Below are 113,781 nucleotides of genomic sequence, written 5' to 3'. Positions count from 1 at the left end.
GAGCGGGGCCAGCAGGGTGCGCACCTTGTCCCGGTGGGCTTCCACGCTGACGTGCCTTGACTCGGTGCGGTGCATGCGTTTTCCTGACCTTTGCTTGGCTCGCTAGGACTTCACGTCAACTCTAACGGTGTGGTAGCCGGTGGCCCCGCTGGGCGCGACGGGGGCGGACTCCTCCACCTGCGGCACGCCGTCGAGGGCTGTGGCCCGGACCTGGACCTCGTGCCGTCCCGGAGTCAGCGGAAGGGCCAGCTTCCACTGGTACCACGTGTCCTTCGAGATGCCCGGGGCCAGCTCGGCCTGCTTCCAGTCGCCGCGGTTGACCCGCAGCTCCACTTTGCCAATGCCCGTGTGCTGGGCCCACGCGACGCCCCCGAACACCACCGTCCCCGCCGACACGCTGCGCCCGTCCTGCGGCACGTCAATGCGGGACGAGGTCTTGATGGGCCCGCGTTCGCTCCAGCCGCGCGGCGTCCAGTAGGCGACATCGTCCGCGTATCGCGTCACCTTCAGTTCCGTGACCCACTTGGTGGCCGAGACGTAGCCGTACAGCCCCGGAACGATCAGCCGGACCGGGAAGCCGTGTTCCAGCGGCAGCGGCTCGCCGTTCATTCCCACGGCCAGGAGCGCGTCCCGGCCGTCGGTGAGGGCCTCGAGCGGTGTCCCCGCCGTCCAGCCGTCCGTGCTGCGGGACAGCACCATGTCCGCCCCGGATTTGGGGCCCGCCAGGGCGAGCAGCTCGCGGACCGGCCAGCCCAGCCAGCGGGCGTTGCCGATCAGGTCCCCGCCCACCTCGTTGGAGACGCAGGCGATGGTCACGTGGCGTTCCGTCAGGGGCTTGGCCAGGAGGGTGGCGAAGTCGATTTCGATCTCGCGCTCCACCATGCCCGTGACCTTCACCGTCCAGGTGACCGGGTCCACCAGCGGGACGCGGAGGGCCGTGTCGATCCTGTAGAAGTCCCTGTTCGGTGTCACAAGGGGCCCAAGGCCGTCCAGCCGGATCTCGGCCGCGGCGGGTATGCGGGGTGCCGGAGCGGCGGGGGCCGGGAGGGCCAGTTTGCTGCGCACGTCGGTGACGACGGCGGCCGCTCCCCTCAACGTGGAGGCGAGCACACCGGCGACGGCGGCAACGGCGGCGGTTCCGCCCAGTGCCAGCAGGAAGCGGCGCCGGGCCGGCCCGGCATCACCGGCCGCGTGGCCTGCGGGCGTGTGGTCTGCGGGCGGCGCCTCCGCCGGGGTTTCCGCCAGGGTTTCCGATAGGGCGGTCGTTGGCGGCTGGACCTCCGCTGCCGCCGGCTGCCATTTCAACAGCTTTCGGATGAGCCACCGCAACAGTGCGATCCCCACCAGTGCCACGAGGATCGGGACGGGGATGGCGTTGGCTGTCAGGTCCGCCCGGCTGACCACGGCCACGAGGCCCACCACGCCGAACACCGCGATGAGGGCCACCCCGGCAAAACGGCGCCGCACTTCAAGGACTCCGGACAGGGCCGCGAGCGCGGCGATGACCAGCGCCATGCCGCCCAGGAGGGCCACCTTGTCCGCCGTGCCGAACAGGGAGATGGCCCATTCCTTGACGCCCGGCGGCACGGCATCGATCACGGCGCCGCCGACGGCCGTCACGGGAGAAACGGTGGGGCTCACCAGGCTGGCCGTGAGTTCGCCGAGCACCACCGCGGTCCCGACGGCCACCAGGCCGGCCCCTGCGGCCCACAGATCCCGCCTTCGCCGCTGCGCGGCCCGCGCTTGCGTGACCTGCGCCTGCATGGCTGCCGGGCGGCGGGTTTCGTTGCCGAAGGTCATATCCAGTTGCTTGTCCACGCGTTTGTCCATTTGCCTGTCCACTTGCCTGTCCATGTTGTTGCCCTGCCCGTCCACGCCGCGGTTCACTGAAGGTGTCCTGTGTGGAACTGCCCGTTCGGCTCAGAAGAGAGCGGCGCCGAGGACTCCTCACCGGGCAGCAGCAGCGAGAAGCGGCATCCGCCGTCGACGTTTTCCACGGTGACTGTGCCCTGATGGGCTGCGACGATTCCGGCGACAATGCTCAGGCCAAGCCCGGCCCCGCTGTAGCGCATGGTGCCCGGCGGGCGGCGCGCGGTGTCCTTCTGCCAGCCGGTCTCGAACAGATGCGGGAGGTCTTCTTCGGGGATGCCGCCGCAGCCGTCGGTGACCGCGACGACGGCCCGGTCACCGTCCCGGCCGACCTCCACGGTCACATGGGAACCGGGCGTGCTGTGGACGATGGCGTTGAGTACGACATTGCGGATGGCGCGGCCCATGGAGGGACCGTCGGCGAGGGCCATGCACTCCCGCTGCCCGCCGCCGTCGAGCGTAATGCCGTGCTGCTTCGCCACCGCGGCGAGGTCGGCGATGGCGTCGCTGGCGAGGTCGTACAGATCCAGTGGTTCGGCCTTGAGCCGCATGGTTCCGGCGTGGATCTTCGAGAGTTCCAAAAGGTCGTTGACCATGCCCGCCATCAGGTCGGTCTGGGCGATGATCTTCCGGTAATAGCCGGGAACGTCCGCCGCCATGCCGTCTTCCAGGGCCTCGGCCATGGCCCGCATGCTCGCCAGCGGCGTCCGGAGGTCGTGGGAAATCCAGCTGACGAGTTCGCGTCGGGCGTTCTCGACGGCGGCCTCACGCTGCCGGGAGGCCTCCAGCTTCCGGCTGCTGGATTCGAGCTCGGCGGCGAGAGCGGCAAGTTCATGGCTCATCACCGGGGACTGGATGCCCGGGCTCTCGCCGCGGCCGATGCTCCGGGCGGCGTCGACCAGCGCCTTCGCGTTCCGCGAGACCCTCGACCCCAGCACCAGGGCGATGGCGACAGCCACCGCCGAGGCCACGGCCAGGACGTACCACATGACCTCGAGGTCCCGTGCCGAGATAAACATCGCATTGAAGGCGCTGACCATCCCGGCCGTCAGGACCGCCACGGCGGCGAGCACCACCACGCAGATCTGGACGGCAAAGGAGGCCCGGCGCAGCGGCTTCAGGATGAGTAGGGAGGCCGCGCCGATCACGGCACCCCAGGCAACGGCCCAGCCGATGATAGCCAGGAGCTCAGAGGTCTGCACCGGCGGGTTCCTCCTCGTCGCTGGGGTCCAGCCGGTACCCCACACCCCAGACCGTTTTCAGGATGGCGGGGCGGGTGGGGTCGTCCTCAATCTTTTCCCGCAGCCTCCGCACGTGCACCGTCACCGTGGAAAGGTCCCCGTAGTCCCAGCCCCAAACCGCCTTCATGAGCTCCTCGCGACTGAACACCTGCCGGGGACGGCGGAGCATGAACGCCAGCAGGTCGAACTCCCGGGCCGTCAGCGCCAGGGGCCGGCCGTTGCGGGAAACCGTGCGCGCGGCCGGGCTGAGGTCGAAGCCGCCCGCTTGCACCGAGGGTTCCGGGCTGAATTCGGGAATGCTCCGGCGCAGGACCGAACGGACCCGCAGGACCAGCTCACGGGGTGAGAAGGGTTTGGTCACATAGTCATCCGCACCGGCTTCCAGGCCCAGGATCCGGTCGTCTTCCGTCCCCAGGGCCGTGAGCATGATGACCGGAACACTGTGTGCTTCGCGGAGCCGCCGGCAGACTTCCACGCCGTCGAGACCCGGCAGCATCCGGTCCAGCAGGACCAGGTCGGGCCGGCGTTCTGCGGCAAGGCGCAGGGCAGTGAACCCGTCGGCCGCGAGGACCACCTGGAATCCTGCCTGGACGAGGTAGTCGCGGACCACTCCGGCGATGGTCGGCTCATCTTCGACAAGCAGGATGCGCCGGTGCTCCGTTGCGTCCGGGGCCGGCTGGGTCGTGTTCACGCTTCCAGCATAGGTTCGCAGCCCCGGCGCGGGCAGGCGTCCGGAGGCCCGCAGGACATCCTTCCCAAAGACGTAACATCCCGGCCGTCATGCGGCTGTGATGTCTGCCGCGAGGTGGCGTAGCCTGACTCTATGACAGTTCAACTGGGCATGCCCCAGCCCCGCGAGGCAGGCACCCCGGGAACGGGCACGCCACCTCCAGCCGCACTGTCCGGGCGCCCGGAAGGCCTGCCTGCCGGGCTCGTCGATCGTTACGGCCGCCGCGCCACCGACATGCGGCTCTCGCTCACGGACAAATGCAATCTGCGCTGCACTTATTGCATGCCTGCCGAGGGCCTCGAGTGGCTGTCCAAGCAGGCCGTGATGTCCGCAGAGGAAATCGTCCGGATCGTGCGGATCGGCGTCGACATGCTGGGCGTGCGCGAACTCCGGCTCACCGGCGGCGAACCGCTGGTGCGCGCGGACCTTCTGGATATCATCGCCGCGCTGCGCCAGGCCCACCCCGAACTGCCGATCTCGATGACCACCAACGGCGTCGGCCTGGACAAGAAGGCCGCCGGGCTCAAGGCCGCGGGACTCTCCAGGATCAACGTCTCGCTGGACTCCCTGCATGAGGAAACGTTTGCCAAGCTGACCCGCCGCCCCTTCCTGGACAAGGTCCTCGCCGGCGTCGACGCCGCCTGGGCCGCCGGTCTGGGGCCGGTCAAGCTGAACGCCGTGCTCATGCGCGGGATCAACGACGCCGAGTCCCCGGCCCTGCTGGCCTGGGCACTGGACCGCGGTTATGAGCTGCGGTTCATCGAGCAGATGCCGCTCGACGCGGACCATGGCTGGACCCGGCGCAACATGATCACCGCGGCGGAAATCCGCGGCCTGCTGTCCGCCGATTACGTCCTCAGTTCTGATCCGCGGGACCGCGACGGCGCCCCGGCGGAACGGTTCGAAGTCCGGGCCCGGGTGCCGGGCACCGGTGAGGCCACCGGCCCCGTACTAGGCACCGTGGGCATCATCGCCTCCGTCACGGAGCCGTTCTGCTCGGACTGCCGCCGCACCCGCATCACCGCCGAGGGCAAGATCATGAGTTGCCTGTTCTCGCGGGAGGAAGTGGACCTGCTGGGCTTGCTGCGCGAGGGCGCCAGCGACGAACAGCTCGCCGAGCGCTGGCAGGACGCCATGTGGATCAAACCCAAGGCCCACGGCATGGACCACGTGGGCCTCGACGCCCCCGACTTCGTCCAGCCCGACCGCAGCATGAGCGCCATCGGAGGCTGACTTTTTCGTGAACGTACGCTACTTCGCTGCCGCGCGCGCTGCCGCCGGCGTGGATGAAGAACGATTTGAACTCGTCGACGGCGACACCCTCGCCTCGCTGCTGGAGGCGATCCTCGCCGTCGAGCGCCCCGAACCGCCGGCCGGCACGCCGCCGCTGGCCCGCATCCTGTCCCGCTCCAGCTTCCTGCTCAACGAGGTGGCCGTGCGTGACCATGCCACGGCGCTCAAGCCTGCCGACGTCGTCGACGTGCTGCCGCCGTTCGCCGGCGGGTAAGGCGCAGCAGACCCCGACTTTCCGCGGCTCGTCAGCGTGGCGGCCCCGGTGCGGTGCCCAGGGCCAGGCCCAGGAGTGCGCTCCTGCTGCGGACCCCGCATGCGGCAAAGACCGCCTTGAACTGGTCCTGAACGGTGTAGGGGCTGATCAGCATGGCAGCGGCCAGCTCCGCCGTGCTGAGCCCGCCGGCAGCTAGTCCCAGCAGCCTGTGCTGCTGCCGGGTCAGCGCAAAGCATCGGGCAAATACCTCGAGGCGGTCCACGGCCGGGCAATCCTGGATGGTCACGGCCAGCGGAGGCGCCGCCCCGGGCCGGCCGCCCTCCGGCGCAGTTGTCCCCTCCATCCTGGTGGCGCGCAGCAGCGCCCAGTCGCCGGACCCAAGCGGCACCCGCGACAGCGCCGGGTGGCTGTCCACCCCGGCCTCCCCGGCCGCCAGCTGGGCCGCGACATTGAGCACCTCGGCCGGTACACCCTGGAACGGCCGCGGCCCGGGCTGCAGCAGGCCCAGCCATTCGCCGGCCGACGCCGTTTGTCCCACCACGGCCATTGACTCGTCCAATGTCAGCACCGCCTGCTGCGGGAGGCGCCTGCGGCCCGACGGCGGCGCCGTGCTGCCGGCCGTGGCGGCGGTGGCGCTCGTGGTGGTGGTGGTGGCGCTCGTGGTGGTGGTGGTGGCGCTCGTGGCGGCCTCGCGCCGGCACTGTGCCGCCCTGCTCCGGCGCAACCCCGTGGCCAGGACCGGCGCCACCGAGGCGAGGTAGGCCGTCTCTTGGTCGGTGAAGCCTCCCTCGCCTCCGCCGCGCCACAGGTCCAGCCAGCCCCAGCAGCCGTACTTGTCCGCAAAGACCGTGGACAAGATGTCCGTCACGCCGAAGCGCCGCAGCAACCGGTCCCACAGCAGGCTGCGCGCCGGCTCTCCGCCCGTAGCGGCCAGCAGGCTCACTACCGGGCGGGACTGGCCCATGAGGGCAGTCCAGCGGCCTTGCGGGGTCAGGTATTTCAGCCGGATCAGGGCCGGCAACTCCTCCGGGCACGGGATCCTGGCCATCGGTGAGATGCCGACGGCCGATTCAGGGTCCGCCAGCGGCCACGCAAAGGAACTGAACGGCACAGTCCTTCCCAGCTCCTCAAGGGCGAGGCGGCGCAGGTCATGATCCTCCAGCGCGCCATCGCAGAGTTTCCGGATCCGTTCCTGGCTCCGGTTAAGCGCCCAGCTCGTGGCCATGGAACCAGTATCCGCCGGAGGCTTGAACCGGGACGGCCGGCCACCCAGATTTCTGGGATATGGCGCGGGGCATGGCCGGTCCTACCGTGGAATATCCCGTCAGCCAGGCGGGAACAGCCCTAAGGAGAGCCCATGTTTACCTTGCAGATCGAGCATCGGATCAAGGATTTCGGGATGTGGAAGGCGGCATTCGACCGCGACCCGGTCAACCGAGCGGCGTCCGGAGTCACGGCGCACCGGATCAGCCGCCCGGTGGACGACGCGCATTATGTGCTGGTCGAGCTGGATTTCGAGCGGCGGGAACAGGCGGAAGAGTTGCTGGCCAACCTCAGGACACAGGTCTGGAACTCCGCCGCGGCCGCTCCGGCCCTTCAGGGGACGCCGAAAACCCGGATCCTGGAGGCCTCGTCCTGAGCCGGGGCCGGGACACCACGGCCGGCTTCACGACACAGGTTCTAGGGAGCAGGATCGAAGGAGCAGGATCGAAGGAGCAGGTGAGAACGACCAGCCGCCCGTCCCGAAACGTCACGCCGGGATGGAGGCGCCCTCAGCGACGCGCCGGCAGACCGTGGTCATAAAGGGGGTGAACTCGCTCGCCTTGCCCAGGCGGAGACTGGCGGCGTGCGTCAGCACGCCGTCGTCCACCCGGAAAGTGTGCCGCGCGGTGCCGCGGTCGCTGCGCCGTTCGACGGTCAGGGTCCCGCCCTCCCAGCTGGCGCGCGCAGGTGCCTCGGGCGGCAGCCCCATGCTGTTGACGTGGTACCAGAAGGTGTCGGGGTGGTCAGGGTCCATCGTGAAGGCGCCATGGCCTTCGGAGCGGGTCCCGTCCTCATCCGTGTGGCGGTAACTCTGGGTCACGGCCAGCCCGGCGGCCGCCGAGGAGAAGACGATCTCGGATTCCGCGCTGCGCGCCGGGCCCCACGCGGTGGCCTCCCAGTGCGTGGTCCCCGTCCACCGGCCCAGGAAAGGCTTCAGCGCCGCGCATGCACTGCCTGGCAGTGGCCGGTCCACAGTTCCTCCCAAGTGGAGTTCCTCCCGAGTGACCCCGCCACCATCATCACGCCGTGCCCGCGCCGCTGTAAAGCCCGGGGGTTTTCAGGCTAGAGCCCGAACGTCTCCGTTTCCTCGAACGGTCCAACCACCGTGACGGTCCGCGGGGCGGCCGCGAGCTGACGGGCGAGCTCCTGGACTTCCGAGGCGGTGACGGCCTTGATCTGGCGCAGGGTCTCGTCGATGTCCTGGTACTCGCCGGACACCAGCTCCGCACGGCCCAGCCGGGACATCCGGGAACCGGTGTCCTCCAGCGCCAGCACGATGCCGCCGCACAGCTGCCCCACGGCCTTGCGGAGCTCCTCGTCGGAGATGCCGTCCGCGGCCAGTTTGTCCAGTTCGGCGCCGAGCAGGCCGATGACCTGGCGGACCTTCGACGGCGTGCATCCGGCGTACATGCCGAAATAGCCGGCGTCGGCGTAGGAAGAGGCAAACGAGTAGGTCGAATAGACCAGTCCGCGCTTCTCCCGGACCTCCTGGAAGAGCCGTGAGGACATGCCCCCGCCGAGGACGGCGTTGAGGACGCTCATGACGAACCGGCGGTCGTCGGTGGCAACCAGCGAGGGGCAGCCCATGATGATGTTGGCTTGTTCCACCGGGCGCTTGACCACGTGGAGGCCGGCCGTGCCGGTAATGGCCGCACGTTCGGTGGAGCGGCGCTGCACGGGCGCGGCAGCGGGCTCAAGGTTCCAGCCGGCGGAGTGGAGGGCATCCACCACTAGCTCGCAGACGACGTCGTGGTCCAGCCCGCCGGCGGCGGTGACGACGAGCTCGTCGGGACGGTAGTAACGGCGGTAGTGGTCCCACACGGAGTCGCGGGCCACGGCGCGGATGGCTGCCGGAGTGCCGCCGATCGGGCGGCCAAGGGGGTGGGATCCGAGGACGGCGGCAACAAAGTGCTCGTGCGCGACGTCGGTGGGGTCGTCACTGTCCATCGCGATCTCTTCGAGAATGACGTCGCGTTCCTGCTCCATCTCCTGCGGGTCCAGGACGGCGCCGGTGATCATGTCAGCGATGACGTCGATTGCCATGGGCAGGTCGCTGTCCAGGACGCGGGCGAAGTAGCAGGTGCTTTCCTTCGCGGTGGCGGCGTTGGATTCCCCGCCGACCTCGTCGAAGGCCGAGGCGATTTCCAGGGCAGTGCGGCGCCTGGTGCCTTTGAACAGCAGGTGCTCCAGGAAGTGGGTGGAGCCGTGCTGCCCGGGGGCCTCGTCGCGCGAGCCGACCCCGACCCAGAAGCCGATCGTTGCCGAGCGCTGGCCGGGCATGGCCTCGGTCAGCACACGGACGCCGCCGGGAAGGACCGAGCGGCGAACCTCGGAGCCGCCGTCGGCTCCGTGGATCAGGGTGTCTGCGTGCTGATTCTGCTCAAGCGGCAGGGGGACGACTGTCATCAAGGCCTTTCATTGAACACTTGCCAAATCTGCCTGCAATCCTACCTTTAACAGCGGCGGGGCCGGTGGATGATCCACCGGCCCCGCCGTTTGCTTCAGGTGCGACTACTCTGCGGCGTCCGCGGAGACCTCAACGCTGTCAGTGTTCTCAGCGTTTTCGGAGCCTGCCTCGTCAGCCACAACGGGCGACAGGGAGAGCTTGCCGCGGTCATCGATCTTGGTGATCTCCACCTGGATCTTCTGGCCCACGGAGACGACGTCCTCGACGTTGTCCACCCGCTTGCCGCCGGCGATCTTACGCAGCTCGGAGATGTGCAGCAGACCGTCCTTGCCCGGAGTCAGGGACACGAAGGCGCCGAAGGTCGTGGTCTTGACGACCGTGCCCAGGTAACGCTCGCCGATTTCCGGAACCTGCGGGTTGGCGATGGCGTTGATCGCGGACCGTGCTGCGTCGGCAGACGGGCCGTTCGTGGCGCCGATGTAGACAGTTCCGTCGTCCTCGATCGAGATGTCGGCTCCGGTGTCTTCCTGGATCTGGTTGATCATCTTGCCCTTCGGGCCGATGACCTCGCCGATCTTGTCTACCGGGATCTTGACCGCGATGACGCGCGGCGCGAACTCGGAGAGCTCGTCCGGGGTGTCGATCGCGGAGTTCAGGACATCCAGGATGTGCAGGCGGGCTTCGCGGGCCTGCTTCAGGGCTGCGGCCAGGACCGAGGCCGGGATGCCGTCGAGCTTGGTGTCCAGCTGGATGGCCGTGACGAACTCGGAGGTACCCGCGACCTTGAAGTCCATGTCGCCGAAGGCATCTTCGGCGCCGAGGATATCGGTCAGGGCAGCGTAGCGGGTCTGGCCGTCAACCTGGTCGGAGACCAGGCCCATGGCGATACCGGCGACGGCGGCCTTCAGCGGCACACCTGCGTTGAGCAGGGACAGCGTGGAGGCGCAGACGGAACCCATCGACGTCGAACCGTTGGAGCTGAGGGCTTCAGACACCTGGCGGATGGCGTAGGGGAATTCCTCGCGGGAAGGCAGCACCGGCATGATGGCGCGCTCTGCGAGGGCACCGTGGCCGATTTCGCGGCGCTTCGGGGAGCCGACGCGGCCGGTCTCGCCGGTGGAGTACGGCGGGAAGTTGTAGTTGTGCATGTAGCGCTTGCGCGTCACGGGAGACAGCGAGTCGATCTGCTGTTCCATCTTGAGCATGTTCAGCGTGGTGACACCCATGATCTGGGTCTCGCCGCGTTCGAAGATGGCCGAGCCGTGGACGCGGGGCAGAACCTCAACCTCGGCGGTGAGCTGGCGGATGTCCGTCAGGCCGCGGCCGTCGATGCGGATCTGGTCCTTGAGGATGCGCTGGCGCACAACCTGCTTGGTGACGGAGCGGAAAGCTGCGGACAGCTCCTTCTCGCGGCCTTCGAACTGGCCGGCCAGGGAAGAGGTGACCTCGTCCTTGAGCTCGTCCGAAGCGGTGTCGCGCTCCTGCTTGTCGGCGATCTGGAAGACAGCGGCCAGCTTCTCGGCGGCAGCGGACTCCACAGCGGCGTAGACGTCATCCTGGTAGTCCAGGAAGACCGGGAACTCGACGGTCGGCTTGGCGGCGCGTGCAGCCAGGTCGGACTGTGCCTCGCAAAGGGCCTTGATGAACGGCTTGGCAGCCTCGAGGCCTTCGGAGACGACCTCTTCGGTCGGGGCGGTGGCGCCCTGTTCCTTGATGAGGTTCCAGGAGTTGTCGGTGGCTTCGGCTTCAACCATCATGATGGCAACGTCGTCGCCGGCGATGCGGCCGGCAACGACCATGTTGAAGACGGCGTTCTCGAGCTGGGAGTGCTTCGGGAACGCAACCCACTGCGAGCCGTTCTCGTCGGCGACGAGGGCAACGCGGACGCCGCCGATCGGGCCCGAGAAAGGCAGGCCGGAGAGCTGGGTGGACATCGAGGAGGCGTTGATGGCCACGACGTCGTAGAGCTCGTCCGGGTTGATGGACAGCACGGTGACGACGATCTGGACCTCGTTGCGCAGGCCCTTGACGAACGCGGGGCGCAGCGGGCGGTCCATGAGGCGGCACGCCAGGATGGCTTCCGTGGAGGGACGGCCTTCACGGCGGAAGAACGAGCCCGGGATGCGTCCGGCGGCGTACATGCGCTCTTCGACGTCGACGGTCAGCGGGAAGAAGTCGAAGCCTTCACGCGGGTGCTTGCCGGCGGTGGTGGCGGACAGCAGCGCGGTCTCTTCGTCGATGTAGACCATCGCTGCGCCGGCTGCCTGCTTGGCAAGGCGGCCGGTTTCAAAGCGGATTACACGCTTGCCGAAGCGGCCATTGTCAATGATTGCTTCTGAGAACTGGATTTCGGGACCCTCCATAGAGAGTCACCTCCGTTTCATGGTTCACGGAGCCCAGCCGCATCAACCCAGTCCAGCTTCTGTCTACTGGCCTGCACTGCACCCGGTCATCGATCGAGACCCACGGGCCGGGCCTCATTCCTTGAGGCCGTTCCCGGGGATCACTACCGAGGACCGCGAATGCGTGATGCGGTTGATCCTCCTGTTTAATTTTGTCCTGAAGAGGGCGGCCCTTTCCGGTCCGGAAGGGGCCGCCCCTTAAAGCTGACTAGCGACGCAGGCCGAGGCGCTCGATGAGCTGACGGTAGCGGGTGATGTCAGTGTTCTTGAGGTAGGTGAGCATGCGCTTGCGACGACCAACCATGGCCAGCAGACCGCGCTGGGTGTGGTAGTCGTGCTTGTGCTCCTTCATGTGCTCAGTGAGATCCTTGATCCGCTGAGTCAGGACTGCAACCTGGACCTCCGGCGAACCGGTGTCGCCCTCGGACGTTGCGAAATCCTTGATGATGGACTGCTTTACAGCGGCTTCAAGTGCCACAATAACTCCTAGAGATGTGCCGTGAGGCCCGAAACAGTAATTCACTGCCGGGGGTGCCGTCCCGGCGTTCCTCCTCCGACGAGAGGGTTGGCCGTACACAGCAGGAACCAGCCGCCACGGACTGCAGCCGGATCCAACGTCCAGTTTAGTGGCACGTCCGCGATCTTGTCGAAACCGCCCGCCCCGCCGGCCGATCCCGTTGCCGCGCCGCCTGCCTCAGGCGGGTGCCGCGCCGCCTGCCTGCGGCGGGTGCAGTATTCCGCTGTCCTGGCCCGAAAGCAGCCCGCGGATGGCGGCGACGCCCCGGTACAGCTCCGCGAAGGAGGTGCTCAGCGGAGACAGCCCGATCCTGATGCCCTGCGGGGCGCGGAAATCGGGAATCACGTCCTGGTCCCACAAAGTGGCCGTCATTTCACGGAAGGCCGGGTGGTCGATCGTGACATGGCTGCCGCGCAGTTCCGGGTCCCGCGGGGTGGACAGCTCAACGCCGGCCGGCGCCAGCCAGGCGTCGTAGAGCTCGAGGGCGAAGGCCGTCAGCAGCCGGGACTTCTCCCGCAGTGCGGCCATCCCGACTTCCTCGATCAGGTCCAGCGTGCCGCGCATGGCGAGCATCCCGAAGATGGCCGGAGTGCCGCTGAGGAAGCCCCGGATGCCGGGCGCGGCCTCGTAGCCGGGACCCATTTCGAACGCGTCCTTGCGTCCCATCCAGCCCCAGATCGGCTGCTGCAGTCCGGGCAGGTGCCGGGCGTTCACGTAGGCGAACGCGGGCGAGCCCGGTCCCCCGTTCAGGTACTTGTACGTGCATCCTGCCGCGAAGTCGACGCCGGCGTCGTCCAAGGCGATCTCCACGGATCCGGCGGAGTGGCACAGGTCCCACACCACCAGGGCGCCGGCGTCGTGGATGGCGGCGGTGACGGCGGGCAGGTCCGCGAGGAAGCCGGAGCGGTACGCGATCTGGCTCAGGACCACGACGGCGGTGGCAGGGCCCGTGGCGGCGCGCACTTGGTCGACGGTGACGCCGGAGGCGGGATCGGCGTCGATCCAGCGCAGCTTCAGGCCTTTTTCGCGGGCGATGCCCTCCACCAGATAGCGGTCGGTGGGAAAATTGTCCGTGTCCAGGACGATTTCCGTCCTCGCCGGATCGGTCACGGCGGCCAGGGCGGCGCGGATCAGCTTGTACAGCACCACGGTGGTGGAGTCGGCAATGATGGTCTGCCCGGGCGCGGCACCCAGCACCGCGCGGCCGAGCTGATCGCCGATGGCCTGGGGCAGCTGGAGCCAGTCCTCGTCCCAGCCCCTGATCAGGCGGCCGCCCCAGCTGTGCTGGATGAAGTCGCTGATGTCGGTGACGGTCCGCTTGAGCGGGCGGCCCAGCGAGTTGCCGTCGAGGTAGGACAGGTCCGTGTCCGCGCCGACGAAGTGCTCCCGGTACCCGGCCAGCGGATCGGCGGCGTCGAGGTCCCGGGCGCGCTGCAGCAAACCCTCGGTGTTGTTGCCTGCGGCCCCGGCAGTAGTCATGTTCACTGGCCGATCTCCGTCCGCACGGCGAAGAGCTCGGGGAAGAAGGTCAGCTCGAGGGCCTTCTGCAGGAACGCGGCTCCGCTGGATCCGCCGGTGCCTGCCTTCATGCCGATGGTGCGCTGGACGGTGCGCAGGTGGCGGAAGCGCCAGAGCTGGAAGTTGTCCTCGAGGTCTACGAGCTCTTCGCAGGCCTCGTAGGCGCCCCAGTTGTCGGCCGCGTGCTCGTAGATGTACTTGAAAACCGGGACAAGTTCCGGGCAGAACTCGTGCGCTTTGGTGACGTCGCGCCCCAGCACGGAGGCCGGGACGTCGAAGCCCTGGCGCTTGAGATACGCGAGGAAATCGTCATAGATGCTGGGGGCCTCCAGCAGTTCACGCAGCATTTCGTGGGCCTCGGGGTCCGATTCGAACACCGGAAGCATCTTGGCGTTCTTGTTGCCGAGCAGGAACTCGACCGCGCGGTACTGGCTGGACTGGAACCCTGAGGAGTTGCCGAGGAAACCGCGGAACTGGGAGTACTCGGTCGGCGTCAGGGTGGCCAGCACGGACCATTGCTCGGTGAGTGTCTTCTGGATGTGCTTGACGCGGGCTATCGCTTTCAGGGCGGACCCGAGGTCATCCGAACGCAGCCAGGCGGCGGCGCTGCGGAGCTCGTGCAGGACCAGCTTCAGCCACAGCTCCGTGGTCTGGTGTTGGATGATGAACAGCATCTCGTCGTGGTGTTCGGGGGTGCTCACCGGCTGCTGGGCGCTGAGCAGGGTGGGCAACTGGAGGTAGGACGCATAGCTCATCCGCTGGCTGAAGTCGCGGACGATGTCCCGGTCCAGCTCCCTCGTGTTCTTCTCGATGGTCACGTCTCGTGCCTTCCTATGCGACATGGCGGGAAATCAGCGCGCGGCTCCGGTGAGTTGGAACGCCGTCGGCGTGGGGTTGCACGCCGACGGCGCGGGGCGGAACGCCAATTCGGCCCCGTTGTCAGCGGGCGAAAAGGATGTCGTGGGCCTGGACGACATCCAGGCGCATCTGCTCCACCAGTGCCTCAGGCCCACGGTACGCCACCATGCCGCGCAGTCTGGAGACAAATTCCACCACAACTGTCTGGTCGTACAGATTGAAGTCGTCCACGTCCTCTTCCGGGCGGTCGATCACGTGGGCCTCGACCTGACGGCTCACGCCGTCGAAGGTCGGGTTGGAGCCTACGGAGATTGCGGCAGGCCAGCGGGTGCCGGCCTGGTCTACGAGCCAGCCGGCATAGATTCCGTCCGCGGGAATGTACCCGCTCGCCGTCGATGCCAGGTTGGCCGTGGGGAAGCCGAGGTCGCGGCCGCGTGCGGCACCGTGCACCACCTCGCCGCGCATCCTGTGCGGCCTCCCGAGTACGGCGGCGGCGGTGGCGACATCGCCCGCACGCAGGGCCTCCCGCACCCAGGTGGACGAGCAGCGGCGGTCCGTGCCGGCGTCGTCGTGGATGGGGAAACCTTCAGAGCCGAATTCGCTGATGACGAGCACCTCGAAACCGAGCTTCTTGCCCAGTTCCTGCATGGTGGCGAGGTCGCCGGAATTGCCCCGGCCGAACCGGGCATCATGACCGATCACCACGTGGCTCGCCTTCAGGGCGTCCACGAGGACAGTGACCACAAATTCTTCGGGGGTGAGGCTGGCGAGCTCCAGCGAGTACTTCATCACCAAAACCGCGTCGAGGCCGAGCTCACCGAGGGCCACGAGCTTGTCTTCCAGCCCCATGATCAGTTCGGGAGCGGACTCCGGGCGGTGCACCTGCGCCGGGTGCGGATCAAAGGTGATCGCGACGGCGCGGGCGTGGTTCATTCGGGCCGTGCGGATGAGCTGCGAGAGCACCTGCTGGTGGCCGCGGTGCACGCCGTCGAAATTGCCGAACGTGACAACCGAAGGACCAAAGTCCGCCGGGACTTCGGACAGATCGTTCCAGATGTGGACCATCACCCTCGCCTTTTGCTGCCTGCCATGAACTCGCCCGGAGGGACCGTGCCGGCTCCGGAACTCTCTAAGATTACCCGCAATCGATGCAGGTCCCGGACGGGCGCCCGGGGTCCCGGGACGGCTCCCAGGCTCCAGGGGCGGGCGGCCCGGGCTTGCGGGGCGGCAACCAGCACGGCTGGCGGGACGACAGCTGAGGAGCTGCCGGCCGGCGGCCTCAGGGCAGGCGCTCACTATCGTCCGAGCAGTAGCCTTCGCTCGCTGTCCCGGACAGCCTGGTTCCGCCAATTCCGCCAGTGCAGGAGCGCGGCGGCGAGGATGAGCGGGACGTGGATGCCGGGCAGGTTTCTCGCGAACCAATGCGGCAGGTAGATGTCCGTGACGGAACCTTTGCCGTCGCCGAGTTCCCGCGCGACGGCGGTCAGCGGGCAGTGGAACCCGTTGGCGGCAAAGATCAGCGTTTCCCCGGCGACCACGACGGCGGCCACACCCGTCTTCCGGTCGGTGCGGCCCCTGATGCCGGTGTACAGGACATAGGCCATGCAGGCCTCGATTGTGAACCAGGCAATGGTGTGGAACGACTTTACTGCCCGCAGCAGCAGACGGCGATGGTCCATGCCTCCAGCCTAGGCGCGCAAGCGCGTGCGTGGTTCAGAGGCTTTGGGCCCGGCAGGCTACCGCGGCCACTTCCGCCAGCTCGCGGTTTCCGTTGCAGACCACGGGCCCGGTCACGATTCTCCGCACGGTCCGCCGAACCAGGCGGGACAGTGACAGCCAGCGGGGATAGTCAAGCGCAACCACCAACTCCGCCCGGGCCAAGACCAGGTCTCGCCACCCGCCGTACGCACTGTCGGGCACCCAGCGGTCATGGGCTTCATCGGCCCGGCGGGCCCGGCAATTGCGCGACTGATCGCGGAGGAAGATCGGCCCGCTACTCGAGGCGGAGGTGTCTGTTCCGTCGGGGTGCCCGGGCGGGGTCGACGTGCGGGGGCGGGACGAACCAGGGGATGCCGGCGCGCATCCGGATGGACCATTGTTCCTTGTGGATCAGGTGGTGGTGGTGCGAGCAGAGCAGGGTTCCGTTGTCCGTGCTGGTCTTCCCGCCCCAAGACCAGTAATCGATGTGGTGGGCCTCGCACCAGGGCGCGGGGATGGTGCATTGCGGGAACGCGCAGCCCTGGCCCCGGGCTACGAGGGCCTTGCGGATATGGGGCGGGAAGACCCGGGAGGCGCGGCCGATGTCCAGCACCTGTCCTTCCCCGCCGAACACGACCGGGATGATGTCGGCGTCGCAAGCGAGTTTGCGGACGGTGGAGGCGGTGATCGGGCCGCTGAACATCAGCGAGCCGGTTCCCTGGTTCAGGAATTCCGCGCCGCCGGGCACGCCGGCAACCTCGCCCGGGCCGGTTCCGCCGAGGCGCTGGAGCAGGTCCCGGTAGTCGATGGTGGCCATGATCTGGGGCCGAAGCCCGCCGGTGGCGGGCAGGCCGCCCGTGGCGAGGGCGGCTTTGCAGCCACCGACCAGGCCGTCGAGCAGCCGTTGCGGGCGGGAGCGCAGGTCGAGGGCGTCAGCCGCGCCGGCGCCGGCCGGACCGGTTCCGGTGCTGTCGGCGGCGGTTTCCACGGCATTCCCGACCGGCGCCGAGTGCCGGGCGGCGCCAGCTCCGGTGTCCTGGTCTGTTCCGGTGGCCGTTCCGGTGCGGGGTTGGTGGCGGTGTTCATGACCGTCACGAGGTGTTCGAACTGGTCTGCGGTGGCGAAGATTTCCAGGTGGTGCAGGCCGTGCCGGGGTTTCCGGATGAACGCGCCCTGAAGCCGGCGGAGTGCCTCTTCGGAGGGTTCGGCGCCGTCCTGGTCCAGGGCCTCGACCCAGCGCCGGGCGATCCGGGCTAGGAAATCGGGGTCGTTCTCGATTGCCGTCCGGTTCAGGGCGTGTTCCATCGCGGCGGCGGTCTCCGGCAGGCACAGGTGCCGGACCCGCTCCATCGCGGTGGTGATAATAGTCGCGGCGTGGGAGGCAACCTCCCCGGACGCCACGGACGCGGCGAGTTCTTCCCGGGCCGGCGGCCCCGCATGACCGCCGCAAATAGTGCGGGGCACTAGCTCACCGGCCAAGGCCAAACGCCGCCGGGCTTCGGGTGCGCTGATCCGCAGCAGCGCCAGCGCCGCGTCCACCGCGCCAGCCGCGTCGTCTATCGCTGTGCCTCCCGCAACACCGTTTCCCGTGCTGTGCAGGGGCCCGCCACCGGCCGCCGCGCCGGCCACGGCAACACGGCGGGGAAGCTGTGAGGCCATCGCCTGGCCGGCCCACGACGGGGCCCGATCCGGGATGAACTCACCGATGGCTTCCATGACTCAACACTTGCGACGGGGTCCGACAGGATTCATGGACCTGCTTCTACGCTGCTTCTACGGGCGGCCTGACGCCCGGGGACTCGTCGGGCGGCCTGATGCCCGGGGCCAGCAGCCGCTCCTGACACCGACTCCGCTCCAGACGTCGTATGAACCGTACGCGTGGCAAGCTGTAGGCATGGACAGGACAGCCGCACCACAAGCCGGAGAAGCATCATTCGCAGGACCTGTGTCAGGCGAGCCGCGCCGCCCGTTGGGTCCACGCGATCCGGGCGACGCATGGGTCGAGGGCGACCGCGGCCGGTTCTGGGGAAGGTTCGGTTCCGCCGGGCTCCTGGTCCACGACCCTGCAAAGGGGGTACTGCTCCAGCACCGCGCCCTTTGGAGCGATCAGGGCGGCACGTGGGGGCTCCCCGGCGGCGCCCTGCACCAAGGGGAAGAAGCCATCCACGGCGCGCTGCGGGAAGCACAGGAAGAAGCGGCGGTGCCGCCGGAGAACGTGCGTGTCCTGTTTACGTCGGTGTTCGACGTCGGCTACTGGACTTACACGACGGTGGTCGCCGAAGCATTGCAGCCCTTCGAGGCCGCAATCAGTGATCCGGAAAGCCTCGAACTGCAATGGGTGGGGGTTGACGACGTCGGCAGCAAGGAACTTCACCCAGGCTTCGCCGCGGCGTGGCCCGGGCTGCGAAGCAGGCTCGCGGAGGCCCTGCACCAAACCAACCGGGCGTAAGGGGCAGCTGACGCTGATCGCCGGGCAAGGTCCCCGCCCGGGATGGAACCGTCAGTCCGGGAACGTCAGCCCTGGACCGTCAGCCATCGCCGCGCGCGGCAGCCCGCCCTAGCCCTTGAGCGACGCAGGCCGGCGGCGGTACAGCCAGATGAGTCCCAGGATGGGCAGCAGGAGCGGGATGAATCCGTAGCCGCGGCCGAACAGGGACCACACGGTCTCGTGCGGGAAGTTCACCGAGTCGAACACGCTCAGCGCCCCCACCACGAGGACGCCGACAAGCTCCACGAGGACTGCCACCACGGAGACCTTGAACGCGGTGCGGCCCGGCTTCGCGAGTGACACAGTGGCCACCACGTAGACGACCGCGGCAAAGGCGGACAGCAGGTACGCCAGCGGCGCTTCGGAAAACTTCGTCAGGATCTGGTAGCCGGCCCGGGCCGTTGCGGAAATCGCGAACACGGCGTAGACGGCAATCAGCAACCGGCCGGGTCCGGTGTTGCGGGTATTGGTCGCCGCCGTCCCGGTTTCCGCCGGCTGAGCGTCCGCCGTCGCTGCGTCGGGTCGCCCAGGGTCCGGCAGCCCGGCATCCCCCTGCCCGGCGATCCGGGGGTCCGACACCGCCGGGGTGCCCGTGCCATCCTGCGGGGATTTTGCGCTCACGTTTTCTGCCTCTTCCATGTCAGTACCAGATCTGGTTCATGCGGGCCGCCATCACCAGGGCGGTGACGCCGACGGCGGCCAGGACGAAGTTGCTCCAGCGGGTCCGCTCCAAAATGGCCCAGTACACGGCGGCGATCGGGAGTAGCAGCGCCGTCGCCAAATAGCCCCAGAACTCCCACGGCTCTCCCGCGATCTGCTCCCCGCTCGCCACCCGCACAACCGACCCGGCCAGATAGACCAGGAGGGAAAGTTCGACGGCGGCGACCGACAGTATCGTCGTGTCGTTGGGCGCCTTTTTCATGATGCCTGCGACGACGCAGATGATCGTGGACAGCAGGCCAACCACCAGAATGATGTAGAAATACGCGTCCACTACTGGCCGGCCTGCATTTCGTTGCCGGGCTTTTTGTTAGCGGACGTCTCGTTGCCGTGCTTCTCGTTGTCCGGCGCGAAGACCAGCACCGGCTTGGCGTAGCTTCCCGCGTCGGCCAGGAGGGCCACCAGCGTACCGTCCGGGGCGAATGCCGCGGCAGGCTTGTCCGCGGTCGACGCTTCCGGTGTGCCGGCGGCGGCTCCTGCGGCAATCCTGCGGCCGAAGGAAATCTCGGTGGTCTCCGCGTCGCTGAGTTCACGGTTGGGCATCAGGGCCCGTGCCGCGTCGGAGATCTCCAGGACGTCCAGCTTCTCCGCCAACTGTTCGAGGGTGTGCGCCTGGTCAAGCGTGTAAGGACCCACTTGGGTCCGCCGAAGCGCCGTCAGGTGGCCGCCGACGCCGAGAGCCTCACCGAGATCGCGGGCCAAGGCACGGATGTAAGTGCCGGAGGAGCACTCCACGGTGACGTCGACATCCATGGCCTCACCCTCTGACTCCCCTGCGCGCACGCGGCGGATCTCGTGGACCTCAAAGCGGTGGATCGTCACGGGCCGGGCCGCGAGCTTGACCTCTTCGCCGGACCGGACCCGCGCGTAGGCGCGTTCGCCGTTGACCTTTATGGCACTCACGCTGCTCGGAACCTGTTCGATTTCCCCGGTCAGTGCCGCAACACCGGCGCGGACGGCTTCTTCGGTGACCCCGGCGGCGCTACGGGTCGCAGTGACCTCGCCTTCGGCGTCGTCCGTCACGGTAGATTCACCGAGCCTGATGGTGGCGGTGTAAGTCTTTGACGTGCCCACGATGTAGGTCAGCAGCCGGGTGGCTTTGTTGATGCCGACCACGAGAACGCCGGTGGCCATAGGATCCAGCGTCCCGGCATGGCCGACCTTTCGGGTACCGGCGATCCGCCGCATCCGTCCAACCACATCGTGGCTGGTCCAGCCTTGCGGCTTGTCCACTATCACCAGTCCAGAAAGCACGCCTCCCAGTATATGCGGGCCAGGCATGCCCCACGGCGCACGGGCTGGTCCACGGGTGGGTGGACCTGCGCCCCGGCACCCGTGCCGCGGCCCCCGCGGACGCCGGCCGTTAGGATGGCAGACATGCCCGAGCTTGCCGCACACGTCCGCGATGTCCCGATCAACCAGATCCGCGAGATCACCGAAGCCGCCTGGGGAACGCCCGGCGCGATTGTGCTCAGCATCGGGGAGCCCGGCTTCGCGGTGCCCCGCCACGTCCTCGAGGCCGGAATGGCCTGCCTGGACCGGGACGAGACCAACTACACGCCAAACGCCGGGATCCCAGCACTCCGTGAGGCCTTCGCAGCCCGGTTCCGTGAGCACAACGCGACGCCGGTCGGCGCGGACCGGGTCTACGTGGTCGACGGCGCCCAGCAAGGCCTGCACTTCGCCATGAGCCTGCTGCTCTCCCCCGGGGACGAGATCCTCATTCCCAACCCTGGCTACCCCACCTTTGCGATGACGAGCAGCCTGCTGCACGCCGTCCCGGTCCGCTACCCGCTCTACCCCGAGCATGAGTTCCAGCCGCGGATCGAGGACGTCGAGGCGCTCATCACCCCCCGGACCAAGGTGCTGATCCTGAATTCCCCGTCCAACCCGCTCGGCGCGGTACTGGGCGAGGACCTGACGCGCCGCCTCGTGCAGCTCGCGAAGCGGCACGATCTGTGGATCATCTCGGACGAATGCTACGAGGCATTCACCTACGACGTCCCGCACGTCAGCCCGGCCCGCTTCGACAGCGACGTCCCGGGAGAAGCCAGAGTGTTCACCTCGCTTACCCTATCCAAGACCTACGGGCTGACCGGTCTGCGCATCGGCGCCCTGATCTGCCCGCCGGGCCTGGAGCAGAAGATGAACAACGTCATGGAGGCGATTGTGTCCTGCGTGGCGTCGCCGTCGCAATACGCCGCGCTGGCGGCCCTGACCGGTCCGCAGGACTATGTCAGCCACGCCCACGCCCACTACCGGGCCAACCGCGACGCAGCCTCCGCTGTGCTGCGATCCCACGGCATCCCCTACCTCACGGCCCAAGGGGCTTTTTATCTGTGGGCGGATGTCTCGCATGCCAGCGGAGGGGATGTCCGGGCGTGGACGCGGCGCTTCCTGGCCGACTCAGGCGTGGCGTTCGCCCCCGGCACGGCGTTCGGTTCGATCGGCGAGGGCTGGATCCGCATTGCGCTCTGCGGCAGTCAGGCCGATCTTGTGGAAGGCCTCGGGCGACTCCCTGCACGTGCCCCGGCCGCCGGCCCTGCCGGGTCCACGGACCCTACCGCCGGTACTGCGGACGCCATAGCCTAAGCACACGGCGTTCCCAGCTGGCCCGGCTATTCTGGCTTCGGGTCTGGCAACGGGCCGTCCAGGCTCGTTCGGGTGCCGCGGAGTTCCAGCCAAGGGAGGACATCGTGTGGTGGCAAGACCTGCTGTGGGGTTTCTGGAACGGGCTGACGGCGTGGATCGTCCTGATCGCCCACGTCTTCGGGGCGTGGACTGAGTTTCCCTTCTACAACTCCGCCCGCGCGGGGAACTGGTACGACTTCGGGTTCCTCCTGGGCATGGGCTCCCCCGTGCTCGGTGGATTGGGAACCCGCGGGCGCTCCAAGCGCCGCTAAGGAGCCCCTCGAGGCGGCATTTAACGGCAATGGCGGCGCCACACACTGCCGCGATCTGCAACCTCGGCGCCTTAGAGCATGATCTCTTCCTCTGGAACCACAGCCGCCACGGGAGCCTTGGTGAAGGATATCCGGACAATGAAGTGTCCTTCGGCGGAGGTCTTGGCGATGATGGCGCCGGCCTCGCCGGCAAGTTTCACCCCGAACTGGAGTTCCAGATGTTCCGCGCCGAGTTCCTTCATCACCTCCGCGGCGGCGCTGGCCGCCGGCCGGACCGCCGAGAGCGCGTCCTCGAGTCGCCGGCCGGCGTCGAGAATTCCCTGCTCGTTGCGGGAGGGCCGTTCCACGCCGAAGCTGTTGTCCTCGACCTCCACCAGCACTGTCCCCGACCCGACTTCATAGCGCAGGATCTCGGTCATTGCTTCCTCCATTTCAGCTAACTGTGCAGTCGGAAAATGCAGTCGGGAAAATGCAGGCCCGGGGATGCCGGCACCACGTGGTTATTTCGGGCCGGCGGACAGCGCGGCATCGAGCCAGCTCCGGAGGGCAGCGGCCGGCGGCGCCCCGGCCTGGCGGGCAGCCACGGCCCCGTTCTTGATGAGAAGCAATGTTGGAATGGCCTGGATATCGAACCGCCGGGACAGCCCCGGGGAGGTGTCGACGTCGACCTTCACGAGCTTGAATTTCCCGGCCCGTTCCTGTGCCAGCTTGTCGAGCACCGGGCTGACCATCCGGCACGGGCCGCACCACGCCGCCCAGAAGTCCACGAGGACCGGAACGGACGACTGCTCCGCAACAACCGGGAAATCGGCATCCCCTGCCGCCACGATCCAGGGAAGGTCCCGCCGGCAGTTGCCGCAGCGCGGATGCCCGGCCGCGGCCGCAGGAATCCGGTTGGTCTTCCCGCAGTGCGGGCACTTAATCAGGCTGGAATCCACGGCGCTCCGGCGCCTCCCCGCATACCTGCAGTCATGGTTCCATGGGACTCCCCAGCCCTCGAACGGGCATAGGGTCGAAGGTCCCCCGGCCCCGCCGCCTGCCGGCCGCCGTCACAGGAACCCGCCATGGGAAACCGAAACCCGCAACCCTGAAACAGAGAAAACAGCAGGGACCGGACCCGTTTCCGGATCCGGTCCCTGCTGTTGACGGCAGACCTACTTGTTGCGGTCCTCGTCGATTGCGTCGTTGTCGATGAGGTCCAGGTCCTCTTCGTCAAAGTCGTCTTCGTCCAGCTCCACGTCCTGCGGGGTATCGGACTTGTAAGGATCGGCGTCCCCGGCATGCTGGGCGCTGGCAGCGAGGGCCGCCACCTCGGCGTCGCGCTTCTTCGCCGCGCGGAGCAGTTCTTCAAGGTTCGAGGCGTTGACCGGGATCTGGTCGGCCACGAATTCGAGGGTGGGAGTCAGCCGCACCGTGATGTTCCGGCCGACCTCCTGCCGCAGCACACCCTTGGCCTTCTCGAGGCCCTTGGCAGCGTCGGCCTGGGCCACCTCGTCACCGAACACCGTGTAGTAGACGGTTGCATGCTGCAGGTCGTTGGTCACCCGCGAGTCGGTCACCGTGACACCCTCAAGCCGCGGATCCTTGACCCGCCGGCCCAGGGCCTCCGCAACGACAACCTTAATCCGCTGCGCCAACTTGGCAGCCCGTGCGGGATCAGCCATTTCCACTCCTAAAAATTTGGATGTACGACGGCGCCTGTTAGGCGGGGTCGCTCGTTTCAGTTTTCTGCCACGCACTAGGGTGAGTCAACGACGGACTCCCGTCGGAATTTTTCCGGCGGCCTGGGAGTGGCATCGGGCCTGCCGAAGCTGGGCGGTAATGGATCGCAGATCCATTACCGCCCAGCGTAGGGGCGGGGCCGCCGGAAAATTTCCGACGGCCCCACCGCGAAGCAACACCTTAGACGCGCGGCTTCTCGCGCATCTCGAAGGTCTCGATGATGTCGCCTTCGTTGATGTCGTTGTACGAGCCAAGACCGATACCACACTCGAAGTCCGTGCGGACCTCGGTGGCGTCGTCCTTGAAGCGCTTGAGCGTCTCAACGGTGAGGTTGTCGCCGATGATCTTGCCGTCGCGGGTGATGCGGGCCTTGGCGTTGCGCCGGATAACACCGGAGCGGACGATCGAGCCTGCAATGTTGCCGAACTTGGAAGAACGGAACACTTCGCGGACCTCGGCGGTGCCAAGCTGGACCTCTTCGTACTCCGGCTTGAGCATGCCCTTGAGGGCTGCCTCAATGTCATCAATTGCTGCGTAGATGACGGAGTAGAAGCGCATGTCCACGCCTTCGCGGTCTGCCAGTTCGGCAACACGCTCGGCGGGCTTGACGTTGAAGCCGATGATGACGGCGGAGTCGACCGTTGCCAGGTTGACGTCGTTCTGCGTGATCGCACCGACACCGCGGTGGATGACGCGGAGCTGGACACCCTCGCCGACGTCGATCTTGAGCAGCGCGTCTTCGAGGGCTTCCACGGCACCGGACACGTCACCCTTGAGGATGAGGTTGAGGGTGTCGATCTTGCCTTCGGCGACGGCCTGGTCGAAGTCTTCCAGGCTGATGCGCTTGCGGCGCTTCGCCAGGGCGGCGTTGCGGTCAGCGGCTTCACGCTTCTCGGCGATCTGGCGGGCGGTGCGCTCGTCAGCGGTCACGAAGAAGGTGTCACCGGCGCGCGGGACGTTGGACAGACCCAGCACCTGCACGGGGCGGGACGGGCCGGCCTCGGTCAGGGCGCTGCCGTCGTCGTCGAACATCGCGCGGACGCGGCCGTGGGCCGTGCCTGCCACGATGGTGTCGCCGACGTGCAGCGTACCGGACTGGACCAGGACGGTGGCCACGGAACCGCGGCCCTTGTCCAGGTTGGCTTCGATCGCGATACCGCGGGCGTCCTTGTTCGGGTTGGCGCGCATGTCCAGGGCAGCGTCTGCGGTGAGCAGGACGGCGCCGAGGAGCTCGTCGATGTTGAGGTTCTGGCGGGCCGAGACCTCAACGAACATGGTGTCGCCACCGTATTCTTCCGGAACCAGGCCGTACTCGGTCAGCTGGCCGCGGACCTTGTCCGGGTTGGCGCCTTCCTTGTCGATCTTGTTCACGGCCACGACGATCGGCACGTTGGCCGCCTGGGCGTGGTTGAGGGCTTCAACGGTCTGGGGCATGACGCCGTCGTCCGCTGCGACCACCAGGATGGCGATGTCGGTGACCTTCGCACCACGGGCACGCATGGCGGTGAACGCCTCGTGGCCCGGAGTATCGATGAAGGTGATCTTGCGATCGAGGCCTTCGTGGTTGTGGGTGACCTGGTAGGCACCGATGTGCTGCGTGATGCCGCCGTGCTCGCCCGCCATGACGTCGGACTTGCGGATGGCATCGAGCAGGCGCGTCTTACCGTGGTCAACGTGACCCATGACGGTGACGACCGGAGGACGTGCCTCGAGGTCTTCGTCGCCTTCAGCTTCGAGCTCGGCTTCGAAGTCGATGTCGAAGGTGGAGAGCAGCTCGCGCTCCTCGTCCTCCGGCGAAACAACCTGCAGCTTGTAGCCAAGTTCCTCACCCAGCAGGGCAAACGTCTCTTCATCCAGCGACTGGGTGGCCGTGGCCATTTCGCCGAGGTGGAACAGGACGGTTACCAGTGCGGCGGGGTTTGCCTCGATCTTGTCGGCAAAGTCCGTGATGGACGAGCCACGGCGCAGCCGGACTACGGTGTTGCCGTCGCCGCGGGGCACGCTCACGCCGCCCAGCGACGGAGCACTCATCTGCTCCAGTTCCTGACGCTTGGCACGCTTCGACTTGCGCTGCTTGCCACGGCCTGCCCCGCCCTTACCGAAGGCGCCCTGGGTGCCGCCGCGACCGCGGCCGCCCTTGCCAAAGCCGCCACCGGCCGGAGCACCGCCACCGGCACCGGGAGCACCGGTACCCGGAGCGCCACCCGGACGGCCCGGACCGCGGCCGCCGCCACCGGGACGGCCGGCACCTGCGGGTGCGGGACGTTCGGTGCGGTTAGGCATCATGCCCGGAGTCGGGCGGTTTCCGCCGGCTCCTGCCGGACGACCAGCGCCGGGAGCGCCGGCCGGACGCGGGGCGCCGGGGCGGGGGCCGCCTGCGCCTGCTGCCGGACGGGGACCACCCGGACGGGGACCGCCAGCGCCTGCTGCGGGACGCGGGCCACCGGGGCGTTCGCCCTCGGTACGGCTTCCGCCCGGACGCGGCATGCCCTGGGAAGGAGCGAACGGGTTGTTACCCGGACGCGAGGGACGCTCGTTGTCGCCGCCGCGGCCGCGGGGCATGCCCTGGGACGTGGCGAACGGGTTGTTGCCGGGACGGGGACCGCCCGGACGAGGTGCAGATCCGCCCTGGCGTGCCGGAGCAGCCGGGGTTTCAGCCTTGGGGGCCGGACGCGCGCCGGGCTTGACGCCCGTCGAGGGAGCAGCCGGCGCCTGAGCAGCGGGCGCTGCGGGAGCCTGGGCTGCCGGAGCCTGGGCGGCGGGGGCAGCCGGAGCGGCGGGCGCGGCGGCAGGTGCCGGAGCGGCCGGGGCCGGAGCTTCAGCCTTGGGTTCTGCAGCCTTGGGCGCAGCGGGGCCGGGCGCGGGCGCCGGGCGGGTCGCTGCCGGGCTGGCAGATGCCTGGGGGGCGGACGCCGGAGCTTCGGACTTCGAAGCTGCGGGGGCGTCGGGGAAAGCGTTGCGCAGTTTCCGCACAACGGGTGCCTCGATAGTTGACGAGGCGGAGCGAACGAATTCGCCCAGTTCCTGCAGTTTGGTTACTGCATCTTTGGAAGTAATACCGAGCTCTTTAGCAAGCTCATGTACGCGGACCTTGGCCACATTTCTCCTGTCTCGGTCCGCACCGAGCCAGGCACGAACCGTCTACTTCTTACTGCGGGCCTCCGCCGCGAATGCAGCTGAAAGGCCCATTGCAGAGCGCAACAAAGTTGTCATCGTTGCGCACTCATCGCTGGGAACTCATCGGGTTTCCATCAGTTTTCTGACCCGCTTTCAGGTTGGACGGTTGTTGCTGCGGCCACCGGAGTGCCCACGGCTTGCGTGCCGGCAGTGATCCGGCGTTCAACGTCAGCGGTACCGGCTGCGCCTTTGAGGGCGCGGCCGAACGCTCGACGTTTGACCGCCAGTGCCAGGCACTTCTCGCTGGGGTGCAGCCATGCTCCCCGGCCAGCCATCCGGCGTCGTTCGTCCACCACGACGGCGGATGAACCGCCGGCGCCGGCGACGAGCCGGAGTAACTCCGACCGCGACCCTTTTTGTCGGCATCCGATACACGTGCGCTGCGGCTGATTCCCGAGATGTTGCACTTGTGCCACGTTCGAGTATCTTCCTGCCAGTACATCTGTTTGCTGTATATCTGTGCCCCAGGAAATCCGGGACAAACCCAGACGCGCCAAAGACACACGGATACCGGCCGTTAGGCGCGGTCATGTCTATTCTAGCCCCTCCGGCGCCCGGGTCCCGAACCCGGGCATGCCGGTCAGCGTTGAAACCACGGGCCAAGTACCCGGACAGCCCCCGGACATGGCACGGACAGCGGGCCGCGACGGCGGCCCGCTGTCCGTTGTTTGCGCGCATACGTGCGCGGACGCTCCGGGCTATTTGCTGCTGTTGACGGCCGCGTCGGAGACGATATCGATTCGCCAGCCCGTGAGCTTGGCGGCGAGACGGGCGTTCTGGCCCTCTTTGCCGATGGCCAGGGACAGCTGGTAGTCGGGAACGACTACCCGCGCGGAACGGGTGGCCTCGTCGGTGATGGTGACGGAATTCACGCGCGACGGCGAGAGGGCACTGGCGATAAAGGTCGCCGGGTCATCGCTGTAATCGACGATGTCGATCTTTTCGTCGTTGAGTTCTGTCATGACGGCGCGGACGCGCGAACCCATTTCGCCGATGCAGGCACCCTTGGCATTCACGCCGGGGGTATTTGCCTTGACAGCGATCTTGGTGCGATGGCCCGCTTCGCGGGCAAGCGCCACGATCTCGACCGAACGGTCCGCGATCTCGGGAACTTCGAGCTCGAAGAGCTTCCGGACAAGCCCGGGGTGTGAGCGGGACAGCGTGATGGACGGGCCCTTGGTGCCGCGGTGGACGTCGATCACAAAGGCGCGCAGCCGGTTGCCGTGGATGTACTTCTCGCCGGGAACCTGCTCGGGCGGCGGCAACAGTGCCTCCACCGTGCCCAGATTCACCTGGATCATGTGCGGGTTGTTGCCCTGCTGGATGGTGCCGGCCACGAGCTCACCTTCGCGCCCCTTGAACTGGCCCAGCACGTTATCGTCTTCTGCGTCCCGGAGGCGCTGCAGGATGATCTGCCGTGCGGTGCTCGCCGCGATGCGGCCGAAGCCCGCGGGGGTGTCCTCAAACTCGCCGATCGGGGCGCCGTCGTCGTCGATCTCCGTGGCCCAGATGGTCACGTGGCCGCTCTTGCGGTCCAGTTCGGCCCGGGCCTTCTCGAAGGCTCCCGGCGTCTTGTGGTAGGCCACCAGGAGGGCCTGCTCAATCGTCGGAATCAGGAGATCCAGCGGGATTTCACGCTCACGCTCCAGGAGTCTCAGCGCGCTCATGTCAATATCCATTAGGCCTCCTCAGAAGGTCCATTGTTTACTTTTTCCAGACCGGCCTCTTCGAGGTGGCTGAACTCTATCTCGACTTTTCCGCTGCGGATCCTGTCGAAAGGAAGCTTGACGGGCTCGCCCTGCTTGGGCTTCATGCCCTTCTTGACGGCAATTTCCGGGACGAGGGTGACGCCCTCATCATCCACGGACTGGATCCTGCCGGTGACGTTGTCACCCTGGATCACATTGACGTTGACCATCCGGCCGCGGGCACGGTGCCAGTGCCGCTCTTCGGTCAGTGGACGTCCGACGCCGGGCGAGGAGACCTCGAGCTCGTAGGGGCGGGCGTCCATGCTGGGGTCGTTGTCCAGGGTATCCGAGAGCGTCTTGGAGATTTCGGCGATGACGTCGAGCCCGACGCCCCCGATTTCCTCCTGCGGCAGGTCCACCACCACGTGGACCACCCGGTTGGCGCCGGCGACATGGATGGATACGTCCTCCAAGTACAACCGGTTCGCCAGCACTGCGGGTTCCAGGAGTGCATGCAGGCGCTCGGCCTCCACATTATGAACGGTTGCGGCCTCAGCCTTCCCCGTTCCGGTCCGGTCTGTTGAAGTCGTGGCTTCTGCGTTGGTCATGATGCCGGCCGCCTCCCGCTAGATGATGTTGTGTGTACTAGCCTAGCGATTTTCCGGGCGGCGTGGTGCACGGAGTTCCGGGCCGGCATGACAACATGGTCTGTTGTGAACGACGACACCCGGGAAAAACGATGGCAGGACCGCTTTCCCCGGTTGCTCCCCCGATACGCACTTCTGGCGTGCCTCGCCCTGGTGGTGGTCAGCCTGGGTGTGGTGCTGACACCGGCCCGGCCGCGGGAATCCGCGGAGCCGTCCTTTTCCGACCAGGCACGGGGCGCCGCGCTGGCCGAAACCGTGCGGCTGTTGGATGCGGGCAGCCACCTTGGAACGCCGGCGAGGGAGGGGTCCGCGGCCCCTTCGGCTGTCCGCTCAACAGACCTTCCCGAGGGCAAGCCGGCGGATACCGGGAACCGCGCCGTCGAGCGGGCTGTGACCTTGCTGACAACCCAGGCCCAAGCGCTCCTGGCTCCGGGACAGAGCCTCCCGGACGCCCCCGGCGCATCGCGCGCGGACTCCGGCGAGCCATCGGCCTCCGCTTCGGCATCCGCTGGCGCGGCGTCTGCTGCTGCGGCGTCCGCTGCCGGTTCATCTGCCGCCGCCTCGTCGGCTGCACCGCTGCCGGCGACCGCCGGCCAGCTGGTGACGGCTCTCGCGGACAGTGGCCGCCAGCGCCTCGCGGACGCAGCAGTGGCCGACGGCGGCATGGCGCGGCTGCTGGCCGCCGTCGGTACTGCGCAGCTGCTGGAGGCGTCCGCCCTCGCGGCGGGCACCGGAACGGCGGCGCCGCCGGCCGACGTCGCCTTCCCGCAGCTCTCCGGCGCCTGTCCGACCGCATCCACCGGATCCGGAGCTGCCACGACCGGCACCGCTCCCCGCGCCGCCGCTGACAGCCCCCAACCCCCTGACAGCCCTGGCATCCCCGGCGCCTCCCCTGCGCCCGGTGCCACCGTGGAAACCGCGCTCGCGGCGGTCGCCCGGACCGAAGCCCAGACCATCTACGGCTACCAGGTGGCGCTGCCCCGGCTTGACGGTGACGCAGCGAAATCCGCAGCAGAGCAGCTGGCTCGCCACGGCGAGCTCCTCAGCAGCGCGGAATCCCTGAGCCGTCAGCACTGCTCCGCCGTTCCGCCGCGCGAGGCCGGCTATGCGCTGGGCCCGTCCTTCCTGGCCTCCCCCGCCGCCGGGCTCGGCAGCCTGGAGACCGCAGCGTTGCCGGTGTACGGAGACCTCGTGGCGCTAAGCGACGGCGAGACCCGGCAGTGGGCCATCGCGGCCCTGCTCGATTCCGGGAAGCGGGCAGTGGTCTGGGGCACAGATCCGGGTGCGCTGCCCGGCCTGGACCGTGCAGCGTTGCCGTCGTTGCCGGCAAACTGAGCACCGGACCAAAGCATCAAACGAAGCCTCGGCTTATTTTGGTAAGCCTTGGAATACTGGCCAGCCTGCGGCCCGGGTGATTTGCTGTAGTCATGGACACGACCGGCGCCGCAACCCTGCACGAGAACGAACCGCACCACAATGACATCGCGCACCGCCTCAACTGGCTCCGCGCGGGCGTCCTGGGGGCCAATGACGGCATCGTCTCAGTCGCCGCGATCGTCGTCGGTGTCGCCAGCGCCACGACGGACACCGGGCCGATCCTGATCGCGGGCGCCGCAGGCGTCGTGGGCGGCGCCATCTCCATGGCCCTCGGCGAATACGTCTCTGTCAGCAGCCAGAAGGACAGCCAGCATGCCCTGATCGAGAAAGAGCGCCGGGAGCTGGCGGAACAGCCCGAGGAAGAGCTCGAGGAACTCACCGCGATCTACCAGGGCAAAGGACTGAGCCCCGAGACCGCACGCACCGTTGCCAAGGAGCTGACCGCACACGATGCCCTCGGCGCCCACCTCTCAGCCGAACTCCACATCGACGAGACCGACATCGTAAGTCCGTGGCACGCGGCCTTCGCTTCTGCCGTCGCGTTCCTCATCGGCGCGGTCCTGCCCATGCTGGCCATCCTGCTCCCGCCGGAAAATATCAGGATCCCGCTGACCTTTGTGGCCGTGCTCGTCGCGCTGGCGGCCACCGGCGCCGTGGGCGCGTGGATCGGCGGCGGCTCAAAGCTCAAGGCAGCCGTCCGCGTGGTGATTGGCGGCGCCGCGGCGCTCGTGGCCACGTTCGCGATCGGCAACTTCCTCGGCGCCAGCGGCATCGTCTAAGTCAGCACCGCTGTTGGGCCTGCACCGCTGTTGGGCCTGACCGCGCGGTCGGCCCGTCAGCGCCTACGATAGGTCCGGTGAGCCCGATCCTCAACGTTCCCATTCCCTCCGATCTTTCCCGTCGCTACAACCGCACGCCGGCCGGACGTGACTGGCTGGTGTCGCTTCCCGGCCTGATCAGACACTGCCTCGAGCAATGGGAGCTGGTGCCCGACCTGGAACCGGATGCCCTTCCCTGGAGCGGTCACGGCGGCGTCGCGATCCCCGTGCGGCGCCGGCACGGCGACGAGTCCCCCCTCCACGGCAGCCACGGCAACGCCGCTGTCCTCAAGGTTGCGTTCCCGCATGACGAGGCCACCCGGGAACGCCATGCCCTCACCCTGTGGGGCGGCCGCGGCGCCGTCCGGCTCCTGGCCGCCGACGCCGGCTCAAACGCCCTGCTCCTTGAGCGGCTGGAGGCCGGCCGTTCCCTGCAGGATGTCCGGCTGGAAACGGCGGTGCCGGTGTGGGGCGGTTTGGTCCGCCAGCTTAGCGTGGTCCCCGATGACCGGCCGGAGTGGCGGGAAATCGACCACGTGGCGGCCCGGGCCGAACAGTGGAGCGACGAATTCCCCGAGACATGGGAGCGCCTGGCACGGCCGTTTCCCCGGTGGCTGCTTGAGGCAGCGCTTGAGGTCTGCCAGACCCGCGGCGCCGTGGGCAGGCGGTCGGGCACGGACGTTCTGGTCCACGCGGACCTGCACTACCTGAACATCCTGGCCCGGCCCGGTGCGCTACAGCCCGGTGCGCCACAACCCGGTACCCGGAAGGAGGGCCCCTTCGGACCGGCTTCCTACGCTGCCATTGATCCCCAGCCCATGATCGGCGAGGCGGAGTTTGCCGTGGCCCCGGTGTTATGGAACCGGCTCCGGGAGCTGCCGCGAGTGGATCCCGGACCAGCGCTGCTCGCGCGCTGCCGGGATTTCGCTGCGGCAGCCGGTCTCGATGCCGAGGCCGCCCGGCAGTGGAGCCTGGCGCGCGAGGTGGAGAACGCGCTCTGGTATGCCTCGCAGCGTGATCACGAAGGTGACCTGGCCCGTTCGTTGTGGGTGGCCAGCACCCTTGCCGGCGCTACTCTTCCGGACCTGCCGAGGCCGCAGGAACTGCCCGAGCCGGGCGAAGCAGTCGGGGGCGGCTAGTCCCGGCCCTACCGCCAGCGGACCAGCGCCAGCCCCGGCCCTACCACCGGCGGACCAGCGCCAGCCCCGGCCCTGCACCACGGGGGCGGTGGGCGACGGGGGCTCTGGGCCACGGGGGCTGTGGGCAACGCGGGGCCATGCGGGGACTTTCGGCCCTTACCCGCCTCAGCAGCCGAGGCGAGAGTGTGACGCATGCAGGAACCCCGTGCCGGGCGCCCGGGCGCCGAACCCGATGGCCCGCCGGACCGTAACAACGACGATCCGTTCCTCCGGTACGCCGGCCGCTTCGACCGGCCCCTCGGGGAGGTCGCGAATATCCTCCGTACCTCCCGCGATGCCCCCGCCGAGATTGCCCGCACCCTCGGCCTGCCGGCGGCAGCGGTCGAAGGACCGGCATCCTTCTTCGCCGATTTCTCCGCACCCCGCGGAGCCCGGCACGTCCGGGTCTGCGCCGCCGCCGCCTGCTTCGCGGCGAGCGGTGGCGCGCATCTCGCCGAGGTGGAGGCGGCGCTCGGGGTGGAGACGGGAAGCCGAAGCGCTGACGGCTCCGTCTCGATCCAGGCAGTGCGCTGCCTCGGGTATTGCTTCTCCGGGCCAGCAGCCCTCGACGGCGCGGACGCGTGTGCCGGGCCCGGACTGGCGGCTCAATTGCAGGGATCGTCCCCGCGGGCGGCCCCGCCCATCCCGGTGTACAACGACGCCCCGGTCCCTGTGGTGACCGCCGGACTGCTCGGAGGGTCGCCGCCATGGTCGGTGTGGCCCGGCGTCGCCGCCTCAGGAACACCCGAGGATGTCCTGGCCCGGGTCGAGACCGCACAGCTGAGGGGACGGGGCGGAGCCGGGTTCCGCGCCGCCGCCAAATGGCGGGCGGCGCTTGAGCACCCTGCGCCCCGGGTGGTGGTGGCCAACGGCGACGAGGGCGACCCCGGTTCCTACGCGGACCGCCTGCTCATGGAACAGGACCCGCACCGGGTGCTTGAGGGTCTCGCCCTGGCCTGCTTCGCCGTCCGTGCAGCCACCGGCATCGTGTTCGTCCGCTCGGAGTATCCGCGCGCCGCCACCCGGCTGCGGGAGGCGCTGGCCGAGGCACGCGCCGCGGGGCTTCTCGGCCCGGACGCGGCAGGCGGCGGCTTCGGCCTGGACATCCAGGTGGTTGAGGGCGCCGGGTCTTATGTCTCCGGTGAGGAAACCGCCCTGCTCAACGGGATCGAGGGGCTGCGCGGCGTCGTGCGGCCCCGGCCGCCGTTCCCCACCGGGCGCGGACTCCACGGCCGGCCCACGGTGGTCAACAATGTGGAAACGCTCAGCGCGGTCCCGTGGATCGTGCAGCACGGCGGACCCGCGTACGCGGCGCTGGGGACCGCGGACGAGGCCGGCACCGTGCTCGCGTGCCTGTCCGAACGGTTCCTCCGGCCCGGAGCCTACGAGGTGGAGATCGGCACGCCGGTCCGGCGGATCGTCGAGGACCTCGGGGGCGGCCTCCGCGACGGTGCCACACTGCGCGCCCTTCAAATCGGCGGGCCCCTGGGCGGCTTCCTTGGCCCCGAGGACCTCGATGTGCCGCTAAGCGATGCCGCCCTGTCCAAGCACGGGGCAGCCCTCGGCCACGCAGGAATCGTCGCCTTCGATGACAGGCTTTCGGGCGGCCAAGTGCTGCGAAACCTGTGGGACTTCGCCGCGGCGGAGAGCTGCGGGCAATGCTCGCCCTGCCGGGTAGGGGCATGGCGCGGCCGTGCCTTGTCGGACCGGCCGGATGACCCGGTCATCAGCCGCGAACGCGGCGAGGTGCTGCGCACGATGGCGGCGGGCAGCCTGTGCGCCTTCGGCCGCCGGGTGCCGGCCGCGGTGCGAAGCCTTGTCCGCGTCTACGGCCTCGCCGGATGGCCGTCGTGAGACTCCTGGTCGACGGCCGCCGGGTCGAGGTCCCGGCCGGAGCTACACTGCTCGACGCGGTGCGGGCGGCCGGCCTGGCCCTCCCGACGTTGTGCCACGATGACCGGCTCACGACGGTGGCCTCGTGCCGGACGTGCCTGGTGGATGTCTCTGGCCGCGGGCTGGCCGCCGCCTGCAGCACCCCCGCCGAGGACGGATTGCGCGTCGCAGTCGAGGCCTCGCGGGGGATCCGGCGTGATGCCTTGCAGGCCATCGTCGCCGGGCTGCCGGCCCGTGCACTGGATGTCCCTGCCGACCGCAGCGAACTGGCCCGGCAATGCGCCGACTACGGGGTGACCGCCCCGGCTGGATCCGTGGTGATCCCGGAGCGCGGAGTTGACCACTCCCACCCGTACGTCAAGCTTGACCGCGACCTCTGCATTGCCTGCGGGCGGTGCGTCCGCGCCTGCGCCGAGATCCAAGGCACATTCGCCCTGACGCTCGTGGGCCGCGGAGCCGGCACGGTGGTGGCGCCGGGAACCGGCGGTCCCTGGGCGGAGTCCGATTGCGTCTCGTGCGGGGCATGCGTGGACACGTGCCCCACCGGCGCACTCTCCGAGCCCGGGCTGCTCAATCTGCTGCCGATCGAACGGCAGACGCGGACCACGTGCGGCTATTGCGGCGTCGGCTGCAGCCTGGAGGTCTCCACCCGGGACAACGCGATCATGACCGTCCGGCCCGCCGGTGACGGCTCGGTCAATCGCGGCCACGCGTGTGTCAAAGGACGGTTCGCCCACGGGTTCCTCGGCTCCGCGGAGCGCCTAACCACCCCGCTGATCCGCAGGAACGGGACGCTGGCCCCGGCGACCTGGGACGAGGCCACCGGTTACGTGGCCGCCAGGCTGGCCGGGATCCGGGACGCCGGCCCCGACGGATTCGCCCTCATCTCCTCGGCCCGGGCCACGAATGAGGAGAACTATCTGGCCCAGAAGTTCGCCCGGGCCCTTATGGGGACCAACAATGTGGACAACTGCGCCCGGCTCTGCCATGCCCCGTCCGCGGCCGGCCTGGCCGCCACGTTCGGCCTGGGCGGCGGGACGAACCCGTTCGATGACCTCGACCGGTGCGACGCGATCCTGCTGGTCGGCGCCAATCCCACTGCCGCGCACCCCGTCGTCGGTTCCCGGATCTTCCAGCGGGTCATGGACGGCGCCCGCCTGGTGGTGGTGGACCCGCGGCGCACCTCACTGGCCCGGCACGCGGACATCCACCTGCGGCCCCGGCCGGGAACCAACGTGGCCGTGTTCAATGGCCTCGCGCACGTCCTGGTCCGCGAGGGACTCGTGGACGCCGCCTTCCTCGACGCCCACACCAGCGGTTATGACGAGCTGCTGGAGTTGCTCGACGACTACCCGCCGGATCGTGTCGCAGGTATCTCCGGGGTCCCGGCGGACGATCTGGTGCGCGCGGCCGTGATGTACGGGCAGGCGCTGGCCCCGGCAATCTTCTACGGCCTCGGGGTGACCGAACACCTGCACGGCACGGACGGTGTCCGGACACTGTCCAATCTGGCACTCCTGCGCGGCGCCGTGGGGCCTGGTCCCGGCGGAGGGGTGAACCCGCTGCGCGGTCAGAACAACGTCCAGGGCGCCTCGGACATGGGGGCCCTGCCCGATCTGCTGCCCGGTTACCAGAAGGTCCTGGACCCCGCGGCGCGGGCCCGGTGCGCCGAGGCCTGGCGGGCCGAGGTGTCTCCGCGGCCCGGGCTTCGGATCCCGCAGATGTTCGCCGCCGCCCGGGGCGGGGCGTTGAAGGCCCTGTGGGTCATCGGGGAGGACGTGCTCGCCACCGATCCTGACAGTGCATCGGTGCGGGCGGCCCTGGCCGCCTGCCCGCTGGTGATCTGCAACGATCTGTTCCTCTCCCCCACGGCCGCCGCCGCGGACGTCGTCTTCCCGGTGGCCGCCTGGCTGGAGAAGGACGGCACGTTCGTCAATTTCGACCGGCGCTTCCAGCGGGTGCGGGCGGCCGTCGCACCCCCTTCCGGTGTCCGCACGGACTTCGCGGTACTGCATGCCGTCGCGGCCCGCATGGGGGCGGACCTCGGTTGCGCCACGCCCGCGGAGGCCATGGCGGAATGCGCCGCGGTGGCGCCGCTGTTCGGCGGCATCTCGCACTCCCGCCTGGACCGCGACGGTCCGCTGCATTGGCCGTGTGGGTCGGCAGGCTCCCCCGGAACGCCGAGGCTTTACCAGGACCGCTTCGCCACTCCGGACGGCCTGGCGCACCTGGCCGCCCGGCCTTACCTGCCGCCGGGCGAGCAATGCGATGCGGAGTTCCCGTTCCTTCTCATCACCGGGCGCAGGGCAGAGCACTACAACTCCGGCAGCATGACCCGCCGCACCGACAACCTGCGTCTGCTGGCCCGGGAGACGCTCGACGTCGGCCCCGGGGACGCCGCGGGGCTGGGACTGGACGACGGCGATCCGGTCCAGCTGGGCAGCCGGCATGGAACGGCGGTCCTGCGGGCCAGGATCACGGACGACGTCGAACCCGGCCAGGTTTTCGCCGGATTCCACTTCCCCGGCGCGGCGGTCAACAGCCTCACTTCTCCCGTGGAGGATGAGGTCACGGGGTGCCCCGAATACAAGCTCACCGCCGTCCGCCTGTCCCGACCCGGCTGACGGCAACTCGCGCGGCGGTCAGCCGCGCACGGCCGCCAGTGCGTCGCGGACGGCGTCGACGGCGACTCGGACATCGGCGTCGTCCGTGCTCCAGTTACTCACCGAAATCCGCAGGATATCCCGGTCCTGCCAGCGCGAACCGGACATCCAGACCCGGCCGTCCCCAATGATCCGCTCCGTCACGGCGCGCGTCACGGCGTCGTCCCCGAACGCCAGGGACACCTGGGTGTAATCGACGTCGTTGAGCACCTCCACGCCGTCCAGCGCCGCGAGCTGTTCCGCCAGCTGCGCGGCCCGGAGTACGAGCGTGCGGACCTGGCTGGCGACGCCGTCGCTGCCCAGCGATTTCAGCGCCGCCCATACCGGCACGCCACGGGCCCGGCGGGACAGCTCGGGCACACTCTCGAAGGGATCTCCGGCACCGTCCGCGGCCGGGATCAGGTAGCTGGTGTGCAGCCCCATCGCCGAACGCAGGGCCCGCGCGTCGCGCACGATCGCGACTCCGCAGTCGTAGGGGACGTTGAGGGTCTTGTGCGCATCCGTGCCCCACGAATCGGCCAGCCGGAGTCCTGCGGTCAGGGCGGACAGTTCCGGCACGGCGGCTGCCCAGAGTCCGAACGCCCCGTCCACATGCACCCACGCGCCGTGCGCTTTCGCGACGGTGATCGCCTCGGTAAAGGGGTCGAAGGCGCCCGAATGCAGGTTGCCGGCCTGCAGGCACACGAGAGCCGGGACCGGGCGCCCGTCCTCCCCCGTGCTGAGTGCGAGGTCCAGGGCGCAATCGAGTTCGGCCGGGATGATGCGTCCCTGGCGGTCGGACGGCACCACGGTGGGGCGCCCCAGGCCCAGATAGCGCAGGCCGAGGTCGATGGTGTCGTGCCGCTCCTGCCCCACGAAGCAACGGATCCGGGGCGCACCGGCGAGCCCGTCGCCGTCGAGGTCCCAGCCGGCGTCGGCCATGAGCCGCCAGCGGGCGGCGGCCAGTCCGGTGAAGTTGGCCATGGTGGCGCCGGTGGCGAAGCCGACGTCGGACTCGGCGGGAAGGCCGAGCAGCTCCAGGATCCACTTGCCGGCGGCCTCCTCGATGGCGGCGGCCGCGGGCGTGGCGAAACGCAGCCCCGCGTTCTGGTCCCAGGCGCTGACCAGCCAGTCCGCCGCCAGGGCGGCCGGCAGCGTGCCGCCGATGACCCAGCCGAAGAACCGCCCGGACGGCATGGCCATCAGCCCTGGTTCGGCCTTGGCGGCGAGATAGTCCACCACTGCCGCGGCAGGCATGCCCTCCCGGGGCAGCGGGCCGCCGAAATCGGCCGCCAGTTCGGCGGCCGTGACCTGCGGCCCGATCCGGCGTGTTCCCTGGCTCTCGAGCCATTCGCGTGCGTGCCCGGCCGCGGCCTCGAGGGCATCCCTGTAGCGTTCCTCACCTGCAGACATAGCTGCATGCTACGCCCGGCGCCACCGGACCGGGAGCCCCTTGCTGGAGCTGCGGGCCTGGCGGGCTTGGGGGGGTTTAAGACAGGTTGTCCTGCCAGACGTCGGAGCCGAGCTTGATGATCAGCGCGCCCACCACCACCAGGAACACGATCCGGATGAACTTGCTTCCCTGCCGGACCGCAGTCCGGGCGCCGAGGTAGCCGCCGGCCATATTCGCCAGGCCCAGCAGCAGCCCGAGCCCCCACAGCACGGCGCCGTGCGGGATGAAGAACAGCAGGGCTCCGGCGTTGGTGGCCATGTTGACGATCTTGGCCTTGGCGCTGGCTTCCAGGAAGGCGTAGCCCATGGCCGAGACGAGGGCGATGATCAGGAACGAGCCCGTGCCCGGACCGATCATGCCGTCATAGAACCCGATCACGCCGCCGATCACGCAGGCCACCACGTAGTGCCGGTGCCCCGCGTGGCGGAGCTTGGTCAGTTCACCGACGCCGGGCTGGAAGGCCGTGAACAGCGCGACGGCGATCAGTGCCACCACGATGATCGGCTTGAACACGCTCGCCGGCAGGTTGGCGGCCAGCGCCGCCCCGCCGAAACTGCCCGCCATCGCGATCGCCGCCATGGGCACCGCGGTGCGCAGATCGGGCCGGACACGGCCGTAATACGTGACCGCGCTGGTGGTGGTGCCGAAGATGGAGCCCATCTTGTTGGTCGCCAGCGCCTGGACCGGGCTGATGCCCGGCACCAGGAGCATCGCCGGGAGCTGGATGAGGCCGCCGCCACCGACGACGGCGTCGACCCAGCCCGCGGCCAGGCCCGCCACGACGATCAGGATGACAGTTCCGAGCTGGATCGACTCGAGTCCGGAGACCACTGCTTAGTACGGCTTAGGACGGTGCAGCATCAGCCGTTGCGCACGGCGTTGACCACGTAGTCAACAGCCTTCTCAACGGCCACGTTCTCCGCGTTGCCGCTGCGGCGGTCCTTGATCTCCACGACGCCGTCCACGAGTCCGCGGCCGACGGCGAGGATGGTCGGTACGCCGACGAGTTCGGCGTCGCCGAACTTCACGCCCGGGGATACCTTGGGACGGTCGTCATAGATGACGTCGAGGCCGGCCGCTTCGAGTTCCAGGGACAGTTTTTCGGCGGCGGCGAAGATTTCCTCGCCGCGGCCCACGGCCACGACGTGCACGTCGGCCGGAGCGACGGCGCGCGGCCAGACCAGGCCCTTGTCATCGTGGTTGGACTCGGCCAGTGCTGCGACGGCGCGGGTGACACCGACGCCGTAGGAGCCCATGGTCACCACGACCTGCTTGCCGTTCTGGTCCAGGACCTTCAGCTCCAGGGCTTCGGCGTACTTGCGGCCCAGCTGGAAGATGTGGCCCATTTCGATGCCGCGGGCGGTTTCCAGCGGCCCGGACCCGTCGGGCGCCTCGTCGCCGGCGCGCACGTCGGTGCATTCGATGACGCCGTCCCAGCCGAAGTCGCGGCCGGCGACGAGGCCGAAGACGTGCTTGCCGGCCTCGTTGGCGCCGGTGACCCAGGCCGAGCCGCGGACGACGCGGGGATCCACGAGGTAGAGCATCTTTGCGGCGCCCTCGGCGCCCAGCAGCGGCGCGTCCAGGGACATGCCGGGGCCGAGGTAGCCCTTGACGATCAGGGGCTGCTTTTTGAGGTCGTCGTCGTTGGCGGCTTCGAGCGTGATCTCGCCGGCGATCGGCAGGAAGGACCCGATGTTCGCTTCGACGCGCTTGAGGTCGACGCCCCGGTCGCCGGGGAGCCCGATGACGACGAGCTGGCGTTCGCCGGTCGGCAGCGTGACGGCGAGCACGACGTTCTTGAGCGTGTCGGCGGCGGTCCAGTCCCCGCCGTCGGCTTCGCTGCGCGGAGCGAGGACGTTGGCGGCGTCCACGAGCGTTTCGATGGTGGGCGTGTCCGGGGTGTCGCGGACTTCGGCGGCCGGGGCGTCGCTGAAGTCGATCTCCGCGGGGACCACGGTGGTGACGGCCTCGACGTTAGCCGCGTAACCGCCGGCGGAGCGCACAAAGGTGTCTTCGCCGATCTCGGTCGGGTGCAGGAATTCCTCGCTCTTGGACCCGCCCATGGCGCCGGCGGTGGCGGCCACCGGAATGACCTCGAGGCCGAGGCGCGCGAAGATCTTCAGGTACGCGCCGCGGTGCGCAGCGTAGCTGGCGTCCAGGCCGGCGTCGTCGACGTCGAAGGAGTAGGAATCCTTCATGATGAACTCGCGGCCGCGCAGCAGGCCCGCCCGGGGACGCGCTTCATCGCGGTACTTGTTCTGGATCTGGTAGATGCTCAGGGGCAGGTCCTTGTACGAGGAGTACAGGTCCTTGACCAGCAGGGTGAACATTTCCTCGTGCGTGGGGGCCAGCAGGTAGTCGTTGCCCTTGCGGTCCTTGAGCCGGAAGATGCCCTCACCGTACTCGGTCCAGCGGTTGGTGGCCTCGTAGGGTTCCTTGGGCAGCAGGGCCGGGAAGTGGACTTCCTGCGCACCGATGGCGGACATTTCCTCGCGGATGACCTGCTCCACCTTGCGCAGGACACTCAGTCCCAGCGGCAGCCAAGTGTAGATGCCCGGCGCGGCCCGCCGGATGTATCCGGCCCGGACCAGGAGCCGGTGGCTGGCCACCTCGGCGTCGGCGGGATCTTCGCGCAGGGTGCGCAGGAACAGCTTGGAGAGTCGAAGGACCACAGGTGGGGTATCCGTTTCTGGGGAAGTGCGGGCAAAGCCTGGAAAAGCATCTAGATACTAATCTACCGTCCAGACGGCCCCCGCTTGCCGCCGCACCCTGCCGCGTCGCCGTCTTGCGGCAGCGCCCGTGCCATGGAAGAGGCGGGAAGAGCCACGCCATAACTGAGGGAAGCCCCTGGCCGTTTCCAGCTGGTCATCCCGTCATGGCGTGGCTCCGCGGCCCCAGCACCCCCAGATCTCAGGCTGTGAGCTACTTGGTGTCGCCTCCAGGCGCGGCCTTCCCCGGAATGCAGACCGGGGTATGCATTCCAGGGTGTGCGCGCCTGTGCGACACGGCTAGGTAGAACCTATGTGACGCCGGGCCCGGAATCAAGAGTCGGCACCCGGATAGTTCCGCCCTGTGGCCGTACGAGCCTTCCGCGGACGCGAACCGCCTACTTTCCGACCAGCCCCGCGGCCTGGTCCAGCAATTCGCCGGCCCGGGCGACGGCATCCTGTTCGCTGGCCCCGCCGGAGCTGATGACGCTGATGAGAACACCGTTCTGGACCACCTGCCCGGTGATCGTAGACTGCTTGCGGCCGTCGGCCAGGGCGGTGTCGGTCCGGTACGCGATCTTGGTCGGGGTCGAGCCGAGTCCGTCCAGCTTGGTCAGTTTGAGGTCCGCCTTGGTGCCGGCGATCGTGAACGAAAGCGTGGAGCATTTGTTGAGTTGATCACTCTGGGCGAGTCCCCGCTCGATGACCTTGGGATCAACGCCGGACGCCAGGGAGATCGCTGTGGCGGCGCCTGTCGCCGCATCCTGGGCCACCCCGGCCGCGACCGCAACGCCTTCGGTTGATGCCGCTTGTCCGCCAAGTGCCAACGGCGCGCACTCTGCCGGTTCCACCGAAATCGCGGCCAGCATGGATTTTGCCTGGTCGACCGATTTCTTGAGATCGGCGGCCGACATCACGCTGAGCGGCTTGCCTTGGGCGTCCTTCAACTTCGCCACGATGGCCGACAGCCCCTCGCTCGAGTACGCCTTGACCGGCGCCGGCGTGGGAGTCGGCGTTGTGGTCGCGCTGGGAGCCGGCAGCTGCCCGCTAGAAGAGCACTGTAGCGAACGTGCCCACCTGGCGGAAGCCCACCCGGTCATAGGTGGCGCGGGCCTTGGTGTTGAAGTCGTTGACATACAGGCTGGTGACCGGCGCCAGGGTCTGTGCAAGGACGACGACGGCGGCCATATAGCCCGCGCTCAGGCCCCGTCCGCGGAACTCTGGATTCATCCAGACGCCCTGGACCTGGGTGACTTCCGGCGTGACGGCGCCCAGTTCGGCTTTGAAGACCACATCGCCGGCAGCGTTCAGGTGCACCAGGGAATGGCCCTGGCGGATCAGGCTCTTCACCCGCCGGCTGTAGTACTCCCTGCCGCCAAGGTAGGGCGAGTAGCCGACCTCCTCTTCGAACATGGCGGCGCACGCGGGCAGGATCTTGTCGAAGTCGGCCAGCTGGCCAAAGCCCAGCGCCGGCTCGGGCGGAACGGCTGGCGGGCCCGCGATGGTCAGCAGCGGCTGGTCGTCCCGGACTTCGTGGGCGGCCTGGCCGAGCTGCTCCAGGGCCGAGTAGATGGCCAGCACGGTTTCTGCGGGGCCAAAGATCGACGCATAGCGGCGACCGGAGCGGTGCGCGGCCATGGCCACGAGGCCCGCGAGCTCGGGGTCCAGCTCGACCGGCACCAGGTTGGCGCCGGCCCAGCAGGCGCCGAGGAGGGTGCCGCCGTCGAACACGCCAAAGATGCTGGCGCCTCCGGCCGTGGGGGACGCCGTGCCGGCGGACTCCAGGTGCGAGAGGATGAAGACATTGGCGACGGCGTCCCGGTGCGCCAGCGCCAGCAAGGCTCCGGTGTCCGCGCCACCAAGGACACGGACACCGACGCCGGGAGCGGAGCCGTCCCTACGAGACGCTAACCACGGGGCTACCCTTGAGAGCATCTTCGCCATCGGCGTCCCCCATCTCTTCAGCGATACGCATGGCCTCTTCGATCAGTGTCTCAACAATTTGATCCTCGGGGACAGTCTTAATGACCTCGCCCCTGACGAAGATCTGGCCTTTTCCGTTGCCCGAGGCAACACCGAGATCGGCCTCGCGAGCTTCGCCCGGACCGTTGACGACGCAGCCCATGACGGCCACGCGCAGCGGGATCTCCATGCCTTCCAGGCCCGCGGTGACCTGCTCGGCGAGCGTGTAGACGTCCACCTGGGCGCGGCCGCAGGACGGGCAGGAGACGATTTCCAGCTTGCGGGGGCGCAGGTTGAGCGACTGCAGGATCTGGTTGCCCACCTTGATTTCCTCCACCGGCGGGGCCGAGAGGGAGACACGGATGGTGTCGCCGATTCCGCGCGAGAGCAGGGCGCCGAACGCCGTCGCGGACTTGATGGTGCCTTGGAATGCCGGTCCGGCCTCCGTGACGCCGAGGTGCAGCGGCCAGTCACCCTTTTCGGCCAGCATCTCGTAGGCGGCGACCATGATGACGGGGTCGTTGTGCTTGACGGAAATCTTGAAGTCGTGGAAACCGTGCTCCTCGAAGAGCGAGGCTTCCCAGACGGCGGATTCCACGAGGGCTTCCGGGGTGGCCTTGCCGTATTTCTTGAGGATGCCCGGTTCCAGGGATCCGGCGTTGACGCCGATCCGGATGGAGGTGCCGTGGTCCTTCGCGGCCCGCGCGATTTCCTTGACCTGGTCATCGAACTTGCGGATGTTGCCGGGGTTCACGCGTACGGCGGCACAGCCGGCCTCGATCGCGGCGAAGACGTACTTCGGCTGGAAGTGGATGTCCGCGATCACCGGGATCTGGGACTTCTTGGCGATGATCGGCAGCGCTTCGGCGTCATCGGCCGACGGGCAGGCGACGCGCACGATGTCGCAGCCGGAGGCCGTGAGCTCTGCGATCTGCTGCAGTGTGGCGTTGATGTCGGTGGTCGGCGTCGTGGTCATGGACTGGACACTGATGGGCGAATCGGAGCCGACGCCCACGGATCCCACCTTGATCTGGCGCGTCTTGCGGCGGGGGGCAAGGACGGGGGGCGGTGCTGACGGCATTCCCAGGCTGACCGAGGTCACGTGGACTCCCTTTTGGTATCGAAGTATCGAAGGTGCGGGCGGAACGGGCTAGGCTGCGTGCCCGGCCAGAAGGCCGGTCAGCGGGGCCCACACAGTGGTGCGCGTGCCCGAGATGGCGCCGGCGGCTGCGAAGGGGTCCTGCCGCAGGAGCTCGTTCAGGGCCGATTCGTCGGCGGCCTTGAAGATGAGCAGCGCGCCCGCGCCGTCGCCGTAAGGGCCGCTGGCGAGCAGCGCGCCCTCGCGGGCAAGTTCCGCGGTCCATGCGCGGTGCGCCGGGCGGCTGGCATCGCGGACCTCGGAAGATTCGGCGTCGTACACGTACTCCACAGCAAAAACAGTCATATGGATACACTATCGCCCTGGTTGCCCGGTTCCCATCCGGGCCGGCCCGGCACGCGGTCAGCCGAGGACCAGAACCTTGACCACCGCGGCCACGCCGGCCGCCCAGAGCATGGACGTCAGGGTTCCGATGATGAACCGCTCGGCGGCGACGGGGGTGGCCTTCAACTCCGCAAAGCGGCCCAGGCCCTTGATGGCCACGACGTAGGCGATGGCGACGGGCTGGCCGGCGAGGACGGCCAGGCACACCGCGAACCGTTCGAGGACTCCGATGATGGCGCCGCCCCGGAGGATGCGCGCGCTGCTGACCGCGGCATCGTCCGCGGCCGCCGCATCCGCGGCGGAGTCGCGCGAGGCGGCGTCCGCTGCCGGCGCGGGGCTCTCGACGTCGGCGGTGGAGTCTGCTGCGGGATCCTCTGCCGCGGGCCCTGTCGCCGGGCCGGCGGCACTGGCGCCGGCATCAACCCGGTCGTCTATGGTCCGGGCGAGCCGGAAGACCAGGGCGGTGACCGGCCAGCCGACGAAGCCGGCCGTGAGCAGGGCCAGGGTGATCCAGAGGGCGTTCACCGGTCTCCTTCTGTGCTGTCGTTGGCGAAGGACAGCAGCATTGCGGCGGCCGGCCTCGCCGCCCATTCTTCCTGCCAGCCGGAGCGCAGGACTGCGCGGCTCACCGATTGCTCCGTGATTCCGAGTTTCTGCGCTGCAATTTTCTGGCTGCCGTGGCCGCTGTGGACCCCGCCCTGCCCCTGCCGCACCCCCGGGCCCTGCCGCACCGAGCGCAGCACGTCCACCACCTTCCACTGCGCCGCGGTCCGGTCCTGGACCAGGCGGCCGATCAGTCGCAGCACCGCCTCCGCGTTGGCGCTGGCCCTCGCCGCTTCGGACGCGGCGTCACCGTTCTTTGCCGCCGCGTCCCCGCCCGCCGCCGCCGCAGGCGCAGGACGACCGCGCCGGCCGCCGCCGGCAACCACCGCAAGCGGCACATGGGCCGCCGCGGCTTTGGCGCGGTCAACGGCTGCCCGGGCTGCCACGAAAGCAGGGCCGGAGCCTTCCCGCGGGCTGGCGGGCAGCGGCTGGTGCACCTCCCCCACCCCGATGCCGACGTACCAGTGGCCGCTGCGCAGGGCATGCAGGGCGATCTCCACGACCTCGTCGGGGTGTTCCACCACGCCCTGGACCTCATCGCCCACTGAGCGCTCAAAGCGCCCCGAAGTGGAGAGCGCGCCGAGGTCCTTCAGGAGGCCGGGGACCCGGTCGACGTCGCCGGTACTGCCGCGCTGGTCGATCGTCATGACGTACATGACCCCAGCCTAGAGAGGTGATCTTCAATAATCAATCACTTTCAACTGATTAGTAAAAATCAGCTGAAATAAGCTTAGAAGTAAAAAACAGCGGAATCGGGCTGGGCTGCGCCCTGGGTGAAAGGGGGGCGGGCCGCAGGGCCGGACTGGGCGGGCCGGGCCGCAGGGCCGGGCGCGGGACCGGGCGGGCCGGGCCGCAGGGCCGGGCAACGGGACTGGGCGGGCCGGGCCGCAGGGCCGGGCACGGGACCGACCGCAGCGCTGTTGACCTCGCGGGACATCTCCGCGGCCCCGATGCGCTGGACGCAGGATGCCGTTAGCCGAAAAGGTTGACCGGGATGAACTTATCGTTCCTGCATAAGTAAAGCCCCGCAACTGCTGCAAACAGTCCGGGGCGTGGCAACCGCTAAATAGGAGCGATTACGTGCACCAGCATACCCAGTCCCCTGCCGTGAGTTCTACCGGCAAACACTCCACACTTCGCCGCCGTGCTGAGAACCTCGCCGCGGTCCTGATTTGGGCGGCAATGTCCGCAATGTCGGCTGTCTACCCCGCCGCCGTTATCTACTGGGCAGGGCGGGCAGCATGAGCGCCACGCTGGTCTCTTATTACGACATGACGCTAGAGCTGATCCGGGAACGCATTGAAGCAGTCGGAATGACCTCTGAGACAGTCGCGTCCTGGCTTGGCATTTCGACTGAGGCCCTGAGTCAGAAGCTCTCTGGGGAAACGGTGCTAACCGTCCGTGAGATCGGCGATCTGGCGGAAGTGCTCGGCTGCCTCATGTCCGACATAGTGGCCTAACCCTCCCGGTCCCCCACGGCTCCTAGTGAGTTGTGGCGGCGGCCGGGATCCAGTCAAGGCGCGTTCCCAGTCCCTTGCCCGGTTCCAGGCTTCCGCCTGCGTGTTTCAGCCCTTCGACGTACTCAACAGGGCGCGGTAACAAACCTTCCTGAATGTCCCCGAACCGCCGGGGCGAGGTTCCCCTGATCACGGCGCCCAAGGCTATGACCAGACACGTCCCAACACCGGGCCGGGTCTACTCGTCGTAGGTAAATGGCGCTGCACTAGGTCGGGGGCGTCGGGCTTTTTTGGGGAAGGGGATACTCACCTAGAAATAGCTCTCCCCTTGGGAGTCCGTTGTCATTGCCCGGTAGCATCCTCAACACCAACCACTAAAGAACGGTCCCACCATGAACAGCGCCACAGTTACCCCAGCCGCTCCCGAGGGCTTCGTCCAGGCAATGGATCCAGCACACCCGGATTTGCCGGCGGACTACTTCGACGGCCCTTCCGAGACTGGCGACGGCTGGCGGATCGAAACTACGTTCACCTTTGAGCGCGGCGTCCAGTTCGAGTTGAATGCCGACTACTCGCAGGGCGGCCTGACGGTTTCCCAGGCACTCGCCGCGGGCACTGCACTTGCTGCCCTCGCTGCCAAGTACAGCGTGACGGACTGAGGGCCTGCCTCAGCGCGTAGGAACCGCCCCGGCACCCTTCATTGGTCCGGGGCTTTTCCGTGCCGTTGGCGGCCTGCGTTTAGGTGCAGGCGCCGCCAGTGGTTCGGGTTGCGGTTCGGGGCGGGTGTACGTCTTGCCGTCCATGCCCTGCACTGGAGTAGCTGTGTCATTTGACACGGAATCTTCGACGTCACGGGCGACAGTCTTGAAGCTCGCCCCCACTATTGGAGCGATAGCCCGCGTGCTCATCCCTTCGGCGGAGATTTAGCACGACTGTACTGTTTCCCGGCAGTGCAGCCTTAACAGCGAAAAACCCCCGCCGTCGTGATGACTGGCGGGGGTTTCGTGGTTCGGTCTAGGACAGCACGACGACGCGCCCGGTCATGCTGTTGCTTGCCCGCTTTGCCTTCGACTGCAAACCAAACAATGCATTGGTGCACCCGACCAGCGGCGAAATATCCGAGACAACATTTTTGCGGGTCCAGTAGAACGCCGTTTCGCCGATGTGCTTTTGCCGTGCCGCGTCCACGGCAGCATCTAGGACGGGTTCCCCGACGTGACTGGCCTTGCCCTGCATCACCGTGTCATAGAACGCCCCGCACGCCTGCGCGTAGTCCCTCAAACTGATTTGCTGGGTGCGGATCCGTGCACGCTGCAAGTCGGGCAGTAGAGCGCCAGCAGCGGAACCGGCGTCCACCACTACGGCTACAGGCTTCCACCGTTCCTTGAGTTCAGTAAGGCGGGTAGCAACCCATGACGTGCCCTCGCGGCGGTCCACAACTTCAAAATGGATCCGCCCGTCAGCCAGGAGTGATGCAGAGCAGATAGTGGTGGACTCGCGGCCCGGTGGCACGTCCACAGCGAATGCCACGACGTCGCCGGGGCGTGCGTCCTCATCCCGAGCGTCGGACCATACAGCCGCCGGCACCACCGACTCACCTCCGAGCTTCGCCCAAATGCCAAGCCGCTCCCGCCGGTACTCTTCATCCCCAAGGGTGTCCCGCTCGTTCTCCACATGCTCAAGACTCATGCGGATCCCAAGCCCCGGATTAGCCTGGTAGGCGGCGTCCAAATCACCGGACGCGGCGTTATCTGGTGCTGACCATTCAAAGTACGCCAGGCGCTCCGACGCCGGGTTCTTCCCGCGTTCCCGCAGGTCCGACAGGACTTCACTGTTAGGCATACCGGCACTGCTGGCAAACCATAGCTGAGTGTTGCCATGCAGGGTGTTCGCGGCCATCGTCGGGAGCATTGCCGCCATTTCCTTATTCTGAAGACTGTAAGCCTCATCAAGGTAGACGGTCGTAGCGGACCAGCCACGCCCGGAACCGCCGGAACGGGCGATGAACCGCAGCCGGTTCCCGTTCTTCAACTCGATGCCCTCGTTACCGTGCGAGGTCGAAACCTTCGATACCTTCTGATCAAGCTCCGGGGTTTCCTGAATAAGGGTGAGGATCCGCCGGAATGATTCACTGGTGGTCTTAAATTCGTGACTCGATGAGATAGCCAGGGGTTCATTCAGCAGGAACAGCCCAGCGAGCTGCCGGGCGTCCAGGACAACAGATTTCCCCTGTTGTCTGGGGAGTACGAGACCAACTGTTGACGCGGCCCACCGCCCATCAGGGCGCAATCCCATAGAGCCCAGCAGAACGTGCTGCTGCCAGTCGTCCATGTGCAGCCCTGCCAGCGCTGCCAGCTCGATAGCTTCATCCCCCGCCGAATATGTGGCGTCGGGGATCAGCTCAATCCGCGGCCTCTGATTACCTACCCGCACGGCTCACCACTCCCTAGACGTTTTGAGTTTCCCGAACGTCTGCTTCATCTGATCCAGCGGCTTAGCCTGCCGCCTGCCATTACAGGCTGCGTGGGACGGTGCCAGTTCCCCGTAGACGTCCCCGCCAGCGGCGATAGCGTCAACATGGTCCGCTTGGAAAGCCATAGGAGACGGGTAAGACAGGAGGTAATCAATCGGGTGTTTGCAGATATGGCAGGGTGCACCTTCGCGGGCGCTCTTACGCTTCAGCCGGTCCCTCAAGTCCCGGTAATGCCTATCATTCCTGGGATCCTTTTTGCCGGCCATCAGGACAGCTCCCCACGTAACAGGACGGCACTGATAACACGGTGGGATTCGGCGGTGAGTTCCATCCATCGAGCCGATGCCGTGCGCCTCAGTGGCTCAAAGTGCGTGCGGCGGGCCCGTGCCCACTCAAACACTGTTCCCCAGTCGGCAGGCTCAAAGACTGCCAACCGCGCCGGAACATCCGTCACGGCCTTACGCTTCGGAATCATTCAGCCACCTCAGCGGGGATAGCCAACGATGACAGCAGCTTGGACAACACAAGGCGCTGTTGCCGGGCTTCGACAACCGCGGGGTGTGCTTTCTTCCCATGCGGGGAATCTATGACGCTGCCCTCTGCCTTGCGTGCCGCGTCCAGCTCGTTGAGCGTGTCAACTGTTCGGCACGCTTCGAGCAGCACCAGCAGCTCATGTTCTCCGAGGTCAAAAGCGTCCGTGACCGTGGACCATAGTTTCTTGCCGGCCTGCCCAAGGCCATTCGGTGCCCTTACAGCACTCATAAATTCTTCCTTTCAAACGGCCTCAGATGGGCCTCAAATCGCTTCAAATATTCAGGTGGGTAGATGCCCCAAAGTCCCCTGTAGAGCGTCGTAGAGACGAGTATCGCGCCGCGGGTCATCAACCAAGTCGATTGATGACCCTTGCGGACAGGCATGGTAACTATGCCGACGGCTATGCAGGGTGCCGGGGCGGGGATGCCACCCGCCGGTCATCAGATGGCTGAGAATCGGCGGGTGGTCCTGCTTGGGGCGTTTAGCCGTTGTCGTCGGCGGTCGCCGTGATGAGGCGGCCCATGTCGTCATAAAGGAACGTGCTCTTTGTGAGCGGCTTGCCCTGGTTGTCTACCTTGGGGCGTGCTGCTGCTGCGGCGGCGAGGTTGGCGCGGATGCGGCGGTTACGGTCTGCGATGTCTTCGGTCATGGTGTTGGTTCCTTAGTTGGTGAGGGTGTCGGCGAGAGTGGAGAACAGGGCTGAGGTTGGGGCTGACTCGTAGCGCTGTGCGCCTGACCATGCAGCGAGGGCGGGGAGTAGGTCCTGGGGGTTGTAGTTGGGGCGCGTCAGGAGGATCCCGCGGGTGTTCCACTGGTGGACGGATTCGGCTTGCAGGAACGCCGCGTGTTCTTCCCGGAGGGCTTCGACCATGTCGTGGATCTTTTCGCGGTGGGCTTCGAGTGCTGCCGTGTCGGGGGCGATGCTGTCGCGGAGGTCTTCGGCTTCGTTTTCGACTGCCCGGATTGCTTCGGCGTATCCGGCGAGGTTTAGGCCTGCTTGTTTCCGGTCGGCTGCGAGCTTGATTTCGTTGACCCGGTCGGGGGCGTTCTTTTCCTTGGCGATGGCTGCGGCTGCTGCGGCGTCGTCTGCTGCGGTGGCTTCGAGGTCGCGTGCCGGGTCGGCTAGGTGATTGACCAGCGTTTCCGCGTCGGAGCGGTTGGCTTTGAGCTTGTCGAGCCGCGAAAAGATCGGAGCGAACCTCTTGTCGATGAGGTCGGCCGGCGGGCGTCCGTGGGGTGCGTAGCCGGTGGCGGCGATGAAGTTGACGGTGTTGGGTGTGGGGCGTGTCATGTTAGTTCTCCTGTTCGAGGTGTTCTACGAGGTCGACAAGATGGTTACTGAGGTCGAGTGCTTCGTCGAGGGTGAGGTGTGCGTTCAATCCGCCTAGGCCGATGAACGCGATTCCTGGCGTGCTTGGTCGGCCCGGATTGGTCCAGGTGTGAGGGACGACTCTGTTGAAGTAGGGGCGTCGGGTTCCCATGCCGCTAGACGATCCGCTTGATGTTGCCTGAGGCGTCCATGTAGACGTTGGCGGTTTCTCCGGTGATGGTTGAGCCGCCGCTGTTTCTCAGTGGGCCGTTGAGGTTTACCCCGCTGCTGTCAACGTTCACGTAGCCGCCAGTGGCTTGCAGCTTGGCTGAACTGTTGTCCATCTGCACGACGCTGCCGCCCTTGTAGACCTGGATGGTTGTGGCGTCGGTGAAGACTTGGGCGCCGTTGGAGAACACCAGCGCGCCGGATGAGACGCCGGGGTCAAGGGTCATTGCTGATCCAACCTTGACCTTCCCGCCCGTGGTTACGTTGAGGTCATTCTTCAGGGTGGTCACGCCCTCGACGGAGAGCGTGCCAGTCGTCTTTGTTGCGCCGTTGAGGTTGGTCGGGCCGTTATTCGTGAGCGTGCCCGTCACGGTGGTATCTCCGGTAATTTCAGTTGTTCCGGAGATGGTGAGCGGCCCGGAGATCGTGACGGGGCCTGTGAATGAGATGGTCCCGTCAGCGTTGAGGACGCCGTGAACCGTGGCGGTCCCGTTGACGATGAGCCCGCCGTTCTCAATGTCGATCACGCCGCCGTCGTACACGGTGAGCCCGCCGCGGCCGATGGCTGCGCTGTTTAGCGGTGATGCGGTTTCGAGGTTCCGGATCCGGCGGAGGATGTCCGGGAGCTGGCTGTCGTTGAGGTTGTCGAATTTGCCCATGGTGTTACTCGCTTTCGGTGGTGGTGGTGGCGGGTTCATCGCCCGGTTCGTATATGGCCAGGCGGTTCTCGGCTTCTAGCGCCCTGTCCCGCCATTGCCGGAAAAGGGCGTGTTCCTCAAGGGCTTTGGCCTTGTAGATTTCGCAGAGGTCCACGAGGTCCTGTCGGGTGAGCTTCACGCGGCACACTCCTGGTGGTGGCCGTGTTCGCCGTCGTCTAGCGGATCGCCGCACGCATGGCATGGGGAGATGGTTCCTAGTTCGTCTCCATTACTTAGGAAGCTAGGAAGAGTAGGGAGACTAGGAACTCTGACGGCTCGACTAGGCTCAGTGTTCCTAGTGTTCCTAGAGTTCTTAGGTTCCTGACTAATAGGGTCAGAGTAGGAAGACTGAGAGTTGAGCCTGTAGACATACGGTTGGCCGTAGCCTGCGGGGCTCGATACTCCCAGCGCCTTCCGGGCGTTTTCGGATGCGGTCTTTCCGAACTCGAGTTCCTCTAGGTGCTGCTTGAGGTCTTCGGTCGGGCACCCGTTCGGATGGTTGGCCATGAATTCGCGTATGGCGTCCTGGGCCTGTTCCTGCTTCGACTTCGGGCGCGTAGCTTGGTCTTCCTGCTCTTTCCATTCAGCAAGCAGGTTCCGAATAACCGTGTGAGCCCTGGTGTAGGTATCCAGGCAGGCCGTGGTGCCGGGGTCGTCGTCAGTTGCGGGCCGCACATTCGCTATTTTCAGCCGATACTTCACCGCGTCAGAGATGCCCGTTACGTTGGATTTGTCCGGGCCTATCCACACGTAATCGCCGCCGGATTCCTTGTCCTCCGGTGAGCGTGCAGCAAACAAGACCATGCGGGCCTTTTGCCTGAGTACTGCCGTGGATCCCATGAGGTCGCGGGTATTGGCTGTTGACATGCGGTTAGTGTGCGTCATGAGGATCACGGCGAGCCGGTGACGCTGTGCGAGCATCTTCCATGGGTGCATAGCCTGGCGGGCCTGCTGGGAGTCCTTGAGCGTCAGAGAGCCCGCTACGGTGTCCACCCATGCGTCCACGACAATGAGTGCGGCGTCTATTTCCTGTTGGCTTAGGTAGGCGTCCAGGGTTGCCATATCGCCGTTCATGGCGTTACCGAATACCGGGTTCCCTGTGCCGTCAGCTTCGCTTGAAAACAGGTAGACGTGATCCAGGTCAGCGCCCGCGAGGGCTAGCCGGGCCTTCACTTCGCCGGGGTTGTCTTCCGTGACGATTACAACGACGTCCCGCGGCTTCCGGGCCGGGAGGCTGATCGACTGATCGGCGCGGCCTGCGGTGACTGCGGCGGCCCACCGTACCCATGCCAGGGACTTGCCTAGCCCCTCTTCCCCTACTAGGACGGTAATTTCTGAGTACGGGATCCATCCTTTTGCCAGCCATTGGGTAGGCGGAGGGGCCTTGATCTCGGACAGTTTGCGCGGCTTGAGGTTTCCCGCGGGCGGCGCGTCTGCGTCCGCCCTGCCTGCCCAGTAGTCTTCTGGCGGCTGCGCGTAGTCGTCTGTCATGCGGCAGTCTCCATGGTGTAGGTCCCGAATTTGCCGGGGGTTTCGGTTTCAAGCAGGTGGCGGCGGATTTCCCAATGGATCCAAGTGGCAGTTGAGATGATCTGCGGCGCGTAAGAATGGACGATGGGACGCCGCCGGCGTGTAAACTGGTTGCAATCTCCCCACGAGATTTCAACCGTTCGGCTAGTCGCCGGGCGGTTGTTTTTTGCGGTCATTTAAGTGCCCTGTCCTTGGATGATGGTTGTTACGCGGTCGATCTGTTCGCGGGTGAGCTGTGGCCATGAGCTGGCGACTTGCTGAATGTGGGCGCGGGTTTCAGCGTTCATCGTCAGCCGTTGCGGTGAATACGCGGTCAGCTTCCCGAATGTCGATGCGTAGGAGCTTCGGGCCGACGCGGTAGGCGGTCAGCTCTCCCCGTTCGATCATTCGCCGGATGGTGCGGGGGTTGCACTTGTACCGGGCTGCGGCTTCGGTGAGTGAGGCGAGCTCTGGGGCGTCCGTGTTCATGGTTTCTCCTTAAATGGGAAAGGCCCCGGAGTGATCCAGGGCCTTCGATGTGACGGTTAAACAGAAAAACCGACCACGGGTGTGATCGGTTCAGGTACTACGCTGGAGGGGCGACTTAGAGCCTTGCGGCGTGCCGTGAGCGACGGGCTAACTTCACCCGCGGAAGTACGGCGGGGTATCTGCGCTAGTGGGCGAACCTCTAGTCGGGGGCCGGCTGTCTCAAAAGACGGTCCGGTTTACTTCTGCTCCTAGGGACGGACCCAAGGGTGCTACTGCTTCTCCGGGCCACTTACACCGGGGGGGCCTGCCTTGTTCGAGACTTCCGGCTAGGTGCCCATAGCGTAACCCATGTGTCGGGCAAATGACAAATATGTAATTCAACGTCCCGCTAAACGGGCGCCGGTGGCGTTAAACACGAAAGGCCGATCCGAAGATCGACCTAAAAGTTCAGCCACGTATCCGCAGCCATGACTAGGGTAACCCACGCGGTAGGCAAATGACAAGCCTGTCATTCAGTGACCAAACCCAGTGCGCTTGGGGCAGAAAGAAGGCCGGTCACTCGAACCGGCCCGACCGCGGTCACACTTCCCCGCAGACATGACACACTTTACACGAAATAACGCCAGTGTCCAATCATGTCCCCGCATGGCGCGGCGACATGAAAAAGGCCAGTCCTTAGACTGGCCTGACAATTTCGAGACTTGTGACCTCGACTTGAAACACTTTACACGAAAATGCACCACTGTCCAACTGCGTCCCCTTCGGGCGTGGCGTGGCTAGTCCTGGCGCGGTGCTATCTCAACGGATCCGGGTTCAGGATTCCGGCGATTCTTCACCGGGTGAACTGTCACAACGGCGAGAGCGTCAATGATGGAGCGGCGGCGTGCAATGCTCAGCCCCTCCCACGTTTTCCGCATGTCGTGTGAACCTGCCAGGGGCGCAAGGGCGGCGCTGGCAGATCGCCTAGTCATGGCCTGCTCAATGTCGGCTATGCGGGCTTGCATCCGGTCCGTGGCGGCGCGCAGCTGGGATGCTGTGAGGTCGCCGTCCGCAAATTCAACCGCGAGGGAATCCAGCCGGCGGCGCAACGTGTCGGCCTGCTCTGAGAGTTCGCTGTACTTTGGCGCTTTCTTGTCAGCCGACAGGCTAGGGAGCGGCGAGGATTCCAACACGGCGAGGATGGTTTCAGTTACCAGCTCCTCTACGGCTTCGGCTTTCCTGGCGACATGCTTACCCGTAGTGCATGCGTAGGTCCGAACCTTGCCGGGCAGATACGCCGTGACCATGTTTGCACCGCAGACACCGCACTTAGCGACGCCGGCTAGCAGGTGCTTGCGCGGTCCCCCGCCATTCCCGCCGCCTGTCATACGCTGGGCCGCTACGCGCCACGTCTCTTCACTGACGATGGGTTCCCAGTCGCCCTTACCGATGATTTCGCCGTTGTAGCGGCGTAGCCCGGCGTTTCGCGGGTTCCGCAGCAGCTCCCGCACGGTGGACTGTACCCACTCCCCGCCGCGGGTGGTTTGGATCCCGCGGGTGTTCAGATTCCGGGCTATCTCGTGCTGTGAGATGCCTGCCAGCAGATCCGCATACATGCCCCGGATGACGTCAGCCTCTTCGGTGCGGTGAGTGGTCTTGTCACCCTCGAAACCGAACGGGCGATGCGGGCCCCACGGCTTACCGGCTTCGGCACGTTGGAGCCCGGCGCGGCGCTGGCGGGCGCTCTTGCGCTCCACTTCGGCGCGGGCAACGCTGCCTTTGATGCGGGCGTAGAGTCGCCCGTTATCCGTGGATAGGTCTACGTCTCCGGTAACCGTGGCAAGCGCCAGCCGGTGCTTATCGGCTAGGTCTATGAAGTGCTCAAGCTCGATGGGGCGGCGGTGTAACCGGTCCAGGTCCCATGCGACTACGCCTTGTATGCGGCCTGCTCCGATATCCTCCAGCATTCGCGTGTAGGCGGGGCGAGCCTTGCCCGTGCTGGCGCTGAAACTGTTGTCCACATATTCCACGGCTTCCCATCCGCGAGCGTCACAGAGCGCGGTGCAGTCCTGTCGCTGGCGCTCAACGGCTAGGCCCTGCCCGTCACGGTCTAGGGACTGGCGCAGGTATACGGCGGCTTTCATGGGCCGATTCTAGCCTAGTTTGACAAAGATACCGGTTTGACGATGTCGGCGTAGATCAGCAACGCCCCCATGCCCATCAGCAGCACCGCCACCACGTAGGTCACCGGGAGCATCTTGGCGATGTCGAAGGCTCCGGGATCCGGGCGGCCGGACAGCTTGGCGATCTGGCGGCGGGCCCCCTCGTACAGCGCGCCCGCAACGTGGCCGCCGTCGAGCGGCAGCAGCGGGATGAGGTTGAAGACGGCCAGGGCGAAGTTGAGCCCGGCCAGCAAACCTACCAGGGCGGCGAAGCGGGACTGCAGCGGCACCTGCTCCATGGCGGCCACCTCGCCGGCCACCCGGCCCACGCCCACCACGCTGATGGGGCCGTTGGGGTCACGGGGCTCCTCGCTGAAGGCTGCCTGGGCCACGCCGGCCACGCGGGCCGGCAGGTTCACCACAACCCCCGCGACCTGCTTGATGTTCTCCCCCGCCATCGGCAGGACGGAGGACGCGGGCTGCGGGACCAGTGCCGTCTGGGCGCCGATGCCCAGGAATCCGACGTCCTGGTACTGGAGCTTCCCCTCGGCATCCTTGGCCTGGCGGCCGTCGGCGCCGACCACCGGCCGGGACGAGAGCACGGGCGTGACGGTGGTGGTGACGGTCGCGCCGTCGCGCTGGACGGTGACGCTGACCTGCTTGCCCGCGGAGGCGCGGATCCAGCCGGTGAGTTCGTCCCAGCTGGTGACGGCCTTGCCGTCGAAGGACGTGACCGTGTCGTTCGGCTTGAGGCCGGCTGATGCCGCCGGGGTGAGCTTGCAGTCGGCGGAATTCGGGTCCACGGTCTCGCCCGCCTTGACCTGGCATTTGGAGACGTCGGCGATCGTGGTGGTCTGGCTGGCGATGCCGAATCCCATCAGCAGCACTCCGGTCAGCACGACGCCGATCAGCAGGTTCATCGCGGGGCCGCCGAGCATGATGATGATCTTCTTCCAGACCGGCAGCCGGTAGAAGACCCGGTTTTCATCGCCCGGGCCGATTTCCTCGTGGGCCAGGGAGCGGGCATCAGAGGCCAGGGACTGGAACATGCCGGTGCTGGACGGACGGACGGTGCCGTCGTCCTTGTTCGGCGGGTACATCCCGATCATGGACACGAAGCCGCCCAGCGGGATGGCTTTGAGGCCGTACTCGGTTTCGCCCCGCTTCTTCGACCAGACGGTGGGTCCGAACCCGATCATGTACTTGGTCACGCGGACCTTGAACAGCTTGGCCGGCAGCAGGTGCCCGACTTCATGCAGGGCAATGGACACGGCGATGCCGATCGCCACGAAGACGACACCGAGAATAAAGAGAAGGACGGGGCTCATGGGCGTGATCTGCTGCTTCCTTGACGCTGGCTTTCTAGACGCTTCTGACGGCTAAACGTTCGTGAGTGCGGGCACGTGCCCATCGTTCAGCATCCAGCACGGACTCCACCGTCAGCCCGGAGGACCCTGTGTGTTCGCTGAGGACGGCGTCAATGGTGTCGACGATGTCGGTGAACCGGATCCGCCCGGCATGGAAGGCCATGACGGCTTCCTCGTTCGCCGCGTTGAACACGGCCGGGAAGGTGCTGCCCTGCCTGGCCGCATCCTTGGCCAGGCCCACGGCGGGGAACGCCGTGGTGTCCAGCGGCTCGAAGGTCCAACTGGTGGCCTGGGTCCAGTCGCAGGCGCGGGCGGAGCCGGGGACACGGTCCGGCCAGCCGAGGCCGAGGGCAATGGGCAGCCGCATGTCCGGCGGCGAGGCCTGGGCGATCGTGGAACCGTCCACGAACTGGACCATAGAGTGCACCACGGACTGCGGATGGACCACGACGTCGATCTTCTCCAATGGGATGTCGAAGAGCAGGTGCGCCTCGATCACTTCCAGGCCCTTGTTGACGAGGCTTGCGGAGTTGGTGGTGACCATGAGGCCCATGTCCCACGTGGGGTGGGCCAGGGCGTCCTGCGGCGAGACGTCGTGCAGTTCGTCCCGGGTCTTGCCGCGGAACGGGCCGCCCGACGCCGTCAGGATCAGCCGGTCCACTTCCGCGGCCGAGCCGGAGCGCAGACATTGGGCAATGGCCGAATGCTCCGAATCCACGGGGACGATCTGGCCTTCGCGGGCCGCGGCTTTGACCAGTGAGCCGCCGACGATCAGGGACTCCTTGTTGGCCAGGGCCAGCGTGGCGCCGGACTTGAGGGCGGCGAGGGTGGGGGCCAGCCCGATCGAGCCGGTGATGCCGTTCAGGACGACGTCGGCGCTGATTTCCGCGATCCGTGTGGAGGCATCAGGGCCGGTGATGAGTTCGGGACTGTAGCCGAGGAGTCCTGCCACGCGGGCGGCGTCGTCGATCAGGGCCCTGAGTGCTGAGGCGTCCCCTGCGGCGACGCCGACGGCCTGGGCCCGGGTATGGACGGCCTGCCGGGCCAGGAGTTCGAGGTTGCTGCCGCCGGCGCTGAGCGCCACGACCTCAAAAAGGTGCGGGGCGCCGTCGACGACGTCAATCGCCTGTGTGCCGATGGAACCGGTGGACCCGAGGAGGACGATTTTACGCGGCTGCATGATTCAAGTATCCCGCACCGCGGCGGGGCTCCGTCCTCCCGCTCGAGTCCGCACTTCGCGGCAGTGTCGCCGCGCAACATTGCCGCGAAGTGCGAACTGGGCGCAGGCCTGGTTCTGCATGACGCCGCACGTTGACGCCGCACGTTGACGCCGCGGATCGCAGGCGTAACGTGGAAAACGTGGAGTGGACCGCGTGGTTCGACGCGCCGGAATACGAGTTCGCCCGGCAGGTGCTGCAGCGCAGCATCGCCACCTTGTTCTTTGTGGCCTTCCTCTCCTCGTATAACCAGTTCCCGGCCCTCCTCGGCGAGCGCGGCCTGTTGCCGGTGCCGGAGTACCTCGAGTGGTTCAACCGCCGGGGGCGGCCCAGCCTGTTCCGCTGGCGCTACTCGGACCGGCTGCTGCGGACGGTCTGCCTGGGCGGCATGGCGGTTGCCGCCACGCTCATCGCCGGGCTTCCCCAGCTTGGCCCGCCGTGGGTTCCGCTGCTCGCGTTCCTGGCCCTGTGGCTGCTGTACATGTCGATCGTGAACGTGGGGCAGACGTTTTACGGCTTCGGCTGGGAGATGCTGCTGCTGGAGGCCGGGTTCACGGTGGCGTTCCTCGGCTCCGACCAGACTCCCCCGCCCAGGCCCATCCTGATCCTGCTGGCCTGGCTGGTGTTCCGGCTGGAGTTCGGCGCCGGCCTGATCAAGATCCGGGGCGGCGCGGAGTGGCGGGACCTGACGGCCCTGTACTACCACCACGAGACCCAGCCGATGCCGGGGCCGCTGAGCCGGCAGGCCCATCTGCTGCCCAAGGCATGGCACCGGCTGGAGGTCCTGGGCAACCACTTCGCCCAGCTGGTGGTGCCGTTCTTCCTCTTCGCTCCGCAGCCCCTGGCCAGCGCCGCCGCCGGGATCATCATCTTCACGCAGCTTTGGCTGGTGGCGACCGGAAATTTCGCGTGGCTGAACTGGATGGCGATCGTCCTGGCCTTCGCGGCGGTCAGCGATCCCGTGGCCCACGCCCTGGTTCCGGCGATCCCGCTCGACTGGAACACGGCGTCCGCAGGAGCTGCCGCGTCCGCAGCAGCAGGAACAGACGCCGGAACCGGCACCCAGGCGCCGGTCGCGTGGCTTGTGGTGGTCCTGTTTGCCACCGTCCTGCTCGTGGTGCTCAGCTACCGGCCCATCGAGAATCTCCTGTCCCACTACCAGCTAATGAACGCATCTTTCAACCGCTGGCAGCTTGTGAATACCTACGGCGCGTTCGGCAGCGTCACGAAGCGGCGGATCGAGATCGTGGTGGAGGGGACCCTCGACGAGGACCCAGGGGACGGCGCCGACTGGCGGGAGTACGGATTCAAAGGAAAGCCGGGAGACGTCCGGCGCCTCCCGCGCCAGTACGCCCCGTACCACCTGCGGCTTGACTGGCTGATGTGGTTCCTGCCGCTGCGGACCGTGCATGAGGAATGGTTCTATGCATTCCTGGCCAAGCTGCTGGCGGCGGACCGGCCGATGCTGCGGTTGCTGCGCCACGACCCGTTCGACGGCGAACGGCCCCGCTGGGTGCGTGCCCGCAGCTACCTCTACCGTTTCTCCACCAGGGCCGAGTTCCACGCGACAGGCGAGCGTTGGATCCGGACGCCGCTGTCCGTCGTCATCCCGCCCTCGCGCCTGCCGCCGGAGGGCTGAGGCCCGTTTGCCGCGAATGGCCGGAATGGCGAGCGCCTTTCCGGCCATTTGCGGCAAACCAGTGAACCACCCGGCCTAGACGGACACTTCTTCCTTCGCCGGCGCGGCCTCCAATTTCGCCTGGCGGCGGCGCAGCCACCACGAGGCGGCGAAGATCAGCGCCATGGACGCGTAGACCACCACCGCGAACGGGGAGGAAAACAGGGCCGTGGGGTCGTTTTGTGAGAGCTGCAGCGAGCGCCGCAGCTGCACCTCGAACATCGGCCCCAGGATCATCGCCACCACCATGGGCGCCACGGGGTAGCCGTAGCGGCGCATGAAGTAGCCCAGGATGCCCACCACGAGCAGGATGCCGACGTCGGTCGCTGCAAAGTTCACCGAGAAGGCGCCCAGGGCGGCGAAGACCAGGATGCCCGCGTAAAGGTAGGGCCGCGGGATCTGCAGGATCTTCACCCACAGGCCTACCAGGGGAAGGTTCAGCACCAGGAGCATGAGGTTGCCGACGTACAGCGAGGCGATGAGCGTCCAGACCAGGGCGCCCTGGTTTTCGAACAGGAGCGGACCGGGCTGGATCTGGTATCGCTGGAACGCCGTGAGCATCATGGCCGCCGTGGCTGTCGTGGGGATCCCGAGCGTCAGCAGCGGGACCAGGACTCCGGCGGCTGCGGCGTTGTTGGCCGCTTCCGGTCCTGCAACGCCTTCGATGGCGCCCTTGCCGAACTGGGCTTTGTTGGCGCCCTTGGCGAGCTTGCGCTCGGCCGCGTAGGACAGGAACGTTGACACGTCGGCACCGCCTGCCGGGACCGTGCCGATCGGGAAGCCGATGAATGTCCCGCGCAGCCACGGTTTCCAGGACCGCTTCCAGTCTTCTTTGGACAGCCAGGCGTTCTTGCCCTTGCTGACCGGGATGAGCTCCACCGGACCGTGCCGCAGCTTGGAGGCAACATAGAGCGCCTCGCCGAGGGCAAAGAGGCCCACGGCCACGAGGACCATATCGACGCCGTCCACCAGCGTGGGGTTGTCGAACGTGAAGCGCTGCTGGGCGGTGCTGTCGTCGATGCCGATCAGGCCGATGAACAGCCCGAGCGCCAGGGAGGCCAGGCCCCGCAGGACGGAGGCACCCAACAGCGCGCCGACGGTCAGGAATGCCACCACCATGAGCGCCACGTAGTCCACGGGTCCGAGTCCGACGGCGAAATCGGCGACGACGGGGGCCAGGAAGGACAGCAGGACCGTCGCGATGGTCCCGGCAATGAAGGAGCCGATGGCCGCCGTCGCCAGGGCCGCCGCTCCCCTGCCGGCCTTAGCCATTTTGTTGCCTTCCAGCGCCGTGACGATCGAGGAAGATTCGCCCGGTGTGTTCAGCAGGATGGAGGTGGTTGACCCGCCGTACATGCCGCCGTAGTAGATTCCGGCGAAAACTATCAGCGCCGCGGCGGGGTCCAGGGCGTACGTGATCGGCATGAGCAGCGCCACCGTCATGGCCGGCCCGATGCCCGGCAGCACACCGACGGCGGTGCCCACGAAAACGCCGCCCAGGGCATAGAGCAGGTAGACCGGCTGAAGCGCGGTGCTGAAGCCTTCAAGCAGCATCATGAAGCTATCCATGGAAGAACGGCACCCCCTCGAGCAGCGGTCCCGGGGGCAGGGACACGCCCAGCAGCCCGCCGAAGACGTACTGGAGCACCAGCGCCAGGACGACGGACACGGCGATCGCCTTCCAGAGGGGCCTGGCGTCCAGGGACCACGCCGCACCGCTGAAGAGCACGGCGGCGGCCACCGGCCAGCCCGCTGGCTCGATCAGGAAGATGTGAAGCACCACAAAGCCCACCAGTTTGGCGAGGGCCATCCAGTCGGTCCTGGCCGTCGCGTCCAGGTCTTCGCTGTCCTCGGCCTGCCCGACCTTGCCGCGGAGGACCTGCAGGACCACGCCGGCGCCGCACAGCACCAGCATGCCGCACACGATATACGGGAAGGCCCGCGGGCCGATGCCGGTCTCCGACGGCGGGATCGGAATGGATCCCGCCGTCGCCAGGCCTGCCGCACCCACGCTGACGAACACGAGGGCGAAGAGGATCTCCCCTGTGGGCCGCTTGGCCGGCGTTGTGTCGGGAGGCGACTTTGATACGAGGGAAGACACTGTTACTTGACCAGGCCGATCTCGGTCAGCGTGGTTTTGACCTTGGTGATGTCCTCGGTCAGGAAGGTCTTGAAACCGTCACCGGCGAGGAAGGCGTCGTCCCAGTTGTTCTTGGCAAGGGTGGACTTCCAGGCTTCGGTCCCGTGCAGCTTGGTCACGACCTCGGTCAGTTTCGCCTTCTGGGCGTCATCGATGGAGCCGGGGGCGACCACGCCGCGCCAGTTTGTGAGTACGACGTCGATCCCCTGGTCCTTGAGCGGTTTGATGCCGGGAAGCGCCGGAGCCTCGGTCTTGCCGGAGACGGCGAGCGCCCGGACCTTGCCGGCCTTGACCTGTTCGGCATACTCGCCGACGCCGGAGATGCCGGCCTGGACCTTGTTGCCGAGCAGGGCGGCGATGGATTCGCCGCCGCCGGAATAGCCGATGTAGTTCAGTTTGTCCGCCTCCACCCCCTGGGACTTCAGGATTTGGCCGGCCAGGATGTGGTCCGCGCCGCCGGCCGAGCCGCCGGTGATGGCCACCCCCTTGCCGTTGGCCTTGATGTCCTCCACCAGGTCTTTCACGGACTGGTACTTCGACGACGCCGGCACCACCAGGACCAGCGGCTCCTCGGTCAGGCGCGCAATCGGCGTCGTGTCCTCAAGACGGGTCTTGGCCCCATTAGTTTCCACGGCGCCGACCATGACGTAGCCCATCACCATGAGCGTGTTGGCGTCCTTCTCGGTGGCGAGTTTGGCCAGGCCGTTGGTTCCGCCGCCGCCGCCGATGTTGGTGACCTGGGCGGAGGAGACGAGCTTGTTGGCCTGCAGGTCCTGCTGCATGGCGCGCCCTGTCTGGTCCCAGCCGCCACCCGGGTTGGCCGGAACAATGATGCTCAGCTTCTTGATCGGGTCAGCGCCAGCGGACGAGCCTGCAGCCGCGCCCGTTCCGCTTCCCGCGCAGGCGGACAGGGCCAGGACGGCTCCGGCGGCTCCGGCAATCAGGGCGGCGCGGCGGGTGTAAGTGGACCGGTTGTAAGTGGACCGGTTGTAAGTGGACCGGGTGAAGGTGGGCCGCGTGAAAAAGTTCTGCGAAGACATGGTTTCTCCTTGAGCGAATGTGATGCACATCATTGGAATCACGTCACCGACCCTAGGAGCGCGCCGCGAAAGGCAACAGCATTTGGACGTAGAGGTAATAGTGGTCATATTGGTCACGGTCCGGACCGGGTCTTTGGTCCGCGGCGGCGCTGCCCGGATGGGAAGCTTGTGACATGGTTCACAGAATTCCCCTCCGGTTCCAGCTGGTCGCACTGCAGCTGGGCATCGTGCTGGCCGTCCTCACGGTGGTGGGGGCCGTGACGATCCGGATGCAGGAACAACAGCTACGGGACGCCTACAAGGGACGGCTGATCGGTGTGGCCGAAAGTGTTGCCCGGCTCCCCTCGGTCATCAACGCGTTCCGTAGCCCGTCCCCGTCCCAGACCATCCAGCCGATCGCCGAAGTCATCCGGCAGGCATCCAATGTCACCTATGTGGTGGTGACGGACCGGGCCGGGGTCCGGCAGTCACACCCCAATCCCGCGGAAATCGGACGGCCCGTCTCCACCGATCCCTCCGTGCCGCTGTCCGGCGAGATCTACGTGGGCACCCAGACGGGCACGCTCGGCGAGTCCTGGCGGGTCAAGGTACCCATTTTCGACGCGGCCGGCACGGTGATCGGTTCCGCATCCGTGGGCGTGCTGGAGAGCACACTGGCCGCCGACCTCGATGAGGATATGCCCCAACTGTTCGGCTGGCTCCTGGGCGCCGCACTGCTGAGTTCCCTCGGCGCGATGTACGTCTCAAAACTGGTCTGGCGGCGGATCTACAAGCTTGAGCCCGAGGACATCGCGGCACTGCTGGAAACGCGCGACGCCATGCTGCATGGCCTCGGCGAAGGCCTCGTTGCCGTTGACGGCGACGGCAAGGTCGCGCTGGTCAACGACGAGGCCCGCCGGCTGCTCGGACTGGCAGGGGACATTACCGGCACCGCCGCCGCGGCAAGCCTGGAACCGGCGGTCCAGCGCTTACTCTCGGCCGGTTCGGCCACGGAGGAACTCGTGCTCTCTGGCGAACGGATCCTGCTGGGCAAAGTCAATGCGGCCACCGTCGACGGGCGGGAAGTCGGCAAGGTGCTGATCCTGCGCGACCGCACCGAGCTCCACACCGTCCTGCGCGACCGCGACGGCGCCGTGGACGTGATGCAGGCGCTCCGCGCCCAGGCGCACGAATTCGCCAACAAACTACACGTCATTTCCGGCCTGCTGGAGCTCGGAAAACAGGACAAGGCCATCGAATACCTGGGCCGCAGCCACAACGACGCCATCTTCGCGAACCGTCCGCTGGCGCCCGGAATCACCGATCACGGGGTCCAGGCCCTGCTGATCGCCAAGTCCACAGTCTGCGCAGAGCGCGGCATCGAGATCATCGTCAGCCCCGATTCGGTGTGCTCCGCCGATGACTCCGGTGATGTCATCACTGTCCTCGGCAACCTGATCGACAACGCCGTGGACGCCGCGGGCTACGACAGCACGGTTGCCATCCGGCTCGGCGAGAGCGCCGACGGTGAGCGGAGCATCATGGTGGAGGACGACGGGCCCGGCATTCCCGTGGCCGAACGCGCTAAGGTGTTCGAGCCCGGTGTGACCAGCAAGGAAGCCGAGGGCATCAACAGCCGCGGATTTGGGCTCGCCCTGATCCAGCGGGTTGCCCTGCGGCGCGGCGGCCGGGCAACCGTGTCCTCGTCGGCATTGGGCGGAGCCTGCTTCACGGTAGCGCTCGGGACAAAAGAGACGGAACTACAAAAGCAATGAGCGCCATACGCACCCTCATCATCGACGATGACGTAGCAGTGGCCGGGATCCATCACGGGTTCCTGCTGGCACGCGGCGGATTCGACGTCGTGGCCATGGCCCACACCGGGCAACAGGGCATCGATCTGGCCGCAGAGCTGGAGCCGGAGCTGGTGCTGCTGGACATTCATCTGCCGGACATGTCCGGCCTGGACGTCCTGCAGCGGTTGCGCGGGCGCCGGCGGCCAGTGGATGTCCTCGTGATTACCGCCTCCAGGGAGCTGGACACGGTGCGCGGCGCGATGGCCGGCGGCGTGCTGCATTACCTGGTCAAGCCATTCTCTTCGCAGGCATTGAACGAACGGCTGGACGAGTACGTCCTGCTGCGCAACGAACTGGCCTCGGGCGGGGCCGGGCCGCTGGACCAGGCAAGCATCGACCGTCTGGTGGCTCCCTCCCGCCGGCCCGCACGGGCGGACCCCCAGCAGGGACAGCCGGGACAATCGGGACAGCTGGAGCCGCAGGGTCAGCCTGCCGTGCGGCTGCCCAAGGGACTCTCCCGGCCAACTCTGGACGCGGTCATCGATGCGCTCAAGGCCAGTTCCGAGGACGTCTCCGCGGCCGGCCTCGCCCTGCAACTGGGCTTGTCCCGGGTTAGTGCCCGACGCTACCTCGAGTACCTCGTAATCCACGGCCACGCCCGTCTCACGCCCCGTTACGGCGCCGCGGGCCGGCCGGAGAACCGCTACCTCTGGCGGCGCTGAGCACGTCCGGTTTTCATGGGCTAGCAGCGCTCACTCCGGCTCGTCGGGCCGTGGCACCCGGACGGGATTGCGCAGCAAGAGCACCCATCTGACGCAAATGGCCGCTATGGAACGCACCAAAGCGGCCATTCGTGACGAATCGACGAGGTTCAGACTGAGTACCGCACCGAACCCGCCCGGAGGCGGCGACCCGGACAGGACAAGGTCAGGACCCGACGCGGCCAGCGCGGCGCAGGGTGGCCTCGGCGTGCTTGAGGATGGGTCCGTCGATCATCCTGCCGTTGAACTGGAACACTCCCGTGCCGGCGGAGGCGGCAGCGCCCAGCAGTTCGGCGGCCGCCGCGACGTCCGCCTCTGTCGGTGCGTAGGCCTCGCGGACCACGGCCACCTGGCCCGGGTGGATGCAGGCCTTGGAGGAGAATCCGGAGGCCACGGCGTCACGGGCCTCGAGCGCCAGGCCGTCCAGGTCCGGGATGTTGACGTAGACGGCGTCGATCGCGTCCTTGCCGAACGCGCCGGCGGCCAGGAGCACGCTGGAGCGGGCGTGCAGCGCGACCGCGCGGTAGTCGCCGTTTTCGGTGCGGCTGGAGGTTCCGCCGAGCGATGCCAGCAGGTCCTCCGCACCCCACATGAGGGCCACCACGTTGGGTTCGGCGGCGATGGCGGCGGCGTTGAGGACGCCGGCGGCCGTCTCGCAAAGGGCGATCACGCTATAGCCCTCCAGCCCCTTGAGCTGCGCGGCGCTCTCGGCCTTGGCCAGCATGATGTGCCGGTAGGGTGTGTGCTTGAGGCAGTGCAGGTCCTTCTCGAACTCGTCCGTGCCGGCCGGATTAACCCGGATGATGGTGCGGCTCGGATCCAGCTCCGGGACGTCGCCGGTGGCGCCGAGCTGGGCGAGGATGGCGCCCCGGGCCCGCTGTTTGTCTCCGGGGGCGACGGCGTCCTCGAGGTCCACGATCACGGTGTCGGCGCGTTCGGCGGCTTTCTGGTACCGCTCGGGGCGGTCGGCAGGGCAAAACAGCAGGGCGGGACCCATCAGGTAACTCATGTCTCTATTGTCCCCTTTTGCGCCGCTTCCAGCTCGGCAGCGGCGTGGGCCTCGCGTGTCCACATCAGGCAGCTGCGGGCGGCGAGGGCCACGACGTCGCCGTGCTGGTTGCGCCCGGTGTGCTGCATGGTCACAATGCCCTGGCCGGGGCGGGACGCTGACGGCCTTTTTCCGGTGACCACAGTCTCCGTGTACAGCGTGTCCCCGTGATAGAGCGGGCGCGGAAAGGACACATCCGTCAGGCCCAGCTGGGCGATGATGGTGCCCTGGGTCAGTTGGGGCACGGACTGGCCCACCACGGTGGCAAGCGTGAACATCGAATTCACCAGCCGCTGGCCGAACGGCTGCCCGGCACTCCAGGCCGCGTCAAGGTGCAGGGCCTGGGTGTTCATGGTCATGGTCGTGAACAGGACGTTGTCCGTCTCCGTCACAGTCCGGCCGGGCCGGTGGGCATAGACCACGCCCTCCTCCAGCTCATCGAAGTAGAGGCCGCGCTGTTCAATCACCCGCGGACTGCCGGCAGCGGTGCCCGGCGACGTTTCTGCGTCACTCATACGGTCAGTTCCTGGTCTTCCTCGAAGAGTTCGGCTCCGGTGGCCGCGACGACGTCTTCCACGGACACGTTCGGCGCGAGTTCGCGCAGCACCAGCCGTGATTGCCCGCCGTCGGTGACGACGTCGATCACGGCGAGGTCGGTGATGATCCGGTCCACGCAGCCCTTGCCGGTCAGCGGCAGGGTGCAAGTGTCCACGATCTTGGGCCTGCCGTTGCGGTCCACGTGGTCCATCATCACGATCACCTTTTTGGCGCCGAAGACGAGGTCCATGGCGCCGCCCATGCCCTTGACCATTTTGCCGGGAATCATCCAGTTGGCGAGGTCGCCGTTGGCGGCAACCTCCATGGCGCCGAGCACGGCCACATCGACGTGGCCGCCCCGGATCATGCCGAAGGAGGCGGCGGAATCGAAGAACGCCGCGCCCTTGTTGACCGTAACGGTTTCCTTGCCGGCGTTGATCAGGTCAGGATCCACCTCACCCTCGTCCGGGTAGGGCCCGACGCCGAGGATGCCGTTCTCCGAATGCAGCACCACTTCGACGCCGGCCGGAATGTAGTTGGGGATCAGCGTCGGCATGCCGATGCCCAGGTTGACGTACTGGCCGTTGTGCAGCTCCTGCGCCACCCTGGCGGCCAGTTCGTTGCGGGTCCACCCCTTGGTCTCAACCCCGGCGGGATGTTCGACGGCGGAGCGCCGGTATTCGTGCCTGACGGCTTCGGGACGGGGCGGGGCCTCTTGAGCTTTGTTCGTTTCCACGGCTATGCTCCTGCCTGCTCTGCTGCCCGTTTTGCTGCACCGGCCGCGGCGGATACTGAAACCGTCCGCTTCTCAATCCGTTTCTCGCCCTGCGGCGCCAGCACCACGCGCTGGACGAAGATCCCCGGAACGTGGACGTGCTCCGGGTCAAGCTCGCCGGGCTCCACAAGTTCCTCGACCTCGGCAATGGTGATCTTCCCGGCCATGGCGCACAGCGGGTTGAAATTCATGGCCGTGGCGTGGAAGACGAGGTTGCCGTGGCGGTCGCCTTTCCAGGCATGGACGAGGCCGAAGTCGGGGGTCAGCGATTCCTCCAGCACATAGTCCGCGCCGCGAAAGCTGCGGACTTCCTTCGGGGCGGAGGCGATCGCGACGTTGCCCGCGGCGTCGTACTTCTGCGGCAGCCCGCCGTCGGACACCTGGGTTCCGACGCCGGCCGGCGTGTAGAAGGCGGGAATGCCCGCACCGCCGGCGCGCAGTTTCTCGGCCAGCGTGCCCTGCGGGGTAAGGACCACCTCCAGCTCGCCCGCAAGGTACTGCCGGGCGAACTCCTTGTTCTCCCCCACGTAGGAGCTGATGGTGCGCCGGATCCGGCCGTCCTTGAGCAGGATCCCGAGACCCCAGTCGTCGACACCGCAGTTGTTGCTGACGGTTTCCAGATCCGTGGCACCGCCCTCATGCAAGGCCTCGATCAGGGCTACGGGGATGCCGCACAGCCCGAACCCGCCGACGGCGAGTGAGGCGCCGTCGTGGATGTCCGCGACAGCCTCGGCTGCGCTGGCAACAACTTTGTTGATCATCAGTGATCCTTCCGGCCGGCTACAGTCCGAGTTCGCGGGCGATCAGCATCAGCTGGACCTCCGTGGTGCCTTCGCCGACTTCAAGGATCTTGGAGTCGCGGTAGTGGCGTGCCACGGTGAATTCGTTGATGAAGCCATAGCCGCCGAACACCTGGGTGGCGTCCCGCGCGTTATCCATGGCTGCCTCGCCTGCGACCATCTTAGCGATGGCCGCCTGCGTCTTGAACGGCTTGCCGGCAAGCATTCTGGCGGCCGCGTCGTAGTAGGCCAGGCGGGCGGTGTGGGCGCGTGCTTCCATCCGGGCGATCTTGAACGCGATGGCCTGGTACTTGCCGATGTTCTGCCCGAACGCGCTGCGTTCCTTGGCGTATTTCACCGACTGGTCCACGCAGCCCTGGGCCGCGCCGACGGCCAGGGCCGCGATCGCGATCCGGCCCTCGTCCAGGATGGAGAGGAAGTTCGCGTAGCCGCGGCCCCGGGTGCCCAGCAGGTTTTCCTCCGGGACGTGGACGTTGTTCAGGGTCAGCGGGTGGGTGTCCGAGGCGTTCCAGCCGACCTTGTTGTAGGCCTTCTCGGCCGTGAAGCCCGGGGTGTCGGTGGGGACCAGGATGGTGGAGATTTCCTTCTTGATGCTGCCGTCCGGACGCTCCTCCTGGCCGGTGACCGCGGTGACGGTGACGAGCCGGGTGATGTCGGTGCCGGAGTTGGTGATGAACTCCTTGTTGCCGTTGATCACCCACTCTCCCCCACCCAGTTTGGCCGTGGTCTTGGTGCCGCCGGCGTCCGAGCCGGCTTCCGGCTCGGTCAGGCCGAAGCCGGCGAGGGCCTTGCCGGAGGCCAGCAGCGGCAGCCACTCCTGCTTCTGGGCGGCGTTGCCGAAGCGGTGGATCGGCATGGCGCCCAGGGACACCCCGGCCTCCAGGGTGATCGCGACCGACTGGTCCACCCGGCCGAGCTGTTCCAGGGCCAGGGCCAGGGCGAAGTAGTCCCCGCCCATGCCGCCGAACTCCTCCGGGAACGGCAGGCCGAACAGGCCCATGTCCGCCATCTGGGAAACGACGTCGTAGGGGAAGCTGTGCTCTTCGTCGTGCTTGGCGGACACCGGGGCCACCACTTCGTCGGCGAAGGCGCGGACGGTGTCGCTGAGGTCCTGGTAGTCCTCGCTGAGATCAAAACTAGCCATTGGTGACTCCTGTGTCTGGTCTATGGGTCTGTGGGTCTGGTGGTCTGTGGGGCTGGTGAAAAGGGGTGCCCGCCGGGCTGTGGCCGTCCGGCCTGGGTCAGTTCGCGGTGGTCAGTTAGCGGGGGTCAGTGTCGGGGGTCATTCGGCGGCGCCCATCGCGATGACGGCTTCCTCAATCGCGTCCTCGGCGTTGGAGAGCTCGGCCGGGTGAACGGGGTGGATCGTGGCGAGCACCTGGTCGGCCTTGACGAGGTCCCCGGTCCCGACGCTGATGTGCACGGTGCCGTCGAGGGGCGCCACGAGCTGGTGTTCCATCTTCATCGCCTCCACCGCGAGCAGTACCTGGCCGGCCTCCACGGTGTCGCCGTTGCTGACGGACACGGACACCACGGTCCCGGGCATCGGCGAACGCACCGCCGGGTCCGCGGCGCCTTCCTCGCGTTCGATCGCGGCCAGCACCCGTGCCAGCCGTGCCTCGCGGCTGAGCACCTCAAGGCGGCAGGACCAGCCCTCGTTGCCGAGGAAGAGCTGCAGCGGGGCGTCCGAAGCCGGCGCACCCGGCGTCGGGTTGTCCCGGCCCGGGGCGGCGGTTCCTGTGTATACCGGCGCGATTGAGTAGGCCGTAGCGTCGCCGTCGAGGGTCAGCTCCACATGATCGCGTCGGGGGAACTGCAGTGATGCCGTCCGTTGCGGCCCGCCGTCGACGCTCACCGTCGCCCTGCCCTGCCCTGCCGTGCCGGACACCTCGACCGTCGCGACGCCGCCGTCCGGGCCACCCAGGCTGATCCGCCGCGGGGCCGGCGCACCAAGGCGCCAGCCGTCGCGGCGCTGCCAGGGACCCGCTGCGGGCACGGTCTGGTACTGCTGCTCCGTCTGCGCCATCGCGTAGAGGGCGGCGGCAACGAGTTCGGCCTCGCCCACGCCCCGGAAGGAGAAGTCGGGCATTTTGCGTTCGATCAGGCCGGTGTCGAGCCGGCCGGCGCGGACGTCGGCGTCGTTGATCAGCAGGCGCAGGTATTCGACGTTCGTGGCGATGCCCAGCGCGGTATACCCGGCCAGCGCCTCGTCGAGGGTGTCCAGGGCCGCGGTGCGGTCCTTCCCCCAGGCGATGACCTTGGAGACCATCGGGTCATAGCTCGAGGAGATCTCCAGGCCCTCGACCAGGGCCGAGTCCACCCGGACACGGCCTGCTGAACCGGCAGGCAGTTCATCCAGGACCAGCACCCGTCCGGTGGAGGGCAGGAAGTTCCGTTCCGGGATCTCGGCGTAGACGCGGGCCTCCACCGAGTGCCCGGTCAGCACGACCTGGTCCTGGGTCACGGTGAGTTCCTCGCCGGCGGCGATCCGGACCTGCCATTCGACCAGGTCGATGCCGGTGACCATCTCGGTCACGGGGTGCTCGACCTGCAGGCGGGTGTTCATCTCCATGAAGAAGAACTCATCCGGGGCAGCATCCGAGACCAGGAACTCCACCGTCCCGGCGCCGGAGTAGTTGACGCTGCGCGCGGCCTGGCAGGCGGCCTCGCCGATCCGGGCCCGGATTCCCGCGCCGTCGGGCAGGGATTCCAGCAGCGGGGACGGGGCTTCCTCGATGACCTTCTGGTGCCGGCGCTGCAAAGAGCACTCGCGCTCCCCCAAATGGATGACGTTGCCGTGGTTGTCCGCGAGGACCTGGACCTCGATGTGCCGCGGCGTGGTGACGAGGCGTTCCAGGAACAGGGTGTCATCGCCGAACGCACTCGCCGCGACCCGGCGGGCGGTCGCCAGGGTCGCCTCGAGGTCCTCGGGGCGTTCGACGATGTGCATGCCCTTCCCGCCGCCGCCGGCAGAGGGCTTGATCAGCAGCGGGAACCCGACGCCCGCCGCGGCTTCGATGAGCTGTGCGTCACTCATGCCCGGCTCGGCGATGCCCGGGACCACCGGGACGCCGTAGCCGGTGACATGGTTCTTCGAGCGGATCTTGTCTCCCATGACATTCAGGGACTCGACGCCCGGGCCGATGAACGTAATCCCGGCCGCTTCCAGGGCACGGGCGAAGTCGACGTTCTCGCTCAGGAACCCGTAGCCCGGGTGCACGGCCCCGGCCCCGGTGTCCCGGCAGGCCTGGATAATGGCCTCGATCTTCAGGTAGCTCTCGGCCGCGGCGGCCGGGCCGATCCGCACCGCGACGTCCGCCTCGGCCACGTGCCGCGCACCGGCGTCGGCATCGGAATACACCGCGACCGAGCGGATCCCCAGCGCCCGCAGTGTCCGGATCACGCGGCAGGCGATCTCGCCCCGGTTCGCGACCAGGACCGTGCCGAACAGGGCCGCCCCGGCGGCCGGGGCGGCGGCGGGTGAAGAAGCAGTCGGTGAAGTGGTGGGTGAAGAGGTGGTGGTCATTGCTGGCTCACATCCGGAACAGGCCGAAGGAGGTCTCCGGCAGCGGGGTGCGGGAAACGACGTCGAGCGCCAGTCCCAGGACGGTGCGGGTGTCCGCGGGGTCGATCACGCCGTCATCCCACAGGCGGGCGGTGGAGTAGTACGGGCTGCCCTGGTCCTCATACTGGGCCTTGATCGGGGCCTTGAACGCTTCCTCGTCCGCGGCGGACCATTCCTCGCCGCGGGCCTCGTACTGGTCCCGCTTCACCGTGGCCAGGACACTGGAGGCCTGGTTGCCGCCCATCACCGAGATCCGCGACGCCGGCCACATCCACAGGAACCGCGGCGAATACGCCCGGCCGCACATCGAGTAGTTCCCGGCCCCGAAGGACCCGCCGATCACGACCGTGAGCTTCGGGACCCGGGCGGTCGCGACCGCGGTGACCATCTTGGCGCCGTTCTTCGCGATGCCGCCCTGCTCGTAGTCCTTGCCGACCATGAACCCGGAGAGGTTCTGCAGGAACAGCAAAGGGATGCCGCGCTGGTCGCAGAGTTCGATGAAGTGCGCGCCCTTGAGCGAGGACTCGCTGAACAGCACCCCGTTGTTCGCCACGATCCCCACCGGGTGGCCGTGCAGCCTCGCGAACCCGGTGACCAGAGTGGTGCCGTAGTTCTTCTTGAACTCATGAAACCGGCTGCCGTCCACCAGCCGTGCAATGACCTCCCGGACGTCGTACTGGGCGTTGACGTCCGTGGGGACCGCGCCGTAGAGCTCCTCCGGATCCGCCACGGGTTCGACCACGGCGTCGACCTCCCAGACCGGCGCGGCCGGGCGCGGCAGCGTGGCCACGATGTCCCGCACGATCTGCAGGGCATGCTCATCGTTCTCGGCCAGGTGGTCCGTGACCCCGGAAATCTTCGAATGCACGTCACCGCCGCCGAGCTCCTCGGCCGTGACGATCTCGCCGATCGCGGCCTTCACGAGCGGCGGCCCGCCCAGGAAAATCGTGCCCTGGTTCCGCACGATCACGGTCTCATCACTCATCGCCGGGACATACGCGCCGCCGGCCGTGCAGGAACCCATCACGGAGGCGATCTGCGGGATCTTCGCCGCGGACATCCTGGCCTGGTTGAAGAAGATCCGGCCGAAGTGCTCCTTGTCCGGGAACACCTCGTCCTGCTTGGGCAGGAACGCACCCCCCGAATCCACCAGGTAAATACATGGCAGCCGGTTCTCCAGCGCGATCTCCTGCGCCCGGAGATGCTTCTTCACCGTCATCGGATAATACGTCCCGCCCTTGACCGTGGCGTCGTTGGAAATCACCAGGACCTGCCGGCCGTGCACCAGGCCGATCCCGGCGATGACGCCGGCACCGGGCGAGTCGCCGTCATACATGCCGTTGGCCGCGAGCGGGGCGATCTCCAGGAACGGGCTGCCGTCATCGAGCAGCCGGTCGATCCGCTCCCGAGGCAGCAGCTTGCCCCGGGCCACATGGCGTTCCCGCGACTTCACCGGCCCGCCCAGCGCGGCCTCGGCAAGCCGATCCCTCAACTCACCGGCCAGCCCCAACTGGGCCTCCCGGTTCGCGGCAAAGCCTGCGCTCGTGGCGTCCACCCGGCTGGCGATTGTCTCCATTGACTGTTTCCGTTCCCTGACCTGCGTGCCGGACCGGCGGTTCACGCTGCCCCGGCTATTTCGGTTAGTACCGCATAACTGAGATTTAGGTTAGTCTCTATTAACTGTGATGTCCAACACAGGGACCATCTGCAACGAGGGGATGCGCCGGTGACCGAGCCCAGCCAGACCACCCAGACACCGCCACCCCCCGCCCCTTCCACGCAGCGGAGCCAAGCCAAGGCAAACCGGCGGCAGGCCCTCTTGTCCGCCGCCGCGACGCTCTTCGCCCTGGAGGGATTCAACCGCGTCTCGCTGGAGGATCTGGGGGCGGCGGCCGGGGTCAGCGGACCCGCGGTCTACCGCCACTTCGCCGGCAAGCAGGCGGTCCTGGGCGCGCTCCTGCTCAGCGTCAGTAAGAACCTGCTCGACGGCGGCCGCCGGGTGGTTGCCGATTCCGACGGGGCCCTGGCGGCGCTGGGCGGCCTCGTGGCATTCCATGTGGACTTTGCCCTGAGCAATCCCGATGTCATCCGGGTCCAGGACCAGGACTTCAGCAACCTCGCCGGCGAGGACCAGGCCGAGGTCCGCACGCTGCAGCGCAATTACGTTGAACTCTGGGTGGACGTGCTGGCCGGGCTGCACGAGGGCACGGAGGCTTCCGAGCTGCGGATGCGTGCGCATGCCACCTTCGGGCTGATCAATTCCACCCCGCACTCGGTGCGCAGCCCGGGTCGACTTATGGGGGTCAGGCGGGCCAGGCCGCTGCTGCAAAGCATGGCACTCGCGGCGCTCCTGGCCCCGGCCGTTCCGCCGGAGTACTGACGGGCCGCCGCCGTCGACGGCTGTCCCCAGAGTGCCCCCGGACGGAAGCAACCCGGCACCAAGCGACCCGGCACACAGCAACCCGGCACACAAGGAAGCTGCCGGCCGCCCCAAGAAGGAGCAGCCGGCAGCGCGGGCGGAGCAGTGAACCATGGAGCTTAGACCATGGCGAGGACCATGCCCGGGTCGGCGAGCATGGTGCCGAGGTCCTGGAGGAACCGTGAGCCCTGTTCGCCGTCGACCAGGCGGTGGTCGAAGGAGAGGCTGAGCGTCATGACCTGGCGCAGCGCGACCTCGTCCTGGTATTCCCAGGGCATCTTCCGGACCGCGCCCAGGGCCAGGATGGCCGCCTCGCCCGGGTTCAGGATGGGCGTGCCGGCGTCGATGCCGAACACGCCGATGTTCGTGATGGAGATCGTGCCGCCGGAGAGGGCCTCGGGGCTGGTCTTCCCGGCCCGGGCCGTGTCGGTCAGGTCGGTCAGCGCGGTGGAGAGGTCCAGGAGGGACATCCGGTCCGCGTCTTTGATGTTCGGGACCGTCAGGCCCCGCGGGGTCGCGGCCGCGATGCCCAGGTTCACGTAGTTGAACTGGATGATCTCCTGGTTGGCCTCGTCCCACCGGGCGTTGAGCGTCGGGTGGTTGCGCAGCGCGATCAGCACGGCCTTGGACACCAGGGTCAGCGGCGTGAGCTTGTACCCGGCGAACGCGCGGCTCGCCTTCAGGCGCGCCAGCAGCTCCATGGTGGGGGTGACGTCGACGGTGAGGAACTCCGTGACGTGCGGCGCGGTGAAGGCGCTGGCCACCATGGCGGCGGCCGTGAACTTGCGCACGCCCCTGATCGGGGTGCGGGTCTCCCGCTCGCCGCTGGGTGCCCCGGCGGGCTGCGCCCCAACTGCCGGCGCCCCAACTGGCTGATCCTGGGTGCCGGCCAGTTCCTGGGCGGCAGCGGGCAGGTCCCCGCCGCCGACGAAGTTCCGGACATCGTCACGGGTGATGAGGCCGTGCTCCCCCGTGCCGGTGACGGCCTCGAGGTCGACGCCGAGATCCTTGGCCAGCTTGCGCACCGGCGGCGTGGACCGCGGACGCTCGGCCGCCGGAGCCCCGGCCGCCGCTGTTGCGGCCGGCCTGGTTTCAACGGGGCCGGGCACCTGCGTCTGGACCGGTGCAACCACCGGCGCAGCCGCAACCATCGGTGCTGCTGCCGGGGCCGCCGTCGGGGCGGCGAAGGTGCGGGCGCGGCGGGCGGGCCGGCCGGAGCCTTCCAGGACGGCGCCGTAGCCGACCAGGTTCGGCTCGCGCTTGGCGGGCGTATCCGCGCCGCCGCCTGCGGCGGTGCCGGGGGCGCCGCCGTCGTCCTGAATCTCGAAGGAGACGATCGGTTTGCCAACCTCGACCACGGTGCCGGGCTGTTCGTGCAGGGCCGCGACCACGCCGGCGAACGGCGAGGGCAGCTCGACGACGGCCTTGGCCGTCTCGACCTCGGCGATGATCTGGTTGAGCGTGACGGTGTCCCCCACCGCGACCTTCCAGGCCACGATTTCCGATTCGGTGAGTCCTTCACCGAGGTCCGGGAGCCTGAATTCCTTGATCATGGTGGCGCTCATCCTTCCAGCCCGCTGAGGGAGTTGGGGCGGCCCAGGGCACGGTCGACGCCGTCCAGGATCCGGTCCAGGCCCGGCAGGTGGTGCATTTCCAGCTTCGAATACGGGTACGGGACGTCGAAGCCGGTCACCCGGACCGGGGCGGCCTCGAGGTGGTAGAAGCAGCGTTCGGTGATGCTCGCGGCGACTTCGGCGCCGAGCCCGCCGGACTGGGCGGCCTCGTGGGTGATGACCAGCCGGCCGGTCTTGCGGACCGAGGCCTCCAAGGTGGCGAAGTCCAGCGGCGCCAGCGAGCGGAGGTCGATGACCTCGACCGAGACGCCTTCATCCGCCGCGGCCAGGGCGGCGTCGCGGGCGGTTTTGACCAGCGGGCCGTACGCCACGAGGGTCACGTCCTTGCCCTCGGTGACCACGCGGGCCTTCTCCATCGACAGCGCAGTGCCCAGGTCGACGGACTCGTCCACCTCGCCCTTGTCGTGGTACCGGCGCTTGGGTTCGAAATACAGCACAGGATCGTCGGAGGCGATGGCCTGCTGGATCATGGTGTAAGCGTCCTGCGGGTTGGAGACGCTGATGACGCGCAGGCCTGAGGTGTGGGTGAAGTAGGCCTCGGGCGATTCGGAGTGGTGCTCCGGGGAGCCGATGCCGCCGCCGAACGGGACGCGGATGGTGATGGGCATCTTGACCGCGCCCTGGGTGCGGTAGTGCATCTTGGCGACCTGGCTGACGATCTGGTCGAACGCCGGGTAGATGAACCCGTCGAACTGGATCTCCACCACCGGCCGGTAACCGCGGTAAGCCAGGCCCACGGCGGTGCCGATGATGCCCGACTCGGCCAGCGGCGTGTCCACCACGCGGTGCTTTCCGAAGTCCTTCTGCAGCCCGTCGGTGACGCGGAAGACGCCGCCGAGCGCCCCGATGTCCTCCCCCATCAGGATGACTTTGGGATCGTTTTCCAGGGACTTGCGCAGGCCGGAATTAATGGCCCGGGCAAAGGTCATCTGCGTCATCAGCGAGCACCTTCTTCAGAAGCGGCTTCCGCGGGATCGCCGAAGGAAGCCAGGTAACGGGAATACTGCTCCTGCTGGCGGTCCAGCCAGGAGTTGGGCGTGCTGTAGACGTGCTTGAAGATATCCAGCGGTGCCGGTTCGGGCATGTTGATGGTCCCGGCGCGCAGTTCCGCGGCCACGGCGTCGGCCTTCGCGGCGACGGCGGCCTCAAGGTCCGCGGTCAGCAGGCCCTTGCGGTCCAGCAGCGACTTCAGCCGGCTGATCGGATCCTTGGCCTTCCAGTCCTCGAGCTCGTTGGCATCCCGGTAGCGGGTGGGATCATCCGCCGTCGTGTGCGGGCCCATCCGGTAGGTCACGGCCTCGATGAAGGTCGGTCCGCCGCCGTGCCGCGCACGGTCCAGGGCGATGCGGGTGGCGGCCATCACGGCGAGGACATCGTTGCCGTCCACCCTCATGCTGGGGATGCCGAAGCCGGAAGCGCGGTCGGCGAGCTGGATGTGGGACTGCAGCCGGACGGGCTCCGAGATGGCCCAGTGGTTGTTCTGGCAGAAGAACACCACCGGCGCCTGGAAGCTCGCGGCGAACACCATCGCCTCGTTCACGTCGCCTTCGCTCGTGGCGCCGTCACCGAAATACGCGACCGCGACACAGTCGGCGCCGTCGTTCTGGATGCCCATGGCATAGCCGGTGGCGTGCAGGCTCTGCGAACCGATGATGATCTGCTGCGTGGCAACGTTGACCGTGAACGGGTCCCAGCCGGCGGACGCATTGCCGCGCCACGCGCGGACGAGGTCCTCCGGTTTCACTCCACGGCAGTAGGCCACGCCATTGTCGCGGTAGCTGGGGAAGACAAAGTCGTCCTCGCGCAGAGCGCGGGCCGAGCCGATCTGGGATGCCTCCTGGCCCAGGAGCGGCGGCCAGAGGGCGAGTTCGCCCTGCCGCTGGAGGGCAGTGGCCTCTGCATCGATCCGGCGGATGACCACCATGTCCTCATAGAGGGAGCCAAGCTGCTCGTCGCTAACGTCCTGGAGCCAGGAATCAAACTCCGGATGGCTGATGCGCTCACCCGCCGGAGTGATGAGCTGGACGAGATCGCCGCCCGTCCGCCTCGTTGAATTTTCACTGCTTCCGGGGCCCCCGGCGGAGATACCGCCCTTGCCCGCGTCGTCGGTAAACACAGTTGTCCGCACCTTCTGACGTCGTCTGACCGGAGCTCGCAGGACTCGTGATCCCGCGGCGCGCCAGCCGCCCGGGCGCCGTTGCCCCGGATAATTGTGACCCTACTCACAATGCTCATCGGGTACAACCACCCGTAAAAATGTTGAGCATTATGCACTGTTTGGCATGCCCAGACCGTGCTAATCTTGCGCATTATGCAACCTCTGGATGGCACCGACACCCGCCTGCTTTCGGCCATGGCCCGGGACCCCCGGCGGACGGTGGTTGCCCTCGCCCAGAAGCTTGGGCTGTCGCGCAATACGGTGCAGGCCAGGATGGCCCAACTGGAGAAGAAGCACGTGTTCCTGTCCTTCGAGCGACGCATCAATCCCGCGTCCCTGGGGTATCCGCTGATGGCTTTCATCTCCGTCCATGTCCAGCAGCAGAAGCTCGGCAGCCTCGCCGTGGAGCTCGCCGGCATTCCGGAAATCCTGGAGGGATACGGTCTGACGGGATCGGCCGATCTGCTCCTGCGGGTGGTGGCGCTCGACGCCGAGGACCTGTTCCGGATCAACGGCAAGATTCTGGCCTGCGACGGCGTCGACCGGACCGATACTGCCCTGGCGATGGGTGAGCTGATCCCGTTCCGGATCCAGCCGCTGCTGGAACGCGGATCCGCCGACAGCTGAGCGGCATCTTGGCCCGCTGATCTGTGCTTGTGGCTGGCACTCATCTGAGACCTGATCTGCGCGGTGATCTGAGCTCTGATCTGCGTAAATGATGTGCACTTCTGCCCTGTGCCGCAGCCGGCCGCGGCGCTAGGCTGTGTCCGTTGGTCCCCTTTGAGTTCTTGGGTCCGCGCACGCGGCCCTGCGCAACGGGCAGTGGCTGTCTGGACTGCCGGAAAGGCTGGAACAGTGAGCAGTCCCGAGGAACCGCGCCGTCCGGTACCGCCGCAGCCCGGGCACGAGCCTTTAGCGGGTCGACCGGTGCCCGGGCAGCCGCCCGTTCCGTACTATGCGGCCCCGTCCGGGCCGCCGGGCTACGCGGCCCCGCCTGCTCCGCCGGCCGACGGCGCACCGCCCACCTACCCGCCGCCCGGCTACGCGGCGGCGCCTGCTCCGCCGGCCGAAGGCGCACCAGCAAACTACCCGCCGCCGGGGACCGGCGCGTCGCACTACGGCCCGCCGCCCAGCACCGGTGCGCCGCACTACGGCCCGCCGTATTACGGGGGTCCGGGCCGGCCTCCCGCGAAAAAGAGCCACAAGGCCTTGTGGATTGTGCTGGGGATCATTGGCGGTGTCCTGCTGCTGGTGACGGTCGGCGGCGTCATCCTGATCAACGTGGTGGGCGGAGCCAGCAATCAGGCCCGGGGCATCGCGGACGAGTTCACCAGGCTGATCATCGCCGGCGACGTCGATAACGCCTATGAAAACTATCTGGACCCGGCCCTCAAGGAGAAGCTTTCACGCGAGGAGTTCGCCCTCGGCGTGCACGGCCTGGGGCTGGACAGCAGTTGCAGGCCAAACTATTCCAGCGTCAACGTCAGTTCCAGGAACGGCGCCAACGCGGCCGACATTGCGGGTTCCATCGACTGTGACACCAAGAGAGTGGAGCTGGTCTACCGCTTCGAGGGCCTCCACGAGCTGAAGATGGTCAATATCCGGCTGCGCCCGCAGCGCTGAGCCCGGAACGCCCTCCCGGCCGCCAGCCGTCCGTCCGTCCGTCCGTAACGCAGAGGAGCTCCCGTGCTGATGCACGGGAGCTCCTGCGTTAGATCCGGTCCGGTGCCCGGTCAGGCGCCGGCGCGCCGGACTTAGTGGTTGGTGGCCTTCTCGGCACCCACACCGGTCAGGGAACGGACCTCCATTTCGGCCTGCTTCGTGACATCTTCCTTCCGCTTGTCCAGCACGGTCCCGAGCCAGCCGAGGAAGAACGCGAGCGGAATGGAGACGATGCCCGGGTTGCTCAGCGGGAAGATCGCGAAGTTGGCGCCGGGGATCATCGACGTCTTGGCTCCCGATACCACCGGGGAGAGCGCAATCAGGATGATGGCTGCGGACAACCCGCCGTACATGCTCCACAAGGCTCCCCGGGTGGTGAACCGGCGCCAGAACAGCGAGTAGAGAATGGTCGGAAGATTGGCGGAGGCCGCCACGGCGAAGGCGAGCGCCACAAGGAACGCGACATTCTGTCCGTTGGCGAAGATGCCGCCGGCGATGGCCAGCAGGCCGATCACCACCACGGTGCGGCGCGCAACCTTGACCTCGGTAGCGGCGTCGGCCTTCCCCTTGGCGATGACGCTGGCGTAGATGTCATGGGCGAAGGATGCCGCCGCGGTAATGGTGAGCCCGGCGACGACGGCCAGGATGGTCGCGAAGGCCACCGCCGAGATGAAGCCCAGGAGCAACGGTCCGCCGAGGTGGAAGGCGAGCAACGGTGCGGCCGAGTTGACGCCTCCCGGGGCTGCCTTGATGGTGTCGGCACCCACCAGTGCAGCGGCGCCGTAGCCCAGGACCAGGGTGAACAGGTAGAAGATTCCGATGAGCCAGATGGACCAGACCACGGACTTGCGGGCTTCCTTTGCGGTCGGAACCGTGTAGAAGCGCATCAGCACATGCGGCAGGGCTGCGGTGCCGAGCACGAGGGCCAGGCCGAGGGACAGGAAGTCCAGCTTGGAGGTCTCGGTCTTGCCGTACTGCAGTCCTGGGTTGAGCAGGTTCGGGTTCTTCGAGGTTTCCACCGCACCGCCGAGCAGGTCGGAGAGGTTGAAGCCGTAGATCGCGAGGACCCAGAAGGTCATGACGGCGGCTCCGGCGATCAGGAGCATCGCTTTGATGATCTGCACCCAGGTAGTGCCCTTCATCCCGCCGATCAGGACGTACATGATCATGAGGGCGCCGACGACGATGATCACCAGGGCTTGTCCGCCCCAGTCACTGATGCCCAGGAGCAGCGAGATGAGGCTGCCGGCACCGGCCATCTGTGCCAGCAGGTAGAAGAAGCACACGGCCAGCGTCGAGATGGCCGCCGCGATGCGCACGGGGCGCTGCTTGAGCCGGAAGGAGAGGACGTCGGCCATGGTGAACTTGCCGGTGTTGCGGAGCAGTTCGGCGACCAGCAGCAGGGCGACGAGCCAGGCGACGAGGAAGCCGATCGAGTACATGAAGCCGTCGTAGCCGTTGATGGCGATGGCGCCGGTGATGCCCAGGAAGGACGCAGCGGAGAGGTAGTCGCCCGCGATCGCCGTGCCGTTCTGCGGCCCCGTGAAGGAACGCCCGGCCGCGTAGTAATCGGCCGCCGTCTTGTTGTTGCGGCTGGCCCGGATCACGATGACCATGGTGATCGCGACGAAGAGGGCGAAGATGCCCATGTTCAGCAGGGTGGTGTCTTTGAGCGCGGCGACATTGACCGCGGGAACATTGACCGCGGGGACCATGACTGTCATTTTGCTGTCCCCCCTACCGGGTTGCCGTGCTTGTCGAATTCGTGGCCTTCGATTTCCTGACGGATTTCGGCGGCAATGGGGTCCAGCTTGCGGTTCGAGTAGCTGACGTACCAGCCCGTGATCGCGAACGTGGAGACGAACTGCAGCAGGCCCAGGATCAGGCCGATATTGATGTTGCCCCAGACCTTGGTCGACATGAATCCCACCGCGTAATCGGCCAGCAGGACGTAGGCGAAGTACCAGAGCAGGAAGGCAATGGACAGCGGGAAGACAAAGCTGCGGTGACGTTTGCGCAGTTCCTTGAACTGCTCCGTCGACTGGACTTCCTTGAAGTCCACGGCCGCCGCTGCGTCCGTTTCTTGGGCGTCGTGACCCATCGGTTCCTCCTCATTGAGACTGGTGAGTCCACACCGGCTGCCGTGGTCTGCGCGGGACGACCCATCCTGCCAATGTGACTGCAATCACTGTGTACCGTGACGCGCATTACGTTCCAGATCCCGGGCAGCCTGCGTCGCTCAACGGTCCCGCTGCTGCGCCAAACGGCAGCCTGCGGACACAAATCAGGCCCAACACCGGTACGCCCCCGGTTCCGCGCCGCCCAACGCCGGCCGTCCCGGAACCGACGGTAGGCTGAGCACCATGCCGGACTCTCCCTTGTTCACCGCCGCGGCCGTCGCGGTGATCGCCATGGCGATCGCGGTGGTCGTCGCCGTCGGACTCAAGGTTCTGCGTTCCTTCCGGGACCTCGGCACCGATGCCGAGCGGGCCACGTACACGACACTCCACGCCGCCTCCCGCGCCGGCCAGTACCTGCGGACGGGCCTGAACCCTGCCGGCGCGGCCAAGGCCAGCCGGCAGCTGCGCAGCATCCTGGGCTGCGATGCCCTCGCCATCACTGACACGACGGGCGTTCTTGCATGGGATGGCGCCGGAGAGGAGCTCAAGCCGGCCCTGATGGGGCTCGCGTCAAAAGTGCTCGACGGCGGCCACCTCGCCGTGATTCCGGCGGGCGAACTCCAGCTGCTGGCCGCCGGCGAAGGCGGCCGGCCGCTGACGCCGGAAGTGGAGCGCGCCGTCGTGATCGCCCCGATCAAAGCCGGCACCCGGGTGGTGGGCGTGGTGGCCGCGTTCGCCCCGGCCGCGGGCGCGGGACTGGTCCGGGCCACCGGGGAGGTGGCGGACTGGGTGGCCACCCAGGTGGAGCTGGCCGAACTCGACGCCAACCGCACGCTCCTGATGGAAGCCGAGGTCCGGGCCCTCCGCGCCCAGATCAGCCCGCACTTCATCTACAACTCGCTCAACGCGATCGCGTCCTTCATCAACACGGATCCGGTGCGGGCGCGGGAGCTCGTGGTGGAGTTCGCCGATTTCACCCGATACTCCTTCCGCCGCCATGGCGACTTCACCACCCTCGCCGAGGAGCTGCGCTGCATCGACCGGTACCTGCTCCTGGAGCGGGCCCGGTTCGGGGACCGCGTGCAGGTGAGCCTGCGGATCGCACCGGAGGTCCTCAGCACCGTGATCCCGTTCCTGAGCCTGCAGCCGCTGGTGGAGAACGCGGTCCGGCACGGCCTGGAGGCCAAGGAGGGCCCGGGCCACATCTCCATCACGGCGAACGACGCCGGCGCATTCGCGGAGGTGACGATCGAGGACGACGGCGTGGGCATGGACCCGGACCAGCTGCGTTCCGTCCTGGCCGGGCACAGCGACGGCGACCACGTGGGGCTGCGCAACGTCGACGCCCGTCTGCGGCAGGTGTACGGGGACGACAACGGCCTCGTGATCGAGACGGCGCCCGGCGAAGGCACCCTGATCACGATGCGCGTCCCCAAGTCCCAGCCGCGGCACGACGCCTGAGCGGGTCAGAATGGCTGCGGCAGTACGCTAGTGCCATGATTAACGTCCTCGTCGCCGACGACGAGCTCCCCGCCGTAGAGGAACTGGCCTTCCTGCTGGGCAGGGATGACCGGATCGGCGCCATCTACCGGGCCTCCTCGGGCGCCGAGGCCCTGCGGGCCCTTGAAGCCGAGGACGTCGACGCCGTCTTCCTCGACATCCACATGCCGGCGCTGTCCGGGCTGGACATCGCCCGGGCCATTTCGCGCAGCGCCCGCCCGCCCGCCGTCGTCTTCGTGACCGCGGACGAGGACTGCGCGCTGGAAGCCTTCGAGCTCGCGGCCGTGGACTACCTGCTTAAACCGGTGCGCGCCGAGCGGCTGGCACGCTCGATCGGCCGCATCAGCGAACTCCTCAAGGACGGGGCCCGGGCCCCCGAAATGATCACCGTGGACCTCGGCGGGACCACCAAGATGATCCGGCGCGAAGACGTCACCTACGTCCAGGCGCAAGGCGACTACGCCCGGCTGCACACTGCCGATGCGAGCTATCTCATCAGGGTACCGCTGGCCGACCTCGAACAGCAGTGGGCCGACGCCGGGTTCCTGCGCATCCACCGTTCCTACTTGGTCGCGCTGAGCCACGTCAGCCGCATGTTGCTCGCCGCAGCGCGGCCCAGCGTCACCGTTGCCGGCGCCGAACTGCCCATCAGCCGCCGCCATCTGCCGGCCGTCCGGGAAAAGCTCGGCGCAACGCGCATCCGGCCACAGGCATGACCCGGGTCCGGGTCACAGCCCCGCGGACCGTCAAGGCGGGCAGCGCCACATCGGGCAGCATCACACCGAACAGCCCCGGGGTGACCGGCGGGCGCTCCGCGGCAGCCTCGCGGGAGGCGGAGGAGGAATCCGACGCCGGGCAGGTGTTCGTCCGTTCGCTCATCCGGTCCCAGCTCCGGCTGGGCCTCGTGGTGGCCTTGGGTTTCCTGCTGATCCTGCTGGCTTTCCCGCTGATGTTGGGGCTGGTCCCGGGCCTGGCGGACTCCACGATTGCCGGCCTTCCCTTCGACTGGGTCCTGCTGGGCGCAGGGATCTATCCCGTGATCGGCCTCAGCGCCTGGCTGTACGTGCGGACCGCGGCCAGGAACGAGGCCCGCTACCGCGACCTCGCCGGCGACAAATGACCCAACAGGCGACGCGCCCGCCGGGCGGCCACATGACAGGACGCGTGGGCAGCCATCTGAGGGGCCGGGTGAGCGTGCGGTGAACCCCGTCGTCGGCGTGGCCGCCTTCGCCGCCGTCTCGCTCGCCACGGCTGTTATCGGCTTCTACGGGTTGCGGGTCTCGCGCACCACGGGGGACTTCTATGTGGCCTCCCGGACGGTCAAACCGTGGTGGAACGCCTCGGCGATCGGCGGGGAGTACCTCTCGGCCGCGAGCTTCCTGGGTGTTGCCGGGCTCATCCTGCTGTCCGGCACCGACGCCCTGTGGTATCCGGTGGGCTACACGGCCGGATACCTGATGCTTCTCTTATTCGTCGCCGCTCCCCTGCGACGCTCGGGCGCCTACACGATCCCGGACTTCACCGAGGCGCGCCTGGATTCGCATGCCGTCCGCCGCGTCACAAGCCTGGTGGTGGTCCTGGTCGGCTGGCTCTACATCGTCCCGCAGCTCCACGGCGCGGCCCTGGCCCTGCGGATCACCACCGGGCTGCCGGCATGGGTGGGCCCGGTGGCGGTGGTCGCCGTCGTCTGCATCACCGTGGTGGCGGGCGGGATGCGCTCCATCACGTTCGTCCAGGCGTTCCAGTACTGGCTCAAGCTGACCGCGCTGGCGGTGCCCATCGTGTTGATGCTCCTGGTGCTGGGCGGCAGCAACGCCCCCGCCGCGCCTCCTGCGGTAAACCCGACGGCGCTGGCGCCAACGGGTCCCTATCAGATCATTTCGCTGCTCGTGGCCCTGCTCTTCGGGACCCTGGGACTGCCGCACGTGCTGGTCCGTTTCTACACGAATCCGGACGGCCAGTCCGCCCGCCGGACCACCCTGATTGTCCTGGGCCTGCTCTCGGTCTTCTATTTGTTCCCGACCGCGTACGGCATGCTCGGCAGGGTGTTCGCCCCCGATCTCGCCCAGAGCGGCCAGGCCGATGCCCTCGTGCTGCTGCTGCCTGGCCGGGTGGTCGGCGGGGCGGCCGGGGACCTCCTGACCGCGCTCGTGGTGGCCGGGGCCTTCGCGGCGTTCCTGTCGACGACGTCGGGCCTGGTGGTCTCGCTGGCGGGCGTGATCAGCCAGGACGTGTTTGGCGGCAGCGTGCGGGGCTTCCGGCTGGCGGCGCTGATTTCGGCGCTGGTCCCGCTCGGAATCGCGTCCATGACCGAATCCCTGGCCCTGGCCGGCAGCGTGGGACTCGTGTTTGCCTTTACCGCATCCACGATCTGCCCGGTCCTGCTGCTGGGCATCTGGTGGCGGGGGCTGACGGACGCCGGGGCAATCGCCGGCATGGCGACGGGCGGCGTGCTCTGCGGCGGCGCGATGGTGGCCGGCTCGGTGCTGGGTGCGGCACAGACGCCGTCATGGCTGGCGCAGCCCGCCGCGTGGACGGTGCCGGCCGCGTTCGCCGTCACGGTCCTGGTGTCACGGGCCACCCGGGGCCGGGTGCCGCGGACAATGACGCGGCTCATGACCCGGCTGCACACCCCGGAACGGCCGCTCGCGACGGAACGCTGATCCGGCGTCGGACGGTTCTGGCGGGTGCGCCGTGCGGCGGAGCTGCCGCCTCGACGGTCAGGCGGCCGCAGCGGAGCGACGGCAGAGGCCCAGCGGCCTGCGGTCAAGCGGCCGCCACAATTGGCCTCCGGCGGCCGCAGCCTCCGGCGGGATTAGTCGATGGCGGCCATGAGCTCGACGGCGCGCTCCAGGAACGCGTCCACCTGGCTTTCCTCGTAGCCGTCCCGGCCCACGGCAGGGCGGAACACGGCGCGCCGGACGTTGTCGACGCTCAGCGGCTGATCCTCCTCGAGGTAGCCGATCAGCTCGTGGCACAGGTCATCAACATCGGTGGTGTTGTAGCTGCGGGCCTTGGGCTTGGACGGGCGCCGGAAGCGCTGGCCGTCGGGGCGGTGCAGGCGTCCGCGCAGGACGCCGGCGAGCCGGCCGATTTCGCGCAGCCAGGCCTCCTCGCCGCGTTCGGCAACAAGCTCGTCGCGCTCCCGGCGGGCGAGGGCATCTTCGAGCCGGTCCAGCGCGGCGTCCACCCCGGCCGCAGCGTAGCCGCCCTTCACCGGGTCGAAGGAAACGGCGCGGACGTCAGAGCTCTTGACCGCGCGTGCGGCCGAGCCCGGAGCTTCGAATGACACCCGTGCGCGCTGCAGGAAATCGTCGACCTGCTTGGCGTTGTAGCCATACTGGTTCCGCTGCACGCGGTCAAAAGACGCAGGTATCTGCCGTTGAATGTCCACTGTTAGTTTGTTCCTTTGATGCCGTTCGGCTGGTTTGCTCGGCACCATTCTAGGCGCCGGGAGTGCTGGTGCGGATGTGCCTAGGCGCCAGCGACGGCCGAAAAGAGGATGAAGGCCGCCGGCGAGGCGAAAACGATCGAGTCCAGGCGGTCCATAACGCCTCCGTGGCCGGGGAGGATGCTGCTCATGTCCTTGATTCCGAGCTCGCGCTTGACCATGGATTCGGCGAGGTCGCCGGCGGTGGCGGCCGCGACCATGCCCACGGCGAGCACGACACCGACCCACCACGGCTTGCCCAGCACGAAGACCGTGGCGAGCACACCGACGACGACGGCCCCGGCGATGGAGCCGGCGAAGCCTTCCCAGGTCTTTTTGGGGCTGATTTTGGGGGCCATCGGATGCTTGCCGAGGGACGCGCCCACGAGGTACCCGAAGGTGTCGTTGGCCACCACCAGGAGCAGCAGCGTCGCGATCTGCCAGGCGCCCGGCGGGATCCCGTCAGGCCAGAGGCCGATCGGCGTCTCGCCGTCGGGCGTGTGCAGCAGCAGGGCCGCGAAACTGATCAGGAACGGCACCCACGATAGGGTGAAGACCCCGGCGAAGATGCTGCGCGCCGATCCGGCGGCGCCTTCAAGGGTCCGCCACAGCAGCACCGCCACGCTGCTGGCGAGCATGGCAAACAGCAGGCTTTCGAGACCGCCGAAGTAGGCCGCGATCGGCATGGCCACCGTGCCCACCATCACCGGGACGATGGGCAGACGGGTGCCCGCGGCCTCCAGCGCCCGGAAGATTTCCCAGACGCCGAAGATCGCGAAGGTGGCGGTGACCAGAACGAAGCCCAGTGGAAGGAACAACAGCCCGCCCAGGACACACACGAGCATGCCGACGCCGGACACGGTGGCGGCGGGCAGGTTCCGGCCCGCTTTGGGCGTCGGGTTGTCGCGCTGTTTCCCCCGTCTCCGGACGCGCGGGCCGGAGGACTCCTTTGCCTGATCCATCAGACCTCGAGCAGCTCAGCTTCCTTGCGCTTGAGCAGCTCGTCGATCCCGTCCACGTGCGCCTTGGTGATGGCGTCCAGTTCCTTCTCGCCGCGGGTGCCTTCGTCTTCGCCGGCTTCGCCGTCCTTGACGAGCTTGTCCAGCGTTTCCTTGGCCTTGCGGCGGATGTTGCGGATGGACACCTTCGCGTCCTCGCCCTTGGACTTGACGATCTTGACGTATTCCTTGCGCCGTTCGCTGGTCAGCTCGGGAATGGTGATCCGGATGACGTTGCCGTCGTTGGAGGGGTTGGCACCCACCTCGGAGTCGCTCAGGGCGCGTTCGATGTCGCGCAGGGCCGTCTTGTCGTACGGGGTGATGAGGATGGTGCGGGCATCCGGGACCGCGAAGGAGGCCAGTTGCTGCAGCGGCGTCGGGGTGCCGTAGTACTCGACGATGACCTTGTTGTACAGGCCAGGCGTCGCGCGGCCCGTCCGGATTGAGGCGAAGTCTTCCTTGGCTACCTCGACTGCCTTGTCCATCTTGTCCCCGGCTTCGAGCAAGGTTTCTTCGATCACGGTCTCTCCTCAGATATTGGTGCGTCCCGGCGGCCGGGGCGCGGCACGTCTTCTTGTGCGCCCGTGTCTTCCGCCTGGCGCCTGTGTTTTCCGCCTGGCGGCGGAAGGTCCTGAAAACATCCTAGCCGTTGCTAGGGGGTGACGACGGTGCCCAGGTCTTCTCCAAGGATGGCGCGGGTGACGTTGCCCTCGCCTTCCATGCCGAAGACCACCATCGTGAGGTTGTTGTCCTTGCACATGGTCATTGCGGTCTGGTCCATCACGCGGATATCGCGGCGGAGGGCGTCGTCGTAGCTGAGGCGGTGCAGCTTCTCCGCCGTCGGGTCCTTCTTCGGGTCAGCAGTGTAGACGCCGTCGACCCCGCTCTTGGCCATCAGGACTACGTCGGCGTGGACTTCCATGGCGCGCTGGGCAGCCACGGTGTCCGTGGAGAAGTACGGCAGGCCGGCGCCGGCGCCGAAGATGACAACCCGGCCCTTTTCCATGTGGCGGATGGCGCGGCGGGGAATATACGCCTCGGCGACCTGGCCCATGGTGATTGCGCTCTGCACGCGGGTTTCCACCCCGGCCTGTTCCAGGAAGTCCTGGAGGGCCAGGCAGTTCATGACGGTTCCGAGCATGCCCATGTAGTCGGCGCGGGAGCGGTCCATGCCGCTCTGGGAAAGCTCGGCGCCGCGGAAGAAGTTGCCTCCGCCGACGACGATTGCGACCTCGACGTCGGGGACTGCGGCCGCGATCTGCTTGGCCACGCCGCGGACGGTATCGGGGTCAACGCCCAGTTTCCCGCCGCCGAAGACCTCGCCGGAGAGCTTCAAGAGGACGCGGCGCCTGTTCTTCTTTGGCTGGGCTGAAGTGGTGACGGTTTCCATGGTGCCTTCCCGTTGGTGAACTCTGAGTTAGGTTATCGTGCTGGGCGCCCAAGGCGGCATTCCGGCCGTGGCAGGAACAGGTACCTCGTGCGTGCATGCAAAAGGGGTGGCCACCGTGGTGACCACCCCCTTAGCGTGTCTGACTAATGTCTGACTGGTGTCTGACGTGTCTGACTAGGAACCGACGCGGAAGCGCGAGAACGCGGTGCCCTTGACGCCGGCCTCTTCGAGGATCTGTGCGACAGATTTCTTGGCATCCTTGGCGAATGCCTGGTCGAGGAGAACCTCACCCTTGTAGAAGCCCGTGACACGGCCTTCCACGATCTTGGTCATGGCTGCTTCGGGCTTGCCTTCAGCCTTGGCAGTCTCCTCGGCGATGCGGCGTTCGGACTCGACGAGCTCGGCCGGCACATCCTCACGGGAAAGGTAGTTCGGGGACATCGCGGCGATGTGAACGGCGACGTCGTGGGCTGCGGTGGCAGCTGCTTCGCCTTCGCCGTCAACAGCGAACAGGACGCCGACCTGAGCCGGGAGGTCCTTGGAGGTCTTGTGCAGGTAAGCGTCGACCGTCGCGCCCTCGATGCGGGAGATGCGGCGGACAACAACCTTTTCGCCCAGAACGGCGCCCTCTTCGATGACAACCTCGGACAGCGGCTTGCCGTCGACGTCGGTGGCCAGCAGGGTTTCGAGGTCGGCGGCGCCGGACTCGACAGCAACGGCCAGGACCTTGTCGGCGAGCTGGATGAACTTGTCAGCCTTGGCGACGAAGTCGGTCTCGCAGTTGACTTCGATCATCACGCCGACGCCGTTGGCGACCTTGGCAGCGACCAGGCCTTCAGCGGTGGAACGGCCTTCGCGCTTGGTGGCGCCCTTGAGGCCCTTGATGCGGATGATTTCGATGGCCTTTTCGGCGTCACCGTTGGCTTCGTCAAGAGCCTTCTTGACATCCATCATGCCGGCGCCGGTGCGCTCGCGCAGAGCCTTGATATCAGCGGCAGTGTAGTTCGCCATGTGAACCCCTCTGTCTAGAAATTTATGTGGTGTACGGACCGACAGGACGGCTGCTCACCCAGTGAGCGGCCATCCTGTCGGTACCCCCATGCACCGGAGCGCATGTGGGGAGATCCAGATTTACTTGTCTGACTACTTGGCTTCGTCGGCGGCCGGCGCTTCTTCAGCTGCCGGTGCTTCTTCAGCGGCGGGTGCTTCAGCAGCAGCTTCAGCAGCCGGTGCTTCTTCAGCGGCAGGCGCTGCAGCAGCTTCAGCCTTGTTGCCTTCGAGGAGCTCGCGCTCCCACTCGGCCAGCGGCTCTTCCGGAGCTTCCGTGGTGCCGGTGGCGCGCTGGTTACGGGCGATGAGGCCTTCAGCAACGGCGTCGGCGACAACGCGGGTCAGCAGGTTGACGGAGCGGATGGCGTCGTCGTTACCCGGAATCGGGAAGTCGACTTCGTCAGGATCGCAGTTGGTGTCCAGGATGGCCACAACCGGGATGTTCAGCTTCTTGGCCTCGTCGACAGCAAGGTGTTCCTTCTTGGTGTCAACGATCCACAGCGCGGACGGCGCCTTGGTCAGGTTGCGGATACCACCGAGGTTGGTTTCCAGCTTGGTGAGTTCGCGGCGAAGGAGCAGCAGTTCCTTCTTGGTGTATGCGGAACCGGCGACGTCGTCGAAGTCGATCTCTTCCAGTTCCTTCATGCGCTGGATGCGCTTGGAGACAGTCTGGAAGTTGGTGAGCATACCGCCGAGCCAACGCTGGTTGACGTACGGCTGGCCAACGCGGGTGGCCTGCTCGGCGATGGATTCCTGCGCCTGCTTCTTGGTGCCGACGAAGAGAACGGTGCCGCCGTGTGCAACGGTGGCCTTCACGAACTCGTAGGCACGGTCGATGTAGGACAGCGACTGCTGCAGGTCAATGATGTAGATACCGTTGCGCTCCGTGAAGATGAAGCGCTTCATCTTCGGGTTCCAACGGCGGGTCTGGTGTCCAAAGTGGACGCCGCTGTCAAGCAGCTGGCGCATAGTTACGACGGGCATGCCGACGCTCCTTCCGGCAGGTCATTCATGAGAGAGCCCATGGCTCTCTTACCCTGCCAATAGTTGACGGTTGTTTAGCAATCACCCGGGACGGGCGTTGCTCCTGGCATCCACTGCGCTTCCCATCCGTGCCATAGGGAACGGACCGCAGGAGGCGCAGTCCTCCGCAGCCGAAGTTTGTGGCTTCTTATGAGGAGGGCTGGATGCGCGTAGTCAGCTGCTGCTCCCCCGCACCCCTGAATGAGGCGTGCCGGCTTGGACAATCCGATTATCACGTCGTATCACGTCAGTGACCGTCGTAGTGAGCAAGCATGAGGGCACAGCAAACTGCTCCACCAAGTGTACTACAGCGGTCCCGCGCCGAAGGACCGTTTCGAGGAGGCTGCGGGGCGGGATTTCGCGGCTGGAGCAGTGGCCGGCGTGGTTGTCCACATAGCCGACCTTGGCGGTTCCGCTCTGCGCGCTGCCGCAGCAGGCTGGAGGCATGAACACCCCAGCCTGCCCCGCGGCATTGCTAGCAGAATTGCTCGCGGCACTGCTCGTGGCGCTGTCCCCCGCGCCCGGAATACTGATCCCCGGGGGTTCCTCCCCCGCAGCTTTAGTCGCCCCGGCTTTCGGCGCTGTAGCGGCATTCCCTGCCGCACCTGAGCTTGTGATTTCCAGATCCGGCGTCCGGGGCTCCCCCCGGGCCGGGCCAGTCGCGGCACCTTCCTGGAGTTGGCCGCTCCGGCCGCGGCCGGCGGTTCTGCGCGCTTTCGATCCCCCGGCCAAGCCGTGGCTCAGTGGTCACCGCGGTGTCGATGTCGAGGCCGCGCACGACGGCGCCCCGGTCATCTCGCCGGCGGCCGGGACGGTCAGCTTTGTCGGAATTGTGGTGGACCGGCCGGTGATCACGATCGATCACGGCAATGGACTCCGCAGCAGTTTCGAGCCGGTGGCCAGTGCCCTGACGGCGGGCTCCGCCGTGGCGGAGGGCGACGTCCTGGGCCAGGTGCAGACCGGCCACTGCGGCCCGGCGCCGCCATGCCTCCATTGGGGCGTCCGCCGGGGCGAGGAGTACGTGAACCCGCTGGCGTTCGTGACTGACATGCGACCCTCGGTCCTGCTTCCGCCCCTCGAGAGCGGCCCAGGATGAGCGGGCGTCGGGCGGTCTGGCGCCAAGGCGTCGCCCCGGCGTCGCCGCAAGGCGGCGAGGCGGCCCCCCGGCGTGGCGGCGAAGCGGCGCCCGAACGTCGCGCCTTAGACGATCGCGGAAATCCCCGTGATCGCCCGGCCGGTCACGAGGGTGTTGATTTCGTGCGTGCCCTCGTAGGAATAGATGGCTTCGGCGTCGGCAAACACTTTGGCCATCTCGAAGTCCGTGACGATTCCATTGCCGCCGAGGATGCTGCGGCCCAGGGCGACACTTTCGCGCATCCGCGCTGTGGTGAACGCCTTGGCCAGGGCGGACTGCTCATCCTTTGCCTGGCCGGCGTCCTCAAGCTGGGAAAGCCTGACCATCATGCCCATGGAGCTGACCGCGTTCCCGAGGATCTGCACGAGCTGGTTCTGCACCAGCTGGAAGGAGGCAATCGGGCGGCCGAACTGGCTGCGCTCCACGGCGTAGCGACGGGCGACGTCGAAGGCCGCGAGCTGCTGCCCCACCGCCTGCCAGGCCACGGCGAGGCGGGTTACTTTGAGCACCTTGTTCGTGTCGCGGAAGCTGTTGGCGTTGGCGAGCTTGAAGAAGTCCGGAACCACCACGTTGTCCAGGATGATGTCGGCGTTCTGAACCGTACGCAGCGAGATCTTGTTCTCGATCTTCGTGGCGCTGTAGCCCTCGGTCGTGGTGTCGACAAGGAATCCCTTGACCTGGTTGTCGTCGACGTCCCTGGCGTAGATGACCACCCAGTCGGAGAAAGTGGCGTTTCCGATCCAGCGCTTGGCCCCGTTGAGGATCCAGTTCCCGCCGTCGCGCCGGGCCGTGGTGCGCGTACCGCCGGCGACGTCGGAACCGCCGAGGGGCTCGGTCAGGCCGAAGGCCCCGATCTTCTTGAGCGAGTAGATATCCGGGAGCCAGGCGTCCTGTTGCTCCTGCGAGGCGAGGGCTTCGATGGAGCCGGTAAAGAGCCCGTCGTGGACCCCCATGAACGTCGCGATCGACGTGTCCGCACGGGTGGCTTCGGCGTGCAGGACTCCGGCGAAGAGGTTGGAGTAGCCCTGCCTTTTCACCGGGCTGACCAGGTCGATTTCGGCAAGCTTCGGGATCAGATCCATGGGGAACTCGGCGCGGTTCCAGCAATCGACGGCGATCGGCCTCACCTCGCGGGCCAGGAACTCCCGGACTTCTGCCAGCCTGTCCTGCTCCTTGGCGCTGAGCAGCTGCTCGAACGCGAAGAAGTCACCATCGGCGTAGGGCAGGTTGTGGATGTCGATTGCAGCTTTGGACATGATGTTCCTTCACTCGTGATCAGCGGCGACCAAAAGGCCGCGGGCTTCGCGCCTGCGGTATGTTACTGATCAGTAACTTACCGCAGTTCGGAAGTGCCTGCAAGCGCCGGGAACCACCATGCAAAGGGAGCCGTGGCCGACGTCGGACGTCAGCCACGGCTCCCGTGGACACGGAACCCGTAATGAGGGAAATCCGCAGAATGGTAGGGCTACTCGGACTTGAACCGAGGACCTTAGGATTATGAGTCCCGCGCTCTAACCAGCTGAGCTATAGCCCCCTGCGCCCGGAACCGGATCCGGCCCATTGGGCCGGACTAATTCCGGGCAAAAACACTCTAGCAATACTAGACGCATCACGCGTGGAGCCTGCCACCGGACGGCGGCCGGCCTGCACGCAACTGAACTGGTCGCGCCGGTGCGGGGCGCAGTGGGCGCCTCGGTACCAGGCGGCCTGCCTAGAGGACGAAGTCGTCGTAGCTCGCGCCGCGGTAGATGTCCTCGAATGTCTGCAGCGTGCGCGCGATGCCGTGGCTCTCCACCATTTCGCGGCTGGTCTTGCCCATCGCCTCGCGCTCGTCGGCGGGCAGCGAAAAGACGCGGGTCAGCTTCGCGGCGAGATCATCGCTGTCATTGGGGGTAAAGAGGTAGCCGTTCTCGCCGTCGCGCACGAGGTGCGGCAGCGCCATGGCGTCGGCCAGCAGGACCGGCGTCGACGCCGACATCGCTTCCAGGGTGACGAGGGACTGAAGTTCAGCCGTTCCAGGCATGCAGAAGACATCGGCCATGATGTAGGCCTTGCGGAGGTCGGCGTCGCTGGCCAGGCCGAGGAACTTGACCCTGTCGGTCAGCCCGAGCCGGGCGACCTGGGCTTCGAGGGCCGGGCGGACTTCTCCGCCGCCGACGATTTCCAAGTGGATGTCCAGGTCCTTCGGCGTCTTCGCGACGGCGTCGATCAGCACGTCCACGTGCTTCTCCTCCGCCAGCCGGCCGGCGAAAAGTACGGTCGGGCTGGCGTGGCGTTCCACAGTTTCGTCGGGACCCAGCTCGTAGGCGGCGGCGTCGATGCCGTTAGAGAGGGGCAGGACCTTGCGAAGGAAGGCATGCTGGTGCATGGCTTTTGCGGCGAGCGGCGTGGGTGTGGTCACAACGTCGGCTTGGCCCATGACCTTGCCCATGTCCCGCCAGGAGATACGGCCAATGATGTCTTTGAACCATTGCGGGAACGGCAGGAAGGGGTTCAGGTTTTCCGGCATGAAGTGGTTCGTCGCCACCACCCGGATGCCGCGGTTCACGGCCTCGTACAGGACGTGCTCGCCGATCATGTAGTGGCTCTGGATGTGCACTACGTCCGGCTGGATGCGGTCGAACAACAGTCCGATTTCCTTCTTGATCTCCCACGGGAAGGTGACCCGGAAGTACTCGTGCGTGGGCACGGAATGGGAGCGGAGGCGGTGCACGGTGGCCTCCTCGCTGAACTCGCTGTAGCTCGCTCCCTTGCCCGGGCGGCAGGCCAGGACATGCACTTTGTGTCCGCGGGCCGTCATGCCCTTGGCGAGGCGGTAGCCGAACTGGGCGGCCCCGTTGACGTGGGGCGGGTACGTGTCAGCGGCAATCAGGATGGTCAGCGGGGGCTGGTTGTCGGACTTGGTCACGTGAAGAGCTCCTGGTGGTCGCTGTGAGGACAGCTGGATCAATGGCGGCCGGCCGGCGGTCGGCGCAGGCGCGCCGGGCCTGCAGCCGAAGTCTGGACTGACGCCCTAGGACCTGCCCGCGGCCTTCCGCGCGTCCTTCTTGCGCTTGGTGACCTCCGGGTGGTGCCTGGAGAGGGCTATAACTCCCACGATAGCAAGCAATGCGGCCGTCCCCATGGCAATGGCCGTGACGGCTTGGACATCCGGACGCAGTTCTCCAAGAATGACGATGCCGATCGCGATGCCCACAATGGGGTCGATCACGGTCAATCCTGCGATCACGAGGTCCGGCGGTCCGCTCGAGTACGCGCTTTGGACAAACCACGATCCCAGAGCGCCGGCAGCAATAATCGCCACAACGCTGTACCACGGCACGTTCAGCAGGAACTGTCCGTTGGGGTCGAGCAGGTGCCTGCCGATGATGCGGGTCAGGACAGCCACGAAGCCGAACAGGACTCCGGCGCCGAGGATGTAGACGAAGGCGCTCATGCGGTGCCTGAACAGGACGGCGAGCGTGCCAAACGCCGCGACCGCCACGGCCAGGAGCAGCACGATTGTCAGCTCGTCCTCGCTGCTGACGTTGTGATTCTCCTGCGTCGCGGTGACGGCCAGCAGCACGAACAGCGCTGAGCCGGTCACGCAGAGCGAGATGGCCACGATTGTGGCCCGGTTCATGCTCAGACCTTGGTCCTTAGTGTTGACCACGGTGGTGATGACCAGGGCGATCGCGCCGATCGGCTGCACCACCGTCAAGGGTGCCATGACGAGGGCGATCGCGTTCATCCCCATCCCGACGCACAGCAGCAGGAACCCGCAAACCCAGCGCGGATTGCGCACGAGCCGCAGCAGGCCGTGGGTGCTCAGCGCCAGCCCGCCGGTGTCGGCCTTGACCGCACTGCCCTGGCGCTGTGCCCCAAACGCCAGGCAGAAGGCGCCAAGTACCGCAAGCAAAACCGCAAGCCAGACCATCAGTGGGAGCCGCCGTCGTGAGCCCGGAGTTCCCTGCCCTTGCCGATGATGGCCCAAACGTAGTTGTAGGCCGCGATCCAATGCCCCACGAGGCCCAGGCCCAGGAAGATCCACGCGACCGTGGCGTAGACGTCCGCGGCGGGCACCGGGAGCTTGGACAGCACCAGCAACGGAGTGCCCACCAGCAGCAGGCCCGTCCGGATCTTGCCGATGCGGCTCACCGGCAGGTCCGGGTGGCCGTGGAAATAGAACAGTGACAGGCCCAGCAGGACCGCGTCCGGGACCAGCAGCGCCGCGAGATACCACCACTCGACGACCCCGGCGATCACGAGGGTCACGGCGACCGCGATCAGGGAGAGCCTGTCGGCGATGGGGTCCATGACGCGGCCGAGGTTGGACATCTGGTTGAAGCGGCGGGCGATGTAGCCGTCCACCCAGTCGGTGCTGGCCATGACGGCGAGCACGAGGGCACCGTAACCGTACTCGTGCTCGGAGAGGACGAGCCAGATGAACAGCGGGACACCAAGGAAGCGCACCACGGTCAGGACATTGGGAATCGTGAAGACAGCGTCGCGGTGGACGAGGGGCTGCCCGGGCCGGGCGCCAGCGCCGATGAATTTCATCGATTCCCCCTTTCCGTGGACGGCAACGGTTTGGCGTTTGGGTGCAGGGATCTGCCTAGCCCTTGATCAGCTTGCGCACCAGGACGACCAGGGCGGCGCCCGACGCGGCCAGGAGCGCAAGGGGCTTCCAGCGCTGCCTGAGCTGGCCGGCCAGGCTCCCCTCTGCGGAGGCGGGCGGCTTCCCCGCCGAGGCCTGGGCTGAGGCGCGGAAGCCTGCGATTTTGTCGCTGAGCTGTTCCTTGCCGTCCTGCAGCCGCGCATGGGTGGCGGCCAGGAGGGCCTGGGCCTGGGTCTTGACGTCGAGTTCCCGGCCGAGATCGTCCCGCACACCGGTGAGATGCGTGCGGCGCTGATCCAGCCGACGTCGGAGTTCTGCCTCAGTGGGGGCGGGTCCGAGGTCGGGCTTGGCGGCAGCCTTGGCTTCCTTCTCTGCCTTCGCTTTGGCGGCGGCGGCCTCCTTGGCGGCCTTGGCGGCTTTGTACTGTTCGGAGTTCGGGTCCAGGACCGCTGCGTCGAATGCAGAGCCTTCCTTGGCGATACCAAGATCGTGCTTGAGGCCGCGGACCGTGTCCTCCGGGAGCAGCGGCAGGGCTGCCTTGAACTTGTTCAGTCCTATGAGCGCACCGATCGCGGCGATGATCAGGAAGACGGCGCTGACCAGCAGGGCCGCGAGCCACGCCGGCATGATCGTGGCCAGTCCCATGATTGCGGCAACGACGAGTCCGATCACCAGCAGTGCCACGAACACAAGCGCGACGGCGAAGAAGGCTCCGGCAATGCCGACCTGGACGCCCTTGCGCTTGATTTCGACCTTGGCCAGGGCGATCTCGTCATTGAGCTGCCGGGGCGCCAGCCTGGAGATCATCTTCAGGGTTTTCGGCAGCGCGGAAATCCGCAGCCCACCGCCTGTCCCGCCGCTGTGACGTCCGCTCATCGGTCCCGCCTAACTGGTGCCATCCGTCGTTCCGCTCCCGCGGGCTTGCCGGGTCTGGACAGCTTCGCACAGACCCCGGTGTCAAAACTATCATTTCGGCTCTTGGGAGCCCTTTTCGGGCAAGCCGTGGCGCGCCCGCGCAACCACCCGCCGGCCGCCCCTGCGGGCCCTAGGATGGACCTCTGTGAGCACACCCCCCAATCCCGGTGATTCCCTGAGCCGCCGTCGCAAGTTTCTCTATATTCTGACGCTCGGCGCTTTGACTGCCCTTGGGCCGTTCACGGTTGACCTGTACCTGCCCGCGTTCCCGGCCCTGGAAGAGAACCTCGGCGTTTCCGCGGCGGCGGTGCAGCTGACGCTGACCGGGACCACGATTGGGTTCGCGCTGGGACAGCTCGTGGTGGGGCCGCTGAGCGACAAGTTCGGCCGGCGGCTGCCCCTGATCCTGGCGACGGCGGTCCACATCACGGCGTCCCTGGGCGCCGCCCAGTCCACAGACATCGCCACCCTGGGTTTCTTCCGGGTCCTCATGGGCGTCGGGGCCGCGGGAGGCGGCGTGGTGGCCATGGCCATGGTCCGCGACCTGTTCAGCGGCTATGCGATGGTGCGGATGTTCTCGCGGATGGCCCTGGTCAACGGCCTGGCTCCGATCCTGGCCCCGGTCATCGGCTCCCAGCTGCTGTTACTGATGCCCTGGCCCGGCATCTTCTTGTTCCTGGCGGCCTACGGGACATGCGTCATCATCGCGGCCCTGTTCGTGATCCGCGAGACCCTGCCACCGGAGCTGCGCGGAAAAACCGGGCTGACCGCGAGCCAGCGCTACAAGGTGCTGTTCTCCGACCGGATCTTCGTGGGTCTGCTGCTGGTGGGCGGCATGAACTTCGCAGGCCTGTTCACTTATCTCTCCGCGTCGCCGTTCCTGTTTCAAAACGTCTACGGCTTCTCGCCCCAGCAGTACGGCTTGCTCTTCGGCATCAACTCCCTCGGCATCGTGGCCGGTGTCCAGACCAGTGCAAGGATCGTCAGGCGCGTCCCGCCGCAATGGATCCTGGCCTGTTCCACGGCCTGGATGTTCCTCATGGCCGTGCTGATTGTCATCTTCGACCAGCTGGGCTTCGGCCTGTGGGGCGTCTTGGTGCCCCTGTGGTTCTACATCCTCGGCGCCGGCTTCACGTTCCCCACCGTGCAGGTGCTGGCCCTGGCCAAACACGGTGCCCAGGCCGGTACCGCGGCATCCTTGCTCGGTGCGGCCACCTTCCTGATGGCGGGCCTGGTCTCCCCGGTGGTCGGCTGGCTCGGCGTCGAGTCCGCAACACCCATGGGCGCCGTCCAGGCCGTCTGCATCCTGCTCGCGGCGGCTGCGCTGTGGCTGGTCGTTCGGCCGAGCACGGTGCCCCCGATCCAGTAGGGCCCGCATCCCGCCCCGGGGGGACATGCTCATCGCTCGCGGCGAGGACGGGGCATGTCAAGCAATGCCAGCGGACCATCCCAGGGACATGCTCATTCTTCGCGCCCACCCCTGAGGGACATGTCCAGTCTTCGCGCCGGGGACTGGGCATAGTGGCATTATGTCCATGCGCCAAGGGCAGCACTGGGCATGTCCCGGCTGGCGCGGAAAGCGTGCCTGCGCAGCCCCGGGCGAGGACACGGCGCACTGCGGGCACAGACACAGGCACAGACACGGCGCACTGCGGGCACAGGCACAGGCACAGGCACAGGGTGCGGGCACGAGCCCAGGCTCGGGGCGGGAGGCGCGCGGGTCGGGGCCCGGGGCGCGGGGTGCCCGGCCCCGGCGCACCCTGTTCGACGTCCGCGGCGGGCGATAAAGTTGTTTTATGCCCGATTGGCAGGAACCCCAGCCTCTCCCGGCCACGTGGCAGCGGTGCGACGACGGAATCCTGCCCCTGTGGTGGGATCGTCTGTGCAGTCAGACCAGCCAGCAGTCGGCCGCCATGTATGCCGCCGGCCTGTTTACCGAGGACCGCCGCCGCCCGATTGCCCAGTGGTACAACCCCGCGTATGACTCCGCCCTCCTGGTGGCCCCGGAGACCTCCCCGGAGTGGCCGGTCCAGCGGTTCGGCATCTTTTACGCTCCCCCGGGCGCCGGCTTCACGCAGGTGCATTCGGCGCCGCACGAATGGCACCCGCGCGAGCCGCGAAAGTCCCCGACTGAGCGGGAGGCGTTCGAGGCCGCGGTGGCCGAGGCCCAACGCTTCCTGCAGGTGGAAATGTATTTCGTCTGAGGCCCGGCCAATGAAGGGCCCCGGCTCCTGAACGGGCCTTGATCGGGACAAGAAAAAGGTCCCGCGGCTGGTTTTCACCGGCCGCGGGACCTGTCCGCTCCTCCTGCTGGACTTGAACCAGCAACCCTTCGATTAACAGTCGAATGCTCTGCCAATTGAGCTAAGGAGGAATGAAGCAGGTATGACATTAGCAAAGGATTTGCCGGTAGGGAAATCGGTCGCGGAACCAGCGCCGGCGCGGCCCAAAATACCCCCTCCGGGTATAAAAAAGTCCCCGTTCCGGAAACCCGGAACGGGGACTGTGCGCTCCTCCTGCTGGACTTGAACCAGCAACCCTTCGATTAACAGTCGAATGCTCTGCCAATTGAGCTAAGGAGGAATGAAGCGGGTATAAGCCTAGCAAACACCGGCCCGGGAAACGAAATCGGCGGCTCAGGCGTCCGAGCGCAGTGACCTCCGCTGCATCTCCAACTGCATGAGTTCGCGATTCAGCCGCTGGAAATCCTCGGGATCGGCCGAGGCGTCCAGACGCTGGAGCTGGCCCATCTTCTCGGCCTTCACCCGGGTGATCTGGAGTTCGAACAGGCGGGCCAGAATGTCCCGACAGTAGCGCAGGACACCTTCGGGCGTGCTGGCGGGCAGGGGCACCACGGCGAGTTCCGACACGAGCGGACGCAGCGGCTCAGGGACCTCCTGCAGGAGCTGCTCCACCCAGCGCACCGGATCCCCGGCGAACGCGAGTCCGGTGGCCCGGATGGCCTCGTGGATGGCGAGGTAGGCGGGCGTGGAGAAGCGCGCCTCCGAGAAACGCTCCCACGTCTCGCCCTCGAGTATGCCGGGTTCCTGCAGGGCGACCTCGAGCGCCTGGCGCTCCATCGCTGCGACGGGGTCCCGCGGATCAGGCCGGTTGAAGGACGGCAGAACGGCCGACGCCGGCAAGGGGGCAACGCCCGGGCCGGGGCCCGGAATGCCGCGGCCGGAACCGGCATAGCCCTGCCCGGTCCCTTGGCTGCTCCCCTGCCGCGTCCCTTGGCCGTGGCCCGTGTTGCCGCCAGAAGCGGCCGATGCAGGCTGTGCCGCGCGCTTGGCGGCCACTCCGACAGCCCGGTTGACTTCCTCGACCGGCATGCCCAGCCAGCCGGCCAGTTCGCGGGCGTAGGCCGGGCGGATGCCGGCGTCGCGGATCTGTGCCACCACGGGCGCGGATTCGCGCAGGGCCGCGATCCGGCCCTCGACGGTGTCCAGGTTGTGGCGTTTGAGGGTGGCGCGGATGGCGAACTCGAACAGCGGGCGGCGGGTCCCGATCAAGTCCCGGACCGCGGAATCGCCCTTGGACTGGCGGAGTTCGCAGGGGTCCGCGCCGCTGGGTTCCACGGCCACGAAGGTTTGCGCGACGAAGCGCTGGTCTTCCTCGAAGGCGCGCAGTGCCGCTTTCTGGCCGGCGGCGTCGCCGTCGAAGGTGAAGATGACCTCTCCCCCGCTGCCGTCGTCGGAGAGCAGCCGGCGCGCGATCTTGATGTGCTCGGTGCCGAAGGCGGTGCCGCACGTGGCTACCGCGGTGGGTATGCCGGCCAGGTGGCAGGCCATGACGTCCGTATAGCCTTCCACCACCACAAGTTGTCGGTCCTTGGCGATGTTGCGCTTGGCGAGATCAATCCCGTAGAGGACCTGGGACTTCTTGTACAGCGCGGTTTCGGGAGTGTTCAGGTATTTCGGGCCTTGGTCATCCTCATACAGCTTGCGAGCGCCGAAGCCGATGGTCTCGCCCGCGATGTCCCGGATGGGCCAGATCAGCCGGCCGCGGAAGCGGTCGTAGATCCCCCGCCCGCCTTCAGAGAACATGCCGGTCAGCTTCAGCTCGGCATCGGTGTAGCCGCGTCCGCGGAGGTGCTTGAGCAGCGAGTCCCAGCCCTGCGGGGCATAGCCCACGCCGAACTGCTCCGCCGCCTCACGGTCGAAGCCGCGTCCGTAGAGGAAGTTGCGGCCCTCCGCGGCGCCGGGAGTCAGCAGCTGGGCGCGGAAGAACTCGTCGGCCACTTTGTGCGCGTCCAGCAGCCGCTGGCGGCGGCCGATGTCTTCCCGGTTGGGTCCGGAGCCGCCGTCCTCGTAGTGGAGCTCGAAGCCGATCCGGTGGGCCAGCTTTTCGACGGCCTCGTGGAAGGAGATGTGGTCCAGCTTCTGGACGAAGGAAATGACGTCGCCGTCCTCGCCACAGCCGAAGCAGTGGTACCGGCCCACCTGGGGCCGCACGGTAAAGGACGGTGAGCGCTCGTCGTGGAAGGGGCACAGGCCCTTGTAGGACCCCAGCCCGGCTCCCTTGAGCGTCACGTAGCCGTCGACGACTTCCTTGATGTCCGTGCGCTGGCGTACTTCATCGATGTCTTCACGTTTGATCAGGCCAGCCACAGTGCCATCCTAGTCCCCGGGTACGACGCCGACCGGCCGGCTATGGTGGCCGTCACCACAGCGACGGCAGGCTGCCCACGAGACGCTCGTACATGGCCAGCGCCGAGCCGTCCGTCAGCGACGCGACCTGGTCGATCACGACGCGCAGCCGCGCGGCGTCGTCGGCCGCGTCGAGCCAGTCGGCGGCGAACATCGGTTCCAGATGGCGGTCCTCCGTGGCGCTCAGCGCGGTGACGAGGGCGTGCAGAACCTCCCGCTGGCGTTCGTAGATGGGCTGGCGGTGCTCGGTGGTCATAACGAACGTGGTGGCCAGGCCCTTCATCACCGCGATTTCCATGACGGTCTCATCCGGAACGATCAGCTCCGCGTTGTAGCGGGTCAGGTTTTCCGGGCCGTAGACGGCGCGCGTGGCCTCGAGCGCGCTCTGGCAGAACCGGCCGATGAGCTGGCTGGTCATGTCCTTGAGCGCAGCCATGGCCTTGCGGCTTCCGTCGGCCTCGCGCACCCAGACGTTCGTGGCCTCCAGCCGGCCCAGCGCTGCGTCGATCGCGGCCGGGTCGTTGTGCGGCAAGTACCACTGTTTGGCGTAGCCGACGACGCGGGCACGGTGGTCCGGGTTGTCCATCCAGCGCAGCTGGAAATGGCCCGCGACGATCGCGTCCTCGACGTCGTGCACGGAGTAGGAGATGTCATCCGCCAGGTCCATGACCTGCGCTTCGAGGCAGGACCGGCGTTCCGGGGCGGCCTCACGGATCCAGTCGAAGATGGGGAGGTCGTCCTCGTAGGCGCCGAACTTGCTGGTCCGCTCCCCGTGGATGACGGGCGCGTTCACGGCGGACCACGGGTATTTGGCGGCTGCATCCAGGCTCGCCCGGGTCAGGTTCAGGCCGGCCGGCCTGCCGTCGGGGGCGAGGACCTTGGGCTCCAGCCGGGTCAGGAGCCGCAGGGTCTGGGCGTTTCCTTCGAAGCCGCCGATTGCGTGGGCCACCTCGTTGAGGGCCGCTTCCCCGTTGTGGCCGAAGGGCGGGTGGCCGAGGTCGTGGCTGAGGCATGCGGTGTCCACGACGTCGGGATCGCAGCCGAGGGCGCGGCCGAGTTCGCGGCCCACCTGGGCCACTTCCAGGCTGTGCGTAAGCCGGGTCCGGACGAAGTCGTCCGTGTCCGGGGCCACCACCTGCGTCTTCGCGCCGAGCCGGCGCAGCGCCGAGGAGTGCAGGACCCGCGCGCGGTCACGTTCGAAGTCCGAACGGTACGTGCTTTTGGGCGGCTCTTCGACCCACCGGGCGGAGTCGCGGGAGGTGTAGCCGTCCAGGACGGGGGCGGTGGTCCGGGTCTCAGCCACCGGAGACGTCCAGTTCGGCGAAGGAGATGTCCCGGGTCTGCTCGTCATCCAGTGTCCGGTTCAGGAGCCAGTCCTTGGGCAGGGCGGGTTTCTTGGGCGAGCCGGCGCGGCCGCGCGGGCCCTCGGCGTCGCCGCCCGGGTATGGCGATTCAAGGTCCAGCTGGTCCAGCGTCGCGCGGAGCACCTCGAGGCTCGTGACAAGGGCCAGCTTGGTCCGCAGTTCGCTGCCGACCACGTAGCCCTTGAAGTACCAGGCCATGTGCTTGCGGATCTCGCGCAGGGCCTTGCCCTCGTCCCCGAACGTCTCGACCATGAGCTCGGCATGACGGTACACGCTTTCAGCCACCTGTCCCAGATCCGGCCGGTGCCGCTGGTCGCTGCCTTCGAACGCGGCCATGAGATCGCCGAACAGCCACGGCCGGCCCTGGCAGCCGCGTCCGACGACGACGCCGTCGACACCCGTTTCACGGACCATCCGGACCGCATCCTCAGCGGACCAGATGTCTCCGTTGCCGAGGACGGGGATGTCCGGGAGCGCCTCGCGCAGCCGGGCTATGGCGGACCAGTCGGCCTGGCCGGAATAGAACTGGGCGGCCGTGCGGCCGTGGAGGGCGACGGCGGCGACACCGGAATCGCGGGCGATCCGGCCGGCGTCGAGGTACGTCAGGTGGTCCTCGTCGATGCCCTTGCGCATCTTGATGGTCAGCGGAATATTGCCCTTCGAGGCTTCCTTGACGGCCGTCTGGACGATCGAGGTGAAAAGGTCGATCTTCCAGGGCAGGGCCGAGCCGCCGCCACGCCGGGTGACTTTGGGGACGGGGCAGCCGAAGTTGAGGTCGATGTGGTCCGCCCGGTCCTCCTCGACCAGCATCCGCACGGCCTGGCCGACGGTCACGGGGTCCACACCGTAGAGCTGGACGGACCGGACTTTCTCGTCGTCGTCGTGCGAAATGATGCGCAGCGACTCCGGCGTGCGTTCCACGAGGGCGCGCGAGGTGACCATCTCGGCCACATACAAGCCGCCGCCGTATTCGCGGCACAGCCTGCGGAAGGCAGAGTTGGTGATGCCCGCCATGGGAGCCAGGATCACGGGGGTGTCCACGGTGATCGGACCCAGCTTCAGGGGCGGGAGTTCCAGCTTGGGGGCGGGAGGGGTTGCTACAACAGTCACCCGACCATTGTCTCAAAGACGGGCAAATCGGTCCGATCCCGCCCGAGCTATGTGGAAATGTCCGGCCGGGCGGGAATGCCCGGGTGTCGCCGAACCCCGTGTCAGCCCCGCAGGGCGGCACGCCGTCCGCGGCGCGTGGCAGGCCCGGCGCCGCCCGATTCGGTCCCTTCGGTCGCGCCGGTCCCGTCGGATTCCCCGCTCCCGGACCCGCCCCCTCCGGACGCGCCGTCTGCGGGCCGCGGCCTGGCCGGTCCGGACCCGCCGCCGACGCCGGCGAGCGCCGGCACGGGAACTGCGGGCCGGCCGTTGCCCCCGGCTCCCTTGATTCCGGTGGCCTTGACCACCAGCACGGCGATGAGGGTGGTGACAGGCACGGCCAGAACGAGTCCAACGGAGCCGACGAGGGTGCGGATGACTTCCTCGGATAGTTCGGCGCTGGTGAGGGCGTCCCCGAGCGGACGTTCGTAGAGCATGACGAGAATCAGGACCGGCAGGGCCGCGCCGGCGTAGGCAAACGCGATGGTGTAGACCGTGGAGGCGATGTGGTCGCGGCCGATTCGCATGGCGGAGGCGAAGAGCTGCCGGGCACTGGTTTCGGGGGCGAGTTCCCACAGTTCCCAGACGGCCGATGACTGCGTGATGGTGACGTCGTTCAGGACGCCAAGGCCGGAAATGATCAGCCCGCACAGGATGATGCCGGAGATCGAGATGTTGTCCGAAATGTTGGTGAGCGTGGCGGCGTCGTGGCTGCCCACGCCGGCGAGGTTCGCGGCGTCGGTGGCCCAGGCCGCCAGGAGCGAGGTGATGGCGAGGCCGAACATCGTCCCGAGCAGCGCCGTCGACGTCCGGGCGGAGAAGCCGTGGGCGAAGTAGAGCACCCCGATCATGATCACCGTGGACCCCACAAGCGCCAGGAGCAGCGGCGGCTTCCCCTCGACGAGCCCGGGCAGCATGAACGAGACGAGCACGACGTAGGCCCCGACCAGACCGATCAGCGCCCGCAGGCCGCGCCAGCGCGCCACCGCAATCACGACGACGGCGTAGAGCAAGGCCAGAAAGATAATGGGAAGCGTCCGGACAAAGTCGACGAAGACGTAGGCGGGCGAGCCCTGGCCGGCGGACGCGCCCTGTGCCTTGGACAGGTTCAGGTAGCGGATGTTGTCCCCGGGTTTCACTCCGTGGGATTTCGCGATGTCAGGGTTGATGACGACTTTCACCGGGTTGCCGCCCTTGTCCGGCTCGGTGTAGGCGAACGTGCATTGCGAGCCCTCCTGCGGGGGCTGCGCGGTGGCGTCGCCGCTTGTCTGGGCATCCGAGCAGCTGCCGACGACGACGCGCTGGATCTTGCCGGTGTCAAATGTCACGCCGGGGGCAGCCGCGTAGGGGCTGGCCAGTTTGATGCCGTCCTTGCTGCCCGACGGCCACAGCATGGCCATGGCCGCCAGGGTCAGCAGCGTCAGCGGGATCAGGATGGCGGCCAGGATCCAGTTGGCCTTCTTCCGCGCCGCCAGCATGCGGGGTGTCGGCTCGACGTCCTCGGTGTGGGAGTGCGAGTGTCCGGCGCCCATCAGCAGTTCAACCTCATCCGAAAACTTTACGTCGTGGGCCGGACCGTTCCGGACGGATGACGCCGCGCTCCCTTCTCGGCGGAAGCCCGGGCGCCGTCCTCCCGGCGCAGCGCAAGCCTTGGGCACAACCTACGCGGGCGCGATGTTCTGGTTCACATGGAAGAGGTTCTGCGGATCGTACTTGGCTTTGACCTCCCTCAGCCGCTGATAGTTCGGTCCGTAGTTTTCCGCGACGCGGGACGTGTCGTCACCGTCCATGAAGTTGATGTAGCCGCCGGGCGCCGAATAGGGCCGCAGCGCGGCAGCGTAGTCACGCACCCAGGCGATGTTTGCTTCGTTGTCCGCGGCGTCCATCCATTGCGCCGCGATCACGGGCGAAAACTTCACGTTCCGGTTGGCGAACGCCGTGTCCGTGGCGCCCACCTGCTGGACGGCACCATCGATGGGGTAGAGGTGTACGGCGGTTTGCACGCTGGGGACCTTGCTGCCGTGTTCGATGTGCGCGGCGATTGCACCGTCATTGAGTTCCGCCAGAAAATCAGCTTTCCAGTAGGCCTGCATGCCCGGGGGCTGCAGCGGGTCGAATGCGCTGTTCAAGACGGGGTACGGCATTGGCGCCACCATGGATCCCGCCGCGGGCGCGACGTCCAGGAACGGCTGCCACCGTGCCGGCCCTTCCGCCAGATCGCCGGTCCACATCCCCACAATGACGCACACAGGCTTGCCATGCCACTCCTCGGGCAGGAATGGCACCGGCGGGCCCTGATGAAAGCCCAGGAACGCCCCGAACTCGCCGGGGGCGGAGGCCATGTGGTCCCGATAAAACTGTGCCACCGTCTCCGCATGCTCGATGGGGTAAATGATGATCCCGGCGTGGACCATGTCCACGGGATGCATCCGGTACTCGAATGACGTCACGACGCCGAAGTTCCCGCCGCCGCCGCGCAGCGCCCAGAACAGGTCCTCGTTCTGGTTTTCGCTGGCGGTCAGGAACTTTCCCTCTGCCGTGACGACGTCGGCCGAGAGGAGGTTGTCGCAACTGAGCCCATGTTTCCTGGACAGGTAGCCAATGCCGCCGCCGAGGGTCAGCCCGGCGATGCCGGTCGAGCCGACAATGCCGCCAGGAGTTGCCAGCCCGAAGGCATGGGTCGCGTGGTTGAAGTCAGCCCAGGTTGCCCCGGCCTCCGCGCGCGCCGTTGCTGCTGCGGGATCGACCCGCACGCCCCTGGTGCCTGAGAAGTCGATGACCAGGGCGTCATCCCACGTGCCAAAGCCCGGGGCGCTGTGCCCCCCGCCTCGGACCGCTAAATCCAGCGAGTTGTCGCGGGCGAAGTGGACGCTGGCGATGACGTCCGCCACCTGGGATACCCGGACCACTGCTGCCGGCCGCTTGTCGATCATGCCGTTAAAGACCGCACGCGCCGCGTCGTACCCGGCGTCGCCGGGCGTGATGATCTGCCCGCGCACTTGCTCCCGCAGGCTATCCAAAGATATTGCGTTCATTATTATTTGCACCGTCGATTTCGTCGTGAGATTCAACCCGGACGGTTCTCTGCGCTCCCAGCCGGCATGACGCCCGGAGATTTACGTGCCTATGCCTACTCTTTCCGTATTCCCCCGTCAAGGGCACCGTCAAATGCACGGGCGCTGGCCGCACCCATCGCGGGGGGCGCCGGCTCCGAATCCACACTAGGCACCGACGGCCTTGACGGGCGGCGGCTGCAACCTAGGGTTGGTTATTGACGGACGAAGGACTGGAAGGACACACGCGTGGCCATGCGTAAACTAGACGACCGCGAACCTGAGGCGGGCCGTTCCGGACCGGCCGCCAAAGCCGTGCTGACCATTGCCGGGGCGGCCGGGGAGACCCGCGGTGTCGCCTTGGTCCTGCACGGCGGACGAGCGGACAGCTTCGATCCTGTCCGCGGCCGGCACCTGAGCCCTGCCCGGATGCTGCCCTTCGCCCGGGCGCTGAACCGGCAGGGCGGCCCGCACGGGCTGGCCGTCTGGACGCTGCGCAACCGGTACCGGGGATGGAACGGGGAGGACATGTCCCCGGTGCAGGATGCCCGCTGGGCGCTGGCCCGGATCAACCGCGAACATCCCGGCGTGCCGGTGTATCTTCTGGGCCACTCCATGGGCGGCCTCACCGCACTGTGCGTGGCAGACGATGCGCAGGTCGACGCTGTCGTGGCGCTGGCCCCCTGGCTCAATCACGAAACGCCGGTCGAACCCGTGGCCGGCCGCCGGATTTTGATCGTCCACGGCACCGACGACCGCTGGACCAGCCCGGCCAACTCACTGGACTATGCCCGGCGGGCCGACGGCGTCGCCGCCACCGTTGACTACGTCTCCCTCAAGGGTGCGGGCCATTTCATGTTCCGCCGGGTGGCGCTATGGAACTCGCTGGCTGACGGCTTCATCCTGGACGCCTTCGGCGAGGCCACGGGAGCCGACGTCTCCGGCGCCACGAACACCTTACGCAGCGCATTGCGCGGCCCCCTGTCTGCGGCCGGAACGCGCATGCCGGTGGTGCTGTGATGCCGCCGTTCCCGCTTGATGCCTTCCTCGCCAGCCTGCCGTGGGTCATCGCCGGCCTCATCGTTCTGCTGGCAGTGACCTTCGCGGTTGCCGTGCGGCAGAACCGGCACTCCGTGATCGACACCGTCTGGGGCCTTGGCTTCGTGGTGGTAGCCGTCATCTCCTGGGTGCTGTCTGCCGGACACGGCGACGCCGGCCGCCGCCTGCTGCTGCTGGCCCTCGTCGCGGTGTGGGGCGTCCGCCTCGCGGTCCACATCGGGGTCCGAGCACGCGGCGGCCACGAGGACCCGCGCTATGTAGACATGCTCTCCGCGGCACCCGGATCACGCAACGTCTACGCCCTGCGGCGGGTCTATCTGCCCCAGGGAGTTGTGATGTTCTTCGTCTCGCTCACCATCCAAGTGGGAATGTTCGCCACCGGCGCCCTGGGCTGGCTGGCGGTCCTCGGCGTCTTGCTCTGGATCCTTGGCTTTGTGTTCGAGACAGTCGGTGACTGGCAGTTGACGCAGTTCAAGGCCGATCCCGCCCGGCGCGGCACCGTCCTGAACACCGGCCTGTGGCGTTACACCCGCCACCCGAACTACTTCGGCGACGCCGCCGTCTGGGCGGGCATTTTCCTGGTTGCCGCCGATTCGTGGCCCGGCGTCCTGACCATCCTGTCCCCCGTGCTGATGATCTGGGCGCTGGCGGGCCGGACCGGGAAACCCCTGACGGAAAAGGCCATGTCCGCGCGGCCCGGGTACAAGGAATACATCGAATCCACCTCCGGCTTCCTGCCTTTGCCGCCCCGGCGGCGCGCAGGCGGGCGGACCGGCGGGCACTGACATGGAACACGCTGGACCTCCAGGCCCCGACATGACAGGCCCCTCCGCCAAGGACCTGGCATGAACTGGCGGCCGCCGCCCAGCGACCGCTTCTACCGGTCAATCGTCCGCACGGGGCTCGCGCTGCGCTGGCTGTTTCGGATCCGTGTCCTCGTCACGGGCCGGGAGAACCTGCCGCAACCCGCGCCGCCCCAAGCTTCCCGCGGCCCGTCCCGTCCGGTGGTGCCCGGCCAGGGCGCGGTGGTCGCAATCACGCACTTCGGCTACCTCGACTTTGCCTTCGCGGAGATGCTGCTGTGGTGGCACAACCGCGCCCAGATGCGCTTCCTCATCACCCAGGGTGCCGCGGACCATTGGTTTGCCGGACCCGCGGTCAGCGCCGCCGGACATGTCGTGGTGGGATACGGATCGGGGGCGCACGCCTACGACGCCGCAGTTGCCCGGTTGAAGGCGGGCGAGTACATCGCCATCCTCCCCGAGGCCGGCGTCAGCCGCAGCTTCACGGTGCGCGAGTGCAAGACCGGAGCCGTGCGGATGGCCTCCGAGGCCGGCGTGCCGATCATCCCGGTCTCCATCTGGGGCGCGCACCGGCTGATGACCCGCCACCACAGATTCTCGCCCCGGCGCGCCTGGCGCGCCCCGGTCCGCATCCACGTCGGCGAGCCGATCCTTCCGGGTTCGCTCCCGGACCCGGCGCAGGACGCCCAGCCGGCCACCGCCCGACTGGCCGGGATCCTCCAGCACGGGATCGACGTCGGGATCGCGGACTTCCCCCTGCAACCGGGCCCCGGGGCCTGGTGGATGCCCGCCGGGCTTGGCGGCGGCGCCCCGACGGAGCAGGAGCGGCGCCGGCTCGACGAGGCCGACGGTCCGCGGCGCGCGGACGCACGGCGCCGATAGCCCCGGCTTAACCCAACTGACTCGCAGCAGGGGCCGTTTTGACGCTTCATAACGGCCCCTGCTGCGAGTCAGTTGGGGGCGACTCAGTTGGCTTGAGACTCAGGCGGGGTCCGAGACGACGAGCGTTTCGGAGCCCTGGACGTGAGCCTTGCCGCTTTCGAGCAGCGGTTCGACGACGGCGCGCAGCGCGGCCATCGCGTCGTCCAGTTCCAGCATCACCGGGTGCTGGTAGGCGATCAGGGCCAGCAGATCCCGCACGGCGGCGCGGGCCTCATCCTCGCCAAGCTTGGGCTCGTGGCCCAGGAACACCTCGGTGGGCTCGGACGAGCCGGCCGCCGCGACACTGTCAGCCCCGGCGGCATCGGAGCCGGCCCCGGGGGTTCCCTGGGCGTAGCTGATGGCGAAGCCCTCCAGCCGGCCCTTCCGGCTCGCCGCGATGCCGTGCCCGAAGGCGCTGGCCTTGGGCGCCCGCAACACGATCGCGCCGTGGGCGCCGCTGAGGTCATCCAGGAACAATCGCTGCACCGTGGCCACGCTCAACTCCCCCGGACTGTCCCAGTTGTGCACGGCGGTGTAATAGCGGCCCACGACATCGCTGAGCTCCACCGAGCCCGTGGCGAGGTCTTCGACTTGGTCGGTGGCCGCCGACTCGGACCCGTCGCCGAACACCGGCAGTTTGAGCGGCGCCGGATCAACGACGACGAGGCGGGAGCGCTGGATAGGGACCAGGCCCGCGGCCTCGGCAAACGCCGCCCCGGGGGTGCCCGGCTCCACCTTGCAGCGCAGCTTGGACACGCCCGACGGCGACTGGGCGGCCTCATGCCGCAGCATGGTCAGCAGCGTGGATCCGATGCCGGTGCGCCGGTGGTCCCGGGCGACCTCGATATACGCCCAGAGCCGTTCCGGATGCAGCGAGGCCTCGTGGACTACGGCGGCCGCCACGGGAATCGCGACGCCGTCAACGACGTCCTCGGCCACGATGCAGCGCCGCCACGGGGCATTGCCTGAGGGCGCCAGCGTGCCGCGGAACTGGCCGGCCTGCACCGTCTCCGGTCCGCCCCAGATTTCCAGCAGCGCGAGGTCGTCGCCCTCCCGCCATTCTCGGTATGCGATGGCCATGATCAGGCCCCGATCAGCCGCGCGGCCAGGTAGCCCTCCACCTTGTCCAGGGACACGCGGTCCTGGCTCATGGTGTCGCGTTCGCGAATGGTGACGGCCTGGTCCTCAAGGGTGTCGAAGTCCACGGTGATGCAGAACGGGGTGCCGATCTCGTCCTGGCGGCGGTAGCGGCGGCCGATGGCGCCGGCGTCGTCGAACTCGATGTTCCAACTCTTGCGCAGCTGGGCGGCGAGGTCCTTGGCCTTCGGGGACAGGTCCTCGTTGCGGCTCAGCGGCAGCACGGCCGCCTTCACCGGGGCCAGGCGCGGGTCGAGCCTGAGCACGGTGCGGATGTCCACTCCGCCCTTGGCGTTGGGGGCCTCGTCCTCGGTGTAGGCATCGATCATGAAGGCCATGAACGAGCGGGTGAGGCCGGCGGCCGGTTCGATCACGTACGGGATGTAGCGCTCGTTGGTGGCCTGGTTGAAGTAGCTCAGGTCCGCGCCGGAGGCTTTGGCGTGCGTGGAGAGGTCAAAGTCGGTGCGGTTGGCGATGCCTTCGAGCTCGCCCCACTCCGAGCCCTGGAAGCCGAAGCGGTACTCGATGTCCGTGGTGCCCTTGGAGTAGTGGCTGAGCTTCTCCAGCGGGTGCTCGAAGAAACGCAGGTTCTCCTCCCGGATGCC

The 113,781-nt window shown here is 67.4% G+C and carries 107 protein-coding genes, 3 tRNA genes and 1 pseudogene (2 of these 111 cut by a window edge); 29 read left to right on the top strand and 82 right to left on the bottom strand.

Translation table 11 applies throughout. The annotated features are described in order from the left end of the window. The 4 genes from glp to LDO15_RS07130 all read right to left on the bottom strand — a co-directional run. Window positions 1–75: the beginning of a gephyrin-like molybdotransferase Glp gene (gene glp / locus LDO15_RS07145; RefSeq protein ID WP_223985407.1), read on the bottom strand. The gene continues 1,149 nt to the left of window position 1, outside the view; only the first 75 of its 1,224 coding nucleotides appear in the window; the start codon lies at window positions 73–75; its stop codon lies off the left edge, out of view. Window positions 76–102: 27 nt separating this feature from the next. Then, window positions 103–1,764: a molybdopterin-dependent oxidoreductase gene (locus LDO15_RS07140; RefSeq protein WP_223987164.1), complete on the bottom strand. Its 1,662-nt coding sequence runs from the start codon at window positions 1,762–1,764 to the stop codon at window positions 103–105. A gap of 119 nt (window positions 1,765–1,883) precedes the next feature. After that, window positions 1,884–3,071 (bottom strand): HAMP domain-containing sensor histidine kinase, encoded by a 1,188-nt coding sequence (locus LDO15_RS07135; protein ID WP_223985405.1) that lies wholly within the window; start codon window positions 3,069–3,071, stop codon window positions 1,884–1,886. After that, the gene (locus LDO15_RS07130) at window positions 3,058–3,801 is read right to left on the bottom strand and encodes a response regulator transcription factor (RefSeq protein WP_223985403.1); all 744 of its coding nucleotides are present in this window, start codon (window positions 3,799–3,801) and stop codon (window positions 3,058–3,060) included. Before LDO15_RS07130 ends, LDO15_RS07135 begins: the two co-directional genes overlap by 14 nt. Window positions 3,802–3,933: 132 nt before the next feature. Here LDO15_RS07130 and moaA point away from each other — a divergent pair, with 132 nt between their 5' ends. Both moaA and LDO15_RS07120 read left to right on the top strand, forming a co-directional pair. Next, on the top strand, window positions 3,934–5,073 hold the full coding sequence (moaA, locus tag LDO15_RS07125) for a GTP 3',8-cyclase MoaA (RefSeq protein ID WP_223985400.1): 1,140 nt from the start codon (window positions 3,934–3,936) through the stop codon (window positions 5,071–5,073). Window positions 5,074–5,080: 7 nt separating this feature from the next. Then, a complete protein-coding gene (locus tag LDO15_RS07120; RefSeq protein WP_223985398.1) occupies window positions 5,081–5,347 on the top strand; it encodes a MoaD/ThiS family protein in 267 nt (88 codons plus the stop codon). Window positions 5,348–5,378: 31 nt separating this feature from the next. Here the strand turns inward: LDO15_RS07120 and LDO15_RS07115 are convergent, their stop codons facing one another. Next, complete coding sequence (locus tag LDO15_RS07115; protein ID WP_223985395.1) at window positions 5,379–6,572, bottom strand: helix-turn-helix transcriptional regulator; 1,194 nt, start codon at window positions 6,570–6,572, stop codon at window positions 5,379–5,381. A gap of 132 nt (window positions 6,573–6,704) precedes the next feature. On the opposite strand from LDO15_RS07115, the gene LDO15_RS07110 reads away from it, so the two are divergent. Next, complete coding sequence (locus tag LDO15_RS07110) at window positions 6,705–6,986, top strand: hypothetical protein (RefSeq protein WP_223985392.1); 282 nt, start codon at window positions 6,705–6,707, stop codon at window positions 6,984–6,986. Window positions 6,987–7,097: 111 nt separating this feature from the next. Here LDO15_RS07110 and LDO15_RS07105 read toward each other — a convergent pair whose 3' ends face one another. The 10 genes and pseudogenes from LDO15_RS07105 to LDO15_RS23510 form a co-directional block, all read right to left on the bottom strand. Beyond that, the gene (locus LDO15_RS07105; RefSeq protein WP_223985390.1) at window positions 7,098–7,595 is read right to left on the bottom strand and encodes a DUF1579 domain-containing protein; all 498 of its coding nucleotides are present in this window, start codon (window positions 7,593–7,595) and stop codon (window positions 7,098–7,100) included. A 77-nt stretch (window positions 7,596–7,672) separates the two neighbouring features. Next, window positions 7,673–9,016 carry a pitrilysin family protein gene (locus LDO15_RS07100; protein WP_223985388.1) on the bottom strand — a complete coding sequence of 448 codons (1,344 nt, stop codon included), beginning with the start codon at window positions 9,014–9,016 and terminating at the stop codon, window positions 7,673–7,675. A gap of 105 nt (window positions 9,017–9,121) precedes the next feature. After that, the gene (locus LDO15_RS07095) at window positions 9,122–11,380 is read right to left on the bottom strand and encodes a polyribonucleotide nucleotidyltransferase (RefSeq protein ID WP_223985386.1); all 2,259 of its coding nucleotides are present in this window, start codon (window positions 11,378–11,380) and stop codon (window positions 9,122–9,124) included. A gap of 247 nt (window positions 11,381–11,627) precedes the next feature. After that, entirely contained in the window at window positions 11,628–11,897 is a 270-nt protein-coding gene (rpsO, locus tag LDO15_RS07090) for a 30S ribosomal protein S15 (protein ID WP_120953920.1), read from the bottom strand. 216 nt (window positions 11,898–12,113) lie between these two features. Further along, window positions 12,114–13,415 carry an aminotransferase class V-fold PLP-dependent enzyme gene (locus LDO15_RS07085; RefSeq protein WP_223987162.1) on the bottom strand — a complete coding sequence of 434 codons (1,302 nt, stop codon included), beginning with the start codon at window positions 13,413–13,415 and terminating at the stop codon, window positions 12,114–12,116. 2 nt (window positions 13,416–13,417) lie between these two features. Continuing rightward, complete coding sequence (gene kynA / locus LDO15_RS07080; protein WP_223985385.1) at window positions 13,418–14,272, bottom strand: tryptophan 2,3-dioxygenase; 855 nt, start codon at window positions 14,270–14,272, stop codon at window positions 13,418–13,420. A 121-nt stretch (window positions 14,273–14,393) separates the two neighbouring features. Then, entirely contained in the window at window positions 14,394–15,377 is a 984-nt protein-coding gene (locus LDO15_RS07075) for a bifunctional riboflavin kinase/FAD synthetase (protein WP_223985384.1), read from the bottom strand. Window positions 15,378–15,607: 230 nt separating this feature from the next. Then, window positions 15,608–15,991 (bottom strand): hypothetical protein, encoded by a 384-nt coding sequence (locus LDO15_RS07070; RefSeq protein WP_223985383.1) that lies wholly within the window; start codon window positions 15,989–15,991, stop codon window positions 15,608–15,610. 314 nt (window positions 15,992–16,305) lie between these two features. Then, entirely contained in the window at window positions 16,306–16,998 is a 693-nt protein-coding gene (locus LDO15_RS23515; protein ID WP_346655983.1) for a DUF222 domain-containing protein, read from the bottom strand. A 137-nt stretch (window positions 16,999–17,135) separates the two neighbouring features. Beyond that, window positions 17,136–17,669, bottom strand: a pseudogene (locus tag LDO15_RS23510) (DUF222 domain-containing protein); the annotation flags it as partial. Between the two features lie 235 nt (window positions 17,670–17,904). On the opposite strand from LDO15_RS23510, the gene LDO15_RS07060 reads away from it, so the two are divergent. Then, on the top strand, window positions 17,905–18,459 hold the full coding sequence (locus LDO15_RS07060; RefSeq protein ID WP_223985382.1) for an NUDIX hydrolase: 555 nt from the start codon (window positions 17,905–17,907) through the stop codon (window positions 18,457–18,459). Window positions 18,460–18,567: 108 nt separating this feature from the next. Here the strand turns inward: LDO15_RS07060 and LDO15_RS07055 are convergent, their stop codons facing one another. From LDO15_RS07055 to truB, 3 genes are read right to left on the bottom strand one after another with little or no spacing between them, the layout of a single operon-like run. Then, complete coding sequence (locus LDO15_RS07055; RefSeq protein WP_223985381.1) at window positions 18,568–19,119, bottom strand: hypothetical protein; 552 nt, start codon at window positions 19,117–19,119, stop codon at window positions 18,568–18,570. Between the two features lie 19 nt (window positions 19,120–19,138). Further along, complete coding sequence (locus LDO15_RS07050; RefSeq protein ID WP_223985380.1) at window positions 19,139–19,492, bottom strand: hypothetical protein; 354 nt, start codon at window positions 19,490–19,492, stop codon at window positions 19,139–19,141. Further along, window positions 19,492–20,472 (bottom strand): tRNA pseudouridine(55) synthase TruB, encoded by a 981-nt coding sequence (gene truB / locus LDO15_RS07045; protein WP_223985378.1) that lies wholly within the window; start codon window positions 20,470–20,472, stop codon window positions 19,492–19,494. The genes LDO15_RS07050 and truB overlap by 1 nt, the downstream gene beginning before the upstream one ends. Window positions 20,473–20,595: 123 nt before the next feature. Here truB and LDO15_RS07040 point away from each other — a divergent pair, with 123 nt between their 5' ends. Beyond that, on the top strand, window positions 20,596–21,810 hold the full coding sequence (locus tag LDO15_RS07040; RefSeq protein ID WP_223985376.1) for a pyridoxal phosphate-dependent aminotransferase: 1,215 nt from the start codon (window positions 20,596–20,598) through the stop codon (window positions 21,808–21,810). A gap of 104 nt (window positions 21,811–21,914) precedes the next feature. Further along, entirely contained in the window at window positions 21,915–22,121 is a 207-nt protein-coding gene (locus LDO15_RS07035) for a hypothetical protein (protein WP_223985373.1), read from the top strand. A 71-nt stretch (window positions 22,122–22,192) separates the two neighbouring features. On the opposite strand, the gene LDO15_RS07030 is transcribed toward LDO15_RS07035, so the two are convergent. The 7 genes from LDO15_RS07030 to rimP form a co-directional block, all read right to left on the bottom strand. Next, a complete protein-coding gene (locus LDO15_RS07030) occupies window positions 22,193–22,540 on the bottom strand; it encodes a CU044_2847 family protein (protein WP_223985371.1) in 348 nt (115 codons plus the stop codon). Window positions 22,541–22,621: 81 nt separating this feature from the next. After that, complete coding sequence (trxA, locus tag LDO15_RS07025; RefSeq protein ID WP_223985369.1) at window positions 22,622–23,059, bottom strand: thioredoxin; 438 nt, start codon at window positions 23,057–23,059, stop codon at window positions 22,622–22,624. Window positions 23,060–23,275: 216 nt separating this feature from the next. After that, window positions 23,276–23,785 (bottom strand): 30S ribosome-binding factor RbfA, encoded by a 510-nt coding sequence (rbfA, locus tag LDO15_RS07020; protein ID WP_223985367.1) that lies wholly within the window; start codon window positions 23,783–23,785, stop codon window positions 23,276–23,278. Between the two features lie 238 nt (window positions 23,786–24,023). Further along, on the bottom strand, window positions 24,024–26,942 hold the full coding sequence (gene infB / locus LDO15_RS07015) for a translation initiation factor IF-2 (RefSeq protein WP_223985366.1): 2,919 nt from the start codon (window positions 26,940–26,942) through the stop codon (window positions 24,024–24,026). 152 nt (window positions 26,943–27,094) lie between these two features. After that, on the bottom strand, window positions 27,095–27,427 hold the full coding sequence (locus tag LDO15_RS07010) for a YlxR family protein (protein ID WP_346655994.1): 333 nt from the start codon (window positions 27,425–27,427) through the stop codon (window positions 27,095–27,097). 291 nt (window positions 27,428–27,718) lie between these two features. Continuing rightward, window positions 27,719–28,699: a transcription termination factor NusA gene (gene nusA, locus LDO15_RS07005; protein WP_223985363.1), complete on the bottom strand. Its 981-nt coding sequence runs from the start codon at window positions 28,697–28,699 to the stop codon at window positions 27,719–27,721. Then, a complete protein-coding gene (gene rimP / locus LDO15_RS07000) occupies window positions 28,699–29,316 on the bottom strand; it encodes a ribosome maturation factor RimP (protein ID WP_223985362.1) in 618 nt (205 codons plus the stop codon). The genes nusA and rimP overlap by 1 nt, the downstream gene beginning before the upstream one ends. Before the next feature lie 105 nt (window positions 29,317–29,421). Here rimP and LDO15_RS06995 point away from each other — a divergent pair, with 105 nt between their 5' ends. The 5 genes from LDO15_RS06995 to fdhF all read left to right on the top strand — a co-directional run bounded on the left by LDO15_RS06995 (window position 29,422) and on the right by fdhF (window position 37,245). Continuing rightward, window positions 29,422–30,690 (top strand): ferritin-like domain-containing protein, encoded by a 1,269-nt coding sequence (locus LDO15_RS06995; RefSeq protein WP_223985361.1) that lies wholly within the window; start codon window positions 29,422–29,424, stop codon window positions 30,688–30,690. Window positions 30,691–30,782: 92 nt separating this feature from the next. Then, a complete protein-coding gene (locus tag LDO15_RS06990; protein ID WP_223985359.1) occupies window positions 30,783–31,511 on the top strand; it encodes a VIT family protein in 729 nt (242 codons plus the stop codon). Window positions 31,512–31,588: 77 nt separating this feature from the next. Beyond that, complete coding sequence (locus LDO15_RS06985) at window positions 31,589–32,689, top strand: aminoglycoside phosphotransferase family protein (RefSeq protein WP_223985357.1); 1,101 nt, start codon at window positions 31,589–31,591, stop codon at window positions 32,687–32,689. Between the two features lie 192 nt (window positions 32,690–32,881). Continuing rightward, window positions 32,882–34,582 carry an NAD(P)H-dependent oxidoreductase subunit E gene (locus LDO15_RS06980; RefSeq protein ID WP_223985355.1) on the top strand — a complete coding sequence of 567 codons (1,701 nt, stop codon included), beginning with the start codon at window positions 32,882–32,884 and terminating at the stop codon, window positions 34,580–34,582. Then, window positions 34,570–37,245 carry a formate dehydrogenase subunit alpha gene (fdhF, locus tag LDO15_RS06975; RefSeq protein WP_223985353.1) on the top strand — a complete coding sequence of 892 codons (2,676 nt, stop codon included), beginning with the start codon at window positions 34,570–34,572 and terminating at the stop codon, window positions 37,243–37,245. Before LDO15_RS06980 ends, fdhF begins: the two co-directional genes overlap by 13 nt. 18 nt (window positions 37,246–37,263) lie before the next feature. Here the strand turns inward: fdhF and LDO15_RS06970 are convergent, their stop codons facing one another. The 9 genes from LDO15_RS06970 to LDO15_RS06930 form a co-directional block, all read right to left on the bottom strand. After that, on the bottom strand, window positions 37,264–38,676 hold the full coding sequence (locus LDO15_RS06970) for a pyridoxal-dependent decarboxylase (protein WP_223985349.1): 1,413 nt from the start codon (window positions 38,674–38,676) through the stop codon (window positions 37,264–37,266). A gap of 76 nt (window positions 38,677–38,752) precedes the next feature. Then, a complete protein-coding gene (locus LDO15_RS06965) occupies window positions 38,753–39,547 on the bottom strand; it encodes a TSUP family transporter (protein WP_223985347.1) in 795 nt (264 codons plus the stop codon). Between the two features lie 29 nt (window positions 39,548–39,576). Continuing rightward, window positions 39,577–41,388 carry a proline--tRNA ligase gene (locus tag LDO15_RS06960; RefSeq protein ID WP_223985346.1) on the bottom strand — a complete coding sequence of 604 codons (1,812 nt, stop codon included), beginning with the start codon at window positions 41,386–41,388 and terminating at the stop codon, window positions 39,577–39,579. A gap of 434 nt (window positions 41,389–41,822) precedes the next feature. Next, window positions 41,823–42,380: a hypothetical protein gene (locus LDO15_RS06955; RefSeq protein WP_223985345.1), complete on the bottom strand. Its 558-nt coding sequence runs from the start codon at window positions 42,378–42,380 to the stop codon at window positions 41,823–41,825. A 91-nt stretch (window positions 42,381–42,471) separates the two neighbouring features. Then, window positions 42,472–43,359, bottom strand: coding sequence for a GNAT family N-acetyltransferase (locus tag LDO15_RS06950; RefSeq protein WP_223987160.1), 888 nt, complete (start codon window positions 43,357–43,359; stop codon window positions 42,472–42,474). Beyond that, window positions 43,322–44,488 carry a flavodoxin-dependent (E)-4-hydroxy-3-methylbut-2-enyl-diphosphate synthase gene (gene ispG, locus LDO15_RS06945; RefSeq protein WP_120953875.1) on the bottom strand — a complete coding sequence of 389 codons (1,167 nt, stop codon included), beginning with the start codon at window positions 44,486–44,488 and terminating at the stop codon, window positions 43,322–43,324. Before ispG ends, LDO15_RS06950 begins: the two co-directional genes overlap by 38 nt. Window positions 44,489–44,536: 48 nt before the next feature. Beyond that, entirely contained in the window at window positions 44,537–44,830 is a 294-nt protein-coding gene (locus tag LDO15_RS06940) for a YciI family protein (RefSeq protein ID WP_223985344.1), read from the bottom strand. 57 nt (window positions 44,831–44,887) lie between these two features. Then, the gene (locus tag LDO15_RS06935) at window positions 44,888–45,394 is read right to left on the bottom strand and encodes a hypothetical protein (RefSeq protein ID WP_223985343.1); all 507 of its coding nucleotides are present in this window, start codon (window positions 45,392–45,394) and stop codon (window positions 44,888–44,890) included. Then, window positions 45,391–46,128, bottom strand: coding sequence for a MarR family transcriptional regulator (locus LDO15_RS06930; RefSeq protein WP_223985342.1), 738 nt, complete (start codon window positions 46,126–46,128; stop codon window positions 45,391–45,393). Before LDO15_RS06930 ends, LDO15_RS06935 begins: the two co-directional genes overlap by 4 nt. Before the next feature lie 585 nt (window positions 46,129–46,713). Between LDO15_RS06930 and LDO15_RS06925 the strand changes: the two genes are divergently transcribed. Together LDO15_RS06925 and LDO15_RS06920 are read left to right on the top strand one after the other, a co-directional pair. After that, entirely contained in the window at window positions 46,714–46,932 is a 219-nt protein-coding gene (locus LDO15_RS06925) for a helix-turn-helix transcriptional regulator (RefSeq protein ID WP_223985340.1), read from the top strand. Between the two features lie 389 nt (window positions 46,933–47,321). Further along, the gene (locus LDO15_RS06920; RefSeq protein WP_223985338.1) at window positions 47,322–47,588 is read left to right on the top strand and encodes a hypothetical protein; all 267 of its coding nucleotides are present in this window, start codon (window positions 47,322–47,324) and stop codon (window positions 47,586–47,588) included. 355 nt (window positions 47,589–47,943) lie between these two features. Here LDO15_RS06920 and LDO15_RS06915 read toward each other — a convergent pair whose 3' ends face one another. The 12 genes from LDO15_RS06915 to dxr all read right to left on the bottom strand — a co-directional run bounded on the left by LDO15_RS06915 (window position 47,944) and on the right by dxr (window position 58,857). After that, on the bottom strand, window positions 47,944–49,362 hold the full coding sequence (locus tag LDO15_RS06915; RefSeq protein ID WP_223985335.1) for a hypothetical protein: 1,419 nt from the start codon (window positions 49,360–49,362) through the stop codon (window positions 47,944–47,946). 511 nt (window positions 49,363–49,873) lie between these two features. Continuing rightward, complete coding sequence (locus LDO15_RS06910; RefSeq protein ID WP_223985332.1) at window positions 49,874–50,164, bottom strand: terminase; 291 nt, start codon at window positions 50,162–50,164, stop codon at window positions 49,874–49,876. Between the two features lie 253 nt (window positions 50,165–50,417). Beyond that, window positions 50,418–50,585: a hypothetical protein gene (locus LDO15_RS06905; RefSeq protein ID WP_223985329.1), complete on the bottom strand. Its 168-nt coding sequence runs from the start codon at window positions 50,583–50,585 to the stop codon at window positions 50,418–50,420. Window positions 50,586–50,597: 12 nt separating this feature from the next. Further along, window positions 50,598–51,227, bottom strand: a complete 630-nt coding sequence (locus LDO15_RS06900) for a hypothetical protein (protein ID WP_223985328.1) — start codon at window positions 51,225–51,227, stop codon at window positions 50,598–50,600. A gap of 194 nt (window positions 51,228–51,421) precedes the next feature. Next, window positions 51,422–52,132, bottom strand: a complete 711-nt coding sequence (locus tag LDO15_RS06895; RefSeq protein WP_223985327.1) for a hypothetical protein — start codon at window positions 52,130–52,132, stop codon at window positions 51,422–51,424. Window positions 52,133–52,136: 4 nt separating this feature from the next. Continuing rightward, on the bottom strand, window positions 52,137–52,310 hold the full coding sequence (locus tag LDO15_RS06890) for a hypothetical protein (protein WP_223985326.1): 174 nt from the start codon (window positions 52,308–52,310) through the stop codon (window positions 52,137–52,139). Next, window positions 52,307–53,662, bottom strand: a complete 1,356-nt coding sequence (locus tag LDO15_RS06885) for an AAA family ATPase (RefSeq protein ID WP_223985325.1) — start codon at window positions 53,660–53,662, stop codon at window positions 52,307–52,309. The genes LDO15_RS06890 and LDO15_RS06885 overlap by 4 nt, the downstream gene beginning before the upstream one ends. Next, a complete protein-coding gene (locus LDO15_RS06880) occupies window positions 53,659–53,877 on the bottom strand; it encodes a hypothetical protein (protein ID WP_223985324.1) in 219 nt (72 codons plus the stop codon). The genes LDO15_RS06885 and LDO15_RS06880 overlap by 4 nt, the downstream gene beginning before the upstream one ends. 100 nt (window positions 53,878–53,977) lie before the next feature. Continuing rightward, the gene (locus LDO15_RS06875; protein WP_223985323.1) at window positions 53,978–54,169 is read right to left on the bottom strand and encodes a helix-turn-helix domain-containing protein; all 192 of its coding nucleotides are present in this window, start codon (window positions 54,167–54,169) and stop codon (window positions 53,978–53,980) included. 776 nt (window positions 54,170–54,945) lie between these two features. Then, window positions 54,946–56,292, bottom strand: a complete 1,347-nt coding sequence (locus tag LDO15_RS06870) for a recombinase family protein (protein ID WP_223985321.1) — start codon at window positions 56,290–56,292, stop codon at window positions 54,946–54,948. Between the two features lie 14 nt (window positions 56,293–56,306). Then, window positions 56,307–57,638, bottom strand: coding sequence for a site-2 protease family protein (locus tag LDO15_RS06865; RefSeq protein WP_223985320.1), 1,332 nt, complete (start codon window positions 57,636–57,638; stop codon window positions 56,307–56,309). Window positions 57,639–57,672: 34 nt separating this feature from the next. Further along, window positions 57,673–58,857, bottom strand: coding sequence for a 1-deoxy-D-xylulose-5-phosphate reductoisomerase (dxr, locus tag LDO15_RS06860; RefSeq protein ID WP_223985317.1), 1,185 nt, complete (start codon window positions 58,855–58,857; stop codon window positions 57,673–57,675). A 179-nt stretch (window positions 58,858–59,036) separates the two neighbouring features. On the opposite strand from dxr, the gene LDO15_RS06855 reads away from it, so the two are divergent. Next, the gene (locus LDO15_RS06855) at window positions 59,037–60,533 is read left to right on the top strand and encodes a lipase maturation factor family protein (RefSeq protein ID WP_223985313.1); all 1,497 of its coding nucleotides are present in this window, start codon (window positions 59,037–59,039) and stop codon (window positions 60,531–60,533) included. A 75-nt stretch (window positions 60,534–60,608) separates the two neighbouring features. On the opposite strand, the gene LDO15_RS06850 is transcribed toward LDO15_RS06855, so the two are convergent. Genes LDO15_RS06850 through LDO15_RS06840 form a run of 3 tightly spaced genes read right to left on the bottom strand, consistent with a single transcriptional unit; the run spans window position 60,609 to window position 63,752 of the window. Next, on the bottom strand, window positions 60,609–62,141 hold the full coding sequence (locus LDO15_RS06850) for a tripartite tricarboxylate transporter permease (protein ID WP_223985311.1): 1,533 nt from the start codon (window positions 62,139–62,141) through the stop codon (window positions 60,609–60,611). Beyond that, the gene (locus LDO15_RS06845; RefSeq protein ID WP_223985309.1) at window positions 62,134–62,673 is read right to left on the bottom strand and encodes a tripartite tricarboxylate transporter TctB family protein; all 540 of its coding nucleotides are present in this window, start codon (window positions 62,671–62,673) and stop codon (window positions 62,134–62,136) included. The genes LDO15_RS06850 and LDO15_RS06845 overlap by 8 nt, the downstream gene beginning before the upstream one ends. A gap of 2 nt (window positions 62,674–62,675) precedes the next feature. Beyond that, the gene (locus LDO15_RS06840; protein WP_223985308.1) at window positions 62,676–63,752 is read right to left on the bottom strand and encodes a tripartite tricarboxylate transporter substrate-binding protein; all 1,077 of its coding nucleotides are present in this window, start codon (window positions 63,750–63,752) and stop codon (window positions 62,676–62,678) included. A 173-nt stretch (window positions 63,753–63,925) separates the two neighbouring features. Here LDO15_RS06840 and LDO15_RS06835 point away from each other — a divergent pair, with 173 nt between their 5' ends. Continuing rightward, window positions 63,926–65,506: a sensor histidine kinase gene (locus LDO15_RS06835; protein ID WP_223985307.1), complete on the top strand. Its 1,581-nt coding sequence runs from the start codon at window positions 63,926–63,928 to the stop codon at window positions 65,504–65,506. Then, entirely contained in the window at window positions 65,503–66,249 is a 747-nt protein-coding gene (locus LDO15_RS06830; protein WP_223985305.1) for a response regulator, read from the top strand. Before LDO15_RS06835 ends, LDO15_RS06830 begins: the two co-directional genes overlap by 4 nt. Before the next feature lie 205 nt (window positions 66,250–66,454). On the opposite strand, the gene LDO15_RS06825 is transcribed toward LDO15_RS06830, so the two are convergent. From LDO15_RS06825 to LDO15_RS06795, 7 genes are all read right to left on the bottom strand, one after another. Further along, window positions 66,455–67,297 carry a CoA ester lyase gene (locus LDO15_RS06825; protein ID WP_223985303.1) on the bottom strand — a complete coding sequence of 281 codons (843 nt, stop codon included), beginning with the start codon at window positions 67,295–67,297 and terminating at the stop codon, window positions 66,455–66,457. Further along, on the bottom strand, window positions 67,294–67,851 hold the full coding sequence (locus tag LDO15_RS06820) for a MaoC family dehydratase (protein WP_223985301.1): 558 nt from the start codon (window positions 67,849–67,851) through the stop codon (window positions 67,294–67,296). The genes LDO15_RS06825 and LDO15_RS06820 overlap by 4 nt, the downstream gene beginning before the upstream one ends. Further along, window positions 67,848–68,609, bottom strand: a complete 762-nt coding sequence (locus LDO15_RS06815; RefSeq protein WP_276572944.1) for a CoA transferase subunit B — start codon at window positions 68,607–68,609, stop codon at window positions 67,848–67,850. The genes LDO15_RS06820 and LDO15_RS06815 overlap by 4 nt, the downstream gene beginning before the upstream one ends. A 2-nt stretch (window positions 68,610–68,611) precedes the next feature. Next, a complete protein-coding gene (locus LDO15_RS06810) occupies window positions 68,612–69,409 on the bottom strand; it encodes a CoA transferase subunit A (RefSeq protein WP_223985300.1) in 798 nt (265 codons plus the stop codon). Window positions 69,410–69,428: 19 nt separating this feature from the next. Then, window positions 69,429–70,592, bottom strand: coding sequence for an acyl-CoA dehydrogenase family protein (locus tag LDO15_RS06805; RefSeq protein ID WP_223985298.1), 1,164 nt, complete (start codon window positions 70,590–70,592; stop codon window positions 69,429–69,431). A gap of 138 nt (window positions 70,593–70,730) precedes the next feature. Continuing rightward, complete coding sequence (locus LDO15_RS06800) at window positions 70,731–72,974, bottom strand: biotin carboxylase N-terminal domain-containing protein (protein WP_223985297.1); 2,244 nt, start codon at window positions 72,972–72,974, stop codon at window positions 70,731–70,733. A 7-nt stretch (window positions 72,975–72,981) separates the two neighbouring features. Continuing rightward, entirely contained in the window at window positions 72,982–74,589 is a 1,608-nt protein-coding gene (locus tag LDO15_RS06795; protein ID WP_223985295.1) for a carboxyl transferase domain-containing protein, read from the bottom strand. A gap of 150 nt (window positions 74,590–74,739) precedes the next feature. Between LDO15_RS06795 and LDO15_RS06790 the strand changes: the two genes are divergently transcribed. After that, a complete protein-coding gene (locus tag LDO15_RS06790) occupies window positions 74,740–75,393 on the top strand; it encodes a TetR/AcrR family transcriptional regulator (protein ID WP_223985292.1) in 654 nt (217 codons plus the stop codon). A gap of 158 nt (window positions 75,394–75,551) precedes the next feature. Here LDO15_RS06790 and LDO15_RS06785 read toward each other — a convergent pair whose 3' ends face one another. Genes LDO15_RS06785 through pdhA form a run of 3 tightly spaced genes read right to left on the bottom strand, consistent with a single transcriptional unit; the run spans window position 75,552 to window position 79,182 of the window. Then, on the bottom strand, window positions 75,552–76,997 hold the full coding sequence (locus tag LDO15_RS06785) for a dihydrolipoamide acetyltransferase family protein (RefSeq protein WP_223985291.1): 1,446 nt from the start codon (window positions 76,995–76,997) through the stop codon (window positions 75,552–75,554). Further along, on the bottom strand, window positions 76,994–78,004 hold the full coding sequence (locus LDO15_RS06780; protein WP_223985290.1) for an alpha-ketoacid dehydrogenase subunit beta: 1,011 nt from the start codon (window positions 78,002–78,004) through the stop codon (window positions 76,994–76,996). Before LDO15_RS06780 ends, LDO15_RS06785 begins: the two co-directional genes overlap by 4 nt. Beyond that, the gene (pdhA, locus tag LDO15_RS06775; protein ID WP_223985289.1) at window positions 78,004–79,182 is read right to left on the bottom strand and encodes a pyruvate dehydrogenase (acetyl-transferring) E1 component subunit alpha; all 1,179 of its coding nucleotides are present in this window, start codon (window positions 79,180–79,182) and stop codon (window positions 78,004–78,006) included. The genes LDO15_RS06780 and pdhA overlap by 1 nt, the downstream gene beginning before the upstream one ends. A gap of 195 nt (window positions 79,183–79,377) precedes the next feature. Here pdhA and LDO15_RS06770 point away from each other — a divergent pair, with 195 nt between their 5' ends. Then, entirely contained in the window at window positions 79,378–79,851 is a 474-nt protein-coding gene (locus LDO15_RS06770) for an Lrp/AsnC family transcriptional regulator (protein WP_223985288.1), read from the top strand. 228 nt (window positions 79,852–80,079) lie between these two features. Beyond that, window positions 80,080–80,847, top strand: coding sequence for a hypothetical protein (locus LDO15_RS06765; RefSeq protein ID WP_223985286.1), 768 nt, complete (start codon window positions 80,080–80,082; stop codon window positions 80,845–80,847). A gap of 131 nt (window positions 80,848–80,978) precedes the next feature. Here LDO15_RS06765 and LDO15_RS06760 read toward each other — a convergent pair whose 3' ends face one another. Continuing rightward, entirely contained in the window at window positions 80,979–82,610 is a 1,632-nt protein-coding gene (locus LDO15_RS06760; protein ID WP_223985283.1) for a cation acetate symporter, read from the bottom strand. Further along, on the bottom strand, window positions 82,607–82,987 hold the full coding sequence (locus LDO15_RS06755; protein WP_223985281.1) for a DUF485 domain-containing protein: 381 nt from the start codon (window positions 82,985–82,987) through the stop codon (window positions 82,607–82,609). The genes LDO15_RS06760 and LDO15_RS06755 overlap by 4 nt, the downstream gene beginning before the upstream one ends. 262 nt (window positions 82,988–83,249) lie before the next feature. Here LDO15_RS06755 and LDO15_RS06750 point away from each other — a divergent pair, with 262 nt between their 5' ends. The 4 genes from LDO15_RS06750 to LDO15_RS06735 all read left to right on the top strand — a co-directional run bounded on the left by LDO15_RS06750 (window position 83,250) and on the right by LDO15_RS06735 (window position 87,169). Beyond that, complete coding sequence (locus tag LDO15_RS06750; RefSeq protein ID WP_223985278.1) at window positions 83,250–84,467, top strand: histidine kinase; 1,218 nt, start codon at window positions 83,250–83,252, stop codon at window positions 84,465–84,467. Between the two features lie 35 nt (window positions 84,468–84,502). After that, window positions 84,503–85,222 carry a LytTR family DNA-binding domain-containing protein gene (locus LDO15_RS06745; protein ID WP_223985275.1) on the top strand — a complete coding sequence of 240 codons (720 nt, stop codon included), beginning with the start codon at window positions 84,503–84,505 and terminating at the stop codon, window positions 85,220–85,222. Then, window positions 85,219–85,626 carry a hypothetical protein gene (locus tag LDO15_RS06740; protein WP_223985273.1) on the top strand — a complete coding sequence of 136 codons (408 nt, stop codon included), beginning with the start codon at window positions 85,219–85,221 and terminating at the stop codon, window positions 85,624–85,626. Before LDO15_RS06745 ends, LDO15_RS06740 begins: the two co-directional genes overlap by 4 nt. A 79-nt stretch (window positions 85,627–85,705) precedes the next feature. Continuing rightward, window positions 85,706–87,169, top strand: a complete 1,464-nt coding sequence (locus LDO15_RS06735) for a cation acetate symporter (protein ID WP_223985271.1) — start codon at window positions 85,706–85,708, stop codon at window positions 87,167–87,169. A gap of 152 nt (window positions 87,170–87,321) precedes the next feature. Here the strand turns inward: LDO15_RS06735 and LDO15_RS06730 are convergent, their stop codons facing one another. The 6 genes from LDO15_RS06730 to rpsB form a co-directional block, all read right to left on the bottom strand. Continuing rightward, entirely contained in the window at window positions 87,322–87,948 is a 627-nt protein-coding gene (locus LDO15_RS06730) for a DivIVA domain-containing protein (protein ID WP_223985269.1), read from the bottom strand. A gap of 32 nt (window positions 87,949–87,980) precedes the next feature. Then, entirely contained in the window at window positions 87,981–88,898 is a 918-nt protein-coding gene (locus tag LDO15_RS06725; protein WP_223985266.1) for a phosphatidate cytidylyltransferase, read from the bottom strand. Further along, the gene (gene frr / locus LDO15_RS06720) at window positions 88,898–89,455 is read right to left on the bottom strand and encodes a ribosome recycling factor (RefSeq protein WP_223985265.1); all 558 of its coding nucleotides are present in this window, start codon (window positions 89,453–89,455) and stop codon (window positions 88,898–88,900) included. Before frr ends, LDO15_RS06725 begins: the two co-directional genes overlap by 1 nt. A gap of 131 nt (window positions 89,456–89,586) precedes the next feature. Further along, on the bottom strand, window positions 89,587–90,324 hold the full coding sequence (gene pyrH, locus LDO15_RS06715; RefSeq protein ID WP_090576522.1) for a UMP kinase: 738 nt from the start codon (window positions 90,322–90,324) through the stop codon (window positions 89,587–89,589). 174 nt (window positions 90,325–90,498) lie between these two features. Further along, window positions 90,499–91,335, bottom strand: coding sequence for a translation elongation factor Ts (gene tsf, locus LDO15_RS06710; RefSeq protein WP_223985264.1), 837 nt, complete (start codon window positions 91,333–91,335; stop codon window positions 90,499–90,501). A 132-nt stretch (window positions 91,336–91,467) separates the two neighbouring features. Then, window positions 91,468–92,358 (bottom strand): 30S ribosomal protein S2, encoded by an 891-nt coding sequence (gene rpsB / locus LDO15_RS06705; protein WP_223985262.1) that lies wholly within the window; start codon window positions 92,356–92,358, stop codon window positions 91,468–91,470. Window positions 92,359–92,842: 484 nt separating this feature from the next. On the opposite strand from rpsB, the gene LDO15_RS06700 reads away from it, so the two are divergent. After that, the gene (locus LDO15_RS06700) at window positions 92,843–93,493 is read left to right on the top strand and encodes a M23 family metallopeptidase (RefSeq protein ID WP_223985260.1); all 651 of its coding nucleotides are present in this window, start codon (window positions 92,843–92,845) and stop codon (window positions 93,491–93,493) included. 104 nt (window positions 93,494–93,597) lie between these two features. Here LDO15_RS06700 and LDO15_RS06695 read toward each other — a convergent pair whose 3' ends face one another. The 6 genes from LDO15_RS06695 to LDO15_RS06670 form a co-directional block, all read right to left on the bottom strand. Next, complete coding sequence (locus LDO15_RS06695) at window positions 93,598–94,788, bottom strand: acyl-CoA dehydrogenase family protein (protein WP_223985258.1); 1,191 nt, start codon at window positions 94,786–94,788, stop codon at window positions 93,598–93,600. Window positions 94,789–94,989: 201 nt separating this feature from the next. After that, a tRNA-Ile gene (locus LDO15_RS06690) sits at window positions 94,990–95,066 on the bottom strand. Between the two features lie 177 nt (window positions 95,067–95,243). Beyond that, a complete protein-coding gene (locus tag LDO15_RS06685; protein ID WP_223985255.1) occupies window positions 95,244–96,440 on the bottom strand; it encodes a glycosyltransferase in 1,197 nt (398 codons plus the stop codon). Between the two features lie 105 nt (window positions 96,441–96,545). Further along, window positions 96,546–97,448 carry a DMT family transporter gene (locus LDO15_RS06680; protein WP_223985253.1) on the bottom strand — a complete coding sequence of 301 codons (903 nt, stop codon included), beginning with the start codon at window positions 97,446–97,448 and terminating at the stop codon, window positions 96,546–96,548. Beyond that, a complete protein-coding gene (locus tag LDO15_RS06675; protein ID WP_223985251.1) occupies window positions 97,448–98,071 on the bottom strand; it encodes a CDP-alcohol phosphatidyltransferase family protein in 624 nt (207 codons plus the stop codon). The genes LDO15_RS06680 and LDO15_RS06675 overlap by 1 nt, the downstream gene beginning before the upstream one ends. Window positions 98,072–98,126: 55 nt before the next feature. Beyond that, window positions 98,127–99,005 (bottom strand): phage holin family protein, encoded by an 879-nt coding sequence (locus LDO15_RS06670; protein ID WP_223985249.1) that lies wholly within the window; start codon window positions 99,003–99,005, stop codon window positions 98,127–98,129. Between the two features lie 184 nt (window positions 99,006–99,189). Between LDO15_RS06670 and LDO15_RS06665 the strand changes: the two genes are divergently transcribed. Both LDO15_RS06665 and LDO15_RS06660 read left to right on the top strand, forming a co-directional pair. Continuing rightward, the gene (locus LDO15_RS06665) at window positions 99,190–100,413 is read left to right on the top strand and encodes a multidrug effflux MFS transporter (RefSeq protein WP_223985246.1); all 1,224 of its coding nucleotides are present in this window, start codon (window positions 99,190–99,192) and stop codon (window positions 100,411–100,413) included. 427 nt (window positions 100,414–100,840) lie between these two features. Further along, entirely contained in the window at window positions 100,841–101,248 is a 408-nt protein-coding gene (locus LDO15_RS06660) for a hypothetical protein (RefSeq protein ID WP_223985243.1), read from the top strand. 97 nt (window positions 101,249–101,345) lie between these two features. Here LDO15_RS06660 and LDO15_RS06655 read toward each other — a convergent pair. The 7 genes from LDO15_RS06655 to LDO15_RS06625 form a co-directional block, all read right to left on the bottom strand. After that, window positions 101,346–101,418, bottom strand: a tRNA-Asn gene (locus LDO15_RS06655). 136 nt (window positions 101,419–101,554) lie between these two features. Continuing rightward, window positions 101,555–101,627: transfer RNA gene (locus tag LDO15_RS06650), tRNA-Asn, on the bottom strand. 53 nt (window positions 101,628–101,680) lie between these two features. Then, a complete protein-coding gene (gene dnaG, locus LDO15_RS06645) occupies window positions 101,681–103,654 on the bottom strand; it encodes a DNA primase (RefSeq protein ID WP_223985241.1) in 1,974 nt (657 codons plus the stop codon). 52 nt (window positions 103,655–103,706) lie between these two features. Next, a complete protein-coding gene (locus LDO15_RS06640; protein WP_223985239.1) occupies window positions 103,707–104,996 on the bottom strand; it encodes a deoxyguanosinetriphosphate triphosphohydrolase in 1,290 nt (429 codons plus the stop codon). Continuing rightward, window positions 104,989–106,167 carry a tRNA dihydrouridine synthase DusB gene (gene dusB, locus LDO15_RS06635; RefSeq protein ID WP_223985236.1) on the bottom strand — a complete coding sequence of 393 codons (1,179 nt, stop codon included), beginning with the start codon at window positions 106,165–106,167 and terminating at the stop codon, window positions 104,989–104,991. Before dusB ends, LDO15_RS06640 begins: the two co-directional genes overlap by 8 nt. 101 nt (window positions 106,168–106,268) lie before the next feature. Next, window positions 106,269–107,735: a YibE/F family protein gene (locus tag LDO15_RS06630; RefSeq protein ID WP_223985234.1), complete on the bottom strand. Its 1,467-nt coding sequence runs from the start codon at window positions 107,733–107,735 to the stop codon at window positions 106,269–106,271. 129 nt (window positions 107,736–107,864) lie between these two features. Further along, window positions 107,865–109,238 (bottom strand): FAD-binding oxidoreductase, encoded by a 1,374-nt coding sequence (locus tag LDO15_RS06625; RefSeq protein WP_223985232.1) that lies wholly within the window; start codon window positions 109,236–109,238, stop codon window positions 107,865–107,867. Window positions 109,239–109,511: 273 nt separating this feature from the next. On the opposite strand from LDO15_RS06625, the gene LDO15_RS06620 reads away from it, so the two are divergent. Genes LDO15_RS06620 through LDO15_RS06610 form a run of 3 tightly spaced genes read left to right on the top strand, consistent with a single transcriptional unit; the run spans window position 109,512 to window position 112,000 of the window. Then, window positions 109,512–110,276, top strand: a complete 765-nt coding sequence (locus tag LDO15_RS06620; RefSeq protein ID WP_223985230.1) for an alpha/beta fold hydrolase — start codon at window positions 109,512–109,514, stop codon at window positions 110,274–110,276. Next, a complete protein-coding gene (locus LDO15_RS06615; protein ID WP_223985226.1) occupies window positions 110,276–111,100 on the top strand; it encodes a DUF1295 domain-containing protein in 825 nt (274 codons plus the stop codon). The genes LDO15_RS06620 and LDO15_RS06615 overlap by 1 nt, the downstream gene beginning before the upstream one ends. A 60-nt stretch (window positions 111,101–111,160) precedes the next feature. Then, window positions 111,161–112,000 (top strand): lysophospholipid acyltransferase family protein, encoded by an 840-nt coding sequence (locus tag LDO15_RS06610; protein ID WP_223985223.1) that lies wholly within the window; start codon window positions 111,161–111,163, stop codon window positions 111,998–112,000. A gap of 99 nt (window positions 112,001–112,099) precedes the next feature. Here the strand turns inward: LDO15_RS06610 and LDO15_RS06605 are convergent, their stop codons facing one another. Next, entirely contained in the window at window positions 112,100–113,119 is a 1,020-nt protein-coding gene (locus LDO15_RS06605) for a GNAT family N-acetyltransferase (protein ID WP_223985221.1), read from the bottom strand. Between the two features lie 2 nt (window positions 113,120–113,121). Continuing rightward, a protein-coding gene (locus LDO15_RS06600; protein WP_223985219.1) for a glycine--tRNA ligase crosses the window boundary here: on the bottom strand, window positions 113,122–113,781 show its 3' end. The gene runs 726 nt beyond the window's last position; the window shows 660 of its 1,386 coding nt (coding positions 727–1,386); the start codon falls outside the window, past its right edge; it ends in the stop codon at window positions 113,122–113,124.

It is taken from the genome of Arthrobacter sp. NicSoilB8, assembly GCF_019977355.1.
In the GTDB taxonomy this organism is placed as follows: domain Bacteria; phylum Actinomycetota; class Actinomycetes; order Actinomycetales; family Micrococcaceae; genus Arthrobacter.
Note: the sequence above shows the minus strand (reverse complement) of the source record. Positions and strands in the feature narration are given on the sequence as shown.

Bases quoted from the DNA above. Each gene is read 5' to 3' on its own strand.
- LDO15_RS06950 (WP_223987160.1), bottom strand. From the start codon at position 43,359: ATGCTCTCAAGGGTAGCCCCGTGGTTAGCGTCTCGTAGGGACGGCTCC.
- LDO15_RS06920 (WP_223985338.1), top strand. From the start codon at position 47,322: ATGAACAGCGCCACAGTTACCCCAGCCGCTCCCGAGGGCTTCGTCCAG.
- LDO15_RS07085 (WP_223987162.1), bottom strand. From the start codon at position 13,415: ATGACTACTGCCGGGGCCGCAGGCAACAACACCGAGGGTTTGCTGCAG.
- LDO15_RS07100 (WP_223985388.1), bottom strand. From the start codon at position 9,016: ATGACAGTCGTCCCCCTGCCGCTTGAGCAGAATCAGCACGCAGACACC.
- LDO15_RS07115 (WP_223985395.1), bottom strand. From the start codon at position 6,572: ATGGCCACGAGCTGGGCGCTTAACCGGAGCCAGGAACGGATCCGGAAA.
- LDO15_RS06835 (WP_223985307.1), top strand. From the start codon at position 63,926: ATGGTTCACAGAATTCCCCTCCGGTTCCAGCTGGTCGCACTGCAGCTG.
- LDO15_RS06820 (WP_223985301.1), bottom strand. From the start codon at position 67,851: ATGAGTGACGCAGAAACGTCGCCGGGCACCGCTGCCGGCAGTCCGCGG.
- LDO15_RS06625 (WP_223985232.1), bottom strand. From the start codon at position 109,238: ATGAACGCAATATCTTTGGATAGCCTGCGGGAGCAAGTGCGCGGGCAG.
- LDO15_RS06730 (WP_223985269.1), bottom strand. From the start codon at position 87,948: ATGGTGCCGAGCAAACCAGCCGAACGGCATCAAAGGAACAAACTAACA.
- LDO15_RS06615 (WP_223985226.1), top strand. From the start codon at position 110,276: ATGCCGCCGTTCCCGCTTGATGCCTTCCTCGCCAGCCTGCCGTGGGTC.
- LDO15_RS06830 (WP_223985305.1), top strand. From the start codon at position 65,503: ATGAGCGCCATACGCACCCTCATCATCGACGATGACGTAGCAGTGGCC.
- LDO15_RS07095 (WP_223985386.1), bottom strand. From the start codon at position 11,380: ATGGAGGGTCCCGAAATCCAGTTCTCAGAAGCAATCATTGACAATGGC.
- LDO15_RS06980 (WP_223985355.1), top strand. From the start codon at position 32,882: ATGCAGGAACCCCGTGCCGGGCGCCCGGGCGCCGAACCCGATGGCCCG.
- LDO15_RS07040 (WP_223985376.1), top strand. From the start codon at position 20,596: ATGCCCGAGCTTGCCGCACACGTCCGCGATGTCCCGATCAACCAGATC.
- LDO15_RS06870 (WP_223985321.1), bottom strand. From the start codon at position 56,292: ATGAAAGCCGCCGTATACCTGCGCCAGTCCCTAGACCGTGACGGGCAG.
- LDO15_RS06800 (WP_223985297.1), bottom strand. From the start codon at position 72,974: ATGACCACCACCTCTTCACCCACCACTTCACCGACTGCTTCTTCACCC.
- LDO15_RS06680 (WP_223985253.1), bottom strand. From the start codon at position 97,448: ATGGTCTGGCTTGCGGTTTTGCTTGCGGTACTTGGCGCCTTCTGCCTG.
- LDO15_RS06825 (WP_223985303.1), bottom strand. From the start codon at position 67,297: ATGAGTTACCTGATGGGTCCCGCCCTGCTGTTTTGCCCTGCCGACCGC.
- LDO15_RS06865 (WP_223985320.1), bottom strand. From the start codon at position 57,638: ATGAGCCCCGTCCTTCTCTTTATTCTCGGTGTCGTCTTCGTGGCGATC.
- LDO15_RS06780 (WP_223985290.1), bottom strand. From the start codon at position 78,004: ATGACGCAGATGACCTTTGCCCGGGCCATTAATTCCGGCCTGCGCAAG.
- LDO15_RS06810 (WP_223985300.1), bottom strand. From the start codon at position 69,409: ATGATCAACAAAGTTGTTGCCAGCGCAGCCGAGGCTGTCGCGGACATC.
- LDO15_RS06930 (WP_223985342.1), bottom strand. From the start codon at position 46,128: ATGTACGTCATGACGATCGACCAGCGCGGCAGTACCGGCGACGTCGAC.
- LDO15_RS06850 (WP_223985311.1), bottom strand. From the start codon at position 62,141: ATGGATAGCTTCATGATGCTGCTTGAAGGCTTCAGCACCGCGCTTCAG.
- LDO15_RS06990 (WP_223985359.1), top strand. From the start codon at position 30,783: ATGGACACGACCGGCGCCGCAACCCTGCACGAGAACGAACCGCACCAC.
- LDO15_RS06840 (WP_223985308.1), bottom strand. From the start codon at position 63,752: ATGTCTTCGCAGAACTTTTTCACGCGGCCCACCTTCACCCGGTCCACT.
- LDO15_RS06770 (WP_223985288.1), top strand. From the start codon at position 79,378: ATGCAACCTCTGGATGGCACCGACACCCGCCTGCTTTCGGCCATGGCC.
- LDO15_RS06895 (WP_223985327.1), bottom strand. From the start codon at position 52,132: ATGGGCAAATTCGACAACCTCAACGACAGCCAGCTCCCGGACATCCTC.
- LDO15_RS06745 (WP_223985275.1), top strand. From the start codon at position 84,503: ATGATTAACGTCCTCGTCGCCGACGACGAGCTCCCCGCCGTAGAGGAA.
- dxr (WP_223985317.1), bottom strand. From the start codon at position 58,857: ATGCAGCCGCGTAAAATCGTCCTCCTCGGGTCCACCGGTTCCATCGGC.
- LDO15_RS06910 (WP_223985332.1), bottom strand. From the start codon at position 50,164: ATGAGTGCTGTAAGGGCACCGAATGGCCTTGGGCAGGCCGGCAAGAAA.
- rimP (WP_223985362.1), bottom strand. From the start codon at position 29,316: ATGACCAACGCAGAAGCCACGACTTCAACAGACCGGACCGGAACGGGG.
- LDO15_RS06875 (WP_223985323.1), bottom strand. From the start codon at position 54,169: ATGAACACGGACGCCCCAGAGCTCGCCTCACTCACCGAAGCCGCAGCC.
- nusA (WP_223985363.1), bottom strand. From the start codon at position 28,699: ATGGATATTGACATGAGCGCGCTGAGACTCCTGGAGCGTGAGCGTGAA.
- fdhF (WP_223985353.1), top strand. From the start codon at position 34,570: ATGGCCGTCGTGAGACTCCTGGTCGACGGCCGCCGGGTCGAGGTCCCG.
- LDO15_RS06970 (WP_223985349.1), bottom strand. From the start codon at position 38,676: ATGTCTGCAGGTGAGGAACGCTACAGGGATGCCCTCGAGGCCGCGGCC.
- LDO15_RS06610 (WP_223985223.1), top strand. From the start codon at position 111,161: ATGAACTGGCGGCCGCCGCCCAGCGACCGCTTCTACCGGTCAATCGTC.
- LDO15_RS06880 (WP_223985324.1), bottom strand. From the start codon at position 53,877: ATGACCGCAAAAAACAACCGCCCGGCGACTAGCCGAACGGTTGAAATC.
- LDO15_RS07075 (WP_223985384.1), bottom strand. From the start codon at position 15,377: ATGGTCCACATCTGGAACGATCTGTCCGAAGTCCCGGCGGACTTTGGT.
- LDO15_RS06630 (WP_223985234.1), bottom strand. From the start codon at position 107,735: ATGGGCGCCGGACACTCGCACTCCCACACCGAGGACGTCGAGCCGACA.
- LDO15_RS07060 (WP_223985382.1), top strand. From the start codon at position 17,905: ATGGACAGGACAGCCGCACCACAAGCCGGAGAAGCATCATTCGCAGGA.
- LDO15_RS06670 (WP_223985249.1), bottom strand. From the start codon at position 99,005: ATGAGCGGACGTCACAGCGGCGGGACAGGCGGTGGGCTGCGGATTTCC.
- LDO15_RS06675 (WP_223985251.1), bottom strand. From the start codon at position 98,071: ATGAAATTCATCGGCGCTGGCGCCCGGCCCGGGCAGCCCCTCGTCCAC.
- LDO15_RS06805 (WP_223985298.1), bottom strand. From the start codon at position 70,592: ATGGCTAGTTTTGATCTCAGCGAGGACTACCAGGACCTCAGCGACACC.
- LDO15_RS06900 (WP_223985328.1), bottom strand. From the start codon at position 51,227: ATGACACGCCCCACACCCAACACCGTCAACTTCATCGCCGCCACCGGC.
- moaA (WP_223985400.1), top strand. From the start codon at position 3,934: ATGACAGTTCAACTGGGCATGCCCCAGCCCCGCGAGGCAGGCACCCCG.
- LDO15_RS06620 (WP_223985230.1), top strand. From the start codon at position 109,512: ATGCGTAAACTAGACGACCGCGAACCTGAGGCGGGCCGTTCCGGACCG.
- LDO15_RS06795 (WP_223985295.1), bottom strand. From the start codon at position 74,589: ATGGAGACAATCGCCAGCCGGGTGGACGCCACGAGCGCAGGCTTTGCC.
- LDO15_RS06760 (WP_223985283.1), bottom strand. From the start codon at position 82,610: ATGACAGTCATGGTCCCCGCGGTCAATGTTCCCGCGGTCAATGTCGCC.
- tsf (WP_223985264.1), bottom strand. From the start codon at position 91,335: ATGGCGAACTACACTGCCGCTGATATCAAGGCTCTGCGCGAGCGCACC.
- LDO15_RS06925 (WP_223985340.1), top strand. From the start codon at position 46,714: ATGAGCGCCACGCTGGTCTCTTATTACGACATGACGCTAGAGCTGATC.
- LDO15_RS06755 (WP_223985281.1), bottom strand. From the start codon at position 82,987: ATGGGTCACGACGCCCAAGAAACGGACGCAGCGGCGGCCGTGGACTTC.
- LDO15_RS06940 (WP_223985344.1), bottom strand. From the start codon at position 44,830: ATGACTGTTTTTGCTGTGGAGTACGTGTACGACGCCGAATCTTCCGAG.
- pyrH (WP_090576522.1), bottom strand. From the start codon at position 90,324: ATGGAAACCGTCACCACTTCAGCCCAGCCAAAGAAGAACAGGCGCCGC.
- LDO15_RS07030 (WP_223985371.1), bottom strand. From the start codon at position 22,540: ATGACCGAGATCCTGCGCTATGAAGTCGGGTCGGGGACAGTGCTGGTG.
- LDO15_RS06605 (WP_223985221.1), bottom strand. From the start codon at position 113,119: ATGGCCATCGCATACCGAGAATGGCGGGAGGGCGACGACCTCGCGCTG.
- LDO15_RS07140 (WP_223987164.1), bottom strand. From the start codon at position 1,764: ATGCAGGCGCAGGTCACGCAAGCGCGGGCCGCGCAGCGGCGAAGGCGG.
- LDO15_RS06750 (WP_223985278.1), top strand. From the start codon at position 83,250: ATGCCGGACTCTCCCTTGTTCACCGCCGCGGCCGTCGCGGTGATCGCC.
- LDO15_RS07110 (WP_223985392.1), top strand. From the start codon at position 6,705: ATGTTTACCTTGCAGATCGAGCATCGGATCAAGGATTTCGGGATGTGG.
- LDO15_RS06695 (WP_223985258.1), bottom strand. From the start codon at position 94,788: ATGTCCAAAGCTGCAATCGACATCCACAACCTGCCCTACGCCGATGGT.
- LDO15_RS06885 (WP_223985325.1), bottom strand. From the start codon at position 53,662: ATGACAGACGACTACGCGCAGCCGCCAGAAGACTACTGGGCAGGCAGG.
- LDO15_RS06700 (WP_223985260.1), top strand. From the start codon at position 92,843: ATGAACACCCCAGCCTGCCCCGCGGCATTGCTAGCAGAATTGCTCGCG.
- LDO15_RS06660 (WP_223985243.1), top strand. From the start codon at position 100,841: ATGCCCGATTGGCAGGAACCCCAGCCTCTCCCGGCCACGTGGCAGCGG.
- LDO15_RS06905 (WP_223985329.1), bottom strand. From the start codon at position 50,585: ATGACCGAAGACATCGCAGACCGTAACCGCCGCATCCGCGCCAACCTC.
- LDO15_RS06740 (WP_223985273.1), top strand. From the start codon at position 85,219: ATGACCCGGGTCCGGGTCACAGCCCCGCGGACCGTCAAGGCGGGCAGC.
- LDO15_RS06785 (WP_223985291.1), bottom strand. From the start codon at position 76,997: ATGAGCGCCACCATGATCAAGGAATTCAGGCTCCCGGACCTCGGTGAA.
- rpsB (WP_223985262.1), bottom strand. From the start codon at position 92,358: ATGCCCGTCGTAACTATGCGCCAGCTGCTTGACAGCGGCGTCCACTTT.
- LDO15_RS07070 (WP_223985383.1), bottom strand. From the start codon at position 15,991: ATGGACCATCGCCGTCTGCTGCTGCGGGCAGTAAAGTCGTTCCACACC.
- LDO15_RS06725 (WP_223985266.1), bottom strand. From the start codon at position 88,898: ATGGATCAGGCAAAGGAGTCCTCCGGCCCGCGCGTCCGGAGACGGGGG.
- rbfA (WP_223985367.1), bottom strand. From the start codon at position 23,785: ATGGCTGATCCCGCACGGGCTGCCAAGTTGGCGCAGCGGATTAAGGTT.